Origin of the sequence: Acinetobacter sp. YH12126, from assembly GCF_013418745.1 — a bacterium.
Classification (GTDB): Bacteria; Pseudomonadota; Gammaproteobacteria; order Pseudomonadales; family Moraxellaceae; genus Acinetobacter; species Acinetobacter amyesii.
Map to the genome: position 1 here is coordinate 1 of NZ_VPBM01000002.1, position 115,343 is coordinate 115,343.

The 115,343-nt window shown below is 41.7% G+C and carries 111 protein-coding genes, 4 tRNA genes and 1 pseudogene (1 of these 116 running past the window's edge); 56 read left to right on the forward strand and 60 right to left on the reverse strand.

Annotated elements, in window-relative coordinates:
- The first annotated feature begins 596 nt into the window (after positions 1 to 596).
- On the forward strand, positions 597 to 2,123 hold the full coding sequence (locus tag FTU62_RS00025; RefSeq protein WP_078189659.1) for a fumarate hydratase: 1,527 nt from the start codon (positions 597 to 599) through the stop codon (positions 2,121 to 2,123).
- A gap of 129 nt (positions 2,124 to 2,252) precedes the next feature.
- On the opposite strand, the gene FTU62_RS00030 is transcribed toward FTU62_RS00025, so the two are convergent.
- The 4 genes from FTU62_RS00030 to tig all read right to left on the reverse strand — a co-directional run bounded on the left by FTU62_RS00030 (position 2,253) and on the right by tig (position 6,601).
- Positions 2,253 to 2,966 (reverse strand): DUF2846 domain-containing protein, encoded by a 714-nt coding sequence (locus FTU62_RS00030; RefSeq protein WP_180004550.1) that lies wholly within the window; start codon positions 2,964 to 2,966, stop codon positions 2,253 to 2,255.
- 163 nt (positions 2,967 to 3,129) lie between these two features.
- Positions 3,130 to 4,440: an ATP-dependent protease ATP-binding subunit ClpX gene (gene clpX / locus FTU62_RS00035; protein ID WP_078189661.1), complete on the reverse strand. Its 1,311-nt coding sequence runs from the start codon at positions 4,438 to 4,440 to the stop codon at positions 3,130 to 3,132.
- A 29-nt stretch (positions 4,441 to 4,469) separates the two neighbouring features.
- Positions 4,470 to 5,075, reverse strand: a complete 606-nt coding sequence (gene clpP / locus FTU62_RS00040) for an ATP-dependent Clp endopeptidase proteolytic subunit ClpP (RefSeq protein ID WP_078192707.1) — start codon at positions 5,073 to 5,075, stop codon at positions 4,470 to 4,472.
- Positions 5,076 to 5,269: 194 nt separating this feature from the next.
- Positions 5,270 to 6,601, reverse strand: a complete 1,332-nt coding sequence (gene tig, locus FTU62_RS00045; RefSeq protein WP_078192708.1) for a trigger factor — start codon at positions 6,599 to 6,601, stop codon at positions 5,270 to 5,272.
- 273 nt (positions 6,602 to 6,874) lie between these two features.
- Here tig and FTU62_RS00050 point away from each other — a divergent pair, with 273 nt between their 5' ends.
- The 9 genes from FTU62_RS00050 to rdgB all read left to right on the forward strand — a co-directional run bounded on the left by FTU62_RS00050 (position 6,875) and on the right by rdgB (position 18,779).
- Complete coding sequence (locus tag FTU62_RS00050; RefSeq protein WP_180101379.1) at positions 6,875 to 9,085, forward strand: TonB-dependent receptor domain-containing protein; 2,211 nt, start codon at positions 6,875 to 6,877, stop codon at positions 9,083 to 9,085.
- Between the two features lie 299 nt (positions 9,086 to 9,384).
- Positions 9,385 to 11,709, forward strand: a complete 2,325-nt coding sequence (locus FTU62_RS00055) for a TonB-dependent siderophore receptor (RefSeq protein ID WP_180101381.1) — start codon at positions 9,385 to 9,387, stop codon at positions 11,707 to 11,709.
- A 111-nt stretch (positions 11,710 to 11,820) separates the two neighbouring features.
- Positions 11,821 to 12,504, forward strand: coding sequence for a Fe2+-dependent dioxygenase (locus tag FTU62_RS00060; protein ID WP_078192711.1), 684 nt, complete (start codon positions 11,821 to 11,823; stop codon positions 12,502 to 12,504).
- A 33-nt stretch (positions 12,505 to 12,537) separates the two neighbouring features.
- Positions 12,538 to 13,644, forward strand: a complete 1,107-nt coding sequence (locus FTU62_RS00065) for an alpha-hydroxy acid oxidase (RefSeq protein ID WP_180101716.1) — start codon at positions 12,538 to 12,540, stop codon at positions 13,642 to 13,644.
- Between the two features lie 265 nt (positions 13,645 to 13,909).
- Positions 13,910 to 15,607, forward strand: coding sequence for a 2-isopropylmalate synthase (gene leuA / locus FTU62_RS00070; protein ID WP_180101383.1), 1,698 nt, complete (start codon positions 13,910 to 13,912; stop codon positions 15,605 to 15,607).
- Between the two features lie 104 nt (positions 15,608 to 15,711).
- Positions 15,712 to 16,872, forward strand: a complete 1,161-nt coding sequence (locus FTU62_RS00075; RefSeq protein WP_078192713.1) for a homoserine O-acetyltransferase — start codon at positions 15,712 to 15,714, stop codon at positions 16,870 to 16,872.
- Positions 16,872 to 17,465, forward strand: coding sequence for a methionine biosynthesis protein MetW (metW, locus tag FTU62_RS00080; protein ID WP_067763682.1), 594 nt, complete (start codon positions 16,872 to 16,874; stop codon positions 17,463 to 17,465). Before FTU62_RS00075 ends, metW begins: the two co-directional genes overlap by 1 nt.
- Positions 17,462 to 18,052 (forward strand): tetratricopeptide repeat protein, encoded by a 591-nt coding sequence (locus FTU62_RS00085; RefSeq protein WP_078189669.1) that lies wholly within the window; start codon positions 17,462 to 17,464, stop codon positions 18,050 to 18,052. The genes metW and FTU62_RS00085 overlap by 4 nt, the downstream gene beginning before the upstream one ends.
- A 103-nt stretch (positions 18,053 to 18,155) precedes the next feature.
- Positions 18,156 to 18,779, forward strand: a complete 624-nt coding sequence (rdgB, locus tag FTU62_RS00090; protein WP_078192870.1) for an RdgB/HAM1 family non-canonical purine NTP pyrophosphatase — start codon at positions 18,156 to 18,158, stop codon at positions 18,777 to 18,779.
- A 395-nt stretch (positions 18,780 to 19,174) separates the two neighbouring features.
- Here the strand turns inward: rdgB and FTU62_RS00095 are convergent, their stop codons facing one another.
- On the reverse strand, positions 19,175 to 20,056 hold the full coding sequence (locus tag FTU62_RS00095; protein WP_180101717.1) for a permease: 882 nt from the start codon (positions 20,054 to 20,056) through the stop codon (positions 19,175 to 19,177).
- A 141-nt stretch (positions 20,057 to 20,197) separates the two neighbouring features.
- Here FTU62_RS00095 and tatA point away from each other — a divergent pair, with 141 nt between their 5' ends.
- The 4 genes from tatA (at position 20,198) to FTU62_RS00115 (ending at position 24,101) form a co-directional block, all read left to right on the forward strand.
- Positions 20,198 to 20,419 carry a Sec-independent protein translocase subunit TatA gene (gene tatA, locus FTU62_RS00100; protein WP_078189673.1) on the forward strand — a complete coding sequence of 74 codons (222 nt, stop codon included), beginning with the start codon at positions 20,198 to 20,200 and terminating at the stop codon, positions 20,417 to 20,419.
- A 12-nt stretch (positions 20,420 to 20,431) separates the two neighbouring features.
- A complete protein-coding gene (tatB, locus tag FTU62_RS00105; protein WP_180101385.1) occupies positions 20,432 to 20,896 on the forward strand; it encodes a Sec-independent protein translocase protein TatB in 465 nt (154 codons plus the stop codon).
- Positions 20,893 to 21,663, forward strand: coding sequence for a twin-arginine translocase subunit TatC (gene tatC, locus FTU62_RS00110; protein WP_180101387.1), 771 nt, complete (start codon positions 20,893 to 20,895; stop codon positions 21,661 to 21,663). The genes tatB and tatC overlap by 4 nt, the downstream gene beginning before the upstream one ends.
- A gap of 221 nt (positions 21,664 to 21,884) precedes the next feature.
- Positions 21,885 to 24,101 carry a PhoX family phosphatase gene (locus FTU62_RS00115; RefSeq protein WP_180101389.1) on the forward strand — a complete coding sequence of 739 codons (2,217 nt, stop codon included), beginning with the start codon at positions 21,885 to 21,887 and terminating at the stop codon, positions 24,099 to 24,101.
- A gap of 40 nt (positions 24,102 to 24,141) precedes the next feature.
- Here the strand turns inward: FTU62_RS00115 and FTU62_RS00120 are convergent, their stop codons facing one another.
- On the reverse strand, positions 24,142 to 24,921 hold the full coding sequence (locus tag FTU62_RS00120; protein ID WP_180101391.1) for an NRDE family protein: 780 nt from the start codon (positions 24,919 to 24,921) through the stop codon (positions 24,142 to 24,144).
- Positions 24,922 to 25,014: 93 nt separating this feature from the next.
- Between FTU62_RS00120 and lgt the strand changes: the two genes are divergently transcribed.
- The 3 genes from lgt (at position 25,015) to FTU62_RS00135 (ending at position 26,745) form a co-directional block, all read left to right on the forward strand.
- A complete protein-coding gene (gene lgt, locus FTU62_RS00125) occupies positions 25,015 to 25,827 on the forward strand; it encodes a prolipoprotein diacylglyceryl transferase (protein ID WP_180007176.1) in 813 nt (270 codons plus the stop codon).
- Between the two features lie 156 nt (positions 25,828 to 25,983).
- A complete protein-coding gene (locus FTU62_RS00130) occupies positions 25,984 to 26,376 on the forward strand; it encodes a hypothetical protein (RefSeq protein ID WP_180101393.1) in 393 nt (130 codons plus the stop codon).
- On the forward strand, positions 26,377 to 26,745 hold the full coding sequence (locus FTU62_RS00135; protein ID WP_180101395.1) for a hypothetical protein: 369 nt from the start codon (positions 26,377 to 26,379) through the stop codon (positions 26,743 to 26,745).
- Positions 26,746 to 26,766: 21 nt separating this feature from the next.
- On the opposite strand, the gene FTU62_RS00140 is transcribed toward FTU62_RS00135, so the two are convergent.
- On the reverse strand, positions 26,767 to 27,279 hold the full coding sequence (locus FTU62_RS00140; RefSeq protein WP_078189680.1) for a peptidoglycan amidohydrolase family protein: 513 nt from the start codon (positions 27,277 to 27,279) through the stop codon (positions 26,767 to 26,769).
- 560 nt (positions 27,280 to 27,839) lie between these two features.
- On the opposite strand from FTU62_RS00140, the gene thyA reads away from it, so the two are divergent.
- The 5 genes from thyA (at position 27,840) to msrA (ending at position 31,620) form a co-directional block, all read left to right on the forward strand.
- Complete coding sequence (gene thyA / locus FTU62_RS00145; protein WP_078189681.1) at positions 27,840 to 28,682, forward strand: thymidylate synthase; 843 nt, start codon at positions 27,840 to 27,842, stop codon at positions 28,680 to 28,682.
- Between the two features lie 100 nt (positions 28,683 to 28,782).
- Complete coding sequence (locus FTU62_RS00150; protein ID WP_180101397.1) at positions 28,783 to 29,295, forward strand: dihydrofolate reductase; 513 nt, start codon at positions 28,783 to 28,785, stop codon at positions 29,293 to 29,295.
- 27 nt (positions 29,296 to 29,322) lie between these two features.
- Positions 29,323 to 30,393 (forward strand): DUF4105 domain-containing protein, encoded by a 1,071-nt coding sequence (locus FTU62_RS00155; RefSeq protein ID WP_180101399.1) that lies wholly within the window; start codon positions 29,323 to 29,325, stop codon positions 30,391 to 30,393.
- Positions 30,394 to 30,477: 84 nt separating this feature from the next.
- A complete protein-coding gene (locus FTU62_RS00160; RefSeq protein ID WP_111884063.1) occupies positions 30,478 to 30,936 on the forward strand; it encodes an META domain-containing protein in 459 nt (152 codons plus the stop codon).
- A gap of 159 nt (positions 30,937 to 31,095) precedes the next feature.
- Entirely contained in the window at positions 31,096 to 31,620 is a 525-nt protein-coding gene (gene msrA / locus FTU62_RS00165; RefSeq protein WP_180024449.1) for a peptide-methionine (S)-S-oxide reductase MsrA, read from the forward strand.
- 84 nt (positions 31,621 to 31,704) lie between these two features.
- On the opposite strand, the gene FTU62_RS00170 is transcribed toward msrA, so the two are convergent.
- From FTU62_RS00170 to FTU62_RS00190, 5 genes are all read right to left on the reverse strand, one after another.
- Positions 31,705 to 32,109 carry a biopolymer transporter ExbD gene (locus tag FTU62_RS00170; protein ID WP_078192724.1) on the reverse strand — a complete coding sequence of 135 codons (405 nt, stop codon included), beginning with the start codon at positions 32,107 to 32,109 and terminating at the stop codon, positions 31,705 to 31,707.
- Positions 32,109 to 32,732 carry a MotA/TolQ/ExbB proton channel family protein gene (locus FTU62_RS00175; RefSeq protein ID WP_180101401.1) on the reverse strand — a complete coding sequence of 208 codons (624 nt, stop codon included), beginning with the start codon at positions 32,730 to 32,732 and terminating at the stop codon, positions 32,109 to 32,111. The genes FTU62_RS00170 and FTU62_RS00175 overlap by 1 nt, the downstream gene beginning before the upstream one ends.
- Positions 32,733 to 32,762: 30 nt before the next feature.
- Positions 32,763 to 33,527, reverse strand: coding sequence for a TonB family protein (locus tag FTU62_RS00180; RefSeq protein WP_180101403.1), 765 nt, complete (start codon positions 33,525 to 33,527; stop codon positions 32,763 to 32,765).
- A gap of 210 nt (positions 33,528 to 33,737) precedes the next feature.
- A complete protein-coding gene (gene purU, locus FTU62_RS00185) occupies positions 33,738 to 34,604 on the reverse strand; it encodes a formyltetrahydrofolate deformylase (RefSeq protein WP_078192727.1) in 867 nt (288 codons plus the stop codon).
- Between the two features lie 79 nt (positions 34,605 to 34,683).
- Positions 34,684 to 35,385: a TetR/AcrR family transcriptional regulator gene (locus tag FTU62_RS00190; protein WP_180034938.1), complete on the reverse strand. Its 702-nt coding sequence runs from the start codon at positions 35,383 to 35,385 to the stop codon at positions 34,684 to 34,686.
- A gap of 116 nt (positions 35,386 to 35,501) precedes the next feature.
- Here FTU62_RS00190 and FTU62_RS00195 point away from each other — a divergent pair, with 116 nt between their 5' ends.
- The 5 genes from FTU62_RS00195 to FTU62_RS00215 all read left to right on the forward strand — a co-directional run bounded on the left by FTU62_RS00195 (position 35,502) and on the right by FTU62_RS00215 (position 39,807).
- A complete protein-coding gene (locus FTU62_RS00195; protein WP_180101405.1) occupies positions 35,502 to 36,950 on the forward strand; it encodes a coniferyl aldehyde dehydrogenase in 1,449 nt (482 codons plus the stop codon).
- Between the two features lie 162 nt (positions 36,951 to 37,112).
- The gene (gene rpmB / locus FTU62_RS00200; RefSeq protein ID WP_000048256.1) at positions 37,113 to 37,349 is read left to right on the forward strand and encodes a 50S ribosomal protein L28; all 237 of its coding nucleotides are present in this window, start codon (positions 37,113 to 37,115) and stop codon (positions 37,347 to 37,349) included.
- 12 nt (positions 37,350 to 37,361) lie between these two features.
- On the forward strand, positions 37,362 to 37,517 hold the full coding sequence (gene rpmG, locus FTU62_RS00205; RefSeq protein ID WP_001205031.1) for a 50S ribosomal protein L33: 156 nt from the start codon (positions 37,362 to 37,364) through the stop codon (positions 37,515 to 37,517).
- A gap of 141 nt (positions 37,518 to 37,658) precedes the next feature.
- The gene (locus FTU62_RS00210) at positions 37,659 to 39,377 is read left to right on the forward strand and encodes a cation:proton antiporter (RefSeq protein WP_180024451.1); all 1,719 of its coding nucleotides are present in this window, start codon (positions 37,659 to 37,661) and stop codon (positions 39,375 to 39,377) included.
- A 187-nt stretch (positions 39,378 to 39,564) separates the two neighbouring features.
- Positions 39,565 to 39,807: a hypothetical protein gene (locus FTU62_RS00215; RefSeq protein WP_180101407.1), complete on the forward strand. Its 243-nt coding sequence runs from the start codon at positions 39,565 to 39,567 to the stop codon at positions 39,805 to 39,807.
- A gap of 78 nt (positions 39,808 to 39,885) precedes the next feature.
- Here the strand turns inward: FTU62_RS00215 and FTU62_RS00220 are convergent, their stop codons facing one another.
- The 5 genes from FTU62_RS00220 to FTU62_RS00240 all read right to left on the reverse strand — a co-directional run bounded on the left by FTU62_RS00220 (position 39,886) and on the right by FTU62_RS00240 (position 43,580).
- Positions 39,886 to 40,164, reverse strand: coding sequence for a hypothetical protein (locus FTU62_RS00220; protein ID WP_078192732.1), 279 nt, complete (start codon positions 40,162 to 40,164; stop codon positions 39,886 to 39,888).
- Positions 40,165 to 40,269: 105 nt separating this feature from the next.
- Positions 40,270 to 40,773 carry a DUF6586 family protein gene (locus tag FTU62_RS00225; protein WP_180010190.1) on the reverse strand — a complete coding sequence of 168 codons (504 nt, stop codon included), beginning with the start codon at positions 40,771 to 40,773 and terminating at the stop codon, positions 40,270 to 40,272.
- 75 nt (positions 40,774 to 40,848) lie between these two features.
- On the reverse strand, positions 40,849 to 41,211 hold the full coding sequence (locus FTU62_RS00230) for an ASCH domain-containing protein (RefSeq protein WP_180101409.1): 363 nt from the start codon (positions 41,209 to 41,211) through the stop codon (positions 40,849 to 40,851).
- A 42-nt stretch (positions 41,212 to 41,253) separates the two neighbouring features.
- Positions 41,254 to 41,505: an RNA-binding protein gene (locus FTU62_RS00235; protein ID WP_078189697.1), complete on the reverse strand. Its 252-nt coding sequence runs from the start codon at positions 41,503 to 41,505 to the stop codon at positions 41,254 to 41,256.
- A gap of 86 nt (positions 41,506 to 41,591) precedes the next feature.
- Positions 41,592 to 43,580 (reverse strand): ATP-dependent helicase, encoded by a 1,989-nt coding sequence (locus tag FTU62_RS00240; protein WP_180101411.1) that lies wholly within the window; start codon positions 43,578 to 43,580, stop codon positions 41,592 to 41,594.
- Positions 43,581 to 43,753: 173 nt separating this feature from the next.
- On the opposite strand from FTU62_RS00240, the gene FTU62_RS00245 reads away from it, so the two are divergent.
- Positions 43,754 to 44,062 carry a hypothetical protein gene (locus FTU62_RS00245; protein ID WP_180101413.1) on the forward strand — a complete coding sequence of 103 codons (309 nt, stop codon included), beginning with the start codon at positions 43,754 to 43,756 and terminating at the stop codon, positions 44,060 to 44,062.
- A 65-nt stretch (positions 44,063 to 44,127) separates the two neighbouring features.
- Here FTU62_RS00245 and FTU62_RS00250 read toward each other — a convergent pair whose 3' ends face one another.
- A complete protein-coding gene (locus FTU62_RS00250) occupies positions 44,128 to 45,258 on the reverse strand; it encodes a glycerate kinase (RefSeq protein WP_180101415.1) in 1,131 nt (376 codons plus the stop codon).
- Positions 45,259 to 45,341: 83 nt separating this feature from the next.
- Between FTU62_RS00250 and FTU62_RS00255 the strand changes: the two genes are divergently transcribed.
- The gene (locus FTU62_RS00255; RefSeq protein WP_180055624.1) at positions 45,342 to 45,791 is read left to right on the forward strand and encodes a carboxymuconolactone decarboxylase family protein; all 450 of its coding nucleotides are present in this window, start codon (positions 45,342 to 45,344) and stop codon (positions 45,789 to 45,791) included.
- Between the two features lie 77 nt (positions 45,792 to 45,868).
- On the opposite strand, the gene FTU62_RS00260 is transcribed toward FTU62_RS00255, so the two are convergent.
- From FTU62_RS00260 to FTU62_RS00290, 7 genes are all read right to left on the reverse strand, one after another.
- The gene (locus FTU62_RS00260) at positions 45,869 to 46,441 is read right to left on the reverse strand and encodes an HdeD family acid-resistance protein (protein ID WP_180101417.1); all 573 of its coding nucleotides are present in this window, start codon (positions 46,439 to 46,441) and stop codon (positions 45,869 to 45,871) included.
- Between the two features lie 126 nt (positions 46,442 to 46,567).
- Complete coding sequence (locus tag FTU62_RS00265) at positions 46,568 to 47,326, reverse strand: hypothetical protein (RefSeq protein ID WP_180062922.1); 759 nt, start codon at positions 47,324 to 47,326, stop codon at positions 46,568 to 46,570.
- Position 47,327: 1 nt separating this feature from the next.
- A complete protein-coding gene (locus tag FTU62_RS00270) occupies positions 47,328 to 48,131 on the reverse strand; it encodes an NYN domain-containing protein (protein ID WP_078192740.1) in 804 nt (267 codons plus the stop codon).
- A gap of 90 nt (positions 48,132 to 48,221) precedes the next feature.
- The gene (topA, locus tag FTU62_RS00275; protein WP_180101419.1) at positions 48,222 to 50,864 is read right to left on the reverse strand and encodes a type I DNA topoisomerase; all 2,643 of its coding nucleotides are present in this window, start codon (positions 50,862 to 50,864) and stop codon (positions 48,222 to 48,224) included.
- 38 nt (positions 50,865 to 50,902) lie between these two features.
- Entirely contained in the window at positions 50,903 to 51,352 is a 450-nt protein-coding gene (locus FTU62_RS00280; RefSeq protein WP_078189705.1) for a hypothetical protein, read from the reverse strand.
- A gap of 70 nt (positions 51,353 to 51,422) precedes the next feature.
- A complete protein-coding gene (locus tag FTU62_RS00285) occupies positions 51,423 to 52,424 on the reverse strand; it encodes a hypothetical protein (protein ID WP_180101421.1) in 1,002 nt (333 codons plus the stop codon).
- 132 nt (positions 52,425 to 52,556) lie between these two features.
- Positions 52,557 to 52,802, reverse strand: coding sequence for a SlyX family protein (locus tag FTU62_RS00290; RefSeq protein ID WP_180024468.1), 246 nt, complete (start codon positions 52,800 to 52,802; stop codon positions 52,557 to 52,559).
- A 34-nt stretch (positions 52,803 to 52,836) separates the two neighbouring features.
- On the opposite strand from FTU62_RS00290, the gene FTU62_RS00295 reads away from it, so the two are divergent.
- The 4 genes from FTU62_RS00295 (at position 52,837) to FTU62_RS00310 (ending at position 57,874) form a co-directional block, all read left to right on the forward strand.
- Positions 52,837 to 54,741 carry an ATP-binding cassette domain-containing protein gene (locus tag FTU62_RS00295; RefSeq protein WP_180101423.1) on the forward strand — a complete coding sequence of 635 codons (1,905 nt, stop codon included), beginning with the start codon at positions 52,837 to 52,839 and terminating at the stop codon, positions 54,739 to 54,741.
- Between the two features lie 186 nt (positions 54,742 to 54,927).
- The gene (locus FTU62_RS00300) at positions 54,928 to 55,689 is read left to right on the forward strand and encodes a 3-oxoacyl-ACP reductase (RefSeq protein ID WP_180101425.1); all 762 of its coding nucleotides are present in this window, start codon (positions 54,928 to 54,930) and stop codon (positions 55,687 to 55,689) included.
- Positions 55,690 to 55,775: 86 nt separating this feature from the next.
- Complete coding sequence (gene lpxL / locus FTU62_RS00305) at positions 55,776 to 56,711, forward strand: LpxL/LpxP family Kdo(2)-lipid IV(A) lauroyl/palmitoleoyl acyltransferase (RefSeq protein WP_180101426.1); 936 nt, start codon at positions 55,776 to 55,778, stop codon at positions 56,709 to 56,711.
- A 32-nt stretch (positions 56,712 to 56,743) separates the two neighbouring features.
- On the forward strand, positions 56,744 to 57,874 hold the full coding sequence (locus FTU62_RS00310) for a glycosyltransferase family 4 protein (protein ID WP_180101428.1): 1,131 nt from the start codon (positions 56,744 to 56,746) through the stop codon (positions 57,872 to 57,874).
- A gap of 161 nt (positions 57,875 to 58,035) precedes the next feature.
- On the opposite strand, the gene FTU62_RS00315 is transcribed toward FTU62_RS00310, so the two are convergent.
- Together FTU62_RS00315 and FTU62_RS00320 are read right to left on the reverse strand one after the other, a co-directional pair.
- Positions 58,036 to 58,341, reverse strand: coding sequence for a hypothetical protein (locus FTU62_RS00315; RefSeq protein WP_180101430.1), 306 nt, complete (start codon positions 58,339 to 58,341; stop codon positions 58,036 to 58,038).
- A 368-nt stretch (positions 58,342 to 58,709) separates the two neighbouring features.
- The gene (locus FTU62_RS00320) at positions 58,710 to 59,837 is read right to left on the reverse strand and encodes an endonuclease/exonuclease/phosphatase family protein (RefSeq protein WP_180101432.1); all 1,128 of its coding nucleotides are present in this window, start codon (positions 59,835 to 59,837) and stop codon (positions 58,710 to 58,712) included.
- 184 nt (positions 59,838 to 60,021) lie between these two features.
- On the opposite strand from FTU62_RS00320, the gene asd reads away from it, so the two are divergent.
- The 5 genes from asd to truA all read left to right on the forward strand — a co-directional run bounded on the left by asd (position 60,022) and on the right by truA (position 65,926).
- Positions 60,022 to 61,140, forward strand: coding sequence for an aspartate-semialdehyde dehydrogenase (asd, locus tag FTU62_RS00325; RefSeq protein WP_180101434.1), 1,119 nt, complete (start codon positions 60,022 to 60,024; stop codon positions 61,138 to 61,140).
- Between the two features lie 143 nt (positions 61,141 to 61,283).
- Positions 61,284 to 62,714, forward strand: a complete 1,431-nt coding sequence (locus FTU62_RS00330; protein ID WP_180101436.1) for a hypothetical protein — start codon at positions 61,284 to 61,286, stop codon at positions 62,712 to 62,714.
- A gap of 75 nt (positions 62,715 to 62,789) precedes the next feature.
- The gene (locus FTU62_RS00335; protein WP_180101438.1) at positions 62,790 to 64,100 is read left to right on the forward strand and encodes a fimbrial protein FimV; all 1,311 of its coding nucleotides are present in this window, start codon (positions 62,790 to 62,792) and stop codon (positions 64,098 to 64,100) included.
- A gap of 49 nt (positions 64,101 to 64,149) precedes the next feature.
- Positions 64,150 to 65,112, forward strand: a complete 963-nt coding sequence (locus tag FTU62_RS00340) for an asparaginase domain-containing protein (RefSeq protein ID WP_180077953.1) — start codon at positions 64,150 to 64,152, stop codon at positions 65,110 to 65,112.
- A 16-nt stretch (positions 65,113 to 65,128) separates the two neighbouring features.
- Entirely contained in the window at positions 65,129 to 65,926 is a 798-nt protein-coding gene (truA, locus tag FTU62_RS00345) for a tRNA pseudouridine(38-40) synthase TruA (protein ID WP_078189716.1), read from the forward strand.
- Between the two features lie 129 nt (positions 65,927 to 66,055).
- Here the strand turns inward: truA and FTU62_RS00350 are convergent, their stop codons facing one another.
- Positions 66,056 to 67,063 carry an AraC family transcriptional regulator gene (locus tag FTU62_RS00350; protein WP_078189717.1) on the reverse strand — a complete coding sequence of 336 codons (1,008 nt, stop codon included), beginning with the start codon at positions 67,061 to 67,063 and terminating at the stop codon, positions 66,056 to 66,058.
- 231 nt (positions 67,064 to 67,294) lie between these two features.
- Here FTU62_RS00350 and infA point away from each other — a divergent pair, with 231 nt between their 5' ends.
- From infA to FTU62_RS00365, 3 genes are all read left to right on the forward strand, one after another.
- Complete coding sequence (gene infA, locus FTU62_RS00355; protein ID WP_001284370.1) at positions 67,295 to 67,516, forward strand: translation initiation factor IF-1; 222 nt, start codon at positions 67,295 to 67,297, stop codon at positions 67,514 to 67,516.
- 149 nt (positions 67,517 to 67,665) lie between these two features.
- A complete protein-coding gene (locus tag FTU62_RS00360; RefSeq protein WP_078192753.1) occupies positions 67,666 to 68,040 on the forward strand; it encodes a hypothetical protein in 375 nt (124 codons plus the stop codon).
- A gap of 114 nt (positions 68,041 to 68,154) precedes the next feature.
- Positions 68,155 to 68,601 carry a hypothetical protein gene (locus FTU62_RS00365; protein WP_373886306.1) on the forward strand — a complete coding sequence of 149 codons (447 nt, stop codon included), beginning with the start codon at positions 68,155 to 68,157 and terminating at the stop codon, positions 68,599 to 68,601.
- A 76-nt stretch (positions 68,602 to 68,677) separates the two neighbouring features.
- Here the strand turns inward: FTU62_RS00365 and leuB are convergent, their stop codons facing one another.
- From leuB to FTU62_RS00390, 5 genes are all read right to left on the reverse strand, one after another.
- Entirely contained in the window at positions 68,678 to 69,757 is a 1,080-nt protein-coding gene (gene leuB, locus FTU62_RS00370; RefSeq protein WP_078192754.1) for a 3-isopropylmalate dehydrogenase, read from the reverse strand.
- Positions 69,758 to 69,798: 41 nt separating this feature from the next.
- Positions 69,799 to 70,362: a hypothetical protein gene (locus tag FTU62_RS00375; protein WP_180101440.1), complete on the reverse strand. Its 564-nt coding sequence runs from the start codon at positions 70,360 to 70,362 to the stop codon at positions 69,799 to 69,801.
- Between the two features lie 109 nt (positions 70,363 to 70,471).
- Positions 70,472 to 71,122, reverse strand: coding sequence for a 3-isopropylmalate dehydratase small subunit (leuD, locus tag FTU62_RS00380; RefSeq protein ID WP_180062913.1), 651 nt, complete (start codon positions 71,120 to 71,122; stop codon positions 70,472 to 70,474).
- Positions 71,123 to 71,146: 24 nt separating this feature from the next.
- Entirely contained in the window at positions 71,147 to 72,595 is a 1,449-nt protein-coding gene (leuC, locus tag FTU62_RS00385) for a 3-isopropylmalate dehydratase large subunit (RefSeq protein ID WP_180007147.1), read from the reverse strand.
- A 157-nt stretch (positions 72,596 to 72,752) separates the two neighbouring features.
- The gene (locus tag FTU62_RS00390) at positions 72,753 to 72,953 is read right to left on the reverse strand and encodes a hypothetical protein (protein ID WP_180026618.1); all 201 of its coding nucleotides are present in this window, start codon (positions 72,951 to 72,953) and stop codon (positions 72,753 to 72,755) included.
- Here FTU62_RS00390 and FTU62_RS00395 point away from each other — a divergent pair.
- The gene (locus FTU62_RS00395; RefSeq protein WP_180101442.1) at positions 72,952 to 73,188 is read left to right on the forward strand and encodes a DUF2061 domain-containing protein; all 237 of its coding nucleotides are present in this window, start codon (positions 72,952 to 72,954) and stop codon (positions 73,186 to 73,188) included. The two genes, FTU62_RS00390 and FTU62_RS00395, sit on opposite strands and share 2 nt — an antisense overlap.
- 129 nt (positions 73,189 to 73,317) lie before the next feature.
- On the opposite strand, the gene FTU62_RS00400 is transcribed toward FTU62_RS00395, so the two are convergent.
- A complete protein-coding gene (locus FTU62_RS00400) occupies positions 73,318 to 73,527 on the reverse strand; it encodes a hypothetical protein (RefSeq protein ID WP_111884091.1) in 210 nt (69 codons plus the stop codon).
- Between the two features lie 469 nt (positions 73,528 to 73,996).
- On the opposite strand from FTU62_RS00400, the gene FTU62_RS00405 reads away from it, so the two are divergent.
- On the forward strand, positions 73,997 to 74,860 hold the full coding sequence (locus tag FTU62_RS00405; protein ID WP_078189725.1) for a LysR family transcriptional regulator: 864 nt from the start codon (positions 73,997 to 73,999) through the stop codon (positions 74,858 to 74,860).
- Between the two features lie 197 nt (positions 74,861 to 75,057).
- Here FTU62_RS00405 and FTU62_RS00410 read toward each other — a convergent pair whose 3' ends face one another.
- The 3 genes from FTU62_RS00410 to FTU62_RS00420 all read right to left on the reverse strand — a co-directional run bounded on the left by FTU62_RS00410 (position 75,058) and on the right by FTU62_RS00420 (position 76,617).
- Positions 75,058 to 75,300 (reverse strand): DUF2789 family protein, encoded by a 243-nt coding sequence (locus FTU62_RS00410; RefSeq protein WP_078189726.1) that lies wholly within the window; start codon positions 75,298 to 75,300, stop codon positions 75,058 to 75,060.
- A 94-nt stretch (positions 75,301 to 75,394) separates the two neighbouring features.
- Complete coding sequence (locus FTU62_RS00415; RefSeq protein ID WP_180062911.1) at positions 75,395 to 75,868, reverse strand: DUF2628 domain-containing protein; 474 nt, start codon at positions 75,866 to 75,868, stop codon at positions 75,395 to 75,397.
- 92 nt (positions 75,869 to 75,960) lie between these two features.
- On the reverse strand, positions 75,961 to 76,617 hold the full coding sequence (locus FTU62_RS00420) for an HAD family phosphatase (RefSeq protein WP_180034967.1): 657 nt from the start codon (positions 76,615 to 76,617) through the stop codon (positions 75,961 to 75,963).
- Between the two features lie 181 nt (positions 76,618 to 76,798).
- Between FTU62_RS00420 and FTU62_RS00425 the strand changes: the two genes are divergently transcribed.
- Together FTU62_RS00425 and ptsP are read left to right on the forward strand one after the other, a co-directional pair.
- The gene (locus FTU62_RS00425; RefSeq protein ID WP_078192761.1) at positions 76,799 to 77,278 is read left to right on the forward strand and encodes an RNA pyrophosphohydrolase; all 480 of its coding nucleotides are present in this window, start codon (positions 76,799 to 76,801) and stop codon (positions 77,276 to 77,278) included.
- Positions 77,279 to 77,355: 77 nt separating this feature from the next.
- Positions 77,356 to 79,650 (forward strand): phosphoenolpyruvate--protein phosphotransferase, encoded by a 2,295-nt coding sequence (gene ptsP / locus FTU62_RS00430; RefSeq protein WP_180101444.1) that lies wholly within the window; start codon positions 77,356 to 77,358, stop codon positions 79,648 to 79,650.
- 1 nt (position 79,651) lies between these two features.
- Here the strand turns inward: ptsP and FTU62_RS00435 are convergent, their stop codons facing one another.
- A complete protein-coding gene (locus tag FTU62_RS00435; RefSeq protein WP_180024481.1) occupies positions 79,652 to 79,837 on the reverse strand; it encodes a hypothetical protein in 186 nt (61 codons plus the stop codon).
- A gap of 193 nt (positions 79,838 to 80,030) precedes the next feature.
- Entirely contained in the window at positions 80,031 to 81,692 is a 1,662-nt protein-coding gene (locus FTU62_RS00440) for an acyl-CoA dehydrogenase family protein (protein WP_180101446.1), read from the reverse strand.
- A gap of 91 nt (positions 81,693 to 81,783) precedes the next feature.
- Here FTU62_RS00440 and FTU62_RS00445 point away from each other — a divergent pair, with 91 nt between their 5' ends.
- The gene (locus FTU62_RS00445; protein ID WP_111884098.1) at positions 81,784 to 82,392 is read left to right on the forward strand and encodes a TetR/AcrR family transcriptional regulator; all 609 of its coding nucleotides are present in this window, start codon (positions 81,784 to 81,786) and stop codon (positions 82,390 to 82,392) included.
- Positions 82,393 to 82,881: 489 nt separating this feature from the next.
- Here the strand turns inward: FTU62_RS00445 and FTU62_RS00450 are convergent, their stop codons facing one another.
- Positions 82,882 to 83,217 carry a hypothetical protein gene (locus tag FTU62_RS00450; RefSeq protein ID WP_180101448.1) on the reverse strand — a complete coding sequence of 112 codons (336 nt, stop codon included), beginning with the start codon at positions 83,215 to 83,217 and terminating at the stop codon, positions 82,882 to 82,884.
- A 1,097-nt stretch (positions 83,218 to 84,314) separates the two neighbouring features.
- Here FTU62_RS00450 and FTU62_RS00455 point away from each other — a divergent pair.
- Positions 84,315 to 85,835: a catalase gene (locus FTU62_RS00455; protein WP_111884100.1), complete on the forward strand. Its 1,521-nt coding sequence runs from the start codon at positions 84,315 to 84,317 to the stop codon at positions 85,833 to 85,835.
- Positions 85,836 to 85,916: 81 nt separating this feature from the next.
- Here the strand turns inward: FTU62_RS00455 and FTU62_RS00460 are convergent, their stop codons facing one another.
- The 9 genes from FTU62_RS00460 to hcaE form a co-directional block, all read right to left on the reverse strand.
- Entirely contained in the window at positions 85,917 to 86,972 is a 1,056-nt protein-coding gene (locus FTU62_RS00460) for an MBL fold metallo-hydrolase (RefSeq protein ID WP_078192767.1), read from the reverse strand.
- A 60-nt stretch (positions 86,973 to 87,032) separates the two neighbouring features.
- A complete protein-coding gene (locus tag FTU62_RS00465) occupies positions 87,033 to 87,974 on the reverse strand; it encodes a cation diffusion facilitator family transporter (RefSeq protein WP_180062906.1) in 942 nt (313 codons plus the stop codon).
- 230 nt (positions 87,975 to 88,204) lie between these two features.
- Positions 88,205 to 89,107 carry a DMT family transporter gene (locus FTU62_RS00470; protein ID WP_168377924.1) on the reverse strand — a complete coding sequence of 301 codons (903 nt, stop codon included), beginning with the start codon at positions 89,105 to 89,107 and terminating at the stop codon, positions 88,205 to 88,207.
- 436 nt (positions 89,108 to 89,543) lie between these two features.
- Positions 89,544 to 90,779, reverse strand: coding sequence for a 3-phenylpropionate/cinnamic acid dioxygenase ferredoxin--NAD(+) reductase subunit (gene hcaD, locus FTU62_RS00475; protein ID WP_180101450.1), 1,236 nt, complete (start codon positions 90,777 to 90,779; stop codon positions 89,544 to 89,546).
- Between the two features lie 11 nt (positions 90,780 to 90,790).
- A complete protein-coding gene (locus FTU62_RS00480) occupies positions 90,791 to 91,753 on the reverse strand; it encodes a 3-carboxyethylcatechol 2,3-dioxygenase (protein ID WP_180007135.1) in 963 nt (320 codons plus the stop codon).
- Positions 91,754 to 91,818: 65 nt separating this feature from the next.
- Positions 91,819 to 92,637: a 3-phenylpropionate-dihydrodiol/cinnamic acid-dihydrodiol dehydrogenase gene (gene hcaB, locus FTU62_RS00485; protein WP_078192772.1), complete on the reverse strand. Its 819-nt coding sequence runs from the start codon at positions 92,635 to 92,637 to the stop codon at positions 91,819 to 91,821.
- 2 nt (positions 92,638 to 92,639) lie between these two features.
- Positions 92,640 to 92,966, reverse strand: a complete 327-nt coding sequence (gene hcaC / locus FTU62_RS00490; protein WP_067763933.1) for a 3-phenylpropionate/cinnamic acid dioxygenase ferredoxin subunit — start codon at positions 92,964 to 92,966, stop codon at positions 92,640 to 92,642.
- Positions 92,966 to 93,484, reverse strand: a complete 519-nt coding sequence (gene hcaF, locus FTU62_RS00495) for a 3-phenylpropionate/cinnamic acid dioxygenase subunit beta (RefSeq protein WP_067763936.1) — start codon at positions 93,482 to 93,484, stop codon at positions 92,966 to 92,968. The genes hcaC and hcaF overlap by 1 nt, the downstream gene beginning before the upstream one ends.
- A complete protein-coding gene (gene hcaE, locus FTU62_RS00500) occupies positions 93,481 to 94,848 on the reverse strand; it encodes a 3-phenylpropionate/cinnamic acid dioxygenase subunit alpha (protein WP_078192774.1) in 1,368 nt (455 codons plus the stop codon). Before hcaE ends, hcaF begins: the two co-directional genes overlap by 4 nt.
- A 278-nt stretch (positions 94,849 to 95,126) precedes the next feature.
- Here hcaE and hcaR point away from each other — a divergent pair, with 278 nt between their 5' ends.
- Positions 95,127 to 96,032, forward strand: coding sequence for a DNA-binding transcriptional regulator HcaR (gene hcaR, locus FTU62_RS00505; protein WP_078192775.1), 906 nt, complete (start codon positions 95,127 to 95,129; stop codon positions 96,030 to 96,032).
- Between the two features lie 406 nt (positions 96,033 to 96,438).
- Here hcaR and FTU62_RS00510 read toward each other — a convergent pair whose 3' ends face one another.
- From FTU62_RS00510 to FTU62_RS17575, 8 genes and pseudogenes are all read right to left on the reverse strand, one after another.
- Positions 96,439 to 97,296 carry an alpha/beta fold hydrolase gene (locus FTU62_RS00510; RefSeq protein WP_078192776.1) on the reverse strand — a complete coding sequence of 286 codons (858 nt, stop codon included), beginning with the start codon at positions 97,294 to 97,296 and terminating at the stop codon, positions 96,439 to 96,441.
- Between the two features lie 293 nt (positions 97,297 to 97,589).
- Entirely contained in the window at positions 97,590 to 98,870 is a 1,281-nt protein-coding gene (locus FTU62_RS00515) for an OprD family outer membrane porin (protein WP_180101452.1), read from the reverse strand.
- A gap of 548 nt (positions 98,871 to 99,418) precedes the next feature.
- Entirely contained in the window at positions 99,419 to 100,438 is a 1,020-nt protein-coding gene (gene dmpG, locus FTU62_RS00520) for a 4-hydroxy-2-oxovalerate aldolase (protein ID WP_180101454.1), read from the reverse strand.
- An 11-nt stretch (positions 100,439 to 100,449) separates the two neighbouring features.
- Complete coding sequence (locus tag FTU62_RS00525) at positions 100,450 to 101,346, reverse strand: acetaldehyde dehydrogenase (acetylating) (protein ID WP_180024489.1); 897 nt, start codon at positions 101,344 to 101,346, stop codon at positions 100,450 to 100,452.
- A gap of 36 nt (positions 101,347 to 101,382) precedes the next feature.
- The gene (mhpD, locus tag FTU62_RS00530) at positions 101,383 to 102,180 is read right to left on the reverse strand and encodes a 2-keto-4-pentenoate hydratase (protein ID WP_180101456.1); all 798 of its coding nucleotides are present in this window, start codon (positions 102,178 to 102,180) and stop codon (positions 101,383 to 101,385) included.
- 689 nt (positions 102,181 to 102,869) lie between these two features.
- Positions 102,870 to 103,538, reverse strand: a complete 669-nt coding sequence (locus FTU62_RS00535) for an HAD-IA family hydrolase (RefSeq protein ID WP_180101458.1) — start codon at positions 103,536 to 103,538, stop codon at positions 102,870 to 102,872.
- 151 nt (positions 103,539 to 103,689) lie between these two features.
- Entirely contained in the window at positions 103,690 to 104,661 is a 972-nt protein-coding gene (locus tag FTU62_RS00540; RefSeq protein ID WP_180101460.1) for an RluA family pseudouridine synthase, read from the reverse strand.
- Between the two features lie 55 nt (positions 104,662 to 104,716).
- Positions 104,717 to 105,025: pseudogene (locus FTU62_RS17575) on the reverse strand (hypothetical protein).
- 394 nt (positions 105,026 to 105,419) lie between these two features.
- Here FTU62_RS17575 and FTU62_RS00545 point away from each other — a divergent pair.
- The 6 genes from FTU62_RS00545 to FTU62_RS00570 all read left to right on the forward strand — a co-directional run bounded on the left by FTU62_RS00545 (position 105,420) and on the right by FTU62_RS00570 (position 111,651).
- Positions 105,420 to 108,848, forward strand: coding sequence for an Rne/Rng family ribonuclease (locus FTU62_RS00545; RefSeq protein ID WP_111884108.1), 3,429 nt, complete (start codon positions 105,420 to 105,422; stop codon positions 108,846 to 108,848).
- Positions 108,849 to 109,033: 185 nt separating this feature from the next.
- Positions 109,034 to 110,875 carry a long-chain-acyl-CoA synthetase gene (locus FTU62_RS00550; RefSeq protein ID WP_180101462.1) on the forward strand — a complete coding sequence of 614 codons (1,842 nt, stop codon included), beginning with the start codon at positions 109,034 to 109,036 and terminating at the stop codon, positions 110,873 to 110,875.
- Between the two features lie 140 nt (positions 110,876 to 111,015).
- Positions 111,016 to 111,091, forward strand: a tRNA-Lys gene (locus FTU62_RS00555).
- 21 nt (positions 111,092 to 111,112) lie between these two features.
- Positions 111,113 to 111,188, forward strand: a tRNA-Lys gene (locus tag FTU62_RS00560).
- Between the two features lie 49 nt (positions 111,189 to 111,237).
- Positions 111,238 to 111,313: transfer RNA gene (locus tag FTU62_RS00565), tRNA-Lys, on the forward strand.
- A gap of 262 nt (positions 111,314 to 111,575) precedes the next feature.
- Positions 111,576 to 111,651, forward strand: a tRNA-Lys gene (locus FTU62_RS00570).
- A gap of 122 nt (positions 111,652 to 111,773) precedes the next feature.
- On the opposite strand, the gene FTU62_RS00575 is transcribed toward FTU62_RS00570, so the two are convergent.
- The gene (locus FTU62_RS00575; RefSeq protein WP_257223018.1) at positions 111,774 to 112,427 is read right to left on the reverse strand and encodes a hypothetical protein; all 654 of its coding nucleotides are present in this window, start codon (positions 112,425 to 112,427) and stop codon (positions 111,774 to 111,776) included.
- Positions 112,428 to 112,728: 301 nt separating this feature from the next.
- Between FTU62_RS00575 and FTU62_RS00580 the strand changes: the two genes are divergently transcribed.
- Positions 112,729 to 112,986 carry a PspC domain-containing protein gene (locus tag FTU62_RS00580; RefSeq protein ID WP_078189754.1) on the forward strand — a complete coding sequence of 86 codons (258 nt, stop codon included), beginning with the start codon at positions 112,729 to 112,731 and terminating at the stop codon, positions 112,984 to 112,986.
- 118 nt (positions 112,987 to 113,104) lie between these two features.
- Here the strand turns inward: FTU62_RS00580 and FTU62_RS00585 are convergent, their stop codons facing one another.
- Both FTU62_RS00585 and FTU62_RS00590 read right to left on the reverse strand, forming a co-directional pair.
- The gene (locus FTU62_RS00585; protein ID WP_111885910.1) at positions 113,105 to 114,211 is read right to left on the reverse strand and encodes an HPP family protein; all 1,107 of its coding nucleotides are present in this window, start codon (positions 114,209 to 114,211) and stop codon (positions 113,105 to 113,107) included.
- 258 nt (positions 114,212 to 114,469) lie between these two features.
- Positions 114,470 to 114,841 (reverse strand): hypothetical protein, encoded by a 372-nt coding sequence (locus tag FTU62_RS00590; protein WP_228157240.1) that lies wholly within the window; start codon positions 114,839 to 114,841, stop codon positions 114,470 to 114,472.
- A gap of 341 nt (positions 114,842 to 115,182) precedes the next feature.
- On the opposite strand from FTU62_RS00590, the gene glyQ reads away from it, so the two are divergent.
- On the forward strand, positions 115,183 to 115,343 hold the 5' portion of the coding sequence (gene glyQ / locus FTU62_RS00595; protein ID WP_078192785.1) for a glycine--tRNA ligase subunit alpha. 823 nt of this gene lie beyond the right edge of the window; the window shows 161 of its 984 coding nt (coding positions 1-161); it begins with the start codon at positions 115,183 to 115,185; the stop codon falls past the right edge of the window.

A 115,343-nucleotide genomic window follows, 5' to 3' on the forward strand; every position in this document is an offset into this window, starting at 1 on the left:
TTGAAGATTTGAAGATTTGAAGATTTGAAGATTTGAAGATTTGAAGATTTGAAGATTTGAAGATTTGAAGATTTGAAGATTTGAAGATTTGAAGATTTGAAGATTTGAAGATTTGAAGATTTGAAGATTTGAAGAAGAATATTATTTTTATAAAATTTAAAGCAAAAAAAAGAAGATAAAGCTTTAGGCTTGATCTTCTTGTTGACCGTAGAACCAAGTTGCTGCGATAAACAGAGAAAAACCAATAACTGACAACACTGGAGTAACCATATAATTCACACTCTAACTTTAATGACGTCATTATGTAAAAGTTTTATGACAGTTATATGACAAATATGAAATATTTAAAAATAATAAATATTATTAATTTTCAATAATTTAAAAAACAAAAACATATCTCCCCTCTAGTTTTGTGACAAATATTTCATGAAATATGACAGTGAAAACGTCATTTTCAGGCCATTTATGACAGCGAGACATGGCACTGTTAAACCCTATTAAACTTTCGGCCAAAGATTAAGCGAAATACCCACACAACTGTGTTTTTGTCTTATAATTTAGCCCGCTAGCTATCAGCCCGCTCAAGAGATATTTGTATGACAACTATTATCAAGCAAGATGACTTGATCACATCGGTAAAAGATGCGCTTCAGTTCATTTCTTACTATCACCCACAGGACTTCATCCAAGCGATGAGCCGTGCGTATGACCGTGAAGAAAACAAAGCCGCAAAAGACGCGATTGCACAAATTTTAATTAACTCTCGTATGTGTGCAGAAGGCCATCGTCCTATCTGTCAAGATACGGGTATTGTGAACGTATTTCTTGAAGTGGGCTTAGACGTTAAATTTGATTTAACCATGAGCCTAGACGATGCAATCAACGAAGGTGTACGTCAAGGTTATCTTGAAAACTCAAACATTCTTCGTGCATCAGTATTAGCTGATCCTGCTTTTGGTCGTAAAAATACCAAAGACAACACCCCTGCTGTAATTCACTACAAACTCGTTCCGGGTAATAAAGTTGATATTACTGTTGCTGCTAAAGGTGGTGGTTCAGAAAACAAATCTAAACTTGCAATGCTTAACCCTTCTGACTCTATCGTGGATTGGGTACTTAAAACTGTTCCAACAATGGGTGCAGGTTGGTGTCCTCCTGGTATGCTCGGTATCGGTATTGGTGGTACTGCTGAAAAAGCCATGATGCTTGCAAAAGAAGCATTGATGGAAGAAATCAACATGGACGAATTACTTCGTCGTGGCCCACAAAACCAAATCGAAGAACTTCGTATCGAAATCTTCGAAAAAGTAAATGCTTTAGGTATTGGTGCTCAAGGTCTTGGCGGTTTAACCACTGTTCTTGATATCAAAATCAAAGACTACCCATGTCACGCTGCGGGTAAACCAGTAGGTATGATTCCAAACTGTGCTGCAACTCGTCATGCGCATTTCCAATTAGACGGTTCAGGTGTAGCGCATATTCAAGCGCCTAGCCTTGAAGACTACCCTGCAGTGACTTGGGATTCATCAACGTCTAAACGTGTTGACTTAGATAACATCACTCAAGAAGAAATGAACTCTTGGCAACCAGGTGACACACTACTTCTTAACGGTACAATCTATACAGGTCGTGACGCTGCGCACAAACGTATGGTTGACATGTTAAACAAAGGTGAAGAACTTCCAGTTGACCTAAAAGGTAAATTTATTTACTACGTTGGCCCTGTTGATCCAGTCGGTGACGAAGTCGTTGGTCCTGCTGGCCCAACAACTGCAACACGTATGGATAAGTTCACACGTCAAGTGCTTGAAGCAACTGGCATGTTCGGTATGATTGGTAAAGCGGATCGCGGCCCTGCTGCTGTTGAAGCAATCAAAGACAACAAAGCAACTTACCTCATGGCTGTCGGTGGTGCTGCGTACTTAGTATCGAAAGCGATTCGTGAAGCTGAAGTGGTTGCTTTCGCTGACTTAGGTATGGAAGCGATCTACAAATTTGTTGTAAAAGACATGCCTGTATCTGTAGCTGTTGACGTAAATGGTACTTCTGTTCACGCAACAGCACCAAAAATCTGGCAAGCAAAAATTGGTAAAATCCCAGTAGTTGATGCTGCTGCGAACTAATTTCGCCACATTCAAGATCTAAAAAAGCACCCCATCGGGTGCTTTTTTTAATGTCAATATTTAGGCTGTTTGTCGAATGACATTCGCTATTTAATATTTTCACACACTCAAAAACACGAGCTAATTACATTACCAAGTTAATGGATTCCACAGTTTAAAAGGCTTGGTCAACTGCACATCTTCCGCAGGATCATAATGAGGTGCTTTCAACTTCTGCGCACTTTTCCGCACTTTTCCAGTGTTTTGATCTTCTGCCACAAAGTTAAAACTGTTGGATTTCAACTCTGTAAATGCGATTTCATTTCGACCAATTTTTTCAGGCATGAGCAGCAATGGCCCTGAAACCGTTCTTTTACTGGATAAATTCTCTTCATCATATTTAATGAAGTAAGTTTGACCTGCTTCAACATCAAAGTCTAAATATTTAGGTTTTTGAAAATGATTCACCCCCAAAGGGCGACTGGACGATAAGCGGTAATTCCCTGCTGGTAACTCCACCCAGTAATAATGATTATTCAATAAACTTGGAATACGCTCACTGTTCAGAAATAAGCTGCTGGCCACAATTTCTTGACGATTCCATTTACTGTCTGGACGATATAAATACACAATCGCTGCTTGATCATGCTGAGCTTTCACTTCTTGAAAATGTCGGCCTTGTTTCTGATTGACCCAACCACCAATGGTAAACATACCCAATCGATATTGCTCAATATGACCCGGTGTACTTTCAGGATCCACAGGCTTTAATGTCGAAGCCAATGACGTTTGCTCAATGGCTGATTTTCCATGACAACCCAGCAGCGCTACACTGCTTAAAAGTAGAATTGCAACTCCACGCATGATTATCCCTCACTGCGTCTTTTTTTATTTTTACACTTTTGTTTTCAGTTTTTTACATTCAGGCATCCACGCCATCCTGCTGAGATTAACATTCTGCTTTTATTTTTGGAAATAAAAAACGTGTGCAAATCTTGGATTTACACACGTTTCAGACGAATAGCGCTTAAGCAGATTTAGAGTTCACAACTTTTAAATCTGACTTCGGTGCAGCTTCTTCAGTTTTCTTTGGTTGACGTTCTGATTTAAATTCAGGTTCCGCTTCACCATTAATCACCGCTTCATTGACGACAACCGTACCCACATCTGAACGACTTGGTAGATCATACATCGTTTCAAGCAATGAATTTTCTAAAATCGAACGTAGACCACGCGCACCCGTATTACGGTCAAGGGCTTTTTTAGCCACGGCACGTAATGCTGAGTCTTCAAATACAAGGTCAACATTTTCCATTTCAAATAAATATTGGTACTGACGTGTCAATGCATTTTTTGGTTCTGTCAGAATCTGCATCAATGCTTCTTCGTCGAGTTCTTCCAAGGTAGCAATCACAGGTAAACGACCAATAAATTCAGGAATCAGACCAAATTTAACCAAATCTGTCGCTTCAACTTGGCGGAATAAGTCAGATAATTTTTTAGTTTCATCTTTCTTACGCACTTCAGCTGTAAAGCCAATACCACCTTTTTCCTGACGCTGCTGTACGATTTTCTCTAAACCAGAGAATGCGCCACCACAGATAAACAGGATGTTTGAAGTATCAATTTGGATAAATTCTTGCTGCGGATGCTTGCGACCACCTTGAGGCGGAATCGACGCAACCGTACCTTCGATCATTTTCAATAACGCTTGCTGAACACCCTCACCCGATACATCACGAGTGATTGATGGATTTTCAGACTTACGGGTAATTTTGTCGATTTCATCGATATAGATAATGCCCTTTTGCGCTTTTTCTACATCGTAATCGGCTTTTTGAAGGAGTTTTTGAACAATGTTCTCAACGTCTTCACCCACATAACCTGCTTCAGTTAAAGTCGTTGCATCTGCCATCGCAAATGGCACATCTAAAAGACGCGCAAGTGTCTGAGCAAGCAGTGTTTTACCTGAACCTGTTGGTCCAACCAACATAATGTTACTTTTCGAAATCTCTACTCCGTCTTCTGGTTTTTTACCACTGGTGCCAACTTTTAGGCGTTTATAATGGTTGTATACCGCAACAGAGAGGGTCTTTTTCGCAACATCTTGCCCAATCACATATTGGTCAAGCGCAGCACGGATTTCATGCGGTTTTGGTAAAGGACGAGTTGCCCAGTCATTTGATTCAACTTGCTGACTGGTCTGAACTAGGTCAAGACATACGTCCACACACTCATTACAGATGTACGCGTCCTCACCTGCAATCAGTTTCCCGACTTCAGACTGCGTTTTACCGCAAAATGAACAATGCTTTTGTCCTTGAGGATGTTCGGACATATTCACTCCAATAATTAATTCTTTAAAACTTATGGGCGTTTAGATAAAACTTCGTCCACAAGACCGTATTCTTTCGCAGCTTGCGCTGTCATAAAGTTGTCACGGTCAGTATCTCGAGCAACAGTTTCGTAGTCTTGACCACTATGCTCTGCCATTAAACGATTTAAACGTTCTTTGATGAATAGAATTTCACGTGCATGAATTTCAATGTCAGATGCCTGACCACGGAAACCACCGAGTGGTTGGTGAATCATGACACGGGCATTTTCAAGACAGTAACGTTTGCCTTTAGCACCGGCATTAAGCAGGAATGCACCCATCGATGCTGCTTGCCCCATGCAGTAAGTCACAACATCAGGTTTAATAAATTGCATGGTATCGTAAATCGCCATACCCGCAGTAACCGAACCGCCTGGTGAGTTGATATATAAATGAATATCTTTATCTGGGTTTTCTGCTTCTAAGAACAACATTTGGGCAACAATCAAATTTGCCATGTTGTCTTCAACTTCACCGGTTAAAAAAATCACACGTTCACGCAAAAGGCGTGAATAAATATCAAAAGAACGCTCGCCACGAGATGACTGTTCTACCACCATTGGCACTAGTGCGTTTTCAATTGTTGGAACATACATACGTTATTTATTCCTAAATTTTTCTGACTCAACCCATAATTCACAATATGAGGGATATTTGTCGAAATTGCAAAAGATTCCCAATTAAATAACAGATATTTTTTTCATAAGCATTGTGAAATCAGGACAACTTATTTGGGGGCAAATTTCGATAAAAAAAGGCGCTTAATGCGCCTTTTTTTGAAAGCTAGAAATTAGCCTTGTTGACGAGCTTGTTGCTCTTTCAATAAGTCTTCATAGCTCACAGTTGTATCAGTTACTTTAGCAGAAGCTAAGATGTGATCTACAACTTGGTCTTCTAGAATAACAGCTTCGATTTGAGCACGTTGCTGTTTATCGTTGTTGAAGTATTCAATTACTTCTTTAGGATCTTCGTAAGAAGAAGCCATGTCTTCGATGTAAGCATCAACACGTGCAGCATCAACTTCAATTTTAGCATCAGCTAATACTTTGCTGACTAATACGCCAAGTTTAACTGATTTTTCAGCTTGCTCTTTGAATAGGTCATCTGGAAGCATGCTTGAATCAAACGCTTTAGCACCTTGAGCACCAAACTGTTGAGTGAATTGTTGGATCATTTGTTGACGTTGACGGTCAATTTCTTGAGCAACCATTGCTTCTGGAAGTTCTACTTCGTTTGCAGCTACAAGCGCATCAAAAGTTGCACCTTTCACTTGGTTACGAAGACCATTTTTCACTTCACGTTCCATGTTTTTACGAACGTCAGCTTTCAGTTTTTCAACGCCTTCTTCTTCAGTTAGACCGAAGATTTTTAAGAATTCAGCATCAACTTCTGGAAGCTTTTGTTTTTCAACAAGCTTAACAGTGATTTTGAATTGAGCAGCTTTACCAGCAAGGTTTTCAGCTTGGTAGTCTTCAGGGAAAGTTACATCGATAACTTTCTCTTCGCCTTTCTTCATACCAACGATACCGTCTTCGAAGCCAGGGATCATACGACCAGAACCAAGAACGAGTTTAAAGTCTTCAGCAGCGCCGCCTTCAAACTTCTCGCCATCAACAGTACCTTCAAAGTCGAAAGTTACTTGCATGTCTTTTTTAGCCATGCCTTTAGTTTCAACCCATGAAGCGCGTTGTTTTTGAAGATTTTCAATCATCTTCTCAACGTCTTTGTCGTCAACTGAAGTTGTTTTACGTTCAACTTCTAGACCTTCGAACTTAACTTCAACTTCTGGATAAACTTCTACAGTTGCTTCATAAACTAAAGCATCATCTTTCATTTCAGTTTTTTCAATGTTTGGCATACCAACAGCATTGATTTTTTCTTGTTGGATCGCTTCGAATACTGTGTCACGAATGATGTCGTTTACAACTTCTTGATAGATACCAGCACCGTATTCACGACGAACAACGTTTACAGGTACTTTACCTGGACGGAAGCCGTTGATCTTCACAGTTTTGGCAGTGCGTTTCAAGCGAGCTTCAAACTGCTCGTTAATACGGCTCGTCGGTACAGATACATTTAAACGACGGGCAACGCCCGAAACCGCTTCAGAAGTTACTTGCATGGCTTCCTCGATAATTTGTTAGTTAAAACAGTTTTAAAAAAAAGTGCCACATTATATGACAACAATTAAAGATATACAAAAATGGATTATAACACTATAAATTCAGGCATGGATGCCCTTCTTATTTTTAGAATTTTTCAGCTTTTTTCGAAGAAATATTGATTATTTTTTAATTCACTATTGAAAATGAGAAACTTTCTCACTATTATTCTTAATGATATTTTTTTTAATTTATTTTCATATATTTATCTTGTCCATATTTGGTATTCTTTTATGAGTAAATTTAATCTCAACCCTCTTTCCGCTGCTTTATTTGGGGCAATTGTAACTACTACGAGTTTCGCACATGCTGAAACGACTGAATCTCAAGCTCAACAGATGGAAACCATTGTTGTTTCTGCAGCGGGCTTTGAACAAAAGATCAAGAATGCTCCTGCTTCAATTACCGTGATTACGGCTGAAGACTTAAAAAATAAACGAATTACATCCGTTGCAGATGCATTAAGTGATGTAGAAGGTGTCGATATTAGCCCTACAGCAGGGAAAACCGGCGGATTAAATATTCGTATTCGTGGTATGGACGCCGAATATACCTTGGTTTTAATTGATGGCCGCCGACAAAATAGTACAGGTGACATTGCCCCTAATGGATTTGGTGAGTCGAATAATAGTTTTATCCCCCCTGTTTCGGCTATCCAACGCATCGAAGTCATCCGCGGACCAGCTTCTACTTTATATGGTTCTGATGCAATTGGTGGTGTAGTCAATATCATTACCAAAAAAGTTTCACCTGAATGGACTGGTTCGGTCACGTTAGAAGGGACAGTACTGCCAAATCACTCAGACTTTGGTAACCAACGCGCTGTCGATGCATTTTTAACAGGGCCAATCATTCAAGATTTATTGGGCTTACAAATCCGTGCACGTAAAGCGGAACGTGATCAATCAGATTTAATACGTAGTGATGACGATGATACTGGCGCTGAACTTAGTGGCGGAAATAACCCAACTAAATCAGATCTAGAAACTATCGGTGCTCGCTTAACCCTGACACCGCATAGCGACCATGATATTTCAGTTGAATATGAAAAAACTGAACAATGGTATGACAATAGCAAAGGTCAATTAGGGACGCTTGGTGCAAACGGTGGTTATGGTGATGCTCAAGAATACAATCGTGAGAAAATGATCCTCGCACATACTTGGAATAATGCTATTGGTAAACTTGAGTCAAGTATTATCAATACTCAAACAGAAACGGTTGGACGTTTAATTCCTGCACGTGCACAAGGAATGTCAACAGCGATTACACCTCGCGTATTAGAAAGTGAAGATACGATTTTTGATACTAAATTTACCACTCAACATTTTGATGACCACCGCATTACTCTAGGCGGTCAATGGTGGGAAGCCAGTATCAGTGATGGTTTACGTGTAAAAAAAGAAGTTTCTTTTGAGCAATTGGGCCTATTTGCTGAAGATACTTGGTCGCTGAATGATAATCTTGCATTAACACTTGGTCTTCGTTATGACGACCACGATACCTTTGGTGACTTTTGGACGCCACGTGCATATTTGGTATGGAATGCACATGAAAACTGGACATTCAAAGGTGGATATAGTGAGGGTTATAAAGCCCCACGTTTAGAAAGACTAACCGATGGCGTTGTCAATGTCAGCGGTCAAGGTCGTACACCTACTTTTGGTAACCCAAATCTAAAACCAGAAACCAGCAAAAACTTTGAACTTGGTACATACTTTTCTACCAATAATAATTTTGACTTCAACGTAACAGCTTTCTTTAGCCAAATTGAAGATAAAATTATGACGGGCAATAAAGAAATTAGCTGTAATACTGATAACACAACAACTTCGGGTATTAATTGGTCTAAAGCGGACTGTGAAGCATTCATGGCATCAGTGGGAACGCCGTGGGTGATGGATTATAACGGCGGCACACCAGATTCATGGAATGTGACTCGTCCTGTGAATGCCGAAGAAGCTGAAGTTTATGGTATTGAAGCCGGTTTAAACTGGGCATTTGCCGACAATTGGAAATTTGGTCTGAACTACACTTGGACTGAAACTGAAATTAAAGATAGTAGTTTAGGTAATCCTATACTTAATGACACACCAGAACATATGGTCAATGCTTCACTTAAATGGCAAGCTGCTGACTTTGTGAATTTATGGGCGCGTGGTGAGTATCGAAGTGAACGTGCACGCTTCACATCAACTTATGACAATCTCACAACAGCTAATCAACAAGTGTATGACGCTTTAGGCGACTACAAAGAATATGCGCTATTACATGTGGGTTCAAACTTTAATGTCACCCCAAATTGGGATATTGGGGTTGCTCTGTACAATGTCTTTGATAAAGACTTTAACGATTATGAGAAAGTAGCCAATAGCTACTACAACCGTTATAGCAATACTCAGGAAGGCCGCCGTGTACAATTAAGTACAACCTTTAAATTCTAAATAACCACATAATAAAAAACCTGCTTCGGCAGGTTTTTTTGCATTAACAATTACGATTACTTCTTATTTAATTCACAATCATGTCTATATTTATAATCTCAATTAAATATAAAAAAACAATATATTTTATCAATATTAAATAAAAACATAGCCTTAACTAATACTTGTTATATCATTACATTAAATAGGACTATCACAATATGATTATTTATCGTGATTTACAATTACACAAACATGTAAGAACAAATAAGAATCATTATTATTCGCATACAAATTCACTATTCCAAATCGGGTTCGAAATGGCCTTCATTAAAACACGTAAGAAAATTGTTTCATCAGCAATTGCTTCTTCTCTTTCTGTTATTGCCGTTAATGCAATCGCACAAGAGCAAGTTACTCAACTTCCAACGATTAACCAAGAAGTTGCTGCTGAAAAAGCACCAAGCTTAAAAGTTGATAAATCAGCGAATGCTAAATTTGTTGCTCCACTTCTTGATACACCAAAATCAGTATCAGTGATTTCTAAACAACTGATTGAAGACACGCAAGTCACAACTTTAAGTGATGCTTTACGTACAGTACCTGGTATTACCCTCGGTGCTGGTGAAGGTGGTAACCCAAATGGTGACCGTCCATTTATTCGTGGTTATAACTCTGAAAGCTCAATGTATGTTGACGGTGTACGTAACTCAACTTCTCAAAACCGTGAGATGTTTGCTGTAGAGCAAGTAGAAGTTACCAAAGGTTCAGCTTCTGCTATGGGTGGTGCAGGTACTTCTGGCGGCAGTATCAACATGATTTCGAAAGTTGCGAAAAAAGGTGACTTTTTAGAAGGTTCAGTTGCTGGTGGAACAGATGCTTATGCACGTGTGACGCTTGATGGCAACAAAGATTTTGGCAATGGGATTGCTGCACGTGTTGCCGTTATGGGCCACATGAATGAGAAAGCTGGTCAAGCTGATGGTGCTGAATACAAACGTGCTGGTATTGCCCCTAGTATTACTTTCGGCTTAGACACACCTACTCGTGCAACTGTTGGCTATTACTATCTAAAATCGGATGATACACCTGATTCTGGTGTGCCATATAACAATCCATTTGGCGCACCTAAAACTGGTGAAATGGACTACCGCCCATTAAACGGTAACGGTAAACCGATTGATGTCAAACAAGGCATTTACTACGGTTGGAAAGATCGTGATTTCCAAAAACAAGAAAATCATATTGGTACAATTAAGTTAGAACATGACTTAACTGACAACTTGACATTGACTAATACTGCTGTTTATAGCAAATCAAAAAATGACTATCTATGGACAAACCCAGACGACTCAAAAGGTAACTTTTTTGATAAAGCAACAGGCCAAGTAACAGGCAATGTATGGGCACGTGCAAACTCACGAGTTGCGGATACAGATGGCTTTACTGATCAACTGGCTTTAACTGGTAAATTTGACACAGGCTTTTTAAAACATCGTTTTAATTTGGGCGCAGAATATTCAGATCAAGAAACAGATCGTACCCAGTATATTATTGACGGCAAAAACTCGACAGGTTCTGCACATCAATCTTGTCCGGCAGATTCGATCGCAAATGGTTGGTGTACATCAGTGCAAAACCCTGACCGTGGTAATTGGACAGGCTCTTTAAGTACTGCTGGCGCAGATCTTTATAATATCGAAACTAAAAATACTTCAGTATATTTCCTTGATAGCATTGAATTACACCCACAATGGATCTTAGATTTGGGTGTACGTTGGGATGATTACTCAACAGAGCAAACGATGACTTATGGTGCGCTCAACAGCAATGTGACCTCAAATCCTGCTAAAGCTCAAGCTGGCGATAAAGTATCAATCAAAAATGAAAAAGACTTTATTAACTGGCAAGCTGGTTTAACGTTTAAACCAACTGAAAATAGCAGTATCTATGCAAGCTATGCGACATCCTCAAATCCAGTCGGTGTTGATGGTGGTGATGGCTCAGAAGGTATTACTGCAGCAATCGAAAATCTTAAACCCGAAGAGGTTAAAACTTACGAGTTAGGAACGAAATGGGATGTATTAAACGATCGTTTAAACTTAACTGCTGCAATTTTCCGTACAGAAAAAACCAATACACGTGCAACAACTACAGAGGGTACTACAAGCAACATTGGTGAAACACGTGTTGATGGTATCGAACTTGGTGTTACAGGTAATGTAACTGATAAGTGGGCTGTAATGGCAGGTTATACCTACTTAGACAGCGAATTAGTTGACGGTGGTTTCACGAAAGTCGGTGACGACTATGTTGCAAATCCAAGCAATGGTAACCAAGTTCAAAACGTTGCGAAAAACTCAGCAACACTTTGGACAACTTACCAAGTCCTTCCACAGTTCACAATCGGTGGTGGCGCTACCTACATGGATAAAGTATTTGGTAATGCTACCAATACGAAATGGGTTCCAAGCTACGTACGCTACGATGCCATGGCGCGTTATAATGTCAACAAAAATGTTGATTTACAACTTAACGTAAACAACCTTTCTGACAAACGTTATTTCACTAAAGCCTACGCATCTCACTATGCCACTGAAGCAGAAGGCCGCAGTGCAGTTCTATCTGTTAACTTTAAATACTAAGAAGAAATAAATACCATAAATAATTTATGGTATTGACTCAAATAGCCTCGCTTCGAGGCTATTTTTGTATATGATCAAAACATTAATATTACAGTTCCAAAGGGTTAGGCCGTGATTCACCATATCCCAAATGTATTGAGTAAAGAACAGGTCAACTACTTCCGCACAGAAATGCAAAAAGTAGAATGGATTAATGGTCAAAAAACTACGGGCTCACTGTCTAAAAATGTAAAAAACAACCAACAGCTAGATATAGACCATCCATTAACACAGCATTTAGGTGACATTATTCTGCATGAATTGTCACAACACGCGCTTTTTACATCAGCGGCTCTCCCCCTCAATATTTTGCCGCCCTATTTTAACCGCTATGAAAATGGTGAAACGTTTGGTTTCCATGTCGACAATGCCATTCGCTGGATGCCCGACAGCAATCAAAAAATTCGTACCGATTTGTCCTGCACGATTTTTCTAAGTGAACCCGAAGAATATGAAGGCGGTGAACTTGTGGTAGAAGACACCTATGGCTACCACGAAGTGAAACTCCCTGCCGGAGATTTGATTTTGTATCCATCTACCAGTGTGCATGAAGTTACTCCTGTGACTGCAGGCTGTCGTATTGCATCATTTTTTTGGTTGCAAAGTATGATCCGTGAAGATGCTGAGCGTCACATGTTATTTAATCTCGATCAAAGCATTCAAAATTTGCGTATGCAATTGGGTGATGCACATAGTGAAGTCGTCAAGTTGACTAGTCTGTATCACAACCTTATCCGCAAATGGGCCGAAATTTAAAGCTTAAGGTCAATAGACATGGACAAACTACCAATGACTGATCACAACATTTTAGCGCCACTGACACAAATACCAGCTCATTTGCAAACCATTGCAGATTATGAAGTCGAGGCTGAAAAACACCTTTCTCAAATGGTGTGGCAGTACTTGCAAGGCGGCTCGATGGATGAACACAGTGTCCGTGGCAATTTGTCTCAGTTTGAACAGATACAACTGCTACCACGTATGCTGAAAGATCTAACCCAAGGTCATACCCAAATCGAAATCTTAGGGCAACGTTTCCCACATCCTATTTTTGTAGCCCCGATAGGTCATCAACAACAATTTCATCCTGATGCTGAAGCTGCAACAGCCCTCGCTGCCGAAGTCCTTGGCAGCAATATGATCCTCAGTACGTTTACCAATACAGATATGCGTGAGTTAAAGCAGGACAATCCTTACAAATGGTTCCAATTGTATTGGCAAGGAGAACGCGAAAAGTCATTATCGCTGGTCAAGATGGCAGAAGAACATGCCTATAAAGCGATTGTGGTGACTATTGATTCCCCGCATACAGGGATTCGTGACCGTGAACGTCGAGTGTTTTTTCATTTGCCTGAAGGCATGCAACATCCGCATACCCCTGCACATATCCCATTGCCTGAGCTCAATGATGGCGATCATCCCGTATTTAATGGTCTGATGAAAATCGCACCAACATGGGCGGATATCCTTTGGCTCAGTCAAAACACCTCATTACCAATTATTTTAAAGGGCATTGTCAATCCACATGATGCTGAACTTGCCCTGCAACACGGTGTACAAGGCATTATTGTGTCGAATCATGGTGGGCGCATACTGGATGGTTGCATTCCCCCTCTCACCGCTTTAGAACTGATTAAAAAAGTTGTGCCCACGGATTTTCCAGTTTTATATGATGGTGGTATTCGTCGTGGTTCAGATGTGTTTAAAGCGATAGCCTTGGGTGCATCTGCCGTATTAGTCGGCCGTCCTTGCATTTATGGTTTAGCGACTGCGGGCGCTTTAGGCGTTGCCCATGTACTCAAAATACTGAAAGAAGAATTTGAGATTACGATGGCATTGATGGGAACAGCCACCGTCGATGAGATTAATAAAGATTATATTTTTCAAAAAAGCTAATTTTATAGAAAAAAATTTTCCAGTAATTGCATCTTAACGCAAAAATAGGAAATTATTTCCGGAATATATGGACTAATATTTAGTTATACATTTACGAGCTTACGGTAAAGCTAAGTCATGTGAATCTTTACAGATTTATTTCGACTTTCGACTAAAGACTCCGAAATTAAACTTGTAAATTGTTAGAATAGACACAATCTATATAAGTAGTACCTGCCGTTTATCCACGACATTTTGCTCACGGTACTATCTAAGGAGTTTTCACATGATGTTGGCAGATCCAAGCAAAAAATACCGTCGCATGTACCAACGTGTAGACTTACCAGACCGTCAATGGCCAAATAACGAAATCAATAAAGCGCCGATCTGGATGAGTACCGACCTTCGTGACGGTAACCAAGCGATCTTCGAGCCAATGAACATTGAACAAAAGTTCAAAATGTTCCAAATGCTTGTGAAAATTGGTTTCAAACACATTGAAATCGGCTTCCCTTCTGCATCACAAATCGACTTTGATTTCACGCGTTTGTTGATCGAAGGCGGCCATATTCCTGATGATGTGTACATCGAAGTTTTGGTTCAAGCACGTGATCATTTGATTCAACGTACATTTGAATCATTACAAGGTGCGAAACGTGCCATCGTGCATATCTACAACTCAAACTCTCCAACTTTCCGCAATAAAGTGTTGAATGTTGATGTTGCTGGTGCAAAACAATTAGCGATTAACGCTGCAACGAAAGTCAAAGAATACGCTGCAAAACAGCCTGAAACTGAATTTGTATTCCAATACAGTCCAGAGTGTTTTACTGCAACAGAACTAGAAGTTGCTAAAGATGTCTGTGATGCGGTCACTGAAATTTGGGAAGCATCTCCAGAGAACAAAGTGATTTTAAACTTGCCTGCAACGGTTGAAGTTTCTGGTCCAAACGTCTATGCCGACCAAGTGGAATGGATGCACCGTAATATTGAGCGCCGTGACGGTGTGATTATTTCTGTGCACTGTCATAACGACCGTGGCTGTGGTATTGCTGCTTCTGAGTTGGCCATTATGGCTGGTGCTGACCGCGTCGAAGGTTGTGTGTTTGGTAACGGTGAACGTACAGGTAACGTGGACGTTGCAGCGATTGCATTGAACATGTATACCCAAGGTGTTGCGCCAAACTTAGATTTCTCAAACATCAACGAAATCATTTCAATCATTGAAGAATGTACAGGCTTGCCGGTACACCCTCGTCATCCGTATGCTGGTGATTTGGTCTTCACCGCGTTCTCTGGTTCACACCAAGATGCCATTAAAAAAGGTTTCGAGTTCCAAAAGAACGAAGAAATGTGGGATATGCCTTATTTGCCAATCGACCCGAAAGACTTGGGCCGCGACTATGATGCCGTGATTCGTGTCAACTCACAGTCTGGTAAAGGCGGTATTGCGTACTTGTTAGAATCAAATTACAACGTGGTGTTGCCTCGTCGTATTCAAATTGAGTTCTCGCAAATCGTACAGCAAAAAACAGATGAAGACGGCACCGAGATTTCTGCACAAGCGATCTGGTCATTATTTAAAGACACCTATGTTGCTGCCAAAGATACACATTATGCGGCGAAAAACTACCGCTTACATGATGAAAATGGCAAGCAAGTCATTGAACTCGATATCGAAGTGAACGGTGAGATCCAGCAATTACGTGGTGAAGGCAACGGCCCAATCTCTGCTATCTTAAATGCCTTGCAGTTGCCGATTGATGTATTGAACTATGAAGAACGTAGTATCAGTTCTGGTGCGCATGCCAAAGCATTAGCTTTAATTGAACTTCAAGTGAAAGGTACAGGTAAGTCTGCATTCGGCGCAGGTGTACATGACAACATCGTGACTGCATCCATCGAAGCGATTATTGCCAGCACTAACCGTTTAATTGAACAAGGTGTTTTAAGTACTGAACAAGTGATTGCTGCTGCAGTCTAATTCAATGCTATAAATATCAAATAGCAATAAAATGACTTTAGAAGGATACCCTCAAGTGGTATCCTTTTATTATTCATACTAAAGATTTAAGGCGAATTATTCCTGTGTCTTTTCCAGCTGACTCAGTGGGCTTAGTTACCCCACAAAAGTTTATTTTTGAAGAGCCGTTAGAGCTCGAATGCGATCGCATACTCCCACGTTTTGAGCTCATGGTTGAAACTTATGGCGAACTGAATGCAGACAAATCTAATGCAATTTTGATTTGTCATGCTCTGTCAGGCCATCACCATGCAGCAGGTTATCATCATGAAGATGACCGTAAACCGGGTTGGTGGGACGCATGTATTGGACCAGGCAAAGCCATTGATACGTCAAAATTCTTTGTCGTAGCATTAAATAATATTGGCGGCTGTAGCGGTTCTACTGGACCGACCTCTCCAAATCCTGAAAATGACAATCGCCCTTATGGTCCTGATTTCCCATTAGTGACTGTCCGTGACTGGGTCAAAACCCAAGCCATGTTGTCTGATCGTTTAGAAATTCAGCAGTGGTATGCGGTGATTGGCGGCTCTTTAGGGGGCATGCAAGCTCTACAATGGTCTGTGGACTATCCAGATCGTTTACAAAAGTGCGTGATTATTGCCAGTACACCAAAACTGTCTGCACAAAACATTGCCTTTAACGAAGTGGCGCGTCAGTCGATTTTGTCTGACCCTGATTTCCATGATGGTCGCTATTTAGAAAATGATAGTTATCCTAAGCGAGGTTTGATCTTGGCCCGTATGGTGGGTCATATCACTTACCTCTCTGAAGAAGCCATGAAACAAAAATTTGGCCGTGACTTAAAGTCAGGTAAATTTATGTATGGCTTTGACGTCGAATTCCAAGTCGAAAGTTATTTGCGTTATCAAGGTGAGCAATTTAGCCGTAACTTTGATGCCAATACCTATTTGATCATGACCAAGGCTTTAGATTATTTCGATCCATCACGTGAATATGAGCAATCATTAAAAACCGCGATGTCTAAAACCAAGTGTCAATTTTTAGTTGTTTCGTTTACAACGGACTGGCGTTTTGCCCCTGCTCGTTCGCAAGAAATTGTAGATGCATTAATTAGCAATCATAAGCCTGTGAGCTATGTGGATATTGATGCTGAACAAGGCCATGACTCTTTCTTGTTCCCGATTCCGTTATATGTGAAAAGCTTACGTGCATTCCTAGGCGGTGTAAAACACCTGCAAGAAACACCGAAGGAGACCAACTAATGCGTATTGATCATCAACTGGCTGAACGTTGGATTAAACCAGATTCAAGCGTACTCGATTTAGGGTGTGGTGACGGTGAACTGCTTGCACATATGAGCAAAAAGCACAATATTCGTGCATATGGCTTAGAAATTGATCAAGAAAAGATTGCAATTGCAGTCAGTCGCGGGTTAAATATCATCCAACAGGACTTGAACTTAGGTTTAAGTCGCTTTGCCGACCAGTCTTTTGACTATGTGGTTATGGCACAAGCCTTGCAAGCTGTAGATGCACCAGACGTTCTCTTAAGAGACATGGTGCGTGTGGGGAAACAGGCTATTATTACCTTTCCAAACTTTGCACATTGGAAGACTCGTTCTTTCCTTGCATTAAAAGGAATGATGCCCGTTTCAGACGCGTTACCCTATATGTGGTATAACACACCCAATATTCATTTATGTACTTTCCGTGATTTTGAAGCGCTGTGTGCTGAAAATAACATCCGGATTATTAACCGACTTGCCGTGAATGGGGATCAACAAGACAGTTTACTCAGTAAACGTCTCCCAAATCTATTTGGTGAAGTCGCAATTTATCGAGTGAGCGCTCTATGAAAAAATTATTATTAAGCACGACGCTACTGATTGGACTTTTTAGCATACAAGCCCATGCGGATTATGTTGCTCCATCATCTTCAGTTTCTAGCCAAGCTGCTCAATATTCAATTATGGATATTCACAGCTTAAGTAAAGCTGCTAAAGCAGGTCAGCCCGGTGCTCAGTTTTACTTAGGCACTAAATATCAACAAGGTAAAGACGTTGCCAAAGATGAACGTCAAGCTTTTGCATGGTATAAGGCTGCTGCTGATCAAGGTTTATCTGCAGCACAGCTTAATGTAGGTCGTATGCTTGCAGATGGCATTGGGACTAAAAAAGATGAAGCGCTTGCTCGTCAATATTTCGAAAAAGCAGCCAGCCGTGGTGATAACCGCGCAAGCTTTAACTTAGCCATGATGGAAGAGCAAAAGAAAAACTACATGGGTGCATACCAATGGTATGAACTTTCTACCCGTGATGGCATGCTCGACAACAAAGTGATTAGCTTGTCTGAAGGTAAGAAAACGGCATTGGCAGCCAACTTAAGCCAAGACCAAATTCGTCAAGCACGTGACCGTGCAGACAAATGGATTCAAGCACAATAAGTTTTTGAATCTTAAAAAGCACCTTCGGGTGCTTTTTTATTGCCTGTCAACCACAGCATCTTGTTAAAATAGCCTCAAATCTTGTTTTATGGTGAATATTCACATGGCTTCAACTGATTGGTTATCTCAAGGCACTTTGGTGCTTGCAAGTAATAACAAAGGCAAAATTGCAGAATTTGAAAAAATGTTTGCGGAACTGAATTTGCCTGTTGAAGTGATTCCTCAAGGTCAATTAAACATTGAAGATGCCATCGAAGACGGTCTAAGCTTTGTTGAAAATGCCATTATCAAAGCGCGTCATGCGTCGAAAATTTCAGGCAAGCCAGCCATTGCAGATGATTCTGGCATTTGCGTACCTGTGCTTGGTGGCGCACCAGGGATTTACTCTGCGCGCTATGCAGGTGAACATGGCAATGATGCCGCTAACAATGCCAAGTTGCTTGCTGACCTCAAACCGCTCCGTAAAGAGGGTGAAGCCATCGAAGGGATGTTTGTATGTGTCTTGGCTTTGGTCCAACATGCAGAAGACCCACTCCCACAAATTTTCCAAGGGATTTGGCGCGGTGAAGTGATGGAAGCAGCACGTGGTGAAAATGGCTTTGGCTATGACCCACTGTTTTGGCTGCCTGAACTAAACGTTTCTAGCGCTGAATTATCAAAAGAAGAAAAAAATAAAATCAGCCATCGTGGTCAGGCGATGAAATTATTTAAAGCAAGTTTGAAATAATTTGAATTGGAGTTAATCTTAATGCCAAAGATTAACTCCAATCCCTGAATAAAAATAGAATAATTATGGCACTTCAACCGATACAGATCATATGCAACGCTTGCCATCACACTTCAACTGAAATCCCAACACGCTCATTTCTTGGTTTTCAAAAAATAAGCTGCCCTCATTGCCATGCGCAACTAACCTACCCGCTCACCTCAGGCTTTCGTACCACTTACGTTATTTTTGCAGTATTTATCGTGCTGTCGATCATGCTTAATCTGTCGCAAGGTCAGGTTGGATTTCCAGGCCTGATAGGTATCGCAATGATATACGCCCTCGTGCGTGATTGGCAGATTCGAAAACAGCTCAAGTAGTCGCCCTTTGCGGGCATCTATAATTCACTTTTCATTTTAAAGCGAAAAAAGATGCAAAATTAACCCATAAAAACTGACGACGATGCAGCTCATAATCGTGCCTGAAGCAATATAACGTGCCGAAGTGCCTGTTCCTTGATAATGCGTTTCTAAAGCCACAATATTGGCTGCAGGGGGTAAGCAGAACAGCATGAACATCACCCCAATATATTTCTCGATCTGGGGAATCGGAAGAAAGGCATAACTCAAACTACAGATCACCGCGCCAACGGTGAGTTTCATCGCATAAATACGACTACTGTTCATCAGATCACGCCACTGTACCTTAGTTTGGCGCAGCCACATGCCTAAGACGCACATCCCTGTGAAACTCATTCCAATTTTTGCAGCCTGATACAGCCAATCTAAGAGCTGATGTTCTTCTATATGCTGTAATCCAACTATTCGACAGACACCTGCAATCATCAAGGCAAATACAGGCGGTGACATCGCCACTTTTTGAATCACGCTCGACCATGGGAGTTGGGCTGAACTGACGGCTGTAACGGCCCACATATTGCCAAAGATAGAGCCACCGACATACAGAGCCACCATCGCTGCACTAATTTCAGGGCCAAACAGTGCTAAGGCAAAAGGAAAACCCAGCCAAGCCAAGTTCAAATAACTGACACACAAGGCACGTAAACTATCTTTTAACAGCCAGCGAAATAAATAAAACATCAGCACGGCAACACTAAAGCTAAAGAGCATGAGCGCTAAACTGCCTGCTTGATAGAACACCATGTTGTAGATGATTACGGCTGGAATAAAACAGCGTGCAAGTAAGCTAGAGAAAATCGATTTGAGCGACGCGGTTCCTGATAATGATGCCAATCCGAGGCCACTTAAAAAACCCAATATCGGAAGAAGAAACGCCACTACACCACCCTCACTGCTCAATCCATGCATAGTAACACTGAACATAAGCTTCGCGGCTGTCTTTAAACTGCAACATCTTGGTCACTTCACTGTCATCTACAACTGCTGAAATGTTGTGCAGACCAACAAGAGGATAACAAGATGGCTGGACTATCGATTTGGCATGTACTGATTTTTGCAATTGTGGTGATTTTACTCTTTGGTACATCAAAACTAAAAAACTTGGGCAAAGATGTCGGCGGCGCGGTCAAAGATTTCAAAAAATCGATGCGTGATGAAGACGCAGCAAATACACAGCTTAATGAGCCTCGCACGCTAGAGCATGAAGCTCAAAATAAAACCAATTCCTCAGTTCAAAGCTAAGGAGTTGTCATAATGCTTAATATTGGTATTAGCGAATTACTGGTGTTCAGCATTATTGCGCTGATCGTACTTGGCCCAGAAAAACTGCCTGAAGGTATCCGCTTTGCAGGTAAATGGTACGGGAAAGTTAAACGACTGATCAGTAACGTACAAACAGATATTGACCGTGAACTTCGCATGTCCGAACTTCGTGAAGAAATGCAACGTATTCAACAGCTCGAAGCGCGTATGCAAGCGCAGATGAATGAATTGCAACAAACGCAACATCCCATAGAACAGACTGCGCAAAAACAACAAGAAGCAGTCCTACCTGACAATAAAAATTTATCCCCACGTTATCAATACATCGAACGTGGTCAGAGCACGATCTTTGCCATGGTTACACCCCAAATGAAAATAAAGCACGAAATTAAAACAGATCAATCTGCTGCATTAAGCTCGACCGATGCATTAGCAGAATATCAGGTGGCCGTATGACAGATCTTTCACTGAACAATTCACAGAACACTGTGCCTGATTTGGAAGAAATGCCGATCACCAAACATTTGGTGATTTTGCGTCGGCATTTGATCAAAATTACAGGACTTATTTTGATTCTGTTCTTTTGTTTACTACCCTTTGCCAATCAAAGCTATCAATTGATGTCAGAGCCACTGCGTGCGCAGTTGCCGATGAACTCATCCATGATTGCAACGGATGTGACCGCCACCTTTATGGCGCCGTTTAAGTTGAATTTCTTTGTCGCGCTAATGCTCGCGATGCCCTTCGTGATTTATCAACTTTGGGCCTTCATCAAACCTGCACTGTATGAAAAAGAGCGGCATTTGGCGATGCCCTTATTATTTGGCAGCATCATCCTTTTCTATGCCGGTATTGCCTTTGCCTATTGGGTTGCCCTGCCATCCATCCTACATTTTTTTATGAGTGTTTCCCCTGAAACGGTCGCCCCAATGACGGACATCAATAGTTATTTAAGTTTTTGCTTAAAACTTTTTTTGGTGTTTGGACTGACCTTTGAGATTCCGATGATCACATTAATTTTGATTTTAATCGGGGTGGTGTCTACTCAAACCTTGGTGGAGAAGCGTCGTTTTATTATCGTCGGCTGTTTTTTTGTCGCCATGTTTGCCACGCCACCCGATGCGCTTTCGATGATCATGTTAGCCATTCCTATGTGGATGCTGTTTGAGCTGGGTTTGTTCTTTGGCAAGCTGATTGAAAAACGACGTGCATCTGCACCTTAAACAAACTTATTTTTCGACAATTTTGGTGAGTTTTACACCTAAGAGGCTGAGATAGCCTCTTTTTTTTATGCACCCATTTAATGTTTTGCAATTTACATGCAGCGAAATCTAAACGCCTATTTCATCAGTTTGCAACATTAGCTTCAAAGCATTGTCATATTTTATCGATAGTTTTATGTGATCAACTTTTACCCAGCACACCTTTGCCAGGATTTAAATTCATGACAAACATGCCATATAACGAAGATCAAGAACTTGATAACAACACTTCGGATAACCTTCATTTTCGTGACATTTTAGAACAACGCATCAGCCGTCGTAGCTTGATTACCAAGACTGCGAGTGGTGCAGTCGCACTTGCATTGGCATCTTCATTAACGGGGTGTAATGATGACAATGACTCAGATTCAAATAGCAATACCAAACCACCAGTTACCGATCCAAATCAAAAACCGACCAAGTTCAATTTCACACCGGTGAAAAAAAATTTAGACGATATTGTGACTGTTCCTGAAGGCTATCAAGCGCATGTGCTATATGCGATGGGTGACTCGATTAACCCTGCATACCCAGCGTGGGATGATAACAATGTTCCTTCTGGCCCGAGCTTCCAATTCCGCTCTGGTGACTGCCATGACGGTATGAGCTTCTTTGGTTTAAATACCACCTCTGGACGTTATGATGCCAAGCAGTCTGATCAAGGTTTGTTGGTGATGAACCATGAATACATCAACCCGACCTTCTTGCACCCGCAAGGCCCAACCAAAGTGGAAGATCGTCGCCCTGAAGATGAAGTTATCCGTGAAGTCAATGCACACGGAGTTTCTGTCATTCAAATTGAAAAAGACAGCAAGACTCAAGCCGTTAAACTGGTACAAAACTCTCCATTTAACCGTCGTATCACAGCATCGACCGTAATGGACTTTAAAGGCCCTGTTGCAGGCTCAAGCTTAGTCAGTACAAAGTTTTCAGCCAATGGTCAACAAACCCGTGGTACACACAACAACTGCGGTAATGGCTATACCCCTTGGGGCACTTACCTGACAACAGAAGAAAACTTCATTGGTTACTTCGCTCGTGCAAAAGACGATGATGCCAAACGTAGTCCTGCTGAAATTGTGGCACTCAACCGTTATGGCCTAAAAGCGGGTGCGAACTCGCGCTATGGTTGGGAAACAGCGATTGGAAGTAATGAGTCTCAAGATTTATATGACCGTTGGTCGGCGAATGTTACCGGTACTCAGGCAGCGGAAGATTACCGTAATGGTCCAAACACCTTTGGTTGGATTGTCGAAATCGATCCATTTGACCGCCGTGAAAACCCAGTAAAACGTACTGCACTGGGTCGCTTTGCACATGAAGACTGCCGTGCAAGTCGCTTGCGTGAAGATGACAACCTTGCGTTTTACATGGGCGATGACTCGCGCGGTGAATACATCTATAAATTTGTATCCGACCAAAAATGGAATAAAAAAGATGTCAACGGTGGCTATGCCGCGGGCGACAAATACATGAACAACGGTAAGTTATACGTTGCCAAATTTAACAATGACGGCAAAGGTCAATGGATTGAATTGAGCTATAACGTCAATGGTTTAAACCAAAGCAACAGCGTTTATCCGTTTAGCTCACAAGCAGATGTTCTGACCTTCGCACGTCTTGCCGCAGATGCTGTCGGTGCTACCAAAATGGACCGTCCTGAATGGGTCGCTGTGCATCCAGACAATGGTGAAGTCTATGTGACCCTCACCAATAACTCGAACCGTGGTACGACGCATGCACTAGATGCTGCCAACCCACGTAACTACATCGACCCTGAAGGTGGTAAAGGCAACGTCAACGGTCATATTATCCGTTTCCGTGAAGATGGTGATACAACCACAGCACTCAGCTTTACTTGGGATATTTACCTGTTTGGTGCTGAAGCAAAAATGGCGAGCAACATTAACTTATCTGGTCTAAATGACAATAATGACTTGTCATCACCTGATGGGATGTGGTTCGACCCACGTGGTGTGTTATGGATTCAAACCGATGACGGTGCTTATACTGATACCACCAACTGTATGATGCTTGCTGCGCTTCCGGGTCAAGTCGGTGATGGTACAAAAGCCACGACATCATCGGGTCAAGAAACCATTGTGGGTGCAAAACTGAATGATGAAAACTTACGTCGCTTCCTGACTGGACCAAAAGAGTGTGAAATCACAGGTGTAACAATGACACCTGACTACAAAGCGATTTTTATCAATGTGCAACATCCCGGTGAAGATTCAGCATCCTATGCTGAACCGACCAGCCACTGGCCGGCATCACAAACCAATGCTGCAGCGACCTCACGTCCTCGCTCAGCGACCGTTGTCATCACCCGTAAAGATGGTGGAGTGATTGCTGGCGAAGCGGTAGAACAAGCTCAGCCAACACAAAAAACCGCATAAAACACCTTTAAAAAATAAGCCGACGAATCGTCGGCTTTTTTTATACCTTTAAATGCACTTCTATCTGGGTGATCTGTCCTTGTTGCTCACCCTGCTGCTGTTTTTCCTGCCAATGCCACTGTGAATCCCGCATACACAATAAATTTGAACAGCGGGTGCCATACACCGGACTTTGAATAAAGGTTGAAGACAGCAAATGTTCCATTTCCGCCTGAATCCCAGTATTGGGTAACAATGATGGAATGATTTTACGTTCATCTTCCAAAATATCCCACGCAGCAGCGTCTATATCCGCCTGTGGTTGCTGGCTTTGTAGCATCGGTAAAAATTCTTGCGTGAAACGTTTGCGTAAATGTCGGGTCTTTTCCCAATGTTCAGTCATTAAACCATTGGATGTGACATACACCCCTTTGGCTAAGACTTGTGGTGCTTCACCGCGATTACTCATATAAACGGCTTGAGTGGCATCGCCAACGAATAAATTAAAGCCCGCATAATTACATTGGATTTGTTCAATTGCTTGCGCAAAACGAATGGGCGTTTGCTCAGATTCTAAAAATTGCTGAATCAAAGCACCACGTGAAGTGGGATATGCAGTCTGATCACGACCATCACGAAAATTGGTCACAATCGCCCAACGCCCTTGAGCGGTTATCCCCATCCATGTTCCACCAGACTGTAAGTCCTGCCCTGCAATAATCGGACTATCTACCCATTGCTTTAGGCCTGCCGTCGGTCGATGATAAAACTCATCACGATTCGAAATCAGGCAGAGTGGCATGTCATCCAAGACCTGCCAAGCAAAAGCCACAATGCACATATTCAACTCTCAATATCTTTACACATTGAATGTACAACATTTTTCAGCACATTCAGCTAAAATCTGTGCAAAACATAATGACAAGGAACAGCAATGCTGACATATCCAAATATCGACCCTGTGGCGATATCACTGGGGCCACTACAAGTTCACTGGTATGGTCTGATGTATTTATTGGCCTTTTTATTTGCATGGGGCTTGGCAAGCTACCGCGCAAAACAACGTGACGGCTGGAACGCAGAAATGGTCTCAGACCTGATTTTCTACGGTGCATTGGGTGTCGTGATTGGTGGACGCTTTGGCTATGTCTTCTTTTATGGTTTCGATCAGTTCCTTGCCAACCCACTGTGGCTATTCCAAGTTTGGACAGGCGGCATGAGCTTCCATGGCGGTTTCCTTGGGGTCATGATTGCCATGTTACTGTGGTGCAAAAAATATAAAATGACCTGGTTTCAAACCCTCGACTTTATTGCACCCTGCGTTCCAACAGGCTTGATGTTTGGTCGTATTGGGAACTTTATTGGTGGCGAACTGTATGGTCGTGCAGTGACCGATCCTAATTTTGCTTTCGGCATGATCTTCCCGACCGATCCACTTCAGTTGGTGCGCCATCCGTCGCAGCTCTATCAAGCACTCTGTGAAGGTTTAATTCTGTTTATTGTGCTGTGGTGGTTTAGTTCAAAACCTCGTCCACGTTATGCCGTTTCAGCTTTGTTCCTCATCGGATATGGTATCGCACGCTTCACCGTTGAATTCTTCCGTGAGCCGGACAATGGTCAACTGTTCATCGGATGGATGAGTAAAGGTCAGTTCCTGACAGTTCCGATGATTCTGATTGGACTATGGATGATGTGGTATGCCTACCAGAAAAAAATCTATGACTGGGGTCCACAAAAGAATCATTAATATTTTCTAAATGTCTTTAAGCAAGCGAGGTCTAAGCCTCGCTTTTTTATGCGCTGAAATTTATTCCTTCATACGCATTTACTCCACATGAAGTGACTGAATTAGACAACTGATCTGTGCTAAAGTTTATTCAGCTTATTTTTAAACTATCGATCCATGCTTGAATTTTGGTTTAACCCCAACGTTTCTGTACTTAAAAAAATCTTGTTTTTTATTGCGATGGTCGTACTGACCGGTGTTCTGTATTGGATGGAACCCCTAACACTTCAAGCCATTCTAATGTTCATGGGTACAGGCGTCATTTTCCTGATTTGTCGTTATTGTAAGATTCATTTTGCAGCAAAAAATCCAACAAGTTTGCTCTATCGTTTATTGACGTGGATACCGATTGCACTGCTGTTGGCACTGGTTTTTATCAATATGAATAGGGGTGAAATTCTGATCCCGGGTGCTCAAGGCATTGGCTTCATGGCTTTGGCAATCTGCCTGCTCTCCCCGATTTCACTGCTGAATAAAAACGAGAACACTTCGCCCGAAGGTAAAGTTTAAATGCTGACGTTTTGGTACTCTGAGCGCTGTAACCGACAAATCAAGCTTATCATTTGTATCAGTACCTGCGTGCTTATTTTTCTATGCGCTGAACAAAAACAACTAGATCCCCGCTTTGCGGGCTTCAGTTTAGCCATTGGTATGATGATTGATCTGCTTTATAAGCTCAGACAAGACAAACTAAAAACACTGTCTCAGTCATTAAAATGCGGTTTGGCTAGTTTGCCAATTTTATGTTTAGTGTGCTTAATTTATTTTCTACCCAATGAGCAACGCTGGATTTTAGCGCTGCAATGTGTGGGCTTTACTGCAATTGGATTATTTATCGTCTCGATCTACAGTCAGCGTGCAAAAAGGTTTGAAGACTAACCTTTTTTGCAGCCATGGGCTTTAATCTGCTAAGCGGTAATAGCTGTATTTCACATTTGGAGTTCGATAGACCGCATAACCCGCTTGACGATAATCAGACACCCAGTCCTTACCTGAATATGCTGCGATATGACCATAACGGCTACTTTGATTGCGGTCAATAATATAGATATCGCCTTTCTTAGGTCGATCAAACGCTAAATTAATTTTTTGATAACCAATTTTTTGTAATGTGCTGCCCCAATCTGCTGCGGCAACGGGGTGACCGTTAAAACGTGCCCCAGCGGACTCAAGTGCTAGACGAACACTGCGGGCACATTTCTGAGTACTGCTTTGGCGGGTAATGCCTTGTAAAAATCCAGTCAAACGATCGATATCGATACGCTGACCATTTCGGGATACCACATTTTTAGTCGCTGCTTTTTGAGTGGTATTGGACTTGCCCGTATTTTTACTCGCCTGAGAACGAATTATGATATTTGCCTGAACTGGAGCATGCACTTCACTCAAGTTTACATTGTGATCATAAGCCATTCTTTAACCCACACTCCCGCCTATATTTAGGCATTCAAAAATTTTAACGAGGGTGATAGTACCGCGTAAATCATGTTTTTTCATGTAAAAAATGTAAGATTTCTTAAACAAATCTTCACATTTAAATACGACCGTCTATTTTTAATTCAAATAGATTTATTTTTTATATCAGACTCTTAATCAAAAATAGTTGTTCAAAATCACCTCTTCATAATGAGAAAAATCACGTTTATTTTTTAATCAAACTTATCTGTATTTTTTTCAACGCTGCGAATGTAACATCGCTTAATATGTAAACAATAAAGCTTAAGTCTTCTAAGCTCATGCTTGATTTAACAGACATATAGTCTCGTTAACACTTGATGTAGTTGTTATGAATAGACGTCTTCAACTCAGACAATTCAGCGCTTGTTGCCTGCAAAATTTTCTCATCACCAAATAAACACCGTATGATTTTGATTTTTTAAACCTGACCATATTCAAGCGCCCATCGCAGTTCCTTCCACACGCAAAACAAGCTAATATGTGCCACAAGAAATTTAGCAAATTATGAGAGAGACATGCGCCAGTATTTAGACCTTTTACAACACATTCTCGACAACGGCGGCGACAAGGGCGACCGTACGGGTACGGGAACACGTTCTGTATTTGGTCATCAAATGCGCTTCGATCTTTCTCAAGGTTTCCCTTTACTCACCACCAAGAAAGTTCATTTCCGCTCTATCGTGATTGAACTGTTGTGGTTCCTTAAAGGTGATACCAATGTTCAATATTTGCAAGACAATAAAGTCTCCATTTGGGATGAATGGTCTACAGCAGAACAAACTGCACGCTTCGGTCGTCCTGCCGGCGAATTAGGTCCTGTTTACGGTCATCAATGGCGTAATTTCGGTGCAACCAAAAAAGCCGATGGCCTATATGAACAAGATGGTTTCGACCAAATCAAATGGTTGGTCAATGAAATCAAAACCAATCCTAACTCTCGTCGTCTAATCGTGTCTGGTTGGAACCCAAATGAGGCAGGTAATGTTGCATTGCCACCATGCCATACCTTGTTTCAATTTTTTGTCCAAAACGGAAAATTATCCTGCCAATTATATCAACGTAGTGCTGACGTTTTCCTAGGTGTGCCGTTTAACATTGCAAGCTATGCCCTGTTAACACACATGATTGCGCAAGTTTGTGGTCTTGGTGTGGGCGACTTCGTTTGGACCGGTGGGGATACACATTTGTATGCCAACCATTTCGAACAAGCGCAGTTGCAACTGACACGTGAACCAATGGGTCTGTGCCAATTAAAACTCAATCCTGAAATCACCGATCTTTTCGATTTTAAATTTGAAGATATAGAAATCGTAGGTTATGAATCACATCCTGCGATTAAAGCTCCAGTTGCGGTTTAATTTTTAGAAATCCCAACTGAAAAGCAAAATCCCGCTTTACCTCAAGCGGGATTTTGCATTCTAATAGACGGCAAATAATTCGGCTATTTGAGTTCAAACTATGGCATTTCAAAATTTAGAAATCGTGCACGTTGTCGCTATGGATCAGCAGTGCTGCATTGGTAAAGGGAATGATTTGCCGTGGCATATTTCTGCAGATTTACAACACTTTAAAACCATCACCCAAGGTGGTGTGGTGGTTATGGGACGCAAAACCTTAGAGTCTATGGGACGTACCCTACCGAAGCGTGTCAATTGGGTCATTACACGAGATAGCAATTGGTCATTTGAAGGCACCAAAGTCGCATATAGTATCGACGAGGCGTTAACGCAAGCTGTTGCTGATGTCGCGAGTTCAGAAAAACCAACGAGTTTGTTTATTATTGGTGGTGGTGAAATTTTTAAGCAAACCATCGGCATCGCAGACCGTTTAGAACTCACGCATGTTGAACTCGATGTTCAAGGTGATGCGCATTATCCTGAAATTCCTGCGGACTTTCAAAAAGTGGCATCAGAACAACACATCGACGACAAAACTGGGATTGCTTTTGAGTTCGCAACTTACCGAAAATAAAGAAAAATCTTAAGCTAAAAGAAAAATATGCAACAGAGTGACCAACAAGCAATGTTCAAAAAAATAGGGCGAAGTATTCTTCATGCTCTATTTAGTGTGTTTGTCCTCTGTTCTTCGATTTGGCTCTGTGCCGCCCTGTGGATACAGCAACCGGCAGGCTGGTTAGGCAGCCGCATTATCATTGGGATCTGGATCGCTTTTGCTCTAAGCATTTTAGGCATCTATATTACCCAACACTTTTTTAGCCGTCGTAAAGATGTCTTAATTTATATTGTGGGCTTTATCTGTGGTCTATTTTGGTATTTTGGCATGGAAGCACGCCAAGATCGTGAATGGAATCCTGAAGTTGCAGAAATTCTACATTATGAAAAGCAAGGCAATCTTGTCACCTTGCACAATGTGCGTAATTTCGACTGGCATGCCGATGGCAGCTATACCCCGCACTGGGAAACCCGCCAATATGACCTAAGTCAAATCAATGGCGTCAACATCATTACCTCGTATTGGATGGGGCCGCAAATTGCCCATACCTTGGTCAGTTTTGATTTTGCTGACCGACCACCGCTGACATTTTCGATTGAAATTCGCAAAGAGAAAAACGAAGAATTCTCTGCGATTGGTGGTTTTTTCCGTAAATATGAACTGAGCCTTATTGCATCTGATGAAAAAGATATCATCTATACCCGCAGCAATACACGCGGAGAACAGGTTTATTTCTTCCCCGTAAACATGCCAAAATCTGAAATGCAGGCGCTGTTTATTGAATATCTACATAAAGCCGATGAACTGCAGACTCAGCCCAAATGGTACAACACGCTCACCAGTAATTGTACAACACTGGTGTTTGATATGATTCAAGCGGTTTCCAAACATCAGCTTCCAACCGATTACCGCTTATTTGCATCGGGTTATTTGCCGAATTATTTGCATGACCTTCATGCCATAGACCAAAATTGGGATATGAAAACATGGTATCAAAAAGCCCATGTTAACCCTCGTGTCTCTCAAATCAAGCAACTGAGCAGTGAACAATATTCCAAATTAATTCGACAAGGTTTGCCGCATTCACAGTCCAATCCAAGCGCCAATCAATTGTAATTCTTAAATATTGATACAAATATGGCTAGCTTATCTGTGCGATATTTGCTTAGATAGTTGAAATGCTTCCACGGGGAAATTCCGATGCTAAAACAAATATTTGTTGCTGCAACTTTGGTTTCAACTTTAGTGGTGACAGGCTGTGAAAGCATGCCTGCACAAGACAACACCATAACTGAAAATTTAAACCTATTACAGAATCGTACTTGGATTGCCACTCAGATTGGCAACACTCCAATCAAAACAGCACCCAATGCGCATAATATTCCAAGCATTCAATTCGATGCGGCTTCAAAACGTGTCTCAGGTGCAGACGGCTGTAATCGTATAATGGGTGGCTATAATGCTGGCAAAGACACCATAACGTTTGGCCCGATTGCTGCGACACAAATGGCTTGTCTCAATAACAATGGGCTAGAGCGACAGTACCATGCAGCACTCGAAAAGGTAACGCATTATCAAGTTTTTGGAAAAACCTTGAAATTGCTAGACCGTCACGGCAATTTATTAATTCAATATGAAAGCGCTGTTCAACCGCGTTAAATTATTAAAAAAGTCTGCTTCGGCAGACTTTTTTATTCACTGTTCAGTCATGCCAGAGACATTTAATGCACATAAACTAGTGATTAGTATACAGACGTACATTGCAGTTTTTAGCTATAACCCCATATTAAACATCAGGGAACAAAATAGGATTTCACTATGCAACAAGCGGTATTTGGTGGTGGGTGCTTTTGGTGTGTAGAAGCAGTTTTTCTACAACTAAAGGGCGTGCAAACAGTCGTCAGTGGTTATGCAGGGGGAGTTACTCAGCATCCGAGCTATGAGCAAATCTGTGAGGGAAACACCCAACATGCAGAAGTCATTCAGATCAATTTTGATGACAGCCAAATCAGTTTTAGCCAATTGCTAGATGTATTTTTCGCAACTCACGATCCAACCACGCTGAACCGTCAAGGCAACGATGTCGGTACACAGTATCGCTCAGTGATTTTCTATCAGGACGAATCACAAAAGCAGCTGGCTGAACAACGTATTGAAGAATTAAAAGCTGAAGGCATCAATATCGTGACTGAACTGAGTCCAATGCCGACCTTCTACCCTGCCGAAGAATATCATCAGAACTTCTTTGCACGTAACCCAAACCAAGGCTATTGTAATTTCTCAATACCACCTAAACTCATGAAATTACGTAGCAAATTTCAAGACCTACTCAAATCTGAGTGATCTATTTGTACGACGTCTTTTCAAAATAGAGACATAAAAAAAGCGACATTTCAGTCGCTTTTTTTAGTTATCTTTGCTCAGTGCTTAGTTATCACTGGCAAAGGCGATATCGCTGAGTCCGGCTCCACTCGCACGCGACATCACTTGTGCAACTGTGTCATAACGTGATTCTTTATCGGCTTTTAATACCAATGCAGGCTTACGTTCTTGCTGACCAGCTGTATTTAGACGACTTTCTAAATCTTCGAGCGTGACAATATCACCATTCCAAGCGATATCACCCGCTGAGTTAATGCTGATGGTTACGCTTTCAGTTGGCAGATCAATCACTTCTGCAGTCGTTTGTGGCAAGGTTAATGGAATTGATGGGTTGGCAACAGTCGCAGTCACCAAGAAGATGATCATCAATACCAACATAATATCGATGAGCGGAATGAGGTTCATCTCATTCATGCCAGCATCGTTGTCTTCACCCAATTGAAAAGCCATTAAGCTTGACCTCCAGCTAAACTTTGCTGTGCAGTTTTCAAGTCTTCTTTCTTCGCTGCAGATTCTTGTTGCAACATAGTATCAATCAATAAACCATGCGCTTGATCTTGCAATTCATTCGAAAGTGTACGGTTAAAACGAACACAAATGTTATAAGCCAATACCGCAGGAATCGCCACAGCCAAACCAAGACCGGTCATGATCAAAGCTTCACCGACTGGAGTTGCCACTTGCGCTAAACCCGCTTGACCGCTTTTACCCACTGCTACAAGGGCATGGAAAATACCCCATACTGTACCGAACAAACCTACGAACGGTGCAATTGAAGCAATCGTACCCAATACAGATACGCCTTTTTCAGCATTAGCTTTTTCTACCGAAATTTGACGTAGTAATGCTTGTTCAGCCACAGCCTTACGTTGTTCAAAAGCCAAAGGAGCAAATTTCGCTTTCAGTTTGCTTAGTGCATCTGCAAGGTGGTTATACGCCACTTGTTTGAGCTGACGTGTGCCCATAATACGAAGAACGAAGATCGTCCAAGTCGCAATCGACATTGCAAGTAACACGAAATACAGTGTTTTGCTGACTGCATCTGCATGTTGCCAATAAACTGAAAAGTTCATATTCGAACTCCTAATGGGTTAGCCGGAATCTTAATTAAGTTTAAAGTTAAATGGTTGATCAACCCGCGTCGGAGTTGCCACACCATTATCAATATATTTGGATAAACGTGCACGCTTCACTGCAGCAGTCACTTTACGGTTTACAGCAGCGCTACAAGTCGAGTTTTTAATCGTTGCTGATTCGACTTTACCTTCAGCACTTGCAGCAATCGCAACTTCAACTGTACACGACGCTTTTAATTCACCATCTTCAAATTGAACATTCGGTTTCTTAATCCAACTGACACCATTACCAATGCTCACAGTTTTAGGTGTCGGTGGCGCAGGTGGTGCTGGAGGCGCAGGTGGTGGTGCAACAGGTGCCGGAGGTGTTGGTTCAACACGAACGACTTTCGTTTCAGAAACCACAGTTGAAACAACAGGTGTTGGTGGTACGTTTTTGACCGCTTCAACAGTTGGTTTCGGCGCATCTTTCTTTTTCACCTGTTCCACTTTTTCCACTTTCTTCGGTGGAGGTGGTAAAGGCTTATCTACAATTTTAACTTCTTTTGGCTTTGGTGGCTCTTTCTTCGGTTCTGGTTTTGGCTTCGGAGGTTCTGGTTTTTTCTCTTCAACAATCTTCACAAAGCGAACTTTAATCGGATCTTTTTCGATCGGTTTAAGTTCTGGTGCTTTCATATTGCTGACCGCCCACAATACCCCCATATGCCCTACCACAACAGCGAGAAGCGCAGTAATGATTTTCTTTTTCATCGGGTTAGGTGATTGCATCATTGGAGCGGGAGATTGACTCATTAAACTCAGTTACCTTGAAGAAGCGATTGCATTTATTTTGTCAAAAATACAATCATGCTCATCGGTTAGCACAATTAAAGTACGGCAATAATAAATGAGAAGTGTTTTCATTTGCAACTATTAATTCGTCAGTTTTAATGACTTTTTTTAATCATAATATAAAAAAGGCATACCTAAAGTATGCCCTTTTATTCAAAAATTCATCTCGTTTTATTGAAATACAACAGTTTTATTACCATCGACAATAATACGATCTTCAAGATGCCATTTGACTGCACGTGCGAGCACATTACGCTCTACGTCCTGACCTAACTCGCGCAATTGTTCAACGGTAAAGTCGTGACTTACACGCTCTACGTCTTGCTCAATAATCGGACCTTGGTCAAGATCAGCAGTTACATAGTGCGCTGTTGCACCAATCAGTTTCACGCCTTTTTCATGCGCTTGCTTATATGGGTTCGCACCAACAAAGGCTGGGAGGAATGAATGGTGAATGTTGATCACTTTCATTTCCCATTTTTGAACAAATTCTTCGTCTAAAATTTGCATATAACGAGCAAGAACGAGTAAATCATTGCCTTGCATCAACTGATCAATTTGCTCATAAGCTTCACGTTTGTTTTCTTTATTCACAGGAACAACTTCAAACGGAATACCGAAATTTTCTACAGATTCACGTAAAGCATCGTGGTTAGACACGACTTTGGTGATTTCACATGGCAAACCACCACGTGCATGACGCCACAACAGCTCAAGCAAAGCATGGTCAACTTTTGACACCAAGATACCGACTTTCTTCACATCACTGACTAAAGCTAAACGCCAGTGCATGTTGTAACGCTCAGCAACATTGCTCGCAAATGTTTGAGTTAGACTTTCTTTACGGCTTTGTAAATTGTCCAATTCGAACTCAACACGCATGAAGTATCGCCCCCCTTGAGCTTCAGTCGCGTATTGATCAAGTGCGGTAATATTTGCTCCCTGATGATACAAAAAGCTCGATACAGCTTGCACAATCCCTGGTTTATCTTCACAGGTAATGAGTAAGCGTGCTGTGTTAGCGGTCGACATATTCATGTTGGTTTATATCACTAATCAGTTAAATTGAAAAAAGAGCCGAGTATTCTAACGCTTTTTAAAGCCAGACTAAATAGTCTTATTCAGTAACCTGATGCTTTACGTTTGAAAGACTTGCAAATAAGTCCGACGGCCCTAAAGTTTCGAGCAATCGCTCATAGGTTTCACGGCTTTCACCACGTAGATATGCGCCTTCTAAGAACACCATTTGTCGCAGTGCTTGCCACACCCACTTTTCTTCCAAAGTGTTGGAGTCGGTAATATGGCCCGACATATAAAGGAAGTTGGTCCAGTTGGTCAGCACGATCCACAAATTAATGGTTAAGGCCTCAATTTCAGAATCAGTCATCTGCATTAAACCTGCATCGACAAAGGCACGATAAATTTTCTGGCCTTGTTGCATGACTTGACCAGCAAAACGTGGATACATTTTACGGAAATCTTCATTATTTTCGACCAAGTGATAAACATCACGATGTAAAAAGCGATAAGCCCATAATTGGCTACTTAATACTTGAAAATAGCGAATTTTATCATTGGCATCTAATTGACGATCATCAGGAAGCGCTAACATTTCTAGCGTTTCTTGCTGATATTGCTCCATTAATTCCTTAATAATTTCACTTTTATTTCGGAAATGGTAATACAAGTTACCTGGGCTCATTCCCAGTTCAGCAGCAATATGATTGGTTGTCACTGAACGCTCGCCACGCTCATTAAACAACTGCAAACTCAGCTGCAAAATACGTTCTTTCGTTTTTAAGGTTTTGGTGTGAGACATCCTAAAACAACCATTTATTTCAAAGCATTAGAACACTAACACATAAAGTAACTTGACTATTTAGAGTATTTGCTCTAAAAATTAATTAATCGCTAATTTGGATATGGTCGTGCGACATGAATAGTCAAACAAAAACAACTTCAATGACACCACATTCTTTTGATCACCAGCATCTCAACAATATGTTGGAACAGCAGAAACAATCGTATTTACGTTACCCATTGCCTACAGCGAAGGAACGTATTGACCGTTTGGCTCGGCTTAAGCGTATCTTAGTTAAGTATCAAGATCAATTTGCTGATGCAATTAATCAAGACTATGGTAACCGTTCTATTGGTGAAACCAAGATTGGTGAGTTGCTCACATGTCTTGAACACATCAAATATTATAGCAAGCATTTGACAGACTGGATGAAACCATCCAAACGCCATGTCGGAATTATTCATCAACCTGCAAAAGCATGGGTGCAATATCAACCGCTTGGTGTCGTCGGCATTATTACGCCATGGAACTACCCACTGCTTCTTTCTATAGGCCCACTGATTTGTGCTTTGGCTGCGGGCAACCATGCCATGATCAAAATCTCGAGTGCCTCTGCGGCATTCGGTGATGTATTAGAAAAAGCCCTCGCAGAAGCATTTCCTCAAGAATTGGTCGCAGTCGTCAATGGTGGTGGCCCAATTTCAGATGCGTTTAGTCACCTTGCCTTCGATAAAATGATTTTTACTGGCTCGACCAATGTCGGTAAAACTGTCATGGCTGCTGCGTCTGAAAACTTAGTTCCGGTGATTTTAGAATTAGGCGGAAAGTCACCTGTATTGGTTCATCCGTCTATTGACCTTGCGGATGTTGCACAGCGTCTTGCGGTTGGTAAACTTTGGAATGCAGGTCAAACTTGTGTTGCACCTGATTATGTGTTCTTACCTCGTGGTAAAACTGCTGAATTTTTAGATCACTATAAAGTGTGCGTTGAAGCTATGTACCCAAGTATTGCTCATAATCAGGACTACACCTCGATTATTAATGACAAGCAGTACAAGCGCCTACAAGGTTATTTAGAAGATGCACGTGATCAAGGCGCACAAATCATCAGTTTTAACCCAAAAAATGAAGATGTGGACGCTGTACGTAAAATTGCACCGACTGTTTTAACGGGTGTCACTCCAAACATGCAAATTATGCAGCATGAAATCTTCGGTCCGATCCTTCCGATCATGGAATATGATCAAATTGACGAGGTTATTGCTTTTATTAATAGCCGTCCTCGTCCACTTGCTTTATACTATTTCGACTTTGATCAGGCACGTGCCGACTATGTCGCGACACGTACCCATTCAGGACATTTCGGACAAAACACGGTATTAACCCATGTGGCTCAAGATGACCTGCCTTTTGGCGGTGTGGGGGCTTCGGGTATGGGGAAATATCATGGTCCAGAAGGTTTCTTCAGTTTGTCGCATGAACGCTCGGTGATGTCGAATCCAAAACTCTATAGTTTGAAATTCATTCTTCCACCGTTCAATAAGCCGATTCACAAACTGATTTCGAAGACACTTCTTCGATAAACGATCAAGGCATGAACGATCACACTAGGTGATCGTTCGTTTTATGCAAAATCGCTTGTCTTTTAAGCGCATTTTTGATATAAAACGCCCCTTGAATGAATTCAATGTTTTTTTTGACTGGCCATACAGATTTGCTGTTGGCTAAATCAATGGAGTTACACCATGTCTAAGGTTTGCCAAGTTACCGGCAAGCGTCCAGTCGTTGGTAACAACGTCTCACACGCCAACAACAAAACTAAACGCCGGTTCGAGCCGAACCTGCATCACCACCGTTTTTGGTTAGAAAGCGAAAAACGTTTCGTACGTCTTCGTCTAACTACTAAAGGTATGCGTATTATCGACAAATTGGGCATCGAAAAGGTTGTTGCTGACCTACGTGCTCAAGGTCAAAAGATCTAAGGAGCTACGAACATGCGTGATAAAATTCGCCTAGTTTCTTCTGCTGGTACAGGTTATTTCTACACTACCACTAAGAACAAACGTACTATGCCGGAAAAAATGGAAATCAAAAAATTTGATCCAAAAATCCGTCAACACGTAATTTTCAAAGAAGCTAAAATCAAATAATTTTAGTTTTTTGAAAAAAACGACCTGCTTAGGTCGTTTTTTTTTGCATTTTTTTTATTCGAATTGCTAAACTTTCAAAATGCTTTTGGCACTTTTTGTGCTTGTCTTTTTTACCCTTAACTTAGGCTTAAGGAGTTTTTAGTGCCTCATGATGTAGAACTCATAATATTACTTGCTGTTGGCTTTGGTTTTGCCTTAATTTTTGGCTATATAGCTGCGCGCCTGCGACTTCCTCCCCTCATCGGCTATCTGATTGCCGGTATTATTATTAGCCCAAATACGCCTGGAGTAGTTGGTGACATCCATCTCGCTAACCAGTTGGCCGAACTCGGTGTCATGTTCCTGATGTTTGGCGTGGGTATGCACTTTTCACTCAATGATTTGATGCAAGTCCGTCGTATTGCTTTGCCCGGTGCCATTTTACAAATTGCAGTGGCGACCTTACTGGGTATGGGAATTTCCATGCTTTGGGGCTGGAGCATGGGCTCAGCCTTAGTGTTTGGCTTAAGTTTGTCGTGTGCAAGTACGGTGGTTCTCCTCAAGGCTCTCGGTGACCGAGGCTTACTTAACTCCGTGAATGGTAAAATTGCTGTAGGCTGGCTCTTGGTTGAAGATCTGGTCATGGTCTTGGTTCTGGTCTTACTCCCTGCCACAGCAGTATTGCTTGGTGGACAGCCACTCACAGAAAGTAGTGCAGATGAAAATATCTGGCTCACCCTTGGTATTACCTTACTCAAAGTGGCAGGTTTTATTGCCTTTATGCTAATCATTGGTAAACGCTTAGTGCCAATGATTATGCAAGTGGTTGCGCGCTTAGGCTCACGTGAATTATTCACGCTCACCGTGGTTGCAGCAGCCGTGTCTATTGCCTTTGGTGCCTACAAGGTATTTGGTGTATCCATGGCACTGGGCGCATTTTTTGCTGGGATGGTAGTCAAAGAATCGGACTTTAGTCACCGTGCAGAAGAAGAAACCCTTCCGCTTCGTGAAATTTTTTCGATTCTGTTTTTCGTCTCCGTCGGCATGCTGTTTGATCCACGGATCTTGATTGAACAACCGCTTCACGTCTTAGCTGTGGTCGGCATTATCATGATTGGTAAGACCATCGCTGCAATGGCGTTGGTGTTGTTCTTCCGTTACCCCATCAATACCGCATTAACCGTTGGGGCGAGTTTGGCGCAGATTGGTGAGTTCTCATTTATTTTGGCGACCTTAGGTGTATCTCTAAATCTCCTTTCAATGGAAGGTCAAAATCTGATACTGGCAGGCGCTTTAATCTCGATTACGCTGAATTCATTTATATTTTCTGCAATCGAGCCTATGCAGCGACTCATCCGTGAGCGCTCGAATTTGGCCCGTTTACTGGAACGTAGTAGTGACCCATTGGCCATGTTGCCGGATGAGGTCTCACAGGATTATCTGCGTGATCAGGTGGTGCTGATTGGTCATGGTGAAGTCGGTCGTCGTATTACCCGCGAATTAATGAATGAAAACATTAAAGTGGTTATTGCTGAAGAAAACCGTGAAATCGTGGAAAACTTGCGGGAAAAAGGCATCGCTGCGGTATCCGGTGTAGCAACAGAACCTGGGGTTTTAATTCAAGCCCATATTCAACACGCACGCCTTTTGGTCATTTCACCTATGGATATTTTAGATATTCATAAAATTGTCGATATTGCTAAAATGCTGAATCCGTCTATCCAAGTATTGGTTTGTGCGGAAAGTAAAGAAGAAGCTGAAGTCATTCGTCGTGACAATATCGGTGAGGTTTATTATGCCAAAGAGGAAATGGCGAAAAATATGAGCAATCATATTTTAAATCAAATCCAAATTGCCCATCACCAAACTCCGACACACTAAACTAAGTTCCTAATTAAGTTCTTATGGGCAATACCCAAAAGGCGATGCATTAAAGCATCGCTTTTTTTAAACTGATATAATTCATTAATTTTAAAATTACAAATAATTGAATTTAAAAAACATATTGATAAAATAAGCATCAAACGAAGCATCATGTTAAATACTTCAAACAAGATACGAGATAAACATGTTCATTCTCTATTTAGGCTTTGCCATTATTTTAATTGGCGGTCTGGGCTTTCTCATCGCTGCATTTAAAACCAGTATTTTATGGGGACTGGGCTGTCTATTGTTTTATCCCATTTCCATCGTCTTTCTGATTCTGTATTGGCAAGATGCCAAAAATCCTTTTTTCTTACAGTTCATCGGGGTCTTTATTGTATTTTTAGGTTCGATGCTGATCTCACCTACTGAACTGGGCACAGTCTAAGTGCCATTTTGGATATAAAAAAACACACCAAAAGGTGCGTTTTCATTATCATGATCCGCAAAGTCAGCAGCTATATGATTAGCTCATATATTTTGGCTTTTCATCAACCACTTCGGCATGCCATTCATCCACTTGTTTTTCTAACAGACCAAACAATGCAGCCTGAATCATTTGCTGAGCGATCACACTCATTTGATCGCCCAAAATATTGCGTAATTCTTCATTGAATTGGATAGTCACCAAAGGCTCTTTTTCTGAGCCTGCATTACGCAATGCCAACTCACCACCTTCCAATTGAACCAGCTCTAAAATTGCTTCCTGGTTCCCAAAGAGTTCTTTCAACTGTTCTATAGACATATATCCCTCCATGCGCAACATGGTGATAAAGGCATCTGCACTTTGTATTACTTAGATAATCTTATATCGGGTTAAATAAATTTATTTCAAGTAGCAATAGTCCGATTAGAACTCCACCATCTCGTTACGAAATCCATCAATTAATTGAGTTAGATCACGATGCCATTCACGCAAAATAGCGGTATCTGGCAACCATGCTTGCGGTGTTTGGGTAACTTTAATAATTAAATTTGAAGACGTTTCATCTTCTGGCTCTGGTGCAGACGGTTCAGGTGCATATTGACACATACGATGTGCGCGTTTCAGCTCTGCAATAAAGCCCTGCTTTGCCAATTGCTGCATAACAGTCACTTCAGGTGATACCTGACCTTTTTCAGCCATCAGCGTTTCAATCGACTTTAACGTGGGCGCAGGATCATTTAAACGATAGTAACGCACCAACTCTTGTAAAAACGCAAGTACTGCACCATGCAAATGAAAAACCGCTGCTTCGCGATAAGCCTGAGCTTGTTGAACATGATCGGTCTGCTCGGCTTGCTGACATGCAAGACGGCTAAAATATAACTTTTGATTGGTACGATCAGCATGAAAGCGAGCAACACGAGACATGAACAATTCCCTAAATTTTGGCGTTTTTCTACATGAATAAGCTTAAACGGATTTTTAGGAAATTCACAATAAATATTATGGATGATCGATTTCAATTAAATAAATGTCACGCTTTGCGGGAACAGGCATATCCCAATCAATCATCCTGATATTTTCCAGACGCCAAGCCCAGTACCCTGCTGCCCAATATGTCGCCTGCGCTTGCTCTACCTCTGTTTCAGTCCATGCATGAACGTCATATACATCGACCATCGCCACTGCACGTCCAATATCTTCATCTCCGCTTTCATGTAAGTAGCGTTGATTTTCCACGATCACTAAATCTTTTAAAGGCAAATGCTCAGGCCGCCATGAGCGGACTTCAAGCGTTTTAAGCCCGCACGCAATGTTCGAACCAGATGGCGCAACAATAGACAAAGCCGAGTAGCATTTTTTCATAGATCACCGATAAAAAAAGGAGCGTAACGCTCCTTTTTAAATTTATGCTTTAGGCTTATCTTCAGCCGCTTTTACGCGAATACCTGCACCTTTGACTTTCAAAGTATTCAGGCCTTTAATCGCTTTTACAGCTTCACGACCATTTGGCATTTCGACAAAACCAAACCCTTTCGATTTACCTGTGCTTGCATCCATAACAACAACAGCAGACTCTACTGCGCCAAATGGTTTAAACAGTTCAACCAATTCTGCTTCAGTAACTGAACGCTCTAAGTTACGTACTAAAATTTTCATTCAATCTTCCAAATAGACAGCATCATCAAAAAGCATTTGTCTATTTTGCTTTTTAACTTGCGTGTAAATCACGTCAAAAATCTATTTTAATCGAGATCGATACCAAAATCTAAATTAATCGATTTTCTTTCGATTAACGCACTTTTTACGGTTTGCTGACGGGTTTTATAATGTGTTTCCAAACTACATAGGTTTCGAGTTAAATCATTCATAAAGTAACTTTCTACTTTACGCCCTTGCTCATCGACAGTTTCACGCGCCCAGTGGTTCAAATTTTGCTTAGTCAAAATCAATTCATTTTGCGCACGTGTCAGCGCCACATATAACACGCGGCGCTCTTCTTCCACTTCATCGAAATTGCCTTGGGCACGTGCATGCGGGTATTGCCCTGGTGTGACATTCGCCACATAACAGACTTTTTGCTCCGTTCCTTTTGCCGAATGAATGGTAATTAACGTCACGACATCACTGTCAGATTGGCGTTCAATTTCAGAAATGGAAACTGGATCAAGGACATATTCTTCTAAGAATTCACTCAACTGCGTATGTTTGGATGCCAATTGTTTCACCAGATCAAAATCACCGACACGGCGGTTCCAATCTTTTTTATAGTTTTCTTCCAGCTGCTCAGAAATCGCTTGAACAGCCAAGCTTACACATTCTTTGACCTGATCTTTCAACACCGACATTTGCTTCATCATCAGAATCGCTTGGTCAGGTACTTTGCCAAAATTTTCTAACTTGGTTGCAATGGCTTGCATTTCTGGCTCAAGTAAAATCTGCTGCGATAACTTACTCGCACCGACATCACCCACACCATTCCACAAGGTTAAAAAGCGCATCCACGCGATATCATCTAAAGGATTGGCCACTACACGCAGCACACTGAGCAAGTCTTTTACATGGGCTGTTTCAAGTAATTTCATGCCGCCAATAAAACGATACGGCACGTTTGCGGCAATACAGGCTGCTTCAATATGACGAGCGGCAAAGCTTGAACGCACAAGCACCATATGATCCGACCATTTGCTGCCTTCGAGGTAATGACGTTCTTTGATGTCGATGGCAATCCATTTGGCTTCATCAAACTCATTCGGGAAAATATGCATTTTCGGCTTAATCCCTTCCCCACGATAAGCATCTAAGCGTTTGTCATATTTAATTTCGCTTTCATCCAACAACCAATTCGACAAGTCTAAAATTTCTTGGGTTGAACGATAATTTTTTTCGAGTTTGAAAATCTGTGCGTCGGGTACACGCTCTTTGAAATGATGAATATTTTCAAAGTCTGCACCACGGAAGCCGTAAATGGACTGTGCATCATCGCCGACACAGAACAAGCTGACACGTTCTTTTAGTGGCTCAAGTAACGCCCATTGCAGCGGATTGGTATCCTGCATTTCATCAACCAACATGTGGCGACAAATTGAAGCGACATAATCGACCAGTCCATCTGATTCCGCCAAGGCTTTCGCCACAATCGCCAAGATATCGTCATAATCTAAAAAACTACGCGCACGTTTACGAGCTTCGTATTCTTTCATGATATCCGCGATTTGATCTTTTAACGCAAAGTACTCAGGCATTTGCTTTTCCATGGCAATGCTGAGTTTTTGACGGGTATTCCGCGCAAAGGAATACAGATCACAGAGTTCTTTCGGCTTGGGCAAGTAATTGGGGTTTTTCTTATCATCACGACCACGAATCAGACGGAACATCATGAGCTGATCATCACGATCAATAACCGAAAACTGTTCTAGACCAAAGGCTTTTGGAATGCGGCGCAATAGGTACATACAAAAGGTATGAAAGGTTGATGCACGTAGCCCTTTAGCTTGCTCACCCAGAGCCAACTCCACACGAGCGACAATTTCACTGGCCGCACGGCGAGTAAAAGTCAAAATTTGAATTTGATTAGCAGGCACGCCTTGATCAATTAAATAAGCTGCACGCGCCACGATGGTTTTGGTTTTACCACAACCTGCTCCTGCCAAAACCAAGCTATGCTGTGCTTCTGTTGTTGCGGCTTGTTTTTGTTGAGGATTTAATTCATCAATCAGGTTGGCTAAACTCATGTGTACTCATCATTTCATGGATAGGTATAGTTTAGCAGATTGAAAAAAAATACATGTTAATGTAGGATCAAAATTACAACTAGAAAAAGATAAGTTTATGAAAAATTTTAAGCTAATTAGCCATTTCCTTCAGCCAGTTTTATTACTTTTAATATTTACAAATCATCCATCTTATGCAAAAAAAATTGACTCAAACTGAATTTGATCACTTGATAAGTAAAAATAATCAGAAAGGAATTCAACTCCATGATGATCTAGCTGTAGCTCTAATTTCTGGCAATCATAAGCTTATATCCGATAATTTATGTGCAACTTATAAAATGAGTAAAGCACAATATGAAATTGCTTCAGAGAATTCTGAATTATTAAAAGCGAAACGGGCAAAAGAAAATGCAATAGAAAATATAAAAAACATTGAAAATATAATTCCAAAAAATCAAAAACCAATGGAAAAATATTGCAAAGATTCTCAACCAAATTAATCATATTTTCTAACTATGATTATCTTAAAACTCGCTAGATGCATTCATAAATTTTACCTTGATTTTTATTTCAAACATCTCATCACATTTCGACAGCAATGTTCCAAATTTAGTTCCGCATTTTTTAATGCATCTTCCAACTTACAATCTGGTGGATTAATCCCAACAATCTGTGTGAAACCTAAATCATAGAGTTCTGCTATCCCCTCACCCACTAGACCAGTAAAGGCGATCACAGGTTTATTAAACTTTTTTGCAACTTGCGCCACACCAAATGGCGTTTTACCGAACTTAGTTTGATGATCAATTTTCCCTTCACCTGTCAGCACATAATCTGCCTGTGCTATTTTTTCCTTCAACTGACTTTGTTCAATGACCAATTCCACACCTGATTGCATCGATGCACCCGCAAAAGCCATCAACCCAAAACCTAATCCACCTGCAGCACCTGCACCTGCTACATCACGTAAAGCACAACCCAGAGTCGCTTCAACGACATCGGCATAATGACTAAGGTTCTGATCTAACTGACGCACCATCTCCTGCGTTGCACCTTTTTGCGGGCCAAAAATATGGGATGCGCCATTTTCACCACATAATGGATTAATGACGTCGCTGGCAATGATAATTTCTGTATGCGCTAAACGTGAGTCGAGCTGCGTCAAATCAATACTGTTAATTTGATCAAGACAACCACCACAAACTGCTATTTCCAAGCCATTTTCATCTAAAAATTGTGCCCCCAAGGCCTGCGCCATACCTGCACCGCCATCATTGGTCACACTCCCGCCCAAGCCAATGATAATTTTACTTACTCCGAAGTCTAGAGCAGCCTGAATCATTTCGCCCGTACCATAAGTTGACGTCAGTAAAGGATTTCGCTGAGCCATATCGACAAGATGAATACCATTGGCTTTTGCCATTTCAATCACCGCAGTTTTTCCACCGTCGATCAAACCGAAATACGTCGTCACACGTTGATTGGGCAAAGGACCTGTAAGCGCTATCGTCACTTTTTGACCGTCGCAAGCACTGAGTAACGCATCTACAGTTCCCTCACCGCCATCTGCCATTGGCACAGCGATGACATTTGCATCAGGTATGAGCTTTAAAATTGCACGCCGCATCGCGTCACAGGCTTGTTGAGCACTCATACTTTCTTTAAATGAATCGGGCGCAAGAACAAAAGTGGTCATCTAAATGCTCAAAATAAAACTTGTCCTCAACCATAACGGTTTTAAAATAGCAGGTATATCTAAAAACATCAGAAAGGTTCGAAATGTCACGAATCAATCTAGGTCAGTCTGCACCTGAGCTATATAAAAAAGTCGCAGAACTTGATGCACTGGCAATGAAAAAAATAAATGAAGCTGGCCTAAGTGAAGGATTAGCTCATTTACTCAAATTACGTGCATCCCAAATCAACGAATGTGCGTTCTGTATTCGCATGCATGCGCAAGATGCACTTAAAACAGGTGAAAGCATTGAACGTATTAGCCTACTCAATGCATGGCGTGAAACTGCGTACTACGATGAAAAAGAACGTGCGGCTTTAAGCTTGATCGAAGCGATTACATTGATCGCCGAAGGCCAAGTTCCCGATGCAGTTTATGAAGATGCTCTACCCTTTTTAACGGATGATCAAATCAGTGCGATTGAATGGCTCGCAATTGTCATTAATACATGGAATCGTATCGCAATTAGTAGCCGCTATAGCGTGAAACCTTAACGGGTTGTACACATTTCAAGTGAATAAAAAAAGAGTGCCTCAGCACTCTTTTTTTATTTATCGGATCCGCAAGCAGCTTACTGCTCTGCCGAGCTTTTCGGCACTTCACGTCGAATATAAGAAGCCAAAGTAAGGTAGTTGACCCCTTGGAATAAAATATCAACCGCCAAGAATAATCCTAATACCCAAAATGGCGCATCAGGCGACATCAAAATGATCACACCCGTAATCAAGGTCAGTAGCCCTGAAAATAGTGTCCATCCCCAACCTTGAAATGCTCGAAATAGCACAGCATTAAAGATACGAATGACTCCAGCAATGATCAAAATAATCGCCAATAAATTGGTCAGGACAATGGCCGTTTTGACAGGCGTTGTAAATGCATAATAACCTGCGACCAAATACAGCACACCAAATAGTGCCCAGAACCAGCGGTAACCGCCTTCAAAAATTTTAAATGCTGCAATGAAATGGATTACGCCACCTAACATCATCAGCACACCAAAAATATAAATCACCGTAAGTGTCGCAAATGGCAAAGCTGCCAAAAGGACCAATCCGAAGACCGCCAATAAAGCACCTAAACCGAGATACCACTTACGGTTTTCATGGAGCTGACTGCGAATTAAATCGTTGCCTACTGTTCTCATGTTTTTTCTCAAGTTATTCGTTATTCAATGGATTATGCAACTTTATGATGAAGAAAAATGAAAGAAAAGTCCAAATCTTATCCACACTGCCAATTGAAACTGTGGATAAAATACGCTTTATCCACATTATTTTTTCCATCCCACTTCAATCGCTGTGACGTCATTCACCACAGTATCAGCTAAATCTTCAGGCATTTTACTTTGCGTCTGTGAGGTAGGAATATGCCCTGCCATCAGTTCAGCTTTACTTTGCGGAAACAAAGGCTGCCTTTGGGGTTCTGCATAACCGATAGGGAAGATTGGCTGACCTGTGGCCAAATCATACTTATCAGTTGCACCAAAAGCGTGTAATAACTCATGGGCTAAAACGATTTTATTCTGCGCTGTCTGTTTATTCGATGCAAATAAATTCACCGATCCAATCCGACCATTTTCCAAAGCTGTGGAATGTTTAAGTACTTTGGTTTGAGTCGGATCGTAATAATTTAAAAATAGCGTCACACTCGAAACACCATCTACATTTTCATGCTGCTGCCAAGCATAGTAGCGGAATTTCAAACTCCATAAGATAACGTCCAACATACCGGCGTCATTGGGTACTTTGGGAGGTAAAACTTTCAGCTCGCGACCTAACTTAAAATACACATAAGTCGGTTGCCCTCGGTATTTCTGTGCTGTCGCTTGTAAATATTGTTGAACATCGTTTAAATCATTGACAGATAGCTGCTGTATATAAGCTTGTGTGCTCTCTCGACCATCTGCATTAATTGGATGTAACAACACAAAGATCGGTTTACTCCAGTCTTGATTTTTGTCTTTATAGGCATTGACTGCGACAACCAATAAAATCAGCAATAAGCACAGTACCCGAATTTTTTTCCACATTTTAAATCGTACTCTGCTTTTTTATCTTTCTTAAATACATTTGACTCATTTCTATTTTTGTTTCAAACAAATTTAGCGTTTTAATTAGTCCAGATAATTTTGCTCGACCGTAGTTTCTAGAATCAAAGTCAGGTTTGACTGCGCTGATATATTGCCCAACCATACTTAAATTGGCCCATCCATTTTCATCCGCATTATCTTTCACAGCTTTATAAATCAAATTTAAAGTGGGTTTATCAATGATTTCAGTGATTGTATTCTCTTTAATCTGCACAGATGGCTTTGGTTCACTTACTTTTGTATTTTCAATGACTTCTTTAATTGGTGAAACAATAAGATCTTCTTCAGTATTTTTTAGCTCATTATCTTGCAGTAAGTTTTCAACATAAATAAATTTATCACATGCTTTTTTAAATGCCTCTGGCGTCGACTTTTTTCCAAAACCGTAAACACTTAGCCCATTTTCACGAATTCTAGATGCTAAAGGGGTAAAATCACTGTCGCTTGAAACAATACAAAAGCCATCCAATGCACCTGCGTACAGCAAATCCATCGCATCAATGATCAAAATCATATCCGTTGCATCTTTGCCCTTTGTGTAAGCAAACTGCTGAACAGGTGTGATTGCATGAGGAAGTAAGACTTCACGCCAATTTTTTAAGGTTTCGCTGCTCCAATCTCCATAAACTCGTTTAACACTTGCGATTCCATATTTTGCAACCTCTTCCAACACAGATGGAATAGCATTGGTCGATGAGTTATCCGCATCTATGAGTACAGCAAACTTTTTCGTTTGAATTTCCACTATTCCCCCAATCATTTTTATCATTTAAATTTTGATTAATTCTGACATAAAAAATGCCGACCGAAGTCAGCATTTTATTGATTTTAAAGCTTAAGCCTCAACCCACTTACCGTCTTGGTACACCAAAGACCATTTGGTTTGTTTTCCTTCAACATTTTCAGAACCAATATATTGCGCTTGGTTCTTACGGCTGAATTTCACCAATGTTGGGTTTCCTTCAGGATCGACATCCGGCGCTTGCAAGATGAACTGATATTTTGCATCCAACTGATCTGCGACAGAACGTAGTTCAGCCACTTTCGGTGCACGAGTTTCACGTACTTTCGGGAACTTACTTGCAGCTAAGAATAAACCTGCTGCGCCATCACGAAGGACAAAGAAGTCATCATGTTTTGTTGAACGTAAGTGCTCCATTTTAATTGGATCTACACGTGGAGGTGCAGGCTGACCGCTCTTCAACACTTTACGTGTATTGTCACAGCTATTACATGCAAAGTAAGGACCGAAACGGCCTGTCTTCAATTGCATTTCGCCATCACATTTGTCGCACGGAATGGTTGGACCATCATAACCTTTGATTTTGAACTCACCTTCTTCAAGCTCAAAACCAGCGCAGTCTGGGTTATTACCACAGATATGCAACTTACGCCCACCATCAATCACATAGCTATCCATGGCTGTTTCACAGATTGGACAGCGTTTTTTCGACATTAAATCTGCTGTTTCTGCCGAGTCATCGTCAGACAGTGCAGCCAATGATTCTACAGGTGTCAGGTTCAAAGTCCCCTTACAACGCTCTTTTGGCGGTAAGTTATAACCTGAACAACCCAAGAACACGCCTGTAGTCCCTGTACGAATCTGCATCGGACGATCACATTCTTTACAGTGCACAGCATCCACTTCTACAGGTAAATTACGGCGCATGCCATTTTCACCCTGAGCTGTGGTTAAACGTGTTTTAAAATCACCGTAGAAGCTATTGAGTAACTCTTTCCAATTACGATCACCATCGGCGACTTTATCTAGTTGACCTTCAAGATCTGCCGTAAATGCATAGTTCATCAAGTTATTAAAGTTTTCATCGAGACGGTCTGTCACGATTTCACCCATTTTCTCGGCGAACAAACGACGGTTATCGAGCTTCACATAACCACGGTCTTGAATGGTTGAGATAATCGCAGCATACGTCGATGGACGACCAATCCCTTTTTTCTCAAGCTCTTTGACCAATGATGCTTCAGTGAAGCGCGCAGGTGGTTTAGTAAAGTGTTGAGATGGATCTAATTTTTCAAGCTTGAGTACTTCCCCAACTTTTACAGCAGGTAGCAGTACATCATCATCCGATTTGTTTTGGCCACGCACTTTAGTGAAACCATCAAAGACCAATGTACGGCCTTTGGCTTTGAGTTCAACACCATTGGCATTGACTAAAATCGTTGATGATAAATATTCTGCTGGTGTCATTTGACATGCAACGAACTGACGCCAGATCAGGTCATAAAGACGCTGCGCATCACGCTCTACACCCACCAAACTATCGCCTTTTAGCGCTACATTTGATGGACGAATCGCTTCATGGGCTTCTTGCGCACCAGCTTTATTGCCGTAGCGATTTGGTTTTGCCGGTAAATATTTTTGTCCAAACTCAGTTTCAATATGACCACGAACCATATTTACAGCGTCATCACTCAAGAATGTTGAGTCTGTACGCATATAAGTAATAAAGCCGGCTTCATATAACCGCTGTGCCAACATCATGGTTTTCTTCACAGAAAAACCTAAACGTGTACTTGCTGCTTGTTGCAGTGTAGACGTGATGTATGGCGCACTTGGATTGACCTTGGTTGGTTTGTCTTCACGTGCTGAAACTGTGTAGTCGGCATCTTTAATCAGGTTCAGTAAAGCATCCGTTTCAGCTTTGTTGTGCAGTTTTAAAGTCTTGCCATTTTGCTTCACCGCTTCTAAGCGGATATCGTCTTTCTTCGACTTGGTATCTGCAAAAACTTGCCAAAACTCTTCTGGAACGAAGGCACGAATTTCACGTTCACGCTCAACCACAAGTTTAACAGCCACAGATTGCACACGACCTGCCGATAAACCACGGGCGATTTTTTCCCATAAGAGTGGCGAGATCATAAAGCCCACAATACGGTCGAGGAAACGACGGGCTTGTTGAGCATTGACTTTATCTGTATCGAGGCGAGAAGGATGTTTAAACGCTTCTTGGATGGCATTTTTGGTAATTTCGTTGAACACCACACGTTGATAACGTGAGTCGTCACCGCCAATCACTTCTTTTAAATGCCAAGCAATTGCTTCTCCTTCCCTATCCATATCCGTTGCGAGATAGACCTCGTCAACTTGCGATGCAAGCTTTTTCAGTTCCGCAACAACATGTTCTTTACCCGGTAGGACTTCGTACTGTGCCTTCCAGTCATTTTCAGGGTCTACACCCATACGATTAACCAAAGCTTTTTGTGCTTTTTTGGCTTTTTCAGCTTCAGTTAGTTTTGCACGAGTTACTGGCTTTTTCTCTGCTGTTTTACTCGAGCCGCCTGTAGGTAAATCACGGACATGACCCACCGATGATTTCACGATGTAATCAGAGCCCAAATATTTATTGATTGTTTTCGCTTTTGCAGGCGATTCCACAATCACTAACGCACGCTTTTTCCCAGCATCGGCAGATTTTGCTGTGGTACTTTTAGATGTGGACCGAGGAGCGTTCGCCATAGTTAACCATCATTCCTGTTTAATAGGTTTTTTAAAATTTAAAGTTCAGCCAATGAATGTAAAAATGCTTTCATATCATCAAGCTGTGTGGCTCTTAAGTCAGATTCTTCGTTCCAATAGAGTCCTACACAGTTTGCCTGCATATCAATAGCATAAATGCCCTTTAATGTAATGGCTAAATCCTTGAACTTGTCATCACCATGCACCAGTTCAAGTTTGTCATCGACCACTAAAGCACGCATTAAAGGCAAACGCGCATCTGGAATCAGCACACTGTAATACGCCACCATACTGGCACGTTTTTCAGAAGCCATTGGAATCTTGGTCCAAGCAGGTGCAGCCACTAAACGTGGGTGCAGCCCCATCTTACGCGCCTTCTCGCGCATAATGCCCAAGGCTTTTTCTCTAGGATTTACTCGAAGTCCAAAAATCGACCCAAGTACAAAGACCACAATAAAAACAGTAACCCAGATTCCAGTATTTTCCATAGCACAACCTTTATATTCCTTTATTAGAGTTGCATAAGCGCAATATAAAACGCAAGTTCACTCGATAAAATTAATTCAGGAACATCTCGTGGCTATACAGCACTTCGTGACCATTCCAGTAGATATATCCTTTTTCGATCAACTCTTTAAGTAATAATCGAACGTCAGATTGCGGGAACATTTGCTCCAATAAATCACGTAAGGCATAGATATCTTTTGGTTTATCTGACTTTAATTCATGCAATTTTCGGATCACTTCCATTTGCACAGGATCAATCTTATTGAAATTTTTAAATAAGCCTTGCTGTGCAGCCTGAATCATCGACGCCGTATCATCAGTATTTGAGGTTTGTTCTTCGAGTGAAGCAGTAAATGCATTCAGGTCTGTTTTTATCGGCAATGCTGTTTCAGCAGTCGTATTTAAATCTAGCTGCACCCATTGTTTGAGTACTTTTTTTCGAATCGAAATCTGCTCATCAAAGCGTTTGACGATTTTTAGATTGATCAACATACCGACCAAATGCTGAGCTTTTTCGCTAGAGACTTGCAAAATATTCATCAGCGAGTTTTTCAGTTTATCCAAACTGTTTGGCTTGCCATTGAGTTTTTCCAGACCATCACAATAGTGTTTAATCAGTAATAAATCAGGTTTATTCCGAATGGTTTCTAGGTCAGGAATTTTATATTTCACTTTATGTGAAACTTCTTGTTCTGACTGAATTTGAATAAGATGTGCGCTGAGTCCAGAGCCATCCAATTGTTCCATCAGTAATTCAATATCAGGCATTGCTGAAATCACTTCAATATGCGCATCTGGATCCATCAAGGCCATCAGTTGCCCCACAATCACCGCATATTCAAATTCTTTTTGCGGCGTTTCTGGAATATCCAAAACCACCAATTGACCACTCGCGATCCACCCTGCAATTTCAGTCAAATCTTCAAGTGCATATTCAAATTTTCCGCTGCAGCTAAACACATACAAAGTACTGTAATGTTCAATGATATTGCGCAATAGATTTGCTGTGGGCGGGTTATTTTCCAAATCTAGCAGGACAACTTTTTGACTCATGAGATGAAATAATGGGTTTCGATCAGCAGATGCGGTGCATTAGACCTGTCACGCTGCAAAAGGTCAAATAAATTTACACCAATCCACAGCTTTGGCGCTGATTCGTCATCTGCCTGTCATTCAATAGTGACATTAATAATGCGGTGGGCGGTTAGTCATTGGGTCAAATGCCGCAATACCTTCAGATAAATCTGCCGATTCAATACGACGATACAAAATCTGCATTTGTTTCTTTAAATCAGCGATTTCGGCGTTTTGACGCGCAACTTGATCATTCAGTTGGTCAACTAAATCATCTAAAAATGCAATTCGGACTTGCAAATCTTCAATGGGTGCGGAAAATGACGCCTGTTCATCAAGATTTTGTTGTGTAGTCAATTTACACTCCTCATATAAGATTTCAGGAAACATTATGGCCTATATTACTTTAAGGGACGTCCAGCTTGCATTTGGCGGACCTTCCCTACTCGACGGCGCGAACTTCAGTTTAGAACGTGGCGAGCGAGTGTGTCTAATCGGTCGTAATGGTGAAGGTAAGTCTACTTTACTTAAACTGATTGAGGGAACTTTATTGCCAGATGGCGGTGAAGTTTCATTGCAAAATGGCATTACGATTTCAATGCTTGCTCAAGATGTACCCATGGATTCGGGCAAAGTTGCTGATATTGTTGCCGATGGTGCAGGTGAAGCTGCAACTGTTCTACGTGCTTATCATGAAGCCAGCGAAGCCTGCGTACTCGGCGATATGGACGCCTGTGAGCGCATGGGCAACCTACAACATCAGATGGATCAAATGGATGGCTGGTCACTTGAAACCAAAGTGAATGCTATCCTCAGCAAAATGGGCCTAGACCCAGAAGCTGACCTTGCAGATTTGTCTGGTGGTCGTAAGCGTCGTGTTTTGTTGGCACGTGCTCTCTTAACGCAGCCCGATGTATTGCTACTCGACGAACCAACTAACCATTTGGACGTTGAAAGTATTGAATGGCTCGAAAAATTCCTGCTTGATCAAAACAACTTAACCCTGTTGTTTATTTCGCATGACCGTTCATTTGTCGACAACATCGCAACCCGTATTGTGGAACTTGACCGCGGTATTTTGCGTAGCTATGAAGGTAACTATTCACGTTACCTCGAACTCAAAGCTCAGCAAATGGAAGCGGAAGAAAAGCAAAATGCACTATTCGATAAAAAACTCGCTGAAGAAGAAGTGTGGATTCGTCAGGGTATTAAAGCGCGTCGTACCCGTAACGAAGGTCGTGTTCGTGCCCTAAAAGCATTGCGTGAAGAGTCTAAAGCACGCCGTTCACAACAAGGTAAAGTGAGCATGGCAACGCAAGATGCGCAGCGCTCAGGTAAAGTGGTCTTTGAAATTGAAAACTTAGCTGTGCAATTTGGCAACAGCTCACCAATCATCAAAGACTTCTCGGCACTGGTATTACGTGGTGACCGTATCGGCTTAGTCGGTGACAACGGTGTGGGTAAAACCACTCTTATCAAAGCTATTTTGGGTGAGCAAGAACATACTGGTACAGTAAAAACAGGTACACAACTTGAAGTTGCTTACTTTGATCAGCTTCGAAATGCACTTGATCTTGAAAAATCAGTGAAAGATAACGTCTCTGAAGGCTCAGACCATGTCGATGTAAACGGTAGCCGTCGTCACATCTACAGTTATTTACAAGACTTCTTATTCTCTCCAGAACGCGCACGTACACCAGTTAAAGCACTGTCTGGAGGTGAGCGTAACCGTATTCTGTTGGCTAAGCTTCTACTGAAACCATCGAACCTTATCGTAATGGACGAACCGACCAACGACTTGGATATGGTGACGCTTGAACTGTTAGAAGAAATGCTCAGTGCTTACAAAGGCACACTGTTACTGATTTCGCATGACCGTGCATTTATGGACAACGTGGTGACTTCAACTTGGGTCTTTGATGGTAAAGGTCAAATCGATGAATACATCGGTGGTTATCAAGACTATTTGGAACAGCGTCCTGACCAAACTGTCGTGGATCAAAAAAGCGATGTGAAAAAAGCCATGGCTAAAGCCGAAGCAGCGGCTGCCGCTGCCGTGCCTAAAAAAGTCAAGCTCAGCTATAAAGACCAACGTGCCCTAGAACAACTGCCGACTGAAATTGAAGCATTGGAGCAAGAGCAAGCTGAATTGTCTGAAAAATTAGCTGACGGTTCTTGGTTCATGACTGACGCCGATGCTGCGACCAAAGCATCACAGCGTCTTGCTGAAATTGATGACGAAATGCTAGAAAAAATGGAACGTTTAGATGAGCTAGAAACGCTCGCTAAAGGATAAATCTACAAATATTCCACACAGAAAAAGCCGTATTTCGATACGGCTTTTTTTATGTCATATGACTCGACTGGATGGCTAACCTAAATGACGCTGTTTCAAATTGGAGCATACAGCGTCTGTAAAGACGATTCCGCAAATGTGAAAAGCTTGCTATGGTGACGTTCAATATAAGATTGAGTCACGAGTATGCAAATTTCAGATCAAATTGTCTTGGTTACAGGAGGTGCACGTGGCCTCGGTTTGGCAATTAGCCAAACTTTAATAGCTGAAGGCGCACGCGTGGTCGTGAACTATCTATCCAGTCAAACTGCGGCAGAACAGTTGGCGACCGCATTTCCTCAGCAAGTGTTTACCTATCAAGCTGATGTCACAGATAAAGCTCAAGTAGAACAGCTCTTTGCCGCAGCAGAAGCACATTTTGGTACCGCGATCACCTCTGTCGTAAATAATGCCCTCATCCATTTTCAATTTAATGGCGATGCCCGTCCTAAAATGGAAGAACTGACTGCACAGCACTTACAGCAACAGTTTGATGGCACAGTCGTCGCTGCACTCAACACCACTCAAGCGGCGCTTCCCAAGATGAAAGCACAGGGTTTTGGTCGCATTGTGAATATTGGTACCAACCTGGTACAAAACCCTGTCGTGCCTTACCACGACTACACTGCAGCAAAGGCAGCACTTTTGGCCTTCACTCGCACAGCGGCGCATGAGCTGGGTGAGTTTGGGATTAACATCAATATGCTTTCAGGTGGCTTATTACAAAGCACCGATGCCAGTAAAGCGACGCCCGATGCCGTGTTTGATTTAATCGCAGCATCGACACCTTTACGCACAGTGACCACACCTGAAGAATTTGCGGCGGCCATCATGATGTTCTTGTCCCCTTACTCACGTGCAGTCACCGGGCAGAATTTGATTGTCGATGGCGGTTTAGTCAAAGGTTAAGTCTGATGCAGCATGAGGTTGAACTTTCTCTTTCAATTCAGCTTCATGCTAAACTGAACCCTATTTTTAATCTTTGATTTAGCCCTATGAGTCAAAAGCCAACATATCAACCCGGAAAATTCCAATGGTCTTTCTTACTTCCTCAGTATTGGGGAATTTGGATAGGGATTGTATTTCTTATGATTTTGGCGATTCTTCCGTGGGCAATTCAGTATCGACTTGGGCAATTCCTCGGTTCTGTCGCATTTAATAATCTCAAATCACGTCGTAAAACCACGATTCGCAACTTGGAAGTTTGCTTTCCTGAATGGACGGCAGAACAGATTGAAGCTAATGCAAGACAGGTTTTTATCGACCAAATGATTGGTATTTTTGAAACCTTAAATGCATGGTACAGCCCGCAGTGGTTCAAAAATCGGGTGCAAATTGAAGGCTTAGAACATATTCAAAATGCACAAGCTGAAGGCAAAGGTATTTTACTCCTCGGCACACATTCTACCCTGCTCGATGCTGGTGGCTACTTATGCGCACAGTTCTTTGAGCCGGATGTGGTTTATCGTCCGCAAAATAATCCGCTGTTGGATATGTTGATTGTGCGTTGCCGTGCCACCATCTATGCCAACCAAATCGACCATGACGATATGCGTGGCTTGATTCGCAATCTGAAAAATGGCCATGCCATTTGGTACAGTCCCGATCAGGACTTTGGTTTGAAACAAGGGGTTATGGCACCGTTTTTTGGTACTCCCGCAGCCACTGTTACTGCACATCGTCGCTTATTAAAAATTGCTAAAGCCGAGGCGATCCCGTTGTATTTTTATCGCGATGGCGACATCAGCAACCCTCAATATCATGTATTGATTGAACCTGCTTTGGACAATTTTCCGAGTGACGATGAAGTTTCGGATGCTATTCGAACCAATAAAATTATTGAAAATCAGCTGCGAATCGCACCGACACAATACATGTGGTTCCATCGCCGCTTTAAAACCCGCCCACAAGGCTATGACAAAATCTATTGAGTTCAACTCAGCACATAAAAAAGAGAAATGCTATGAAAGTGATGCAGCTTTTACCTGAATTGAACAGTGGTGGTGTCGAGCGAGGAACCTTAGAAATAGCTCGTGCTTTAGTGACCGCCGGTCATGAGTCCTTAGTGGTTTCAAATGGTGGCCGCATGGTAACTCAATTGGAAGCTGAAGGTTCAACTCACCTCACGCTCGCAATTCATAAAAAAGCCTTATCGAGCTTATGGCAAATTCGTCCTCTACGTAAACTGATTGAGCAACATCAACCAGATATCGTGCATGTGCGCTCACGTGTCCCCGCGTGGCTCACGCATTTTGCCCTCAAAGGGATTCCAGCTAACAAGCGACCTCACCTGATTTCAACTGTACATGGTTTTTATTCGATTAATCGCTACAGTCAAATCATGACGCAGGCTGAAAAAGTCATTGCGGTCTCGGATAGTGTTGTCAAATACATCACGGACAACTACAAAAACTGTCCTACCAAGGACATTGTGCGTATTTATCGTGGCATTGACCCCGCTGCTTTTCCGCATGGTTATCACCCCTCAGCACAGTGGCTCAATCAAACCCTAAAAGATTTCCCTGAACTAGAAAATAAGCGTCTGATTTGCTTACCAGGCCGTATCACCCGTTTGAAAGGTCATGAAACCCTGATCCATTTAGTGGAACAGCTACAAACACAGTATCCCGACGTACATGCGGTGGTGGTCGGTGGTGCAGATCCGAAAAAAGCGGCTTATTTACAAGAAATGCAAGACAGTATTGCGGCTAAAGGGCTGAGTGATCGGATTACTTTTGTCGGTCATCGTTCAGATATCCGTGAATGGTTAGCTTTTAGCGATTTGGTTTTGTCTTTGTCGAGCCAAGCGGAAACCTTTGGACGGACAGTACTTGAAGCACTGTCTGTAGGTACACCTGTAATCGGTTGGAACCGTGGTGGCGTAGCTGAAATTTTATCGAATGTCTATCCGCAAGGTTTAGTCACTGTCGATGATGAAACCCAATTACTCGAAACCTTAAAGTTGCATTTAGATCATCCACAGCAGGTGCAACCTATCAGTATGTTTAGTTTAAAAGAGATGTGTGATCAGACTTTAGCGTTGTATACGCAAGTAGCCTCTCAGCATTCCGCTGGATTGACTACACGTCATTGATCCTTGCTGCTCAGGATGAAGCTCGGGAAATATTTTTAATTCAGCAACTCGATCAACATCTAGAAAGGATATTGTGCATTTCACAATATCTTTTTTTCTATTAGGATTTTTTAACTGGCGATTTAATCCTTTCATTTAGCCCTTCAATTTCGGGCTTCCACTTAGCCCTTCCATACACGGTATCGGGACATCAACCAAAGAATTAGCGGCAACAACATGACATTTAGAATATGTTTCAAACTTTGCCCTATACGCCAAAAGCCTCTATCTAAAATATCATGGCGTGCACTAAACAATTCCAATCCCACTGCGACGACCACAACCGTCCAAATCGCATAATGTGATTTCAATTGGCGGTGATGGCAAAAGGCCACAAAAAAGAACAGTATTAAGCCAAGGTAAATGGAAAGTGCATCGGTGGATAAGTGTGTAATCTGCAATATTTTCTGGTGCCATTCGGACAGCATAGAATGCCTCGTACTTATATTTATTGGAAATTCATCGTTTTTTTTTGGCACACTGTATAAAGAAATTGATCAAAAGAAAAGCAAAAAATTCTATATCACAAAAGCAAAACCCGAGTTCTGCATCCTGCAAAACTCGGGTCTATGAGGTTGTGCTTTCACAAGTATTCTTTTTATTTTTTATTGGCTTTCCTTTCCTACATCCGTTCCGTGATGCTTCCATCGGCTTCGTCTTCCTTAGTGGGATGTTCCGTTCCCAGTTCCATGTGCCGATGATCAAAGAATAAGTCAATACACTTGACCTGACCATTCGTCAGAAGCCGAAAGCTGTGTAAGCTATTTCTTACACTTTTCTCTTAAATCAAACAAAATCAAGGTATCTTCGTACCATCCTTATAATCACGGGCGATTTCATCAGTCACAATCTTCTCCTCTTCCTCAGCTTTTTCTATACCCTCCTGAATTGCCTCTTGCGCTTCTTGTTCATCTTCATCTGTTTGCTCTAATTCTTCTTGGATTTGCTCAAATACCCTGCCTGTTTGCAGCACTACATAGACTGGAAAATGGTCTGAACCGATATTGGGCAAGCGTTCCATATGTACCAATGCAAAATCTGTACTATGAAAAATATGGTCGAGCGACCAACGCAGCAGTGGATAATTGGCATGAAAGGTATTTACGAAATGACGTCCAACACGCGGGTCTAAAAGCCCACTGATTCGTTGAAAGAGTCGTGTAGTACGTGACCATGCCACATCATTCAGGTCCCCCATAACGATGCAACTTTCATCTAAATCTTTAATCTGATCGCCCACAATCAGCAATTCTGCATCGCGTAAAGTTGAATCTTTGGCTTCTGTTGGACTTGGCGGTTTGGGATGTAAACAATATAGTTGAACCTGATTTCCTGATGCTAAGGTGACTCGGGTATGGATCGAAGGAATTTCATCACTGAGAATAAATTTGACTTCAGTTTCACTAAGTTCTAACTTGCTATACAAATGCATGCCATACAAATTATCCAAAGGTACGGGTACGCGATAAAGATAATCAGCTTCAATCACTGCCAATTCATTTTGCCAAGTTTGATCTGTTTCTAGCGTGAGTACTAAGTCAGGTTGATGCTTTTGTATTTGTGCCAATAACAAGTGATATTGAGTGTTCGGCGTAAGTACATTTGAGACAATGATTGAAATTTGTTTCTGTTTATCTAACTGGTCTGAACGAACTTTTTTGACTTGTTTTTTCCAAATAAAGGTATAAGGCAAAACCATTTTTAATTGATATGCCAAGGCAGCAATCAACCCAATTAAAATGATTTCACGTGCCAAGTCCCATTCGGCATTCCATAAAATTAAGCCCATGAAGGCAAATATACCCAAAGCCAAGATTTGCAGGCGCGGAAAATCTGCACCACGAAACCACCATTCATCTCGTGGGATCAGTGACCAAAATGTCAACCAAATGACGAAGCCAGCCAGTATTTCAATCCAAATCATTACGCCTCCCTTATATTCTTTATTTTTTATTGATTCATAAATTTATATCAGTTTTGCATGTAACATAAACAAGATATATTGCACAATATTATTGGTGTTTTCATTATGTAGCGCTTGCAGTTATGCGCCCTTTTGGTACACTCGAACCCCCTTTTTATTTTTTAACGCACCGAGGCAAAGTGACATGAAAGTAGGTCTGGTCGGTTGGCGCGGGATGGTTGGTTCCGTCCTTATGCAACGTATGGTTGAAGAAAACGATTTCGCTCATTTCGAACCGTTTTACTTTTCTACCAGTAATGCAGGTGGTGAAGCCCCTGCGTTTGGTGGTAAGACTGCCCCAGCACTTATGGATGCAACGGACATTGATAGTCTGAAGCAAATGGATGTCATTATCACCTGCCAAGGTGGCGATTATACGACTGAAGTTTTCCCTAAGCTTAAAGCTGAAAACTGGAATGGCTACTGGATCGATGCTGCATCGACTTTACGTATGGACGATGAAGCAATCATCGTACTTGACCCAGTAAACATGAATGTAATCAAAGACGGCTTAGTCAAAGGCACAAAAACATTCGTAGGCGGTAACTGTACCGTTTCATTAATGTTAATGGGTTTAGGCGGTCTATTCCAAAATAATTTAGTGGAATGGGCAACGTCTATGACATATCAAGCGGCATCTGGTGCAGGCGCGCAAAACATGCGTGAACTGATTTCAGGTATGGGCTACTTGTACAACAATACCAAAGATTTGCTAGATGACCCACGTTCTCCAATTTTAGATATCGACTCTAAAATTGCAGCCCTACAACGCGGTGAAGGTTTCCCATCTGCGAACTTCGGTGTGCCTTTAGCAGGTTCTCTCATTCCTTATATCGACAAACAGCTTGAAAGCGGTCAGTCGAAAGAAGAGTGGAAAGGTCAAGTTGAAACCAACAAGATCTTAGGCAACCAGCAAATCGTTCCAATCGATGGACACTGTGTACGTATTGGTGCAATGCGTTGTCACTCTCAAGCATTGACTTTAAAACTTCGTAAAGATGTTCCACTGGATGAAATCGAAGATATTATCGCAAGTGCCAACGATTGGTCTAAAGTGGTTCCAAATACCCGTGAAGCGTCAATGACTGATTTGACTCCTGTTGCTGTAACAGGCACCTTGTCTGTTCCAGTTGGTCGTCTCCGTAAGCTCAACATGGGTAAAGAATACCTAGGTGCATTCACTGTAGGTGACCAATTGCTTTGGGGTGCTGCTGAACCTTTACGTCGTATGCTAAGAATTCTCATTGATTATAAAAATGCTTAAGCATTTTTAAGTCTCTGAACAGGAAGCCGATCACAATTGATCGGCTTTTTTATGTAACTGTCGTGTAAATATTTTACAATTCTTTGACAACTCGCTAATCTATAATTTTCGCCATGCGACATATATTCGAGCTAAAGATTAAGATGACCGTATATAACAAATTAAAGATCGCCATTTTAGCCGTTATTGCATCTCAAAACATTCAAGCGATCAGCATTGATCCTGTACAAGTCCAGTCAGCACCCGGGGAATTGCTGTACGCTGAGATTCATTTTCGCCACTCAAATACATCTGTGCCGCTCAGTGCAAGTTTAGCCACGGCAGAAGATTTGTTGAGTATGGGTACAGGGCATCAACCACCGGGGCATTTAAACTTCTTTACGCGTCGTGATGGTGCGGGCAATGGGGTAATTACCATTACCTCTTCGCGTCCAGTGACCGATGCTGAGCTTAATTTTATTGTTAATATTAAAGAAGGTAATGCTTCACGCCTGCAACAAATTCGTACCCCATTAAAACGCAATCCAACCACATCGAATGCGAATCAAACCGCCAATGAGCGTGCTTTAACACCTGTCGTGATTGTAAATGAAAAAGAAATTGCCTTAAATTTACCTGTTAGCACCCTCTACACCGCAAAAGCACCTGTAGCTGTAGAACAACCCTTACTACTCAGCACCAAAACACCGCCGAAGTTAGCACAATTAGCAACGTCAACGCCTGTTGCGATTGAACCTGCCACGCATGTGCAAAATTATAGCGTTGCACCTGCGGAGCAAAATAGCGCAAGTACTTCATCAGGTGCTGAAACATCAATTTCGCAAGTTACAAAAACCAATTCGACCAGCTCTGTCAGTTCAGAAATGCAAGCCACACAAACTGCAACAGCATCAACTGCAAGATCTAAAGACCCATTGGCACAAAAATTTGCTGCGGAGCAGGCAGCACAAAAACGTGAAAATCCAACAACGACAACTCAAACAGCATCTACACCAAAACCAACAAGTACTGCAGCTGCATCAACAGCAACACCTGCGGCAAAATATGTGGTTCGCTCAAATGAAAGCCTTTGGGGGATTGCCTCACGTATTGCGACAGAACAAAACCGCCCTGTCTCTGAAGTCATGCAACAGATTAAAAACAGCAACGAACATGCATTCATTCAGGGCGACGTAAACCGTCTGCGCCGTGGTGCGGCATTAAATCTGCATGGTATGCAGCAAGCAAAACAGCCTGTAAAAGTCTCTGCGGCAGAACTTGCCAAAGTGCCTTCGAAGCAGTCAGGCAAAACCAAATACCGTTTGAATCAAGCTGAAATGAGTCTGGTGGCAGAGAAAGCGCAAGATTCGGCACAATCTTCTGCCAACAGTGCGGCAGAAAAGAATAAAACTTCGAAAGAGTTGTCATTAAAAGTTATGACATCTCGTGAAAAAACCGTTAAATTACAGAGAAACGTAACTCAATTAGAATTGGCGCTAAATCAAAAGGATCACAGAATTCAATTATTAAATGCTCGTCTTGCTCAACTGCAACAACAGTTGAAAGCTCAACAAGCAGATAAAAGAAGCCAATAAACTAAAACGTTACCAATCAAGATTTTATAGAGATGAGTGCAACTTTATATCGCTCTATCTCCAAGGGGTTAAAACATGCTGATTTATGTGATTCCATTAGTGATCTTAGTGATCGTATTGGTTTTTTTAAACAAACGCCAAAAAGATCAAGAATCAGATAAAGCCAAACCAACATCCACTAAAACCAAGAAAACGGGTGTTTCAGCTAAAGCGACTCCGAAGAAAACTCAAGTGGTTGAAAACAGTGTCATTGAAAAAAAATCAATGACACCATTAACGACAGAAGCTCGTGGCAAAATTGAAAAATTAATTGCAGAACGTAATTTCTTTTCTGCTGAAGCGCAAATCAATCAATCGTTAAAACGTGACAACTCACAACATGAGTTATACCTATATCTATTAGATATTCACATTTTACAAAAAGACGAATTTGCCATCAGCCAATTGCTGAGCCATATTCGTTCACTTGAACTCGATGAAATTTTAGAACAAGCTGAAGCAAAAAAAGTAGAGTTTGACAATTCTCAAAATGTGAAAGATGATGCCATTAACTTTGTATCACCAATCACTGAAGAGGTTCCATCAAAAGCTCAAAATACCTCTGATTTTGATGCTTTAATGCAAAGTTCAACTGCTGCACCTGTTGAGCCCAAAGCAGCCGAAATTAAACCACTAGATTTTAATTTCACCACTGAAACGCCTGCAAAAGTAGACATTTCTACCTCAGTTGAAAGTGCTCCTGCTGAAAAAATACAGCCGCTTGAATTTGATACGCTTTCAATTTCACCAGAACCTGCACTTGAAGCAACACCGAAAACCGATGAGATTGCTCAGCCATCTCCTGCCGTTGAAGAAATCAAACCAATTGATTTTGCAATGGACTTTGCCCCAAGCACTGAAGCTTCGGCTGAAACTAAAACAGAAACTGTAGAAGAAAAAATCGAACCTTTAGATTTTTCATTTACAACAGAAACATCGGTTGTAGAAGAAAACAAAGTTGAAGCCCCAACCTTAAACTTTGACTTAGGTGCTTTTGAAACAGCAAAAACAGAAGACGCGGTTGTCGCTCCTGCAACAGAGTTTAACTTAGAGTCTACGCCTGAAGTTAAACCTGCAGCCCCTGCTTCAAGTGGTGTGAGTTTTGACATTAGCGGTTTAAGCACACCGTCAACCCCATCTGCTACTGACCAAAACGATCCATTAGTTCAATCTTTCCCTGGACTGGTTGAAGTCAATGAAATTGAATTGAATCTTGAATTGGCAGCGCAATACATCAAACTAGGTGCTTATGACGCTGCACGTGAAATTTTAACTGAAAAAGAGGCTGAGTTTTCTTCAGCTCAGCGTCAACAAGCAGATCAGTTACTGAATCAAATCGCATCTTAAGCAAAAGCGATTTAAACTAAAGCAGTCTTTCAAGGCTGCTTTTTTTATGATGAAAAAAATTGCTCTTATTTATATGGGTGGTACCTTCGGTTGTATCGGTGAGCCTTTAAGCCCCATGCCAGCGAATGCTTTTTTACCTAAATTACAGCATGTGCTGCCACTACACCTAAACATTGAATGTTTTGTCGCACCTGTCATTCGCGACAGTAGTGCTTGTACTGCACCCGACTGGCTGGCACTGATCCAACAAATTCAAAGTTTACAATTACAACAATTTCAGCATTTCGTAATTATTCATGGCACAGACACGCTTAGCTATGCCAGCGCAGTACTTGCACACTTTATGGCACAGTCTGCTCATATCGTGCTTACAGGCAGCCAATATCCGCTGTTTAATGTGGCTGGTGACAACACCCGTGAATTTACCGATGCCATCGACAATTTAAATTTTGCATTGGAATCGGTACATCAATCGAGTGTTGGGGTTTATTTGGCCTTTCATCATCAACTGATGCATGCTCAATCCGCATTAAAAGTACATACAACCGATCTGAAAGCCTTTGATGGGCTGCCAGCCACACAGCCACTTTCAATGCTGACATCGCCGTATATTGTTCAAGCCAATGATTTAGACAAAGCAGCTCATTTCAATTGCCTGAATTGGATGTGGCAACCGATAGCAACTGATCTACACAGTCAAAATTTAGCCACCCTGCTTACACACACGCCAGATGTTTTAATTTTGCAAGGTTTTGGTACAGGCAATATTGCCGTTGATGCTGAATTACTCAATGTATTGAAAGCCATACAACAAAAAAATTGCAAAATTATCTTAAGTACACAGGTTGTTCATGGCGGTATAGATCAGCGCTATGCTGTGAGTGACTGGGTCAAAGATAGTGGAATATTACTGAGCAATTGTTTAGGTCATGCAGATCTTTATGCCAAATGTTTGAAAATGTATTTACAATACGGCAGTGCTGCAGACTGGACTGCGCATTGGAACGATTAAGTCATTTGAGGTAACTATGCAACGTTTTGCGATTGGGATTGAGTTTTGTGGCATGCAATACAAGGGCTGGCAAACTCAGCAACCGGGCGTACCAAGCGTGCAAGAAACCATTGAAACCGTCCTCAGTAAAGTAGCCAATGAGCCGATCATGTTGCATGGCGCTGGCCGAACAGATGCCGGCGTCCATGCAACCAATATGGTGGCACATTTCGATACTCAGGCTATTCGCCCCATTCGTGGATGGTTAATGGGCAGCAATAGCCAATTACCTCGTGACATCTCCATCCAATGGATTAAGGAAATGGATCAGGACTTCCATGCCCGCTTTAAAGCGCAAGCACGTCGTTATCGCTATGTGGTCTATAACAATCCACAGCGACCAGCTTTACTGCACAAGCAAGTGACCCATGTTTATGCAAAATTAGATGTGCTAAAAATGCAACGTGCCGCGGCCAAATTTGAAGGCACTCATAATTTCGAAAGCTTCCGTGCCGCAGCCTGTCAGTCCAATCAGCCTGTTCGTCATGTCAGCCATTGCCGTCTGATCCAACACGGATGCTACTTGGTCCTAGATATTCAGGCCGATGGTTTTTTACATCACATGGTGCGTAACATCATGGGCTGTTTGTTGGAAATTGGGCAAGGTATGTATGACGTTGACCATATTGACGATATTTTTGCTGCTGAAGACCGAAAAGCAGCAGGTGTCACCGCACCACCCGATGGACTATATTTTATCCATGCAGACTATCCAGCTCAGTTTGAACTTCCTCAAGTTCCGTTAGGACCACATTGGCTAAATATGCCTGAATAAACAATCCCTCCCAACCTCACTTTCACAGAGAGGGTGTTTCATTTCCGCCATTGCCAGATTCTAAAGATGAAAATCCCCCTTTGAAAAAGGGGGATTCTGTTTAGGGAAGGATTTTATCGAAGATCAACCTTAACGCTGCTTCCGCTTACGATATTCCACAGGCGTTTCATTGGTCCAGCGTTTAAATGCGCGATAGAACGTACTTGGCTCAGAAAAACCCGTTAAGTACACAATGCGCTCCACACTTTCATTGGTATTGGCCAATAATTTTTTAGCCAAACGACAGCGATAGTCTGACAAAATTTGCTGAAAACTGGTATTGGCTTCTGACAACTGAGTCCGTAAACGACGCGGAGTAATGTTGAGCTGCGCAGCGACCGTTTCGAGTGTGGTTTCACCGCTTTCAAGCGTTGAACCAATAGCACGGCGAACTTCACCGACCAAATCATAACGCGCCAACTCCTGAAGTTTTTCAATCGCCAACTGCTCATGCAATTGTAATAACTCAGGTTCTGCCTGCCACAATTGATACTCTAAAATAGCCGGATCAAAATACAATCGGGTTTCTTTCTGCCCTAAGCTCACAGGGCATTCATAAACACGGAAATACTCATCATCTGGCGCGCCCTGACTAAAGTTAAAGTCGATATAAATCGGCTGAAAACGCCCTTCAGTAATAAACTTAAAGAAACGCAAAACACCGGACATCGCGCATTCAGAAAAATGACGATTCACGATATTTTCTGCCCAAGGCTGATGACCATTGGTCAAATAGCAGCGGTCATCTTCAATCACCAATTGCGCATGAAAGGCATCGCTAATTAGGCGTTGATAGGCCAAAGCCCGCTTTAAACCTTCACCGAAATTCTCAGATGAAATAAATAAGTGTTCAATCACCTGCCCTCGATATAAAGGCAAATGCTCTCCCAGATGCAAACCAATATCAGGATCCTTACTGACTTCTTCTGCAGCCACCCAGAATGCAAATTGTGCATTCAATGGGGTACGGTCATTGGTTTCAACCTGATTTAATGCCACACCCGCTTTTGTTAAAATTTCTTCTGTTGGCAATCCGGCACGACGAATCGCTTGATACCCTAAACGCAACACAACAGATGCATCAGTTAGCTGACCCACTCCAGAACCTTCCTTGTATGTACTTCATTTATACCTAAAAAGATTGATTTTAGATTAACTGCGATTGACCAAACTGACAACAGTTACTGCACATTTTTTGTTGAAAATATTTAACTAAATTGTTCGCTTATTTTACTGACAGTCGATCAGTTCAAAGCCTTTTACGGCTTGTATTCTGAAAAAAAATTGACTATAATTTGCGCCTTGCTAATTTATTCATTCAGGTAGGCTATGGCCAATAAAGAGGAACTCATCGAGTTCGAAGGCGTTGTCACCGAGACGCTTCCTAATACTATGTTCCGTGTACGTTTAGAAAACGGTCATGAAGTGATTGCTCACATCTCTGGCAAAATGCGTAAACACTATATCCGTATTTTGACTGGCGACAGTGTTAAAGTAGAAATGACACCTTATGATTTGACTAAGGGTCGTATCACTTACCGTGCGCGCTAAGTTTTAGCGAAGCGAAAAAGCCACTTTATCAGTGGCTTTTTTTTGTATTTATTTCAATACAATGATAAAAATTGACTGCAAATTTGCTTTACAGTCTAAAAACATAAAAATTCGATTATAAAATTCAAAATATAAGGACATAAAATCATATGAAACATCTAGGATTAGTCAGTGCTATCTTTTGTGTGGCTTGCGCCACGACAGGCCAAAAGCAACTCAATCAATCCCTACAACACTATATTGGGCAGCCAGCTGATCAAGTTCGTAAAGAGCTCAACTTGAGTCAATTGGGCTATAAAGTGATGGGAGCACCCGTACAAAGCAATGAAAAACTCAGCTATACCATTTTACGCTCGATGCCAATCCCGATTGGTACACCAAATATCGGCACCAGTATAGCCATGGGCGCCCCTATCCCAACGCCGTCTAAAGGTGGTGTCACTGTCGATATGGAATGTAAAATCGAGTTCAAATTACGCAATCAAATAGTTGAATCCATTGACTATGTTGGCAGAGCTTGTTGATCCTGCATGAGAATACTAGAGGCTAATCTTGCTCGGATGACCGTGTATCAAATGACTACAGTGTTATACAGACCGATCTGATTAAACTGAATTTATTTCGTGAGGAATTGACCCATGAAATTTATTTTAGAACATCAGGTTTACGAAGATCAGCGTTTTATTCGCCCGATATTGAGCATGGGATGCGTTCTAAGCATCGTATTGTTGGCTGGTTGTACCACGACATCAACGATATCCTCCGTCGAACGTGAACGCTATTTAGCCTCATTTATTGGTCAATCGAGCCAAATGATTCAAGCAGAACTTAATCTCAGCAAACTCGGCTATCAAAGAACCTCTCCCGTAGAGGTCAGTTCAGACTACCTTCGTTATCGTGTTGCACGCCCGATCAGTATTCCTTTACCGATGACGGAAAATCCTGCGATGGGCATGGGCAGCGGCGCTGCTGTGCCGATTCCCAGTGGAAATACACGCTATGAGGTTGAGTTAAACTGCCTTATTCAATTTCGCTTAAAGCATAATATTGCAACTGATGTCCGATTAACTGGTCGCACCTGTTAGCGCATCAATTCTAGGGTTGATAATTTCTAGGCAAAAAAAAACGCAGCATAAACGCTGCGTTTTTTTAGATTTAACATTAGTTCAAAGCAGAAACTACAGCTTGACCCATTTCAACAGTACCGACTTGAGTACTGCCTTCTGACATGATGTCACCTGTACGTAAGCCTTGATCTAAGACATTACCTACAGCATCTTCAATTGCTTTTGCCGCCGCTTCTTCACGGAAGGTATAGCGCAGCATCATAGCAACAGACAGAATTGTTGCTAATGGGTTCGCAATGTTTTGACCTGCGATGTCTGGCGCTGAACCGTGGCAAGGCTCATACATACCTTTACCATTCTCATCTAAAGAAGCCGATGGCAACATGCCGATAGAACCGGTTAACATCGCCGCTTCATCAGACAAGATATCGCCGAACAAGTTACCTGTCACGATTACATCAAACTGTTTTGGCGCACGGACCAATTGCATGGCAGCATTGTCAACATACATATGAGACAAGTTAATTTCAGGATACTGCTCTTCTTTTAACGCAGTTACAGTTTGTTTCCAAAGCTCAGTCACTTCTAGTACGTTGGCTTTATCCACTGAACACACTTTACCACCGCGTAAGTTCGCCATTTCAAAAGCAACTTTGGCAATACGCTTGATTTCAGATTCAGCATATACGTCAGTATTGAAACCTTGTTTTTCGCCGTTTTCGAGTTCACGAATACCACGTGGTTGACCGAAATAGATCCCGCCAGTTAACTCACGTACGATCAAGATATCCAAACCTGCTACGATTTCAGGTTTTAAGCTCGACGCATCTGCAAGCTGCGGATAAAGAATTGCTGGACGTAAATTAGCAAATAAATTTAATTCTGAACGAATTTTTAATAGGCCACGTTCTGGACGAATTGAACGCTCAATGGTATCCCACTTAGGACCACCCACTGCACCCAATAAAATCGCATCAGCAGTCTTCGCTTGTGCTGCTGTTACTTCTGGATAAGGTGAACCGTGCGCATCGATCGCTGCACCACCTAAAAGACCTTGTTCCCAAGTCAAACCTAAGTTGAATTTCTCGTTTACACGTGTCAGCACTTGTTCAGCCGCTTTCACGATTTCAGGACCAATACCATCACCTGGTAAAATCAAAATATGTTTTGACATGAGTCTTTCCATTTATACGCTGGCTTGATTACCAGTCAGATTTAAAGTTTCTTTTCTACAAACTCACCAAGTCCTGTGAGGACATTGTAGGGTCGGCAGAAACGTCGAATCGTTTTTGCACCTTGCTTTAAGTCTACACAGAGCGGATCAGGCGCAGATTTATCCAGTAAACTGCCTCTATTTTTTGAACGCTCACGGTACATTTTAAAGGTGTACTCGTGTTTGGACCTAAAGTTGTGAATGACATGCAAGCGCTCTGCTTTTTCCTGAGAAATTGGATAATAGCGAATCACGATTTCATGCTGACCTGAAGGTACAGACAAATACAAAGGATTAGGCTCAGACAATGAACGACCATTCAACCGTACAATGCCTGCTTTAATCGCAGCACGTTGTACACGTTGATTATTTGGATCAACCACTTGTATTTGATCAAAACGCTCAAATTCACAGTGCGCTGTACCTGCACAGTAAATCAAAGCATTAGTGTTTGTACTTTCAGTTTCTTTCACATTTTTAATGCGTGCCGTGTCAAAGCTTTGACAGGCAGAGAGCGTTGCAAACAGCGCTCCCGTTACAACCAGCTGACCGAAGAACTTTTTCATTTTTCGAACCCAACCTGATAAATTCTGGCTAACGTATAAATTTTGTTTCGCCTGATATTAACAAGACTTAAGCCGACTGACTACTAAGAAGTTCTACAGTGACACTGACTTAAGCTTTAATGTCTGCAAATACCCAAGGGCGAGATGCTTTGGTTTTTTCTTCATAAGCACGGATATCATCGGCTGCTTGTAAAGTTAAACCGATATCATCCAAGCCATTCAATAAGCAGTGTTTACGGAATGGATCGACTTCAAATGTAAATGCTTCACCACTCGGTGTACGCACTTCTTGCGCAGCCAAATCAATGGTTAATTGATAGCCTTCAGATGCAGCACATTCTTTAAACAACTGATCGACGATCTCTTCAGACAAGATCACTGGCAACATGCCATTTTTAAAGCTGTTATTAAAGAAAATGTCCGCATAGCTTGGTGCAATGACGGTACGGAAACCATATTCTTCTAATGCCCAAGGCGCATGCTCACGGCTCGAACCACAACCAAAGTTTGCACGAGAGATCAAAATCGACGCACCTTGATAACGCGGTTTATTCAATTCGAAATCTGGGTTAATTGGACGTTTTGAAATGTCTTGACCTAAATAGCCTTCATCCAAATAGCGCAACTCATCAAATAAGTTGGCACCAAAGCCAGTACGCTTAATAGATTTCAAAAACTGTTTTGGAATAATTAAATCTGTATCCACATTGGCACGGTCTAATGGTGCAACGATACCTTGTTCAACGGTATATTTTTTCATGCGATTTGCTCCTATTAGCCCTGATTAGAAGGTACGAACGTCAACGAAGTGACCAGCGATTGCCGCAGCTGCTGCCATTGCTGGACTCACCAAATGCGTGCGACCACCATTGCCTTGACGACCTTCAAAGTTACGGTTAGACGTCGATGCACAGTGCTCACCTGGTTGCAATTTGTCGGCATTCATTGCCAAACACATTGAGCAACCCGGCTCACGCCATTCAAAGCCTGCTTCAATTAAGATTTTATCTAAGCCTTCTGCTTCTGCTTGTGCTTTGACTAAACCTGAACCCGGTACCACCATGGCTTGCTTAATCGATGCCGCCACTTTTTTACCTTTGACCACTTCAGCCGCTGCACGAATATCTTCGATGCGTGAGTTGGTACATGAACCAATAAATACACGGTCTAATTGAATATCAGCCAATGCCTGACCCGCTTCTAAGCCCATGTAGTTGTATGCACGTGTCCAGTCATTACGCTGTACGTCATCTTTAGCTTGTTCTAAAGTTGGCACTGCTTGAGATACAGGAATCACCATCTCAGGAGAAGTCCCCCAAGACACTTGTGGCTCAATCTCTTCACCTTGCAACACCACAACAGTATCAAAATGCGCGCCTTCATCAGACACTAAAGTCTTCCAATATTCTACTGCAGCATCCCACTGTTCGCCCTTCGGCGCATATGGACGGTCTTTTACATAGGCAATGGTTTTGTCATCGACAGCCACCATACCCACGCGCGCGCCACCTTCGATCGCCATGTTACACACCGTCATACGACCTTCGATCGACATATCACGGAATACTTGACCACCAAACTCAATCGCGTGACCTGTACCACCTGCCGTACCGATTTTACCGATAATCGCTAAAACCACGTCTTTAGGAGTTACGCCCTGACCCAATTGACCGTCAACACGCACCAACATGTTCTTCATTTTCTTTTGAACTAAGCATTGAGTCGCCAATACGTGTTCAACTTCCGATGTGCCGATACCATGAGCCAAGCAACCAAAAGCACCATGAGTGGCTGTATGTGAGTCACCACAAACAACCGTCATACCTGGCAAGGTTAAACCTTGCTCAGGCCCAACCACATGCGCGATCCCTTGGCGTACATCGTTGATGTCAAACTGGGCAACATCAAAAGTTTTACAGTTGTCATCTAAAGTTTGCACTTGGATACGTGAGGTATCATCTTCAATACCCGCAATACCTTCAGCACGCTCCTTAGTAGAAGTAGGTACGTTATGGTCTGGCGTTGCAACGTTAGCGCTTAAACGCCATGGTTTACGACCTGCAAGTTGTAGCCCTTCAAAGGCTTGTGGAGATGTCACTTCATGCAATAAATGACGGTCGATATACAATAATGAAGAGCCATCATCTCGTTGTTTTACTAGATGGTCATCCCACAATTTGTCATACAAGGTTTTTTTTATTTGGGTTTCCGCTTTTTGGGTTTCGCCTGCCATGTCGATTTGCTCCACTGGACTGGGTAAATTCTTTCGTTAAATCGATTATAACCACGTATTCACATAAATCTAATTTATCATTTTTATTAGTTTAAAAACTTATAGGAATGATATTTAACTGCTGATTTTCGCTGCATTTTAAAGACCATTAATGCGTTTAAAACACGCTCACTTCAATACTTTCAGCAGATGAGACTTTAGAATTTTCTCCGACTTTTTGTTCACTTTCTGCCATTTTTAAACAGTAATTTAAAAATTCAATGATCATAAATTGAATTTTCTCTTTTACATTGCAAATAAGAATCATTATTATTAACTCATTGCCAAGATTTATCAATTTAACAAGGAGCATTTTCATGGCACACATTAACAAGTTCGTCGAAAATAATCAGCGCATGTTCAAAAAAACCTTGAGCTATTACATCATGCATATCACGGTTGCGATGTTGGTTGGTTATTACGTGACAGGCAGTATTGCAATGGCTATTACATTAAGTTTACTTGAACCAACTGTTCAAGCGGTTGCCTTTTTCTTCCACGAAAAAGTCTGGGAAAAGAAAGATAAAGCTTTAGAGGAAAATATCCCCGCTTAATCCAACCCTGCTCCTTGTAAAAAAACCACCATCACGGTGGTTTTTTTTATGACCTTTAAACGTTTTTTTACTCCATCCACTTTAACTTTCTATTCATTTCATCCTATAGATTCAAATGTAGACAGCTCATCAAAGCTTGGTTTTTTGCTGTAAGGCCAGCTGTTCATGCGCCTCAACCAATTGTTCTATCGCAAGAATCAGTTTATTTTTTGCCGCATTACACTCAGCAGCTGCACGGTTTTCGTCGTCTTCATCATCTGCGATTTCATATATCGCACAGCGCTTTTCGACTGTCCCTTCAAAAATATCCAATAAATTTTTAATGTGTTTAATATCCATCGCCTTCTCCCTGTGAGATAAAACATAGCTAAAAGATGCTGCCCTGACTGTACCTGTTGCTATAATTATTCACTGAAAAGTATGTTCTCCAAGCCATCAAAACTTGAACTCATTTTTTGTTCTAGTTTAAAGCTGAGTTAAAAAGAAAAGCCATCTCTCCTCTTTAATTCAAACGGTTAAAAATACTTTTCAGCCCTATATTTTTTATATTATGCATAACTGTGGTTTCTGTTTAAAAAACAACTTTGTAACAGCGCATTTGAGCTGAAAACGTCACAGCTCAATCTCGAATCATGCAACAATCAAGCACTCGAATAACGCTATAGAACTCGGAAAATCCCCTCAGATTTAACGCGTAGTATGGCTTGAACGCCTAGTTTTAAATCAAAAGATACAACTTTTCCTTTGATTTATTCTTAAAATATTATAACAATGAGACTACGCATAAAAATTCTTTATAGGAATGAAGATGAATCTCGCAGCCTTTGAAGCCTTTGTAAAAGTTATGGAAACTGGTTCGATCTCCTTGGCAGCAGATCAGCTCTTCATTACGCAACCTGCTGTGACCAAGCGTATTCACAGTTTAGAAGAATACTTCGGTGTCAAACTTTTTGAATCAGCGGGTCGTGGTGTTCAAGCGACGCATGCAGCAAACTCTCTCTTGCCAAAAGTGAAAAGCTGGCTGAATGAATTGGGCGATATTCACCATACGCTCAGCCATGAGCAAGGTCAGGTTCAAGGTAAACTGAAAATTGGTACCAGCCATCATATCGGCTTACACCATTTACCGGCGCATTTGCGTCAATACGTACAGCAATTTCCAGAAGTGACCTTAGATGTACACTTTGTTGATTCTGAACAAGCCCATGAGCAAGTTTTGGCTGGCGACTTAGAGTTGGCATTTTTGACTTTACCACCACAAGGTGACAGCCGTTTAAAATACATCACGACATGGAATGATCCACTGGTATTCGTGGTTGCACCTTTCCATCCTTTGGCGCAAGTTGAGCATTTAACCTTAGAAGATTTGATCCAATACCCAAGTCTATTGCCTGCGGCGCAAACCTATACCAGTCAAATTACCTTAGCTGAGTTTGAAAAGTATGGACTCAAGCCCAAAGTCACCATGAGCAATAACTCACTTGAGTCGATTCGTATGTTGGTTTCCATTGGTCTTGGTTGGTCAGTCCTTCCTAAAACCTTATTGAACCAAGATTTAAAACAACTGAATTTACCTTCAAACATGAATCGTCAATTGGGCATGGTATGGCACCCAGGCCGTACTCAGTCACTTGCTGCACAAAAGCTGGTTGAATTGATGAAACACATCTAATTCATTTTTTTGCCTACAAAATTCAATTATTAATCAAGCCACTGCTATGGTGGCTTTTTATATTCATCTGTTTAAGCATTTAGAAAAAGCGAATAATTTTCTATATGTTGAATAGTCGCTTAAATTTCTTTTGCATTAAAAATGGGATCGCCTATTTCAGCCGATCCCATTAAAAAACCAAGGAAGACCTGTCAGTTTTACTTCGTCAATGAATCTTCATGTAATGATTCATTCAATTGATCGACAATAATCGCCCACTCACCATCTGACTTAATTTTTTCGGCCAAGAACTGGCGCTGAGCATCTGTCCAATAATCTGCTTCGGTAATTTTAGTTTGGGCACTGAGTTGATGCGTCACGATAAATAAAGCAATCGCGTCTTCACTCGAATCTAAACCCAGTTGTTCAAATAGATGAGTCATGCGTGGACGTACACTCATTGTCATTCTCCCTGTTAAAACTTATTGTTTATGGATACAAAATTTCTGTTTTAAGGATATAACACGGAACGAACACGCACTCAATTACAGAATTCTATAGCGGTGAAAATTGAATAAAAGGCAAACTGAGCATAATCATCACGACAGATTGAATAAATACCAACAATAAAGGCAGCCCCCAGTTCACTCCTCCTTCTTCAGCAAACACCTGTTCACTATATTTCGGCTGCTGCATATAGGCTTTGGTCTTTTGCACAGCAAAATCGCTATAAAGCCGCTTTCCGATGCCAGCGAGTATGAGGTTAGGAATCAATGACAGCCCCATCAAGACTTGTTCAGGCACACCGATGATGAGTGCCAACATGCTAATCAAAAAACCAACCGCAAAGAATAAGAAGAAATAGCGGTACATCTTTCGATAGAGTAACCAATAGGGTCCAAAAATTAGCCCTGCCCAACTCAGACCATTGTTCTGTCCAACTTGTTGTTCAATGAAATTTAAATAAGATTGAGCACGTGGCCCAATAAAGATTTGAATTAAATGTTTAAAAGAAGCTTCTGTCTGCATACGGAGCGATAGTTCAAATAAGTGAGTCGAGGGTTAATCAAAAGAACATCAAATAAAAAAGCATCTCAAGATGCTTTTTTTCCTGTTCATCTTTAGGCTTGAATTGACCAGTCTTGAATGTCCCAACCTTGTTCTTTTGCTAGGACCTCTAAACGATCATCTGGATTGACTGCAATTGCATGATCCGCATATTCCAACAGGAAACGGTCATTAATCGAATCTGAATACGCCCAGGACTCTGTCACATCACGACCTTCTAACCATTGATTCAAACGGACTAATTTGCCCTTTTGATAGCACGGAGTATTAATCACTTTACCCGTATATTTACCATTCACAACTTCGGCATTGGTCGCAATGATTTCAGTAATGCCGAATTCACGAAAAATCGGTGCGGTAATAAAATCAGACGTTGCGGTGATCCCGACCAATTGATGCCCTGCATCTTGATGGCGCTGAATGGCAGCATAGCCCTCTGGACGCATTTGCGCACGAATAACTTTTTTCATAAACAACTGATGTAACTCAGTTAAGTAGGCATTATCATGTTGGGTTAAAAACTCAAATACAAATTCGTTATAGGCAATCGGGTCAAGCTGGCCTTTTTTATAATCATCATAAAATTTGTCATTCATGGCACGATGACGAATTGGATCAACCAAGCCTTCATTGACCAAAAACTCCCCCCAAGAATGGTCTGAGTCGGTATTTAATAAGGTGTGATCAAGGTCAAACAGTGCCAATTTCATGAAAATACTCGTAAAAGCTGAAATTTAAGAAAAAAATTGTAAATCTATCTCCGCTAGTCGATAGAAATTCGTTAAGATCATAACAATTTTAACATTTTTACACTTTGCTTTTTCGAGATGGACACAGAAATAAACGTCCCCGTGAGCAAAGTCATAAATTACACAATATTTAGGTAGCCAAATGATCGATTCAGAAGGTTTCCGACCCAACGTCGGGATCATTTTGGCAAACGACATTGGACAAGTTTTATGGGCAAAGCGCATTGGTCACAATGCCTGGCAATTTCCACAAGGAGGTATCCAACATGGAGAAACCCCCGAACAGGCACTTTACCGTGAGCTGAGAGAAGAAGTTGGCTTACTGCCCGAACACGTCCAGGTGATAGCACAAACCCAAGGGTGGTTGCGCTATCGTTTGCCACATCGGTATATACGTACCGATTCAGCCCCCGTTTGTATTGGTCAAAAGCAAAAGTGGTTTTTATTGAAACTGACAGCTTCAGCACAGCATATTCAGCTTGATTTGTCAGATCCACCTGAGTTTGATCAATGGCAATGGGTCAGCTATTGGTACCCACTAGGACAAGTGGTGAATTTTAAACGCGATGTATATCGTAAAGCCATGGTGGAACTTTGCAGTCAGCTTCCACAAAAGCCGTAAAAATTTGCAGAATGGATGCAGATTTTTAGGATGAGTGTTGTTATAAATAAAGCAGAATAAATTTTGGAGCAGACACGATGTCGAACATGCAGCTGGATACATTAAGACGCATAGTCCAAGAGATTAATGCGTCAGCCAGTTTGCATGAATCTTTAGACATAATGGTCAATCAAGTGGCAGAAGCCATGCATGTGGATGTCTGCTCAATCTACTTGCTTGATGAACGAAACCATCGTTATTTACTGATGGCTTCTAAGGGTTTAAACCCTGAAGCCGTTGGGCATGTCTCTTTGCATACCAGTGAAGGTTTGGTTGGCTTAGTGGGACAACGTGAAGAAATCGTCAACTTAGACAATGCTCCCAAACACGAACGCTTTATGTATCTGCCAGAAACAGGGGAAGAAATTTACAATTCCTTCCTCGGTGTTCCGGTGATGTATCGCCGTAAAGTTATGGGCGTCTTGGTGGTTCAAAACAAAGAACCTCAAGACTTTAGCGAAGCTGCCGAATCCTTCCTCGTGACCCTATGCGCTCAGCTTTCAGGGGTGATTGCCCATGCACATGCCGTCGGCAATATCGAAGTCTTTCGTAAGCCGAATAATCTGCCAGCGTACAAAACCTTCCAAGGCATTTCAGGTTCAGGCGGTATTGCCCTAGGTCGGGCAGTTATCTTATATCCACCTGCTGACTTGGCTTCAGTCCCCGATCGTGAAGCCGATGACATTAGTGAGGAGCTCGAATTACTCGACAATGCCATAGACGCAGTTCGCCAAGAAATTCAGTCGCTTGATGAAAAAATGCAAGATGCCCTCATGGCTGAAGAACGGGCATTATTTAGCGTGTTCTTACGGATGCTCGATGCCAATGCCCTCCCCGCGGAAATCAAAAGTGAAATTCGCGACGGTAACTGGGCACAAGGTGCTGTTCGCATTGTCATTGATAAACACATTGCGCTCTTTGCACAGATGGAAGATGACTATCTCCGTGAGCGTGTTTCAGACTTAAAAGATCTGGGGCGTCGTATCCTGGCTTTTTTACAAGAAGCAGATGCCAGTCACCGTGAAATCACCGATGAAAGTATTTTAATTGGTGAGGAAATTTCTACAGCTGCTTTGGTTGAACTCCCTGTCGATAAAATCGCAGCGATTGTGACCACTGAAGGTGCCATGAACTCACACATGGTGATTGTAGCGCGTGCTCTCGGCATTCCAACTGTGGTTGGTGTGACTGAACTTCCGATTAACACCCTTGATGATGTCGAAATGATTGTCGATGCACATCAAGGTCGTGTATTCATCAATCCACCTCGTCGTTTACGCACACGTTATAAAGAGATTCAAAAAGAAGAAGAGCAAATTGCTAAAGATCTGAAGCAATACGAAACCAAAGATGCCATCACCCCTGATGGCGTCGCAGTTCGATTGTTTGTAAATACCGGCTTGATGATCGATGTAGTTCGCGGTGTACAACGTGGCGCCAAAGGTGTCGGTCTATACCGTTCTGAAATTCCATTTATGCTGCGTGATCGCTTCCCAGGTGAAGAAGAACAACGGGCGATTTACCGTCAACAGCTCAGTCATTTTGCCAATAAACCCGTAGTGATGCGTACCCTCGATATTGGTGCAGATAAAGACCTTCCTTATTTCTCGATTGAAGAAGAAAACTCTGCACTGGGTTGGCGTGGGATTCGCTTTACCCTTGATCATCCTGAGATTTTTTCAGCCCAAATTCGTGCAATGCTCAAAGCCAGTATTGGCCTGAACAACTTGCATATTTTGCTGCCGATGGTGACCAGTGTCAGCGAAGTCGAAGAAGCGTTGTATTTGCTCGATCGTGACTGGCAAGCGGTGCAAGAAGAAGAACAGGTGAAAATTACTAAACCCAAAATCGGCATCATGGTCGAAGTGCCGAGTGTGCTATTACAGATCGATGAATTTGCTGAATTGGTTGACTTCTTCTCAGTGGGATCAAACGATTTAACCCAATATTTACTTGCGGTTGACCGTAATAACCCACGTGTTGCCAATGTCTATTCACACTCACACCCAGCCGTACTTCGTGCGCTGACTCGTTTGGTGCAAGAATGTCATAAATACGACAAGCCGATTAGTATTTGTGGGGAAATGGCTGGTGATCCACTCACCGCTATTTTATTGATGGCAATGGGCTTTAATACCCTATCGATGAGTTCGAGTAATATCCTGAAAGTTCGTAAAGCCATCTGCCATGTGCCGATGCCAGATGCAAAAGAGCTCTTGAATCGTGCCTTAAGCATGAATAATCCACTGATGGTGAAAAGCTTAATGGAGTATTACTTTAAGACTCATGGTCTAGGTGATATGGTGAAATCAGCGACACGAATAGTCAGTTAAATTATAAAAATACAGACCAATAAAAAGGGAGATAATCATTCGAATATCCCCCTTTTTTGTGCTTTGCATAGCCACGTTTTGCATTTTTCTTTCGATCTACAAAAGTTTGGCTTTTGTTAAAATCATTCATGTGTTTTGCCACGAAGTTGCGAACTTCAACTTCTGGCAGGACTTTTTTCTTTGCCATTTGCATTCACCTTTTGCCTATACAGCACCTTCGTGCTGTAGTGCATATATTGGTCTATTTTTAGATTTTTTCAAGCACTTTCCTATGGCTTTTTGATACAGCGTCGTTAGTCCCATGTCCATAAAAAATTGTTTTCCCACATTATTCCCATCTCCAAAACCCTCTCCCATTAAGAGAGGGAAATACATTGTATTTAACTTGCGAAAGCCCGTTCCAACAAACGCTCTACATCGACCATTTTGGCATCCAACATCCCCACCACTTGCCCGTGTTTAGCGCTATAACGGCTTTGAATAAAACCATTTGCTACATAATCAGGCGCATAGCGTTTCAATAACACCGCTTGTGCAAGTACCGTTAAACGACTGACCAAACTGCGCCCCATAAATTGTAAATCTTCAGGCGATTGATGGAACAACCTGAACAAGTCCTGCAATTCTGTTTGCAAGCTTTCATCTGTACTTGCTGTACTGGCCAAATCTTTAAACAGCACCTCAATAGATTCAGGATCACGCCCAATCGCGCGCAGCACATCTAGGCACATAACATTGCCTGAACCTTCCCAAATGGTATTCACAGGTGCTTCTTTAAAAATGCGCGCCATGATGCCGTTATCGACATAGCCATTACCACCAAAGACTTCCATCATCTCACCAGTTAGTTCGACTGCACGTTTACAAATCCAAAACTTAGCTGCTGGGGTCATAATGCGTTTCCATGCCACAGACAAGGCATCATCTGATTCATAGCACTGCGCCAAATGGAAACTGAGCTGCGTCGCTGCTTCACTCTCTAAAGCCAAATCTGCCAAAACTGCACGCATTAAGGGTTGTTCAATCAAATGTTTACCAAAAGCCTGACGCTGACGGGTATAGGCAATGCATTGCACCAAAGCTTGACGCAGCATGGCGCTCGAACCGACCGAACAGGTCAGACGGGTGTAATTCGCCATTTCAATAATGGTTGGAATGCCACGCCCTGCCTCACCAATCATAATGCCCCACGCATTTTTGAATTCGACTTCCGAGCTTGAATTACTGCGGTTACCGACTTTTTCTTTTAGGCGTTGCACCTGAATATTATTCTTCGTGCCATCTTCCAACCAACGTGGCACAAAGAAACAAGCCAAGCCATCTTGTTCGGTTTTTGCCACCACCAAATGCGCATCACACATTGGTGCAGAGAAAAACCATTTATGCCCTGTCAGCAAATAAGCTTTGCCTCGTCCTGTTTCTGCCACAGGCACAGCTATAGTTTCATTAGCACGTACATCTGAACCGCCCTGCTTTTCAGTCATGCCCATACCGAGCCAAATCGACTTTTTCTGCGCAATCGGTACATCGCGTTCATCATATTCAGTCGATAGTAGTTTCTCTCCAATTTTGGCCCACAGTTCAGGTTCACGCTGAATGAGTGGAATACTGCCGAGTGTCATTGAATTTGGACATAAATTGCCGCACTCGACCTGACCTGCTAAATAAAAACGTGCTGCCCATTCCACCCATTTTGCCTTGGAATTTGGCTGATTAAATGGATGTGCATGGGTATCAAACTGGCGGTTGAGTCCCATCCATTTATGCCATGAAGGATGAAACTCGATAAAGTCAGTACGGCGGCCTCGCGCATCGAAGGCATGTAAAATTGGGGTATGTTTGTTGGCTAAAGCCCCATGCTGAAAGTATTCACTCGAACCTGCCACTTTGCCCATTTCGCATAAAGTCGGCTGATCATGGCTGCTGCAGCGTTTTAAGATTTCATGTAAAACCGTATCGCTTGAAAATAGATTGTAGTTTTCTAGTTCATCAAATTGGTTGCTGATTTGATGCGTCATCCATGGCTGTTCTAATGTATTCATCGTCTATATTTTCCACTTGTTCTTGTTTGCTTTTCATTTCAGTATAGAGAAAATTTAAAGCATAGACGTTCGGTTTTCAGCGCTTAACAATATGAAGAATTCAGCCATTCAGATACGGCGTAAGCCTCGTCAATCACGTGCAAAGCTCACCCAAGAAGCCTTACAGGAAAGTTTTGTTCGGCTTTTGCATGAGCGCCCTGCCGACAAAATTACCATTCGTGAAATTACCGACCTTGCAGGCGTTGGCTTAGGGACATTTTATGAATATTTTTCCAAGAAGGAAGATTTGATTGCGCTAACCATTCATTTGCATGTGAAACACAATGCCGAACAGATGAAAACTTATGCACAATCGCTGATGAAGTTATCCACAGATTTGGATTTTCAAGAGTATTTACAGCAAATCATCCACTTTCAAATTGAGCAAATTCAAGCGCAGCAGTTTTTATGGTCACAGGTGTTTTTATTGGAACGGCGGATTTCAGATATTGAAAGTTACCGTAAAAGTTATGTCATGATGGTGCAAATGTGGCAACACATGCTTAAGCCTTTTATAAATAACGAGGAAAAGCTCAAGCCAATGGCTTTAAATATACAAAGAGTGTGTTATGGCTTTGTGTCGCAAAGCTTGTTGATCGTACCCAACTTTACTGAATGGGATGAATTAAAGCGAGATATAATTCATATGTTGCGCGATTAGACTTCGAGGACAAGTCTAATGACGTTTCAAATGCATCGGTGAATAAAATAAAGTCATGTTATTTACAAAAAAACCGGCTCTTAAACCAGTTATTTTAGATATTTAGGAAATTCATTTTTACGGTAGAAGAAAATCATTCATCACTTGGTTCATCCTTCAATAAAAGTACTTTAGAAGTTAAGCTTTTATTGCCAGCTTACTTATCTCATTTATACGCCTTTGCAATGCTGGCCAGTTGTAAGCTCTTTAAAAATTCAGCCGTATATTTTGGACTATGGCCTAATGCACCCCGATGATAGCCATTTGGGATCGCCTGATAGACTACTGGCAATTTTTATTTGCACAATTTCTGGTAATAACTTTGAGTACCAAGGTGATCGAGTAAATGGTCTGCGGCGCCTTAAACAAACATCAGTGTTACGGTTAGGGTCTTATATTCAATCGACTGCCGTTTTAAATAGCTTAAGGATGGCCTTAAGTCTGAATTTTTTAAAAGATTGGCTGAGGTGCTTGTTTTAACTCAGTTTGTAGTTCTGACAAACAGCGTTTACGGGCCTGATTTAATAAAGACCGCATATCTGGACTAACCAGTTGATTTAAATTGATCGATGGATCTGCTGCGGCTGCTCCCAACAACACGATTGGGAAAAATGCCGCTACATTGGTATCTGGATTTGGATTGGTTTCTACGTATTCAGCAATACATTCATATTGATAACCACCCGGTGCCAAGGGTATTGCAGCTTTAAGATTCAATTCAAGCGCATCTTTTTGTCCCTGAGCTGCAACCGCAATCACAGCTGCACCACCTTGACTATGCCCCATCACCATCCAGTCTTTATTAAATTGCCACGGCTTCCAAGAATGCTATGCACGCACAGAATGCACCAAATTATAAACTTAACTGACTACATTCATATGAGGGTGCAGTTTTGACTTACCCAGTCTTTATAACCTGTTGCAACCACTACATAGCCATGCCTCAAACAACTGTCGATTGCACCATCTATGACTAGTTACAAACTATATACAGGCCTATTGTATAATCACTTGAAGGAGCACTTGTATCAGCCACACAGTCGTGCCATGTGCTCATGCCAATACGGTCCAGTCTTGTTTAAGTGCTTATTCTTTTGGGCGTAAAATATATCCCGAGATCAAAATGGGTTCGCCATTAACCCCCTCAACTACGATATGCGATCACGTAAGGTTCCCTAGTATGTTGATATGATGTAGGAATCGATTCAAGCTGGAGTGACAACACCTGACCTGACAACAATAAAGATAGCTGTACCAACTGGCATCACCCCATAAAAATTTATTTACAATTTTCTAAAACAACTTAGACCACTTGCCAATATTTCTTCAGCTATATTTTTAGCTTATTTTAAGTATTAAATAATGTCTTTAATGTTGAAAAACTCTCCAATATTAATAGCTCAAAAATGTCTTTCATTAACTAGAATCAGCTAAGAAAACCTATATATTAAGGCCAAAATCCATAATAAAAATATGGATTTAGATATTTCGTCCTCTTCTACCTATCATAGCTATATATTTGAGTTTAATTCATGGATAAAATATTAAAACAAAATATATAAATAAATAATATAAATTCAATAACTTAATCAATCGAATTAACCATTTATACAAAACTATTTTTCCATTTGTCAAAAGCCACAGAAAGCTTTAAAGTCAATAAGTATATAAAGATTTTTAAGCTTTTAACGGCTACAGTTTTATGACTTATCTTCGATTGATTGCTGCTTGAAAAATTTTAGAATGAGAGAAAAACTGTTGTCACATTGTCACTTTAAAATGAATTAACAAAACGGTTAAGGTCATGTGCTGTTGAGCGTGTTATCAATTGAAAGGTTATAACTCCCAACTTTAATACATGATTATAATAATGGAGATACTCAATGAGCGACGACGTTAAAAAATGTCCTGTCACCCACCTAACAACTGATGCTGGTGCTCCTGTTGTAGACAACCAGAACAGTATGACGGCAGGTGCACGTGGTCCTTTACTTGCCCAAGACCTATGGCTTAATGAAAAACTCGGTAATTTCGTTCGTGAAGTAATTCCAGAGCGTCGTATGCATGCCAAAGGTTCTGGTGCTTTCGGTACGTTTACCGTGACTAACGATATTACCCAATATACCCGCGCTAAAATTTTCTCAGAAGTTGGTAAAAAAACTGAACTTTTTGCTCGTTTCTCTACCGTAGCGGGTGAGCGTGGTGCTGCAGATGCAGAACGCGATATTCGTGGTTTTGCCCTTAAATTCTATACTGAAGAAGGTAACTGGGATTTAGTTGGTAATAACACCCCTGTCTTCTTCCTACGTGATGCTCGTAAATTCCCTGACTTAAACAAAGCAGTAAAACGCGATCCTAAAACCAATAAGCGTAGTGCAACTAATAACTGGGATTTTTGGACTTTACTACCTGAAGCTCTACACCAAGTTACGATTGTGATGTCTGACCGCGGTATTCCAGATGGTTACCGTCATATGCATGGTTTTGGCAGTCATACTTTCAGTTTTATTAATGCCAATAATGAACGCTTCTGGGTTAAATTCCACATGCGCACTCAACAAGGCATTAAAAACTTAACCGATGCTGAAGCCGAAGCGATTATTGCCAAAGACCGTGAAAGCTCACAAACCGATCTGTTCAATGCAATTGAACGCGGCGATTTTCCAAAATGGAAAATGTACGTTCAAATCATGCCTGAACTTGATGCAGAAAAAGTACCTTATCACCCATTTGATTTAACCAAAGTATGGCCTAAAGGCGACTATCCGTTGATTGAAGTGGGTGAATTCGAACTCAATCGTAACCCTGAAAACTATTTCCAAGATGTTGAACAAGCCGCTTTCGCACCAAGTAACTTGGTGCCGGGTATTAGCTTCTCACCTGACCGTATGCTGCAAGCGCGTTTATTCAACTATGCTGATGCTGCACGTTATCGCGTGGGTGTAAACCATTACCAAATTCCTGTAAATGCACCACGTTGCCCTGTTCATTCCAACCGTCGTGATGGTCAAGGCCGTATGGATGGTAACTATGGTGCAACACCGCATTATGAACCAAACAGCTTCAGCCAATGGCAAGAGCAACCACAATACAAAGAACCACCATTGAAAATTACTGGTGATGCTGACTTGTGGGATTATCGTGAAGATGACAGCGACTATTTCAGTCAACCACGTGCATTATTCAACTTAATGAATGATGAACAAAAACAAGCATTGTTTAATAACACTGCTGGCGCAATGGGCGATGCACTCGACTTCATTAAATACCGTCATATCCGTAACTGTTACGCATGTGATCCAGCTTATGGTGAAGGTGTTGCAAAAGCATTAGGCTTAACTGTAGCGGATGCGCAAGCTGCTCGTGCAACTGATCCAGCTCAAGGTAATCCAGGCTTGCTTTAAGTTTTATCTTTGAATAAAAAAACCACCTTTTAAGGTGGTTTTTTCTTGGCATTAAATATTCCAATTACCGTCTATTAATCCTTAAACAATCAATTTTTTGCCTTCATGCATGGTTAAAAATGGATTCATTAACTTTGATGTTTTTCGCATTGCATGATGTAAGTCATGTTCAGGTTGGTCTCTAGCTTCATCAGTCAACTGAAAAGTCCGATAATGCATTGCCAATGAACATTTTGACTGTAAATCTTTATGCGCCTGAAAAGCTTCTTCGGGATTCATGTGCAAATATTTCATTAAACGACGTGGCTCATAAGCTCCAATCGGTAATAACGCTACTCGGGGTGCACCTAAGCGTGTATGGATTTGTTTGAAATGTGCGGCATAGCCCGTATCTCCAGCAAAGAAGAAATGTCCTGTACTATGCACGATGGAAAAACCTCCCCATAAGGCATGATTTTGATCTCGCCAACCACGACCTGAACCATGCTGTGCAGGCGTATAAACGATACGCAAATCTTCAAACATTTCCGATTGCCACCAATCAAGTTCAATGACATTGAAATGTGTGGGTAAATAATAAGCATTGCCTAAACCAGTATAAATCGGCATAGCAAATTGTTCATGTAACCAATTCAAGGTTGCTAAATCCATATGATCATAATGATTATGGCTCAGTAAAACCCCATGAATTGTAGGTAATTCTTCTAAGGCAATTCCTGCAGGACAAGCACGTCGTGGTCCAGTCCCTTGACGTGGGCCTGCATACTCCGCCCATACAGGATCGGTCAAAAAATTATATGGCCCAATTTGAATCAAGACCGTCGCATGTCCGACAAACCAAACCAACCAATCATCCATTTTAGCCAATGGCCGATTGTGCGGAATGCTACGCGAAGAAGCAAAAAACTGTTGGTATTCTTGCTCACGATCTACTTTCCATGTATCGCTTTTACGCGTCATGATCCATTTCAGCATATCTTTACGCGTAAACGCATCTGGATTTCGAAGGGTATTAAAGAATTTTTCCCCATTAAAATGGTCAGTTGCCAGATAATCAAATACAGGCTTCGTCCACGTATGTTTCATACAGCTTTTAGTACTGATTTGAAACTGTGCTGATTGAGTTTTTTGATTCATGTGTATTTAAAATTCATTCACTATGCTGACAAACCTTGCAAAGTATTTAACCTCGCAGACCTATTGATCAAGACGACCTTTCATGCGCTCAAGCCAAACCTTCCGAGATTGAGGCTTGACAAAGAGTGCCACAATTTCAGGATGAAGCTGTTTAATTTGTGCTTCAATTCTGTTGACACAAGCTTCTATATCATCTGACGTTAAATTATCTTTAAATTCAAGACTCAAAGATGCCAAAACTTGATGTGCACCCATCTGCTCTGTTAACACCCCATTGGCAGAATGCACTGCTGGATCTTGCTCTGCAACCATCAAGACATTATGCCTCAATTGTGGGTCAGCAGTTTCTCCCATGAGCAATCCTTTAGTCTCACGTGCAAGTAAAATTGCTGAAATAGCGAGTACAACCCCAATTAGAATTGATGCCAGACCATCAAGCATTGGCATATTCAGCGCGTGTGATAAATAGATACCGATCAGGGCAATAAACAGACCAATCAGCGCTGCTGAATCTTCAAATAACACGGTAAATGTCGTCGGATCTTTACTGCGTCGAAATGCTTCAAAATAGCCCTGTTTCCCTTTGATTTTACGAAATGCCTTCAATGCCACAAACCAAGAGGTCCCTTCACACAAAATCGCAATACCTAATACGATATAGTTAATCATCGGATTTTGCATTTCTTCGGGGTGATAAATATGACTAATCCCTTGATAAATCGACACGATCGCACCCAAAGCAAAGACCATCAACGCCACAATAAAAGCCCAAAAATACAGCTCTCTCCCATAGCCAAACGGATGGCGTGCATTTGCTGGCTGCTGCGATTTTTTCATACCGTAGAGCAGTAAGATTTCATTTAAAGTATCAACCACAGAGTGAATAGCTTCACTCAACATGGCCGAACTATTCGTGATATAGGCAGCGGCAAACTTCACCAGTGCAATCGCTAAATTGCCGAAGAGCGCTGCATATACCACGATTTTGTTAGATTCAGACATTTAAAATTGTCCTAAATTTATTTTTATCAAACAGATCTATTTGATTTTATAGCTCATTCCATAGTACTCAAACTGACTGTAGCTGTTGTTTGTTATTTTGTTGTTTTTACACCAACTGTCGATTGTTTCGACAATGCCATCATGTTCCATGTGAAACACGCTCTTTAGCGCAAAGGTATAGAAAAAAAAAGAAGCCGCAGCTTCCTTATAATTCTGTAGATGTACACGGTTCAACGTACTTTATTAAAATATTGCTCGCGCCACTCTTTCCAAAAGTACATCACAATACCAAACATCACGACCACGATTCCAACAAAGGCATTGGAGCTAATATGTTCACTGTTCAACGTCGCTCCCAAAACCAATGCTATGACAGGTGTCATCACATTACTGAGTGACACCGTTGATGCGGCTAAACGTCTTATAAGCCAGAAGTAACACAGCATTGCCACAATGGATGACATGATCATGGTAAAGACAAAACCAATCATCGCACGGCCACTTGGCAATTCGGTTGGAAAATGCTGCCAAATAAATGGAATAATGAGCATCGATCCTAAAGCTGAAACAATCAGGGAACCGGTTGCCTGTGACATCGGCTTTAACGGTGCATTAATCTGCTTCACCCAAAAAATCGAACTAATATACGACACCATGCTGATTAGCATCAGTACAACGCCAATTGGATTGACTTTGCTATCAGCAGAATCTGCAAAGACAAAAGTTAGACCTCCCACTGCAACCGCCATGCCCAACCACTGCAAAGCGACCAATTTATGTGTTTTTAAAATTACATGCCCAATCAAACCGGCAATTAAGGGTGAAAAACCAAAAATCAGTGCCATTAAACCTGAGGTGAGATAATTGGCTGCGAGATAAATAAACAACTGTGCACCAATCAAATTTAAACTCCCTGCCACATAACTTTTTAATGAGGTTTCATCAAACGGCAAAGGATCACGCATCAATTTCAACAGAAACAGCGCAATAATAGATGCGCCGAAGTAACGGATAATCAACACCCACATCGGATGTATTTCCTGCACACTCCACACAATCGCGAGCGGCGTCGTCGCCCAAATCAGTACCAAAAGAGCATATATACTTGCCGTCAGCGGCAGTGAAGATTTCATTTCATTCTCAAATTTGATTGTTCTAACGACTTAACCTGAAACCCACTATTCAGATCTGGAACTACTCGTAAGACCAGTAACTAATAAAGTTTAAGACCAATTATTGCTCTCCACTTTATCAACTAAATTGGAGGCGGTATGAATGCCACCCGATCGTTTGGGGTATAAGGACTTCTCTTCAAACGATCAATAATCTCCCCTAACCCCTCTTTAAAAAAAGAGGGGGAATCATCCAAACGAAATCCATTCTTCACAAAGACTACTCCCTCCTTTGAAAAAGGAGGACTGGGGAGGATTAAAACCGTTGAATAGATTTACATAAGCTAAAACTATATACATGGACTACAAAATAGCTTTATAAGTGCGACGCTAAAACTAAAGACATAAAAAAAACAGACCTACGTTACCGCAAGTCTGCTCCTCTTAGACATTCAGCTTACTTTACAAGTTTACGTAAATCTTGGCTTAAATCTAAATATTTATCCGCTTCAAACGCCGCATTCTTGCTAATCAATTTTTTCAAATGACGCATCTCTTTCGCAGCATTTACAGTGATACCACCCACGATTACACCGTCAGTAACACCAAACAAAACAAATGATGATTCTGCAGCTAATTCAGGATTTACTTCGCCACGTGCAATCCATTCGCTTGCAGCCATATCACCCACAAATTGATAGTTGATATTCAATTGATCTGTCCAGAACCACGCTGGATTTGGGGTTGGATGTTCAACACCCATTACATGACGAGCAAAGATACCTGCTTGAAGATTGGCATTTTCCCAAGTTTCGACACGACGGTGGTTACCACAGTCACGAAGCTGAGTCGCAACGTCACCCGCTGCATAAATATCTGGATGCGAAGTTTGGCAGTTATCATTCACTTTAATGGCAAAATCAACGTCTAAACCTGCATCAACCGCAAGTTGAGCATTTGGCACAATGCCAATACCATAGATCACTGCATCGGCACGAAGTTCTTCACCGCCTTCAAGCGTGATCACCACTTCTTCGCCATCAAGCTTACAGTCAGCAATAGAAGTCGAAAGACGAATATCTACACCTGCAAGACGTTGCTGTGCCAATAAGAATTCACTTAAAACACGTGGAGATGAACGACCCATGACCATCGGACCCATTTCAATCACGGTCACGATACAGTCTTTAGAACGTGCTGAAGAAGCAAGCTCAAGACCAATCACACCACCGCCGATCAATACAATACGGCGACCCGCTTGTAATACAGGCACCAATGCTTGTGAATCTTCAAGGTTACGTAAGGTATAAACGTGTTTACCCAAAGCATCGAAATTCGGTAAACGGCGTGCTGCACCACCAGTTGCTATAAGCAACTTGTCAAATGCTACAATTTCACCATTTTTCAGTTCAACTGTTTTCGCATCGCTATGGATTTTCACAACGCCATTGCCACGAATATGTTCAACACCGAGTTCTGCCAATTTTTCTTCTGACAGAATTTCGATTTTGGTCTCTTCAGGTTTTAGAATTACGTCTTTAGACAAAGGCGGACGTTCATAAGGAAGATGTGTTTCATCACCCACCAAAATGATTTTGCCTTCATACTTGTTCGCACGGAGTTCTAAAATGGCGCTAGCACCAGCTTGACCAGCTCCAACAATAACGATGGTTTCGATACCATTTTGGCTCATGGGTTTGTTCCTTATTTCAATTCTGCAGATACGATGCCGAAGCCCGCAATCCACTCACTAATATCTTCGTAGCAATGTGTTGTCATGTCGTATTCGCCCACTTCATGTAATGCAGCAAAGGCAGCCATCCAAGAACGAACTTCTTGACCACCACGACCGCCTTCAACACGAATTTCAGCTTCAGTCATCGCTTCAATGGCAGCAAAGTCAGCTTTGGCGAAAGTATCAAGCAATGCACGATCCCATTCTGGGTTTAAAGGCACTGCGACAGAAGTATCACCCGCTGCGAGTTTTTGACCGACAGCAATGATTTTGCCTTGACGTGTATTACGTGCCTCTTCAGTTGGATTACGACCTGCAATCAGGAACTCTTCCACTTCTGGTGGAACTGAACCCATTTGCGGCGTTGGTGGATCATGAGACAAACCACCTGTACCCAAAACAAGTACACGTTCATTCTCTAAGTTCAATGATTTAATGAACTGACCGACTGCACGCCCCAAAGCGACTGTACGCTTGGTTGTTGGCATCGGTGCAGCTGCACCATTGATAAAAATTGGAATCGTTGGATAACGATCAAGCTTGCCACCACAAAGGAAATGTAATGGTTGAGTCACACCGTGGTCTGCCTGCATACGATAAGAGTATGCAACATCGACACCTTCATCCAATACGCGACGAACCAGACTGATTGCTGTTTCTTCAGGCACATTGATGTGGTCATTGTCTTTACCATAATCCCAATCACCTGCTGCTTTGGCACGAATACCGACGCAGAAAGATGGCATGAGGTCATAGAAGAAACCATTGAAATGGTCTGGACCAAAAGTAATGATCAATGTTGGATTATAGTCTTCAACTTCTTTAGCAAGTTTGGCAAAAGTTTCGCGAACTTTTTCCTCTTTGTATTTCTCTTGCGGAGAAGCGAATTCCATTAGGGGACTGTGCGATGCACAAATAAGTTTAACGGCCATGGGTGACTCCTAAACGGAAGGCAGCCAAGACGGCTGCCGAGTAAGTCCTTTACGTATTTGGCGAATTAAATCTCGTCAAAGAAGCCAGCACGTGGTTGACGTAAACCACGGATACCCAGACCACATTCAGCATTAATTAAAACACCAGTTAATGGGCGGTTGTTTTGACGAGAAGCCAATAACACGTATGAACCAGTCATATCTTCAGGTTCGGGTAAGAAATTGAGCGGCATGCCGCGTGCAATCTTCTCAGGATCACGTGCATCGAGTAGACCGAGGTTTTCTTGGCCTAAAGAAGCAGCACCTTTGATGTTGACATTCATACCCGACGGAGCAACAGCGTTCACTCGTACTTTAGGCGCAAGCTCATAGGCTAATTCTTTCATAATCCCAACGCCAGCATGCTTAGACGCTGTGTATACAGGGCCTCCGCCTGCCGAATACAGTGCTGAGTTAGACAAAGTAAATATGATAGAACCTTCCGAAGCTATCAATGCATCAAGTGCAGCTTTGGCACCTAAGATGAGAGATTTGGTGTTAATACCCATAATCTCATCAAAAGCTTTCTCCAGCTGTTCACCCGATGTATTGACGATATCTGCGTAATGATCCCAGATACCTGCGTTTCCGACGAAACAGTCAAGTTTGCCATAATGTTCTACAGTTGCTTGAACTGCACGAACATTATCCTCATAGCTGGCTACATCTCCTGCGATCGCAAGCACGCGGTCACCAAAATGTTCTTTCAATGCATCAACTTTCGATTGAGAACGTTGAAGAACAGCAACTTGTGCACCTTCTTCTAAGAAACGTTCAACCAATGCCCAGCCTAAGCCTGAACCACCACCGGTAATAAGTGCAACTTCGCCTTGTAGCCAACCCATGATTACTCTCCTGCCATCTCTACGTATAAAGCACCATCTTCAACAATCACAGGGAATGTCTTGATAGGATCTGTTGCTGGTAAGCATAATGCTTGACCAGTTTTCAAACAGAATCGAGCCGAATGAAGTGGACATTCAACAGTGCCATCATCTTCAAGGTAACCTTCAGACATTGAAGCATTACCATGTGAACAACGGTCGTTCATCGCGAAAAATTCGCCATTGTTGTTGAATACTGCAAGCGCATCGATACCGTTAACGCCGCAATCTACTTTCAATGCTTCGCCTTCGTCTAATTCGTCAACTTGGCAAACAAAAATCTTATTCATTAGAAGAACACGCTCAGGTTATGTGAGTTGTAAGTCACCTGATCAAGGGTAATCTTACGGTTGAAGATTTCGAAACCTTGCTCAGTGTCGACTTTGCGGATCTTGTCGTGACGCTTACCACAGTAGATTGTTACATCTTTCTCTTTCTGGGTACGGTACAACAAGTACGTTACGTAAACGTCGTATTCGCCTTCAACTTCAGTCGCTTCAACAATCACATTTGAAACCATGTGTGTTGTACGTGAAGGAGGTTCTTCAGCCCAAGCCATACCTGTCTCTAAACGAGCTACACGGCGTTCCAACAAATCTTTAGTATCGTTAAATACCCAAGTTGTTGGCGGCTCAATCGAACGACGACGGTCACGTGTTTGCGCGTTTGGTGTTGTGCGTAACGTATAAGAAATATCTTCAGCTAATACAGCTAACCAATCGCGGAACTTCCAATCGTCAAGCAATTTTGCTTCACGATAGAGGAACTGACTAATTTGGTGATGAAGTTCTAAACTGATTTGACTCATTTCATAAGCTCCTTCTCATATTCGTCAGCCGCAGCTTCAACGTCTTCCCATTTTTCATGAATCAATAAATCTGCCCAACGGCGGTACATACCACGTGCTGCAGTCTCAGAGAAAATATAGTTAGTGATACCCGGGATACCATCTTCACGTACTTTCTCGTTGCCTTTACCCATTTCCATAATGAGTTTGTTTTGACGGGCTTTATAACCACGTAATACTTTTTGGATTTCGATCCAGTTTTCAGAGTCATCTTGCTCTAGGAAACCAGCAGGACCGAAGGCACGTGTTGCAGAACGTTCAAATGCTGCTTGTACATCTTCTGGCGCGTCCGCATCACAGATACAGAATGCCCATACTTCAGTCTTGTTTGGACCACGTGGGTGCCATACACGAAGCGTTGCAGTACCGTTCAACCAAGATAGTGTTGGGAACATGGTGTTGTGACCAGCAAGACGCAGTGCACGAGTTTCACCTAGGCGTTCTTTCACTTCTTCATACGTTTCACGGAAGTAGTTTGCTACTTCACCATCCACCCATACGTTTGCGTCTGGTTTCTCAGTGAAGAAGAAGCCTGAACCGTGACCACGTGAACCGTATTGGATCGCGTCTTTGGCAGTTTCCCAAACTGGACGGGCAGTTTGTGCAGCACCTAATTTCTTAGAAGATTCATCATCTGGTTTAGCACCAAGCACCTGAATCGCAGATGCATGAGAGAACAACGCGTGGTATTGGTCAGAAGCGAACTGTTCAGCTGCAAATTTCCAGTTACAGTCGATTTCCCATTTGTGTACACCACCAACGATCACAGTACCACCTTCACGACGGTCTACAACGCCGTCCAGGTACCAAGCGATATCGCCCATGTATTCTTCTAGATCTGGAGTTGTTTCATCCCAGCAGCCGAATACTAAGCCTTTGTATGATTTAACGCGGTTAACTTCTACCAGACCCCATTGCTCTTTACATGCACCATGTGGGTAAGCACGATCTTCAAGCGGGATATCTTTTAGAGAACCGTCAATACCGTATGACCAGCCGTGGTATGGGCAAGTGAACGCACGTGTATTACCACAGTCCGCGAAGCTCACACGCATAGAGCGGTGACGACATTGGTTTAAGAATGCTTTGATTGAGCCATCTTTTTGACGTGCCACGATGATTGGATCTTCACCCATATAGGTATTGAAGAAATCGCCGGCTTTAGGAATTTGGCTCTCATGGCATAGGAATAACCATGTACGACCGAACACACGTTCTAATTCAAGTTCGTAGATGTCTGGATCTGTATAGATAGATGGCGTGATACGTCCATTTTGTGCATCGACTAAAGCATCGATTTCGCGCACATCAATTTTTCCACTCATGAAAAGCTCTCCTGTGACCATAAGGCACAAAGTAATAGACTCAACTTTTCAACGATGATGGATTTTAGAGCGATATTCGGGAAATATTTATTTTGTTTTAATTAAGAGATTTTATGGATTATTACGGTAGATTTTTTTTATAGTATTTTTTTTAAATTATCGAGAACACCATTTATTTCATGAATGGCAAAATAATCCTCACGCAATAGTTGTTTATAGATTATACTGAACGAACTTCTAAGTAAGACATTTTTTGGATTACTCCACGGGTTGATTATATGGAATTACGACACTTACGCTACTTCATTACTGTTGCTGAAGAACTCAATTTCAGTAAAGCTGCGTTAAAACTTTATACTGCTCAACCTTCTTTAAGCCAACAAATTAAAGATCTTGAAGAAGATGTCGGCGTAAAATTGTTGCACCGGACTAAACGCAAAGTTGAGCTCACAGAAGAAGGTGCCGTATTTCTAGAACAAGCACGTTTGACACTAGCTCAAGCAGACAAGGCCGTAGCGATGGCACGTCAGGTTTCACAAGCCAAACAACAGATGCTGCGCATTGGTTTTGTGCCTGTCGCAGAGATGAAAATCTTCCCATACGTCTTGCCAAATCTGCGTGTTCAAAACCCAGAACTCAAAATTGAATTACTTAGTTTAAATAATCGCGATCAGATGAAATTGCTGCAAAAAGGTGAACTAGATATCACTTTTACTCGCAATAACTTTCATAGCGACGAAATTGAAAGTCAGTTTGTACTACGTGAACCATTGATCTTTATTTTACCCAAAGATCACCCTTTAGCGAAGTACGAACGTATTCCAGTTAAAGCATTGAATGGTATTGATTTTATCATTCCTGCACGCGAACAATCAGGCACATTGCATGAAGCCATTTTAGACTTTGCTTCTAACCATGGCGTTCAATTTAATATCGTGCAAAAAGCCGACAATATCCTGTTTAACATTAACTCCATCGGCATGGGTTTAGGCTGCACGATCCTACCGGGATACATCGCGCCATTGACCATGAACAATACTGTCATTCGTCCTTTAGATGTCGAATTACCGTATCTAGACCTGTACGTAAGTTACCGAAAAACGGCGAGTTCTGTGGCTGTAGATAAATTCCTTGAACTGCTAACCAAAGTTTTTTATCTCGATATCAATCGCGAACAGCGTTAATTTTCGCCAAGTCATAATTTATAGATATAGCACCATTATTTTTGAAATAAATAATGGTGCTTTTTTTATGGCTAAAAAGTCGCTTTTTTAATCGTTTAAATGTTTTAATCGACGCATTTTATCTATCATGCATATCGACTTGATGGAAAATAACTTATAAATTTTAGTTTAGATATTGATAAAAATTGCTAAGAATAGCCGATTTACAACTTAAGTCTAATAAATAATTCCCCTTCCCCAACCATTTAGATGAGCTTATTTTATGCCTTTTTACTGATTTAGACCGTACACTGTCGACCTGTTAATGAGAATAATACTCATTTAAAGTATTTCTGTCAAAAGATTTATATAAAAAAAAGGATGGCAAAACCATCCTTTTTTTGAATTTCATGTCAGTGACAAGAAATTACACACCACGCGCTTTTAAATAATCTTTAATCACGGTGTTGAATTCTTCTGCTTTTTCAACTTGAGACCAGTGGCCACATTGGCTGAAAATATGCGCATCAGCATGAGGAACGGTATTCAAAATATCCCACGTACGAGATACTGGAATCACCACGTCTTGTACACCGTGGATCAACAATACTGGCACAGTAATGTCTTTCATTTTTTCAAAGTCGAGTGGGAATTCGAAACGGTCACGGTCGCGTGCGCCAACAACATCCATCAAACGATTTGATGCATAGTCATTTGCAGCAGAAGCGAAACGTACTTTTACCAATTCGTCTGTGATCAAGTCTTTGTTTACAACAAACATAGACAAGGTTTTCTTGATGCCTTCTTCGGTTAATACAGGGTTTGCATGTGCTTTAAGTGCTGCAGTTTGTTTAGCACCGCCTGTACCCATAGACACGATACCCAATACACGTTCTGGATAGTCCAAAGCCATTTGGAATGCTAACCAGCCACCGAGTGAGTTACCCACTAACCAAGTTTTTTCAATACCTAGGGCATCTAACGTACGTACAGCGTGATCAACCCAAGCACGGATACCATAAGCAGTATTCGGTGCAACAACAGTTTGACCATAACCAATCGTATCGATAGCGATACAACGTGCTTGTTCACCAATTTGTGGAAGGTTTAACCACCAGTTTGCAGCAGCAGATACACCTGTACCTGAACCGTGTAAAAATAGAATTGGTGTGCCTTCACCCACTTCGTGGTAATGCGTTAATTCGCCTTCAGCAGTTTCAATCCATTTATCTTCTAAACCAAAGAATGAATCAGTTGTATAGTCAGGAATCTGAACAGTGCTCATACATGCTCCTCGTATTGCGTAGAGCTTATGTTTCAATCCATAACGGATTTAAACACAAGGGGGACTCTTTTGGATTTTGTGGTTTTTACAGTCTCATATTACCTGTTCAGCCACTGCTAACTGATACATATTTACGATCATAAACAACAAATAGACTATAATTTAAGTTATTGTTTTTAAATACATAACTCAAAAATATATCCATAAAATCTTTGAGGTATTTCTTTTTTAAATAAACCAGCGAATAAAAAGGGAAGCAATGAATCCACTTCCCTTTTTTTTATCCTGAGAAATTAGAACTTATAGGTATAAGTTGTCGCGACACGGTACTCTTGCAAGTCAGATTTGTAATCGAAATCGGCATCGATATACATTGCCTGGAAGCCTAAGCCCTTCAACTTACCTTCAGGCACGGTGTAGTTCACGATTAAGTTAAGCTCATCAGATTTTTGATTTTTTAGGATGCCATTTGCAGTACCAATTTCTGCATCAGAACCTGTAAAGTAAACCGCTGTAGCATTTAGGCCTTTCGCACCAAGCTCTGCAAAGTCATAGCCATAAGTAAAGCCCCATGATTTTTCATCTGGATTGGTAAATGTCGCTACGCCCCAGTTTACAAGGTACGGCTGTGGCACCCAGCCGCCCAAAGTTGGAAAGGCATTGTCACCAAACATTTGTTGATAACCTAAACCAAATGTATGTGAGCCATAATTGACTTTCGCCCCCACCGACAACGCTTGGTTATCAATTTCACCATAGAGCTTGTCACCCGAATCCGAGTTATCAAAATAGCGGATATGACTGTCTAACTTGACTTTTTCACCCAGTTTAGTTTTGTAGTTCGCACCTATATAGTGCTGTTGGTAGATATCCTGTACATCGGCATACCAGTAGCTACCACCAATTTCAGGCGTAAATTGGTGATCAATCCCCGCAATATACATCCCGTCAGATGCTGGACCGTTATCAAAATGACCTATTTTTCCATTCGGCAGCTTTTTACCTGGTGAAAATAAAGTTAAATCACGGAACTGGTTATCATAACGATTATTAATACCGTCAATATAAGCCACGGTCAACTTGGTATCTTTCAGGTCTTTCGACTCCAGCCATGCACCGCTATAAGTCGTCATTAGCTGACGAGATGGATCGAAAACCAACACTGGAGACACTGGTAATAACTCACCCACTTTCAACTCAGTTTCAGATACTTTGGCTTTAAGGGTCACGCCCACTTTACCAAAGTTATCTTTTGATTCTTTACCATCGTGCGGCAAAATAAAGTCTGCATTGGTATCACGGCCATTGAGTTTAAAGGCATGCTGTACCAGCAGGTCCGCGCCGACTTGAATGCCCGCGCCAATATCCTGATAACCTGACTTCGCATCCAGCGTAATGCCTTGCGACCATGAACCCCAATTTTTATTTGGAGTATCTTCAATTTGACGATCCAAATAAAAGTTTTTAAATTTCAATTGTACTTGGCTGTCGTCAACAAAGTCCGCATAAGTTGCAGATGTTCCTAATGTTGCTGTCGCAGCAAGAATTGCTATCCATAAATTTTGACGACGCATGGCTTATTTCCCAGTAATCAAATTAAGCTATGGCACCATCATGCTCAACAATACCTTGGAAAAAAATCCGACTACAGTATTAAGGTTTATCAGGCTTTTGTACAACTTGAACTTTGGAAGCTATTTCTGCTTATTTTCCTTAGAGATTAAAACAATAACTCTTTTTTATCATTTAGAACGACTGATTAAATTAACCCCATGTTTTATTAACGTAAAATTTAAAGTTTTTTATTTTTCGCAATTACATACGCTGTATTAATTGCTTTTAAGTTTAATCAAAGTTTTTTACTGAGATTTATCCTTATTTAAGTTATAAAATTTAGCTATCAAATAATATTTAATTTATATAATCATCAACAACTTAAAGTTAAATTTTACTACTATGGCTGCTCGAAATCAGCCATTGATTCGTAAGACATTTCTTATTTCAATCCACTTTTCATGCCTCAAATCAATCTCAACGTAATCTCAAGCCCATCTCAAACCAACACAGCCACTTCAGACATAAAAAAAGCACCCATTTCGGGCGCTTTTTGATTTAAAGCAAATTAAGCATTGGCTTCTTTTGCTTTAGACATGGTCAATGCCAAATCTTCGATCATATCTTCTTGACCACCAACAGTACCACGACGACCAAGCTCAAGAAGAATTTCACGCGCAGAAACGCCATATTTCGCTTCAGCACGTTTCGCGAATAACAAGAATGATGAGTAAACACCGGCATAACCTAAAGTTGCTGCATCACGGTCAGCACGGATCTGATGTGTCATCATTGGAATGATTAAATCTTCCGCAACATCTTGAACTTTAAACAAGTCCACACCTGTCTCCATTTGCATACGGTTGGCAACCGCAACAAACAATTCAAGTGGAGTATTACCTGCACCTGCACCTAAACCTGCAGAAGCTAAATCGACACGCGTTGCACCAGCTTGAACCGCTGAAACAGAGTTCGCAACACCCATACCTAAGTTATGGTGACCGTGGAAACCGATTTCGATCTCTGAAGCCAGGTTGGCACGTAAAATACCCACGCGGTCAGTCACGTCTTGAGGAAGCATGTAACCTGCAGAGTCTGTTACATAAATACAGTTTGCACCGTAAGACACCATTTTTTGTGCTTCTTCGAGTAATTTCTCTGGTGTCGCCATATGCGCCATCATCAAGAAGCCCACAGTGTCCATGCCAAGTTTACGTGCAGCAGTAATGTGCTGTTCAGAAACGTCAGCTTCAGTTGAGTGCGTTGCAACACGAATGGTTGCTACACCAACATCATGTGCCATTTTCAAATGGTCAACCGTACCAATACCAGGAAGTAAAAGTGCAGATACTTTCGCCTGTTTCAGGTTTGGAATCACCGCTTTTAGGTATTCTTCATCGGTTGCTGCTGCAAAACCATAGTTCACAGAGTTACCGCCTAAGCCGTCACCATGCGTAACTTCGATTAAAGGTACACCTGCATCATCCAAAGCAGTTGCAATGGCAACCATTTGTTCAGGTGTAGTTTGATGGCGCATAGGATGCATACCATCACGTAAAGTCATATCATTAATAATAATCTTAGACATTTTGGTATTCCTTAAGCTTCAGCAGTGTTTAATACGCGTTCTGCAAACATTTCTGCAGTACGTGCAGCTGCCGCAGTCATAATGTCGAGGTTACCTGCATATTTAGGAAGATAATCACCTAAACCTTCAACTTCTAAGAAGATTGAAACACGGTTACCGTCAAATACAGGACCATTTACAAGTTTGTAACCTGGTACATATTTTTGAACTTCAAGAATCATCGCATGTACAGATTCAGTGATTGCTGCTTGATCTGGTTCACCTTCAACAAGACAGTGAACAGTATCACGCATCATCAGTGGTGGCTCAGCAGGGTTAATGATGATGATCGCTTTACCTTGTTTCGCACCGCCCACTTTTTCAATAGCGCCAGCAGTCGTACGAGTAAATTCATCAATGTTTTTACGTGTACCTGGACCCACAGATTTTGTTGAAACTGTTGCAATGATTTCGCCGTATTCAACAGGCTGAACTCGTGAAATCGCTGCAACCATAGGAATCGTTGCCTGACCACCACATGTCACCATGTTGACGTTCGGAACTTCACCTGCGTCCAATAACGCTTCTAAGTTTACTGGTGGTACGCAGAATGGACCGATTGCAGCAGGTGTTAAGTCAATCATTAACACGCCAAGTTCATTTAATTTGCGGCTGTTTTCAGCATGAACATAGGCAGAAGTTGCATCAAATGCGATTTTAATGTCGTCTTCAATTACGTGTGGAAGTAAACCATCCACGCCTTCAGCAGTGGTTTTTAAACCCATTTTAGCAGCGCGAGCCAAACCTTCAGACGTCGGGTCAATACCAACCATCCATACTGGTTCTAAAAATTCGCTGCGTTGAAGTTTGTAAAGCAAGTCAGTACCAATGTTCCCTGGACCGATCAATGCACATTTAATCTTTTTCATGAATGTGTACTCTTAAAAATTCCGTAAAACCCAAGCTTATTTCGCTGCAAATGCTGCAGTCACAGAACCAAAGCCTTCAATTTCAACTTTGAATTCATCACCAGGATTTGCCACAACCATTGGGCCTAAGGCACCGGTCAATACGATGTCACCTGCAAGCAATGGACGACCACGACGAACCATTTCGTCAGCCAACCACACTGCTGCATTTAATGGGTTAGAAAGACAGGCTTTACCCACACCTTGTGAAACCACTTCTTCACCACGAGTCATGACCATTTTGCAATTTACAAGGTCAAGATCTGCAAGTTTTACAGGCTTAGAACCCAGTACAAAACCTGCTGAAGATGCGTTATCTGCCACAGTATCAATCAACGAGATTTTCCAGTTTTCGATACGGCTATCGACCACTTCAATTGCAGGCAGTGCATATTCTGTTACACTAATAATGTCTGCATAGGTGTGTTTTTCTTTGGTCAAGTCTTGGTTAATCACCAAAGCAATTTCTGCTTCAACTTTTGGCTGAATCAATAAACCAGCAGGGATTTCTTCACCATCGCCATACGCCATGTCAGCAAACAACATACCGAAGTCAGGTTGATCAACGCCTAACTGCGCTTGTACAACTTTTGAAGTTAAGCCAATTTTACGACCTACAAGGCGACGACCTTCTGCCACCGCACGTTTGGTATTCACTTCTTGAACGGCATAAGCAATATCTACATCAGCACTTTCACCACCAAGTTGTGGACGGATCGGTGCAATCGCAGCCTGATTTACTTCCGCATCGCGTAATGCTTGCGCAACTGATTCAACAACAGCAGAATTCGACATCAATGTTTCCTTAAACTGCAAAAATTGGATGCACAACGTGTTTCATCCCGATCACCATCAAAATCAAAGTGATGAAAGTCATGTCAGGATTCGCCTAAAGCATTTCACTTGACATACTACACGTTATGTTTAGATGCATTTAGCATCGAGATTTTAGAAAGTGAATACCAATACTTATTTTATTTATGACTATAGCTATTAGCTATAAATTAATCATTATTTATTATTAATATTCAAAAACTTAAGTCAAAATAATTAAATAAAATTCACTATTTTTTTCGCCCTTAAATCTGAATCTCTACTAAAAAACTTGGCTTATACGACTAAAAGATAAGATTAAAAGATTATTTTAGCGTCAGGCCAGCTTTTACACATAGGTGTTCAATTTCATCTGATTTAGTTTAACAAATTGAAAATTTAAAATTAAATCAATAAATAACAATAAGATAAAACCAAAAATTCAAACAAAAAATCTATTCCAGCTTGTGGTAAAAGGCCAAATAGTTGCGCTCAACTTTTTAAGGTAAATTTGCTAGAAGACTGCTTGTTATTGTAGAAAAATCTAGTGTTATTACTTTTTTAAATAATTGAATTTACTCATTTCAACAAGTAGAGCTTGAATTACTATTCATTTGGTAACAAAAAAGGTGAAAACAAATTTCACCCTTTTTACTCGTTTGTATCTAAAACTATACAGCTATACGTAATTTCACGTGTTCTAGTAGAAATTCAGTCAAATCACCTACGCTATGTGCAATATGTAAGGGTTGAAAACACTGGAGTGTTTCTACAGTATGCACTCCATAGCTCACGCCTACACGTGGCATCTGAATATTCAGTGCCATTTCCAAGTCATACGACGTATCACCAACCATAATGGCTTGATCGGCACGTAGTCCTGTTTCCGCCAAAATTTCTGCCAACATCAACGGATCTGGCTTAGATTTGGTTTCACTGGCTGCACGTGTCGCACAAAATAGCTCATGACTTTGCGTTTGAGCCAAGACACGGTCTAGACCTTTACGACTTTTTCCTGTTGCAACAGCCAATTGTAGACCGGCATCGCGTAATTCCTGCAACATATCAGCTACACCATCAAACCACATATCCCCTTTGGAATGGGCCACATAGTGATCGGCATAACTTTGCAAAATGTCGCTGTGCAATTCAGGAACCGTCGGAAATAACCGCTGTGCGACTTCCGGCAGACCTAAACCAATAATACTTTTCGCATCAGCATCGGTCAGTGGCTGTGAATATTGATCTGCTGCAAATTTCAAACTCGCTACAATTTGACCCACAGAATCAAATAAAGTGCCATCCCAATCGAAAATGACTAGTTTTACAGCTGAGTTCATACGTTTTCCTAGATTTGATTCAGTGTTTGGTAATTCAGATTCTGGAGTGCATCAATTTATTTACCTCACCCCGGCCCTCTCCTTAAAGGAGAGGGCGAAAGAAAACATGCGAAGCAGTACTGCTCAGGGAGAGAAGTCTCGTATTTAAAACTTACTCGTCATCTTCTGAAGACTTCACCACTTTGTCGGCTTTTTGCGCGCGTAGCTGCGCCACAAGGCTTTGCATATCTTCTGGCAATGGCGCTTCAATGGTTTGGTAACCCGGAATTTCTAAACGCATAGCATGCAGACATAAACGACGTGGCTTTGGACCACGGTATTCAGTTTCATGACCGTATTTTTCATCGCCCACCAATGGATGACCAATACTTAAACCATGTACACGGATCTGATGGGTACGGCCCGAAAGTGGAGACGCATACACCAATGAGGCATGCATAAAACGCTCTTTCACGTTCCACAGCGTCTTCGACTCTTTACCTTCTTTAGGTGATACACGAACACGACGCTCGCCATTTGCCAGTTCGTAACGATGCAAAGGCTGATCAATGAGCTGCTTATCCAAACTCACCACGCCTTTCACCACAGCAGCATAAGTTTTTTGGATTTTGTGCTCACGTAACATGTCTTGCAGGCTTTTTAACACACTACGTTTTTTCGAAATCATCACCAAACCAGAAGTGTCGCGGTCAATTCGGTGAATCAGCTCAAGGTATTTCTTCCCTGTTGCGGCACGTAAGCCTTCGATCAAGCCATACGCCACACCACTACCGCCGTGAACAGCAATACCAGAAGGTTTGTTTACCACCATTAAGCCTTCATCTTCGTACACCACACGGCTCAGTAAACTTTGTGCCACTTTGTCCGATACGGGAACCGCAGACTCATCTTTTTGCTCATAACGAATTGGAGCAACTCGAACTTGGTCACCAATATTGAGTTTGGTTTCCGCTTTGACGCGTTTTTTATTGACGCGGACTTGGCTTTCACGAATCAGACGATAAATGCGACTTTTAGGCACACCTTTCAGACGACTAAACAGGAAATTATCAATACGTTGACCCGCCTGATGCTCGTCCACTTCAAACCAGGTGACGCTTTGCCATTCTTGCGTAGAATTCATACAGTTACTGTGACCTAAAAAAATACTAAAATTGATTAAAAATTGATCATTTAAGCTATACTTTTCGCAAGAAACATAAGCTTAGCCCATAGGCAGATGATGCAAGGTTTGATATAGTCAGCGCACGGAAACCACCGTAACTGAGTAAAAGTTGATTCATTTCAGTATTTACTGTCATTGAACTTTCAAGCAATTACTCATTTAGCTCGGAAAGGTCCCAAAAGAATTATGCCGACGCCGAAGGCTTATTATATCGGCAAAACTGCAAACTGTTGCGTTTAATTGTACCGTAGGTACATAAAACAGTTTGCCCCAAAAAAATATGTGCCAACCAAGGTTGGTTTTTAAACGTAAACTGATACACATCAGACCAGTCGCTCCCTGGAAATCGTGTTCAGGCCACAACGTTTGATGCATTGGATCTGCACAGTTTGTAAAGGTACGATGATAATTCCGTATCAAGACGCTCTATCAGATATGAATGGATGCTCTTCGAGCAATGTGACAGTGAAAGTTACTCACATCCAATGCACCGTTTGTCCGCCAGTGAAACGCGTTCAGGTGACTTTAATCGTTTAAAAGATTGAAGCCGTATTGCCATCATCAATACGTGAATCAAAAACCGTTGCCCACCCAAAGAAGGTCGGTACACATGCACAGATGATGTTTTTCGATCTGTGCAACTTGATCCATGCTATCTGATGCTCGCTACGAGTCAGGCGATGTTCTTCTGTGTATCACTATTAGGTGTTACACCCATGAAACGTATGTTGATTAATGCAACACATGCCGAAGAAATTCGCGTTGCACTTGTCACTGGTCAGCGTCTTTACGATTTTGACTTAGAGAATCGTACCCGTGAACAAAAAAAATCGAATATCTATAAAGGTCATGTGACTCGCGTAGAGCCGTCTTTAGAAGCTGTATTTGTTGAATACGGTGCAGGTCGTCAAGGCTTCTTGTCGATGCGCGAAATTGCTAACTCTTATTACAAAGCAGATCCTCGCCAAACTTCAAACATCCGCGAATTGATCACTGAAGGCACTGAGCTTTTAGTTCAAGTGGAAAAAGAAGAACGTGGTAATAAAGGTGCTGCCCTTTCTACATTTATCTCACTTGCTGGTCGTTATTTGGTCTTAATGCCAAACAACCCGAAAGGTGGCGGTATTAGCCGTCAAATTTCAGGTTCAGTTCGTGAAGAATTGAAAGAAATGTTGGCGTCTTTAAATGTCCCTCGTGGAATGAGCGTAATTGTACGTACTGCAGGTATTGGTCGTTCTCAAGAAGAACTGCAACTTGACCTTCAACACTTGCTTGACCTGTGGGCACAAATCCAAAGTACATCAAGTTCAGGTCCATCACCAATGTTGGTTCACCAAGAAGCCGGTGTGGTTACACGTGCGATCCGTGACTATTTACGTGATGATGTTGCTGAAATTCTGATTGACTCTGAGCAAGCGTATAACGAAGCGTATAACTTTGTTAAAGCAGTGATGCCACGTCAAATCGACAAATTAAAAACCTATACTTTAAATGAACCGTTATTCGCTCATTTTGGTATTGAAAGTCAAATCCAAACGGCCTATGAACGTGAAGTAAAACTTCCTTCTGGTGGTTCAATTGTGATTGACCAAACTGAAGCATTGGTTTCAATTGATATTAACTCTGCAAAATCAACACGTGGTAGCGACGTAGAAGATACAGCGCTCAATACCAACCTTGAAGCTGCAGAAGAAATTGCTCGCCAATTACGTTTACGTGATATCGGTGGTTTAGTTGTGATCGATTTCATCGACATGACCAAAGACCGTAACCAACGTATGGTTGAAGCTAAACTTCGTGAAGCAACACAAAGTGACCGTGCGCGTATCCAATTCGGTCAATTGTCACGCTTTGGTTTGATGGAAATGAGCCGTCAACGCTTACGTCCATCGCTTGAAGAAGCCACTGGTTATGTGTGCCCACGCTGTCATGGCACAGGTATGGTACGTGACCTACGTTCTTTATCACTTTCAATTATGCGTAAAGTGGAAGAAATTGCGCTACGCGAACGTCATGGTGAAGTTCAAGTTGAAGTGCCTGTTGAAATTGCTGCATTCTTATTGAATGAAAAGCGTCACAGCCTTGTATATCTTGAACAAACTTCAAATGTTCGTGTGACTGTACTTCCACACCCTCACCTAGAAACACCACATTACGAAATTTCGTATAACCCTGAAGGTTTTGCACCTACAAGCTATGAACGCACTGAAGCGACACGTTCTAGCGAAAAAGAATTGGGTTACGAAGCATCTGAATGGCATTTAGGTGAAGAACAGGCCGCTGCTGCTCAGCAACAAGCACCTGTACAACAACAAGAAAAAGGCCACAAAAAGAATAAGCAACAACCCGTTGCTGCTCAACAAGCACCTGCACAAGTTGCCGCTCCTGCAGCATCATCTAGTCCATGTGCATGGTTAGAAAACTTATTTGTGCAAAAACAAGCTGCAACCGTTGACCAGTCGCGTACTGCAAACAATGCCGCTGCTGCAATTGAACAAATGGTAAATAGCGGTGCTGCAAGCCGTGGCCAGTTTGGTCAAATTACCCCTGCATCGGCAGCGCCTGTTGTTGTCGTAGACAATAATGCTTACCTTGCGCCTTCTTCTGTTGTGCACAAACAAGAACGTGACAGCCATTCAGAAAAAGCTGACCGTGAAGAAAAACGTCACAACAAAAAGCGTACTAAGCATAAAGAACCACGTGAACAAGAAGCTCAACCGCATCAAGTTCATGAAGAAGTGTTACAACCTTCACGTCAAGATCGTCAAGAGCAGCGCAATAACGAAGCACGTCAAAACGAACGCCAAGAGCAACGTTCTGAACGTCAAGAACCGCGCCAAGACAACCGTCAAGACCAACGTGAAAACCGTCGTAACTCACGCCGTCAACATAACAATGAACAAGTACAGCACGATGTTCAAAACAATGAACAACCGCAGTCTGTTCCACGTCGTGACCGCAACAACCAACAACGTCCAAATCGCCCAAATCGCCACCGCGATCAAAGCGTATTGAACGAGCAAGCGATTGCTCAGGAAGTTGCAACTGAGCAACAACCTGAAAACCGCAATCAACGTCAACCTAAAGTTGAAGTTGTTAATGCACCACGTCAAGACGTGATGCCAACAGCACTTGTAGTAAATGTTGATCAAGCTCAAAGCGAAATCGTAGCGCTAAATACTGCCCCAGCAGTTGAAAAAACTGTAGAAACCCCAGTAGTCCAAAAAGCCGCTGTCGTTGAAGCAGAAAAAGTGGAAAAACCTGCGACTGAAACAAAAGAAGCAGCGCATAAACCACAGCATGCGCAGCAAAAACCGTCTCGTGCAAGCAATGACCCTCGTCAGCGTCGCCGTGAACAGCGTGAAGCTCGTGCTCAACAAGCACAGGCTCCGAAAATTTCGCCATCTCAAGTGCCGACACTAGGTCAATACACTATAAGCAGCTTGATTAAGCATGTATACGGCGAAGACTGCTCAGTACTGATTGAGCAATTTGGCTTAATTCCAACATTCAACCGTGCATTGCAAAAATTCACGGAAGAATATGCCGCAACTTTGACTGCACCTGCAGCTGAAACAGCTGTAGAGAAAAAGCCTGTCACTCGTGATGTTCAAGTTGCAAAAGCTGCACCTGAAGCTGAACCAGCGCCAATGTTGGATTTGACACCACCAAAGCCTGTGTCAGATAAACGTGTTGCTAATGACCCACGTGAGCGTCGTCGCCTTGCTAAACTTGCCGCTGAACAAGCGAAACAAGATCAAGCAAAAGCACATGCTGAGGTGGAAGCTACGCCTGTCGCAGACACTGCTATTGAGGCGCCTGTAGTTGCAGAAGCTAAAGCTGCTACAGTTGAAGCCAATGTATCCGACGTTGCAGGTCAAACTGAAGCACCTGAACACGTTCAAGCTGAAGTACCGACACCCGTTCAAGCTGAACTGGATGTGAGTGCGCAGCCTGAAAAGACGGAAGAAGTATCTGAAGCTCCTACTAAACCAGTAGAAGAAAAAGCTCAAGCCGTTGAAGCGGAAAAGAAAGTTGAGGTTCCTGTAGACGAAAACTCGGCCGCTGAAGGTGAAAAACCTGCACGCCCTCGTCGTCCTCGCGGTCGTCCACCGAAAAAAGCAAACACCGCAACTGAGCAGTAATTTGCTATTTTGCAGGTGAATAAAAAAATCCAGTCATTTCGGTGACTGGTTTTTTTTTGATACTTTTGTCAAATTAGGTTGATTGCACTAGATCGAAACGATTAAAAGACAATTGTAGAATTTGCTGCAAATTTCATTGCAAAGAAATAGACCGTATCGGATTACGAAAAATAAATAGGATTCACATGAGCCAAACTACACAACACGACCTTATTGGGATTGCTGATGTTGCAGCAAAAATTCCCGCGTTCATTAGCAAAGTACCCAACCTGTTGAGTGGTCTAAAGCAAGCCTATTTACGTACCCCAAATACTTCCGCAGGCTTGGGAATTGCATTTGAAAAAGCCGTAAAGCGTAATCCTAAAGGTTATGCGCTTTATTTTGAAGAGCAAAAATATACCTATAACGAACTCAATGAATGGGCCAATCAAATTGGTCACTATTACCTTGCACTCGGTGCAAAAAAAGGTGATGTGATTGCGGTGATGATCGAAAACCGATCTGAACTCGTGGCAACCATCGTGGCTTTAGCCAAAATTGGCGTCACCAGTGCCTTGGTAAACACCTCACAAGTCGGTAAAGTCCTGACACACAGCATCAACTTAGTAAACCCAATTGCGGTAATTGTGGGCGAAGAATGCCGTCAAGCTGTAGAAGAGATTCGTGGTGATCTCAGTGTAGCTGCAGATCGTTTACATTGGTTCGCAGATCAAGCCACTCGTGTAGATGCTGGTCAAGCACCTAAAGGCTTCTTAAACCTTGCAGAAGCGATTGATAAATTTCCAAAGTTCAACACACCCACCACTGCAAGTGTAAAAGGCAAAGACGGCCTATTTTATATCTACACCTCTGGGACAACAGGCTTACCTAAAGCGGTGATTTTCACCAACAGCCGTTGGACTTTGGCTTATGGAACTTATGGTCACGTTCTCAATCTAAATAAAGATGATGTGATGTACGTAACTTTGCCGCTCTATCACGCTACAGGCACTGTGGTTTGTTGGTGTGGGGTGATTGCAGGTAGCGCCACCCTTGCCCTTCGTCGCAAGTTTTCAACCTCATCGTTTTGGAAAGATGTACAAAAATTTGATGCATCAGCCATTGGCTATGTGGGCGAGCTTTGCCGTTATTTGATGGATGCTCCACATTCAGACCTTGAAAAAGGCCATCGTGTGAAAAAAATGATTGGTAACGGCATGCGACCAAACATTTGGGATAAGTTTAAAGAACGCTTTGGAGTCGAAGAAGTCCTTGAACTCTATGCGTCAAGTGAAGGCAACGTCGGCTTTAGTAATGTGTTTAACTTCGACAATACCGTTGGTTTTTCACCAACGCCTTATGCGATTATTCAGTTTGATAAAGAAAAAAATGAAGCTGTACATGATGCTAAAGGTCGCTGCATTAAAGTGAAAAAAGGCGAAGTCGGCTTACTCATCGGTAAAATTACCCGTCGCTCACCTTTTGATGGCTATACCGACACGGAAAAAAACAAATCCGTCATTATGAAAGATGTATTTAAGCATGGTGATTCATACTTCAACACTGGTGACTTGGTTCGTGACATTGGCTTCCGCCATGCACAATTTGTCGACCGTCTAGGCGATACTTTCCGCTGGAAAGGTGAAAACGTTTCAACCACTGAAGTTGAAAATATGGTGAGTGAGTACGATAAAATTGCTGAAGCTGTGGTTTATGGCGTAGAAATTCCAGATACCAATGGCCGTGCAGGTATGGCTGCCATCACACTCACCGATGGTGCCGAACTCAGCGAACAAGATTGTAGTGAAATGGTTCTACAATTTAAAAAATGCTTACCAGCTTATGCCGTGCCAGTATTTTTACGTGTACAGAAAAAAGTCGAAACCACAGGCACATTTAAATACCAAAAAAACAAGCTGAAAGAACAAGCTTTTGATCCTAAGCAAACTGATGAACGTTTATTGGTATTGCTGCCAAATGCAACTGCTTACTGTGATTTAACTCCTGAAATTTATGCCAATATTCAGGCATATAAATACCGTTTTTAAGCAAATAGCGCTCATTTTAGCGACAGATATCCGCTAAAATGAGCTACTTTGTTGTATTTATAATCAAACACAAGCAAGTTTATGAATTTTTACTTGCGCTTGAAGCAGATCTTGCTACAATACGCACCATCAAGCGAAATGGGTCGTTAGCTCAGTTGGTAGAGCAGTAGACTTTTAATCTATTGGTCCCGCGTTCGAGTCGCGGACGACCCACCATTTCCTTCGATACCACAAGATGGGTCGTTAGCTCAGTTGGTAGAGCAGTAGACTTTTAATCTATTGGTCCCGCGTTCGAGTCGCGGACGACCCACCATCTTTCTAAAATGCCAGTTTTAGATTACAATCTTGTACATACCCCCTAAGGGTCGTTAGCTCAGTTGGTAGAGCAGTAGACTTTTAATCTATTGGTCCCGCGTTCGAGTCGCGGACGACCCACCATTCTTTCTTAGGGCTTCTTTCTTCCGGCAGTTGAAGAAAAAGAAACCTGCAGGTTCCGACCAAGACAAACCATCACCATTATTGGTTTTGATTCGCCATTCTCGAAATTTTGCTATAGCGATGTTGCGAAGTATCATTCTTGTCTTGCTAGATGAAGTATTTGACCTGAAAAATTTTAGATAACAAATATTCCCTAGTATTCAAAACTACGCGCTTCGTTGATCTTGCTAAAATTTTAAAATGCTCTTTTAAAATTTTCCCAGGGTTGTTAGCTCAGTTGGTAGAGCAGTAGACTCTTAATCTATTGGTCGTGGGTTCGAACCCCACACAACCCACCAATTCTATGTCGTATTAATAATTCAATTTTTTTTAGCTAATTCCATTTGATCCACCAAGATCTGCGAATTTTACGCCGACACTCAAACGCAATTTATAATTTTATTTACTTCATTCGCAGTATTTAATTTGGGTCTTTCACCAAGGTATAGGCATGTTGAGGCTGAGGATAGCCTTTAGAAAATAATTCCTGATTTCGGTCGACTTCACCTTGACGAATTTTGTCTAAATCCATGGTGATTTTATTTTCATTAATCACATGATAATAGAAATTCACGCCTTCTTTTCGATGAACCACCAGCTCGGTATGTGCTTCATTAACACTCCACGTATCCTTACGGTATTTCACATTAATGCCTGGCGTATTGGTTTTTTCAGCAAACACTTTACCAATTTGAATAATACTGCGGTGTACCGTGCCATCTGGCAATAAGTTAAGAATGAACTCCGCATCGCCTTCTGGGCATGGAATAAAACTGTCATCGCATTTTACTTTGGCATGAAAACGTCCAATAAAAATTTTGGCATGCTCAGGAACAGGAGCTGACTTTATGTCCTCGTCATTCGGCAATGTCGCCTGCCCTGCCACTTGGGTTAATTTTTTTCCATGATCTTGCTTCGCTTGAACTTCCGATGCGACAGTTGATGCCGAACTTTCACCCTTTTCCGCTGCGGGTTGAGGCGTTGGACTACAACCAATAAAAGAGAGGCTGAACACTCCTGCAAACACTGAAAGATATGCAAATTTCATCAAAAAAGGTGAAGCCGATGTTTTCATATAATGTGCCAAGACCAATCATTCATTGGTTTTTTCAGTTCTTGCTGACTTAATATTGTAATCAAATAATCAACGCTGTATACATATATTTGCGATATATGTTATATCATATCTCATTGTTATCGTTGATATTTAATTAACACTCAAGCTATTTTAAAGGCAAACTAATCAAACCAATTCTTCAAATTACATAACTTTACTTAATTTTTTTTCTGCACCCTTTAAATCGCAAAGCTTGTCACCATTTCTATAATATGAATTTGGAAATATTCAAATTTATTCTTTTTTGAAGGAGACCTGAATGGCCAATGTTGGTTTATATCGCTCAAACCGCTCTAACATGATTGCTGGTGTGATGGGGGGTATTGCTGAACGTTTTGGTTGGAACGCAAATTTACTGCGTATTATTTTTATCTTTGTATCATGCTTAAGCGCAGCCTTTCCCGGTATTTTGGTGTACTTGGTTTTATGGTTAGTCATGCCTAAAGCACAAGATAACTTTTTCCGTACCAATGGCTATTCAGACCCTATTCGTACTGTGAATGATGACAGACGTTAAAGTCCTTTGACCCAGTTTGGTCGCTACGGTTTCTCCCCCAAGATTCCGTAGCTTTTTTTTGCCTACATATTGGCAAAACCATATTTAAGTCTGATGAATTTAAATCAAAGTTTAAGGCTTAAGATTTTGTTTGCTGATTTAGCTGTTGATATAAGGCGGCAATCATATCGGCACGGCTAATCATTCCCACCAACCGTTTTTGCTCAACAACTGGAATATAATTAAAAGATCTTTCCACAAAATATGGCACCAAGTCTTCAATCGGCTGATCCGGCTGCACGGTCACCACTTTGGGATTCATAATTTGATAAACGTGATTTTCCCAACTGGCTTTGGGGTCTGCGGCACGTTTAAACCATTCCACTACATCATATAAAGCCAAATTTCCCACCAAGCGATCCAGATCACTCACCACTGGCAAACTCATCAAATTGACTTGTTTAAACTTTTCCAATGCTGACTGAATATCATCTTCTGCACGCAAGCTAATCACTTGCTGGCTCATGAGATCACGACAATGAAACTGGCTTAGACCACGACGACTAGCTAACTGCTGTGCTTCTAAAATGATTTTTTGTAGGTCGTATTCACTGATATCGAGTAACTGACTTTGCTGTTCTAAGACTTGCTGAATATCCGCAGGTTGAATCGACACTTTTTGTGTCGGTGTTGGATCTGTCGTCCGTGTATTAACTTGTGCTTTTTGTGGATACTGCTTACCTAGTAATCGGTTATAAATAATAGCAACCACCATCAGCAGTACCGAATTTAAAAGCACTGGATAGAAGAGAAAGGCGTAGCCTAAATCATGGACTGCCTCTCCGCCTAATACCGCGGTAATCGCTACTGCCCCACTCGGTGGATGCAATGAGTCCGTGGTCATCATTAAGATAATCGCTAATGCAACTGCGATACTAAAAGCTTCGGTTAAATTAGGAATATACATCGCACAAGTCACGCCAATCAAAGCCGCAAGACTATTACCGACCACCATATTCCACGGCTGTGCCAAAGGACTAGCAGGTACAGCAAAGAGCAGCACAGACGATGCGCCCATCGGGGCGATATACCATGCATTTAAGTCACCTAGCGCTAACCAACTAATCAGCGAAGAAATACTCAAGCCAAGCAAAGCACCTACCCCACATAGGATGCGATCTTTTAATGGTAAAACTTTAAAGTTGGGTTTAAGCGTATTAAGCCAAGCTGATTTTGCGTGAAACACGAGATACCTTGTTTGTTGTTTTGCGAGATGTGGCAATTATAAAGCCATGCAAGCAATAAGATGTATTCAACTTACATCTTTATCTTATAAATTTTACTTTTGATTCTTTTGAATGATGTATACGCCGCTTACTTGCGTAGTTTTATCCCAAGAAATGAGCCTAAAATTCTCATTATATGTTACTGATAATTAAAATAAAAAATCTATCATCGCTCACATCTGTACTCACTAAAACAAAGGAACATTTAGGCGGTCAGCTTATTCATCTTGATCAATTAAATCTTCACTGCCATAAATAATTTTCTGAGCTGTTTCATCATACACAATAGGAAACCATTCATAATAAGCCGAAGGGATTCGTTCAACTCGAATACGTCCAATCACATAATTATGCCCACCCAATAAATCAACTGTGAATCGAGCTGGACGAGCGATAACTAGCTGTGAATTATGATCAATGACGAGCTCAGTTTTTCCCTGTTCTACAGCGGTGGTAAACCGTCCGTGAATAGGTGAGTCAAAAGCCATTCCTCGTGTGACTTTTCGAGTCCCCTGCTGACCATTGACCTCAAGCAAAAGACCTTCGCTCATTTGATACTTTGAGCTGACCACTAACTGCTGTTTAATCATCTTCTTACATTCTGCGTTGCAAGAATTTGTAATAGTCGCAATTTTTGAAGCGTGAAGTGATGAATCTGAATACAAAGCTACAGGCGTCGTACTACAGGCAGATAGCACCATACTTATCACAATAAAAGACTTCTTAAACATTGTTATCGCTCATCATTCAATTTATTCATCCACTTTATGCCACAAGTAACTTCGTTTTTATTCTGTACAATAGGAAAATATAAAATTCTGCGCATCATTAAAACATCAAAGCTTGATTCAAGAATGATTAACCCTTTGCCACACACCCCCAAAATCCTTATAATTGAGCACAATTTTTATCTAATTTTAAGTGGATGACCATGAGTCGCGCCATATCGCATATTGATACCTTCCAAGGCTTAATTCTTGCCTTACAAAACTACTGGGCTGAACAAGGTTGTGTAGTGTTACAACCTTACGATATGGAAATGGGTGCAGGTACTTTCCACACTGCAACTTTCCTACGTGCTTTAGGCCCTGA

Coding starts and splice junctions, on each gene's coding strand:
- hcaF (WP_067763936.1), bottom strand. CDS start 93,484: ATGAGTCAAATCAGTTTAGAACTTCATCACCAAATTAGTCAGTTCCTC.
- FTU62_RS00295 (WP_180101423.1), top strand. CDS start 52,837: ATGGCCTATATTACTTTAAGGGACGTCCAGCTTGCATTTGGCGGACCT.
- topA (WP_180101419.1), bottom strand. CDS start 50,864: ATGGCGAACGCTCCTCGGTCCACATCTAAAAGTACCACAGCAAAATCT.
- FTU62_RS00320 (WP_180101432.1), bottom strand. CDS start 59,837: ATGATTTGGATTGAAATACTGGCTGGCTTCGTCATTTGGTTGACATTT.
- mhpD (WP_180101456.1), bottom strand. CDS start 102,180: ATGTCGAATTCTGCTGTTGTTGAATCAGTTGCGCAAGCATTACGCGAT.
- FTU62_RS00245 (WP_180101413.1), top strand. CDS start 43,754: ATGCAAAAAAAATTGACTCAAACTGAATTTGATCACTTGATAAGTAAA.
- lgt (WP_180007176.1), top strand. CDS start 25,015: ATGCTGACATATCCAAATATCGACCCTGTGGCGATATCACTGGGGCCA.
- FTU62_RS00540 (WP_180101460.1), bottom strand. CDS start 104,661: ATGAATTCTACGCAAGAATGGCAAAGCGTCACCTGGTTTGAAGTGGAC.
- FTU62_RS00405 (WP_078189725.1), top strand. CDS start 73,997: ATGAATCTCGCAGCCTTTGAAGCCTTTGTAAAAGTTATGGAAACTGGT.
- FTU62_RS00050 (WP_180101379.1), top strand. CDS start 6,875: ATGAGTAAATTTAATCTCAACCCTCTTTCCGCTGCTTTATTTGGGGCA.
- FTU62_RS00195 (WP_180101405.1), top strand. CDS start 35,502: ATGAATAGTCAAACAAAAACAACTTCAATGACACCACATTCTTTTGAT.
- thyA (WP_078189681.1), top strand. CDS start 27,840: ATGCGCCAGTATTTAGACCTTTTACAACACATTCTCGACAACGGCGGC.
- FTU62_RS00030 (WP_180004550.1), bottom strand. CDS start 2,966: ATGCGTGGAGTTGCAATTCTACTTTTAAGCAGTGTAGCGCTGCTGGGT.
- FTU62_RS00395 (WP_180101442.1), top strand. CDS start 72,952: ATGGCACACATTAACAAGTTCGTCGAAAATAATCAGCGCATGTTCAAA.
- FTU62_RS00120 (WP_180101391.1), bottom strand. CDS start 24,921: ATGTGCATTGTGGCTTTTGCTTGGCAGGTCTTGGATGACATGCCACTC.
- FTU62_RS00330 (WP_180101436.1), top strand. CDS start 61,284: ATGACCGTATATAACAAATTAAAGATCGCCATTTTAGCCGTTATTGCA.
- tatA (WP_078189673.1), top strand. CDS start 20,198: ATGGCTGGACTATCGATTTGGCATGTACTGATTTTTGCAATTGTGGTG.
- FTU62_RS00360 (WP_078192753.1), top strand. CDS start 67,666: ATGAAACATCTAGGATTAGTCAGTGCTATCTTTTGTGTGGCTTGCGCC.
- FTU62_RS00470 (WP_168377924.1), bottom strand. CDS start 89,107: ATGAAATCTTCACTGCCGCTGACGGCAAGTATATATGCTCTTTTGGTA.
- metW (WP_067763682.1), top strand. CDS start 16,872: ATGCGTATTGATCATCAACTGGCTGAACGTTGGATTAAACCAGATTCA.
- FTU62_RS00425 (WP_078192761.1), top strand. CDS start 76,799: ATGATCGATTCAGAAGGTTTCCGACCCAACGTCGGGATCATTTTGGCA.
- FTU62_RS00170 (WP_078192724.1), bottom strand. CDS start 32,109: ATGGCTTTTCAATTGGGTGAAGACAACGATGCTGGCATGAATGAGATG.
- clpP (WP_078192707.1), bottom strand. CDS start 5,075: ATGTATGTTCCAACAATTGAAAACGCACTAGTGCCAATGGTGGTAGAA.
- tig (WP_078192708.1), bottom strand. CDS start 6,601: ATGCAAGTAACTTCTGAAGCGGTTTCGGGCGTTGCCCGTCGTTTAAAT.
- asd (WP_180101434.1), top strand. CDS start 60,022: ATGAAAGTAGGTCTGGTCGGTTGGCGCGGGATGGTTGGTTCCGTCCTT.
- hcaB (WP_078192772.1), bottom strand. CDS start 92,637: ATGGGTTGGCTACAAGGCGAAGTTGCACTTATTACCGGTGGTGGTTCA.
- FTU62_RS00480 (WP_180007135.1), bottom strand. CDS start 91,753: ATGGCCGTTAAACTTATTTGTGCATCGCACAGTCCCCTAATGGAATTC.
- hcaE (WP_078192774.1), bottom strand. CDS start 94,848: ATGAGTGGAAAAATTGATGTGCGCGAAATCGATGCTTTAGTCGATGCA.
- FTU62_RS00230 (WP_180101409.1), bottom strand. CDS start 41,211: ATGAAAAAATGCTACTCGGCTTTGTCTATTGTTGCGCCATCTGGTTCG.
- FTU62_RS00235 (WP_078189697.1), bottom strand. CDS start 41,505: ATGAAAATTTTAGTACGTAACTTAGAGCGTTCAGTTACTGAAGCAGAA.
- clpX (WP_078189661.1), bottom strand. CDS start 4,440: ATGTCCGAACATCCTCAAGGACAAAAGCATTGTTCATTTTGCGGTAAA.
- FTU62_RS00215 (WP_180101407.1), top strand. CDS start 39,565: ATGTTCATTCTCTATTTAGGCTTTGCCATTATTTTAATTGGCGGTCTG.
- FTU62_RS00180 (WP_180101403.1), bottom strand. CDS start 33,527: ATGAGTCAATCTCCCGCTCCAATGATGCAATCACCTAACCCGATGAAA.
- FTU62_RS00365 (WP_373886306.1), top strand. CDS start 68,155: ATGAAATTTATTTTAGAACATCAGGTTTACGAAGATCAGCGTTTTATT.
- FTU62_RS00310 (WP_180101428.1), top strand. CDS start 56,744: ATGAAAGTGATGCAGCTTTTACCTGAATTGAACAGTGGTGGTGTCGAG.
- msrA (WP_180024449.1), top strand. CDS start 31,096: ATGCAACAAGCGGTATTTGGTGGTGGGTGCTTTTGGTGTGTAGAAGCA.
- FTU62_RS00255 (WP_180055624.1), top strand. CDS start 45,342: ATGTCACGAATCAATCTAGGTCAGTCTGCACCTGAGCTATATAAAAAA.
- FTU62_RS00240 (WP_180101411.1), bottom strand. CDS start 43,580: ATGAGTTTAGCCAACCTGATTGATGAATTAAATCCTCAACAAAAACAA.
- FTU62_RS00175 (WP_180101401.1), bottom strand. CDS start 32,732: ATGAACTTTTCAGTTTATTGGCAACATGCAGATGCAGTCAGCAAAACA.
- FTU62_RS00135 (WP_180101395.1), top strand. CDS start 26,377: ATGCTGACGTTTTGGTACTCTGAGCGCTGTAACCGACAAATCAAGCTT.
- leuA (WP_180101383.1), top strand. CDS start 13,910: ATGATGTTGGCAGATCCAAGCAAAAAATACCGTCGCATGTACCAACGT.
- FTU62_RS00285 (WP_180101421.1), bottom strand. CDS start 52,424: ATGAGTCAAAAAGTTGTCCTGCTAGATTTGGAAAATAACCCGCCCACA.
- FTU62_RS00375 (WP_180101440.1), bottom strand. CDS start 70,362: ATGAAAAAGTTCTTCGGTCAGCTGGTTGTAACGGGAGCGCTGTTTGCA.
- FTU62_RS00300 (WP_180101425.1), top strand. CDS start 54,928: ATGCAAATTTCAGATCAAATTGTCTTGGTTACAGGAGGTGCACGTGGC.
- hcaC (WP_067763933.1), bottom strand. CDS start 92,966: ATGAATAAGATTTTTGTTTGCCAAGTTGACGAATTAGACGAAGGCGAA.
- FTU62_RS00410 (WP_078189726.1), bottom strand. CDS start 75,300: ATGAGTGTACGTCCACGCATGACTCATCTATTTGAACAACTGGGTTTA.
- FTU62_RS00260 (WP_180101417.1), bottom strand. CDS start 46,441: ATGAGAACAGTAGGCAACGATTTAATTCGCAGTCAGCTCCATGAAAAC.
- FTU62_RS00420 (WP_180034967.1), bottom strand. CDS start 76,617: ATGAAATTGGCACTGTTTGACCTTGATCACACCTTATTAAATACCGAC.
- FTU62_RS00415 (WP_180062911.1), bottom strand. CDS start 75,868: ATGCAGACAGAAGCTTCTTTTAAACATTTAATTCAAATCTTTATTGGG.
- FTU62_RS00160 (WP_111884063.1), top strand. CDS start 30,478: ATGCTAAAACAAATATTTGTTGCTGCAACTTTGGTTTCAACTTTAGTG.
- truA (WP_078189716.1), top strand. CDS start 65,129: ATGCAACGTTTTGCGATTGGGATTGAGTTTTGTGGCATGCAATACAAG.
- rpmB (WP_000048256.1), top strand. CDS start 37,113: ATGTCTAAGGTTTGCCAAGTTACCGGCAAGCGTCCAGTCGTTGGTAAC.
- FTU62_RS00580 (WP_078189754.1), top strand. CDS start 112,729: ATGGCCAATGTTGGTTTATATCGCTCAAACCGCTCTAACATGATTGCT.
- FTU62_RS00590 (WP_228157240.1), bottom strand. CDS start 114,841: ATGATTAAACAGCAGTTAGTGGTCAGCTCAAAGTATCAAATGAGCGAA.
- FTU62_RS00055 (WP_180101381.1), top strand. CDS start 9,385: ATGGCCTTCATTAAAACACGTAAGAAAATTGTTTCATCAGCAATTGCT.
- FTU62_RS00025 (WP_078189659.1), top strand. CDS start 597: ATGACAACTATTATCAAGCAAGATGACTTGATCACATCGGTAAAAGAT.
- FTU62_RS00220 (WP_078192732.1), bottom strand. CDS start 40,164: ATGTCTATAGAACAGTTGAAAGAACTCTTTGGGAACCAGGAAGCAATT.
- infA (WP_001284370.1), top strand. CDS start 67,295: ATGGCCAATAAAGAGGAACTCATCGAGTTCGAAGGCGTTGTCACCGAG.
- FTU62_RS00550 (WP_180101462.1), top strand. CDS start 109,034: ATGAGCCAAACTACACAACACGACCTTATTGGGATTGCTGATGTTGCA.
- FTU62_RS00250 (WP_180101415.1), bottom strand. CDS start 45,258: ATGACCACTTTTGTTCTTGCGCCCGATTCATTTAAAGAAAGTATGAGT.
- purU (WP_078192727.1), bottom strand. CDS start 34,604: ATGAATATGTCGACCGCTAACACAGCACGCTTACTCATTACCTGTGAA.
- FTU62_RS00525 (WP_180024489.1), bottom strand. CDS start 101,346: ATGAAAAAGATTAAATGTGCATTGATCGGTCCAGGGAACATTGGTACT.
- tatC (WP_180101387.1), top strand. CDS start 20,893: ATGACAGATCTTTCACTGAACAATTCACAGAACACTGTGCCTGATTTG.
- FTU62_RS00315 (WP_180101430.1), bottom strand. CDS start 58,341: ATGCTGTCCGAATGGCACCAGAAAATATTGCAGATTACACACTTATCC.
- FTU62_RS00280 (WP_078189705.1), bottom strand. CDS start 51,352: ATGGAAAATACTGGAATCTGGGTTACTGTTTTTATTGTGGTCTTTGTA.
- FTU62_RS00445 (WP_111884098.1), top strand. CDS start 81,784: ATGAAGAATTCAGCCATTCAGATACGGCGTAAGCCTCGTCAATCACGT.
- lpxL (WP_180101426.1), top strand. CDS start 55,776: ATGAGTCAAAAGCCAACATATCAACCCGGAAAATTCCAATGGTCTTTC.
- leuC (WP_180007147.1), bottom strand. CDS start 72,595: ATGGCAGGCGAAACCCAAAAAGCGGAAACCCAAATAAAAAAAACCTTG.
- ptsP (WP_180101444.1), top strand. CDS start 77,356: ATGTCGAACATGCAGCTGGATACATTAAGACGCATAGTCCAAGAGATT.
- FTU62_RS00510 (WP_078192776.1), bottom strand. CDS start 97,296: ATGAGCACTGTTCAGATTCCTGACTATACAACTGATTCATTCTTTGGT.
- FTU62_RS00545 (WP_111884108.1), top strand. CDS start 105,420: ATGAAACGTATGTTGATTAATGCAACACATGCCGAAGAAATTCGCGTT.
- FTU62_RS00390 (WP_180026618.1), bottom strand. CDS start 72,953: ATGAAAATGCTCCTTGTTAAATTGATAAATCTTGGCAATGAGTTAATA.
- FTU62_RS00465 (WP_180062906.1), bottom strand. CDS start 87,974: ATGTCTGAATCTAACAAAATCGTGGTATATGCAGCGCTCTTCGGCAAT.
- hcaD (WP_180101450.1), bottom strand. CDS start 90,779: ATGAGCCAAAATGGTATCGAAACCATCGTTATTGTTGGAGCTGGTCAA.
- FTU62_RS00455 (WP_111884100.1), top strand. CDS start 84,315: ATGAGCGACGACGTTAAAAAATGTCCTGTCACCCACCTAACAACTGAT.
- FTU62_RS00265 (WP_180062922.1), bottom strand. CDS start 47,326: ATGTGGAAAAAAATTCGGGTACTGTGCTTATTGCTGATTTTATTGGTT.
- FTU62_RS00535 (WP_180101458.1), bottom strand. CDS start 103,538: ATGAACTCAGCTGTAAAACTAGTCATTTTCGATTGGGATGGCACTTTA.
- FTU62_RS00460 (WP_078192767.1), bottom strand. CDS start 86,972: ATGAATCAAAAAACTCAATCAGCACAGTTTCAAATCAGTACTAAAAGC.
- FTU62_RS00225 (WP_180010190.1), bottom strand. CDS start 40,773: ATGTCTCGTGTTGCTCGCTTTCATGCTGATCGTACCAATCAAAAGTTA.
- FTU62_RS00515 (WP_180101452.1), bottom strand. CDS start 98,870: ATGCGTCGTCAAAATTTATGGATAGCAATTCTTGCTGCGACAGCAACA.
- FTU62_RS00190 (WP_180034938.1), bottom strand. CDS start 35,385: ATGTCTCACACCAAAACCTTAAAAACGAAAGAACGTATTTTGCAGCTG.
- FTU62_RS00150 (WP_180101397.1), top strand. CDS start 28,783: ATGGCATTTCAAAATTTAGAAATCGTGCACGTTGTCGCTATGGATCAG.
- leuD (WP_180062913.1), bottom strand. CDS start 71,122: ATGAAAAAATATACCGTTGAACAAGGTATCGTTGCACCATTAGACCGT.
- FTU62_RS00155 (WP_180101399.1), top strand. CDS start 29,323: ATGCAACAGAGTGACCAACAAGCAATGTTCAAAAAAATAGGGCGAAGT.
- FTU62_RS00400 (WP_111884091.1), bottom strand. CDS start 73,527: ATGGATATTAAACACATTAAAAATTTATTGGATATTTTTGAAGGGACA.
- leuB (WP_078192754.1), bottom strand. CDS start 69,757: ATGTCAAAACATATTTTGATTTTACCAGGTGATGGTATTGGTCCTGAA.
- FTU62_RS00435 (WP_180024481.1), bottom strand. CDS start 79,837: ATGGCAAAGAAAAAAGTCCTGCCAGAAGTTGAAGTTCGCAACTTCGTG.
- tatB (WP_180101385.1), top strand. CDS start 20,432: ATGCTTAATATTGGTATTAGCGAATTACTGGTGTTCAGCATTATTGCG.
- rpmG (WP_001205031.1), top strand. CDS start 37,362: ATGCGTGATAAAATTCGCCTAGTTTCTTCTGCTGGTACAGGTTATTTC.
- FTU62_RS00130 (WP_180101393.1), top strand. CDS start 25,984: ATGCTTGAATTTTGGTTTAACCCCAACGTTTCTGTACTTAAAAAAATC.
- FTU62_RS00340 (WP_180077953.1), top strand. CDS start 64,150: ATGAAAAAAATTGCTCTTATTTATATGGGTGGTACCTTCGGTTGTATC.
- FTU62_RS00065 (WP_180101716.1), top strand. CDS start 12,538: ATGACTGATCACAACATTTTAGCGCCACTGACACAAATACCAGCTCAT.
- FTU62_RS00450 (WP_180101448.1), bottom strand. CDS start 83,217: ATGGGGCATAGTCAAGGTGGTGCAGCTGTGATTGCGGTTGCAGCTCAG.
- FTU62_RS00440 (WP_180101446.1), bottom strand. CDS start 81,692: ATGAATACATTAGAACAGCCATGGATGACGCATCAAATCAGCAACCAA.
- hcaR (WP_078192775.1), top strand. CDS start 95,127: ATGGAATTACGACACTTACGCTACTTCATTACTGTTGCTGAAGAACTC.
- rdgB (WP_078192870.1), top strand. CDS start 18,156: ATGGCTTCAACTGATTGGTTATCTCAAGGCACTTTGGTGCTTGCAAGT.
- FTU62_RS00140 (WP_078189680.1), bottom strand. CDS start 27,279: ATGGCTTATGATCACAATGTAAACTTGAGTGAAGTGCATGCTCCAGTT.
- FTU62_RS00335 (WP_180101438.1), top strand. CDS start 62,790: ATGCTGATTTATGTGATTCCATTAGTGATCTTAGTGATCGTATTGGTT.
- FTU62_RS00575 (WP_257223018.1), bottom strand. CDS start 112,427: ATGAAAACATCGGCTTCACCTTTTTTGATGAAATTTGCATATCTTTCA.
- FTU62_RS00085 (WP_078189669.1), top strand. CDS start 17,462: ATGAAAAAATTATTATTAAGCACGACGCTACTGATTGGACTTTTTAGC.
- FTU62_RS00115 (WP_180101389.1), top strand. CDS start 21,885: ATGACAAACATGCCATATAACGAAGATCAAGAACTTGATAACAACACT.
- dmpG (WP_180101454.1), bottom strand. CDS start 100,438: ATGTCTAAGATTATTATTAATGATATGACTTTACGTGATGGTATGCAT.